Raw genomic sequence first — 115,343 nt, 5'->3', positions numbered from 1 at the left:
TCATGTAGTACCCAATTATGTAACCGGCTTTGTATTTGGCGCCCTGGTGGAGTCTTTCTGCAGTGAACAGAATTCACGAATGATGGCTATGCAGTCTGCAAGTGATAATGGGGCAAAGCTGCTGAATGAGCTGGCTATTGAATATAATCGTGTGCGTCAGGCTGCCATTACTCAGGAAATCACTGAGGTAATAGGCGGAGCCAGATCACAGAGAAAGAAACGATAGGAGGAGCCATGAATAAAGGAAAGATCGTGCAGGTTATGGGACCTGTAGTAGATGTGGCATTTGAGAATGGCGCTCTTCCCCATATTCAGGATGCCCTTGTGACATACAACGAAGGAAAACGCTGTGTAATGGAGGTGGCTCAGCATATTGGCGGAGATGTAGTCCGCTGCGTAATGCTGGCTTCCAGCGAGGGCCTGTATAAGGATATGGAGGTTGAGGCGACCGGAAGAGGGATCTGTGTGCCGGTAGGAGAGAAAACACTGGGACGGCTCTTTAATGTTCTGGGTGAAACAATTGACGGCGGAGAAAGTCTGGAAAAAGAGGAAAAGTGGGTTATTCACAGAGATCCGCCATCCTTTGAAGACCAGAGTCCCGTAGTTGAAATGCTGGAAACAGGAATCAAGGTGATTGACCTTCTTGCTCCGTATGCAAAAGGAGGAAAAATCGGACTTTTTGGCGGCGCCGGAGTAGGAAAGACAGTGCTGATCCAGGAGCTGATCACCAACATAGCAATGGAACATGGCGGATACTCCATTTTTACCGGAGTCGGTGAACGTTCCAGAGAGGGAAATGATCTTTGGACAGAAATGGGAGAATCCGGAGTGCTAAAAAAAACAGCGCTGGTATTTGGACAGATGAACGAGCCGCCGGGGGCCCGTATGAGAGTAGCGGAAACAGGGCTTACCATGGCAGAATACTTCCGCGATGTACAGCATCAGGATGTGCTGCTGTTTATTGATAATATTTTCCGTTTTGTTCAGGCAGGCTCTGAGGTCTCGGCTCTTTTGGGACGTATGCCCTCTGCTGTAGGATATCAGCCGACGCTGGCAACCGATGTAGGCGCACTTCAGGAGCGGATCGCATCTACAAAAAACGGATCTGTTACCTCGGTACAGGCAGTTTATGTGCCTGCGGATGATTTGACAGATCCGGCGCCCGCCACAACCTTTGCCCACCTGGATGCAACCACAGTCCTTTCCAGAAAAATTGTAGAACAGGGAATTTATCCGGCAGTGGATCCTCTGGAATCCACATCGCGTATTCTGGAAGAGGATGTAGTAGGTAAAGAGCATTATGAGGTGGCAAATAAGGTGCAGCAGATGCTTCAGAAATACAAGGAGCTGCAGGACATTATCGCCATCCTCGGTATGGAGGAGTTGTCTGAGGAGGATAAGCTTACGGTAGGGCGCGCCAGAAAAATACAGAGATTTTTGTCTCAGCCCTTCCATGTAGCTGAGAATTTTACCGGTGTTCCGGGAAAATATGTACCTGTTAAGGAAACGGTCCGGGGCTTTAAGATGATCATTGACGGAGAAATGGATTCTTATCCGGAAGCAGCCTTCTTTAATGTGGGAACCATTGATGAAGTGATCGAAAAAGCCAGGTCCATGGAGGAAAAGGAGCGGTAATATGTCAACATTCTGGCTTAAGGTCATCGCAAGTGACCATACGTTTTATAATGGAAACTGTGAAATGCTGGTCGTTCCTGCCCATGATGGGGAATTTGGAATTCTTCCACATATGGAGGCAATGATCCTGGCGATCCGGGAAGGCGTATTGAAATTCCGCATTCCCGGATCCAAGGAGATAGAAGAGGCTGTAGTGGGAACAGGGATTGTTCAGGTAGCGAACAACAGAGTCACTGTTGTTACTGACACAGCAGAGCGGCCGGAGGATATTGACCGGATCAGGGCTGAGCAGGCTTTGGAAAGAGCCAGGGAGCAGCTGCGCCAGAAACAGAGCATTGCGGAATACAAAATGTCTCAGGCGGCCCTGGCGCGGGCCCTGAACAGGCTGCAGGTTAGCCAGAAAAAGGGAACTTATTATAACGGCCTGTAGGAAGATTTATAAGCGGTCTGCACAACGCTCAGATCCAGCGGGAATTGCGGACCAGAAAGCTGCAGAAATCGTTTAATACAGATTTATCCACACTTTTAGGGGATCGGGTAAGCGTGATCTGACGGCGGCACACCTGTCCTTCTATAGGGAGAAGCCTGACGGGGGAACTGCTCTGGGAATTCCATTCGGAGGGGAGAGGTCCCCATGAATACTGGGGCCAGAAGCCGATTCCCATTCCGGCGGCAATCAGATTGCGTACAGACTCAGTTGTGTCACTTTCAAAAACAATTCTGGGTGTAAAGCCAGCCTCCATAAAATAACTGTTGGTAATCTGGCGGATGGGTCTTGATCCTGCCAGACAGATATATCCGGCATCTTTTGTATCTGTCAGCCGTATGGAAGTGCGGTGACCATATGGAGAATGGGTGGGAACTGCAAGGTAAAGGTCTTCTTCCAGCATTACAATGGGCTGTTCGCCTGTGGGCGAAGGAATATCTGCCCGTCGGGCGGAAACACAGAGATCATAGTCATCAGACTGATCAGAAGTCTGATACAGCTGGAAATTCACATCCGGACGGAGACTGCGAAAGGCAATAATCCTGTTGGTGATTAAAGCAGACGCAGATAAAAGACGAAGCCGTATGGTATGAATAGCCTGTTCTCTTCCCATCTGCAGCTCTGCTGCCAGCTGGTCCAGGCTGCTTATAATAGGAATCAGCCGTTTTTGCAGGAAGCGCCCGGCGTCATTTAATTCAATAGAGCGGCTTTTGCGTTCAAACAGAGGAACGCCAAGTTCCGCTTCCAGACGGTGGATTGCCTGAGAAAGAGCGGGCTGGGCAATCTGAAGATGTTCAGCAGCCTTTGTTATATGCTGGTATTCGGCTGCTGTGAGAAAATATCGCAATTGAAGAAGTTCCATATGTATCACCTCAAAAAAATATTTATGAAATATAGCATGAAGAAGCAGATATGTCAATGCACGGACTGCTTCTTTTTGTATGTGTTTTACAGTTTAGCTCACCTTTTAAAAGGAAAACGCTTGACGGATAAGCCAGGTACGGCTAAGATGAACATGAGTGCTGTCTCTGTTTTGAAACAGGATCAGATACAGTAAAGATAGAAAGGTGTGTGTAAAATGTACGAACTGTTATTTTTGAAACCGATTTTCAAAGAGGCCGTATGGGGCGGAAACCGGCTGAAGGATCAGTTTGGCTATGAAATCCCAAGCGACCATACCGGTGAGTGCTGGGCTATCAGTGCTCATGAAAATGGAGACTGTGAAGTGGCAGAGGGAGAATATAAGGGACAGCGTTTGTCTGTCTTATGGGCAGAGCATCCGGAATTATTTGGCAATGAGGATGGGTGTCTGGGAGATCGCTTCCCTCTTCTTATAAAGATTATTGATGCAAAGGATGATTTAAGCATCCAGGTTCATCCGGATGATGCATATGCCGCAGCCAATGAAAATGGTTCTCTGGGAAAGACAGAATGCTGGTACATTCTGGATTGTGAGCCAGATACTTCTATTGTTATAGGGCACCATGCAAAAGATAAGGAAGAGCTGAAGCAGATGGTGGAGCAGGGAAATTATTCTCAGCTGATCCGTCAGATCCCGGTTCATAAGGGAGATTTCTTCCAGATCGATCCGGGCTGTGTTCATGCTATCAAAGGCGGTACTGTGATTCTGGAGACGCAGCAGTCCAGTGATGTAACGTATCGTGTGTACGATTATGACAGAAAGTGGAACGGAGCGCCCAGAATGCTCCATGTAAAGGAAAGCCTGGACGTGATCAAGACCCCCTTTGTACCTGCAAAGGATCAGAGAAAATCGTACCATACAGAGGCGGCGGATCAGGAGCATCTGGAAACCTGCCCATTTTATACCGTAGAGAAATTCGAGGTTCATGGCTGCTGGCAGCATAAGTTTTCAGATCGTTTTGCCAATGTGAGCGTTCTGGAAGGAGAAGGAACGGTAGATGGAATTCCGGTAAAGAAGGGAACGCACTTTATTGTCCCGGCAGGTCATAATGTCTGTGAATTTAAGGGAAATATGACTCTTATCTGCTCCTGGATCCCGGCAGAGGCAAAGGAGACAAAAGAGGATCAGATTTCTATCCGTGTTTCAGACTGGAAGGGTCATACCAAGGCATTTGCACAGGATCCGGAGGAAAGCATACTGGCATTTAAGGATGTATATGAGCCGGGAGATATCATTCAGTTTCATTTTCCTGAAACAGAAGGGTATTATATGGTACGTGTAGATGATACCATGGATGAAGCTCTGGTATATATGACAAAGAAGGATCTTACGTTTGAGGTACCGTTTGATGAAAAGAAATTCTCCTACAATCCCAAGAGTTTTACTGGTGTGCGTCATTATCTGACCTGCCGTAAGGCTGCTTCATGGGAAACCGGTATTTATCGTAATCTGGCTAAAAATGTGCTTGATCAGCACGGGGACAGAGGCTGCTATCCTCATGCTTCTGCAAATGTGGAAACAAGAGGGGAGTCTGTTTTTGCAGCCCGTAATGCAATTGATGGCGTAACCGCTACTCTGAGTCACGGAAAATGGCCATATGAGTCCTGGGGCATCAACCGCAGAGATGATGCGGAACTTTTGCTGGAGTTTGGCCGTCCGGTGGACATCGATCAGGTGCGTTTGTGGACCAGAGCTGATTTTCCGCATGATAACTGGTGGGTCAGCGCAGTTCTTACCTTTTCAGACGGCACCAGAGAGGTGGTAAATATGGAAAAGAGCGAGAAGGCTCATACCTTTGCCATTACAAAGAAGGGTATTACCTGGGTACGCCTGTCTGATCTGATCAAGGCAGACGATCCATCTCCATTCCCGGCTTTAACCCAGATTGAGGTTTATGGAAAAGAAGCTTAGGAAGAGCTGTTTCCATATATTTTTAACAGATCTATATAATCTTTAACATGTTTTGGCATATACCTTCCGGGCCGGCAGGCTGCAATGGTTGTGGTAAGGACAGGCTTTTCTCCTACACAATAGCAGCCTGGCCGATCTGAACGAAGAGATGCCATATAGTTGAAATAACTTTCCGGTGCAAAGGCAGCTCCCATTCCGTCCATAGCAAGTTTGATGGACATCTGGCTGTTGCGTGTATGCAGAAGTACCGGAGGATTAATTTCATGCCGGGCGAAGAGATCCCTGGCGATGCCGCCGGTGTTCTGATCCGGATATAAAAGAATAAAATTTTCCTGAGAGAGCTTTTTTAAATCCAGCCATGGATGAGAAAAGCCCTCTTTTTTTTCGGCCTCTTTTTCAAGAGGATGGCCTTCCGGCAGTATCAGTACGATTTCCTCTGTGCGGATAACCTGATAATCTAATAATTTTGGAAAAGTATGTACATTATAAATTGTAAGGTCAATAGAGGTATTTTTCAGCGTCTGTTCAGCGACAAAGCTGACTTCCTCCATAATGTTAATTGTCACATGAGGATAGCGCCGGTGGAATTCCATCAGAGTAGGCTGCAGTAAAGTGCTTCCGAGCATGATGGGAATGGCAATATTGAGCCGTCCATGGGCTCTTCGGGTAATATCTTCATATTCCTGATCCCATTCCTGGCCAAAGGCTGCGATCTGTTCGGCATAGTATAGATAGCGTTCTCCCATATAAGTAGGGATGTATCCCTGTTCCAGACGGGAAAAGAGGGGGGAGCCAAGCTGCTGTTCCAGATTCTTGAGGTATTTGCTGAGAGAAGGCTGGGAGATAAACAGGGCTTTTGCTGCTTTTCCGATGCTTTTATAGTGTGCAATAGCCAGAATGTAGCGTGCTTCTTTTAAATCCATGGATTAACCTCCTTTTTAATCAGTATATCATAGCTTTACTGCATAAAAAATATAGAAATTATGTATTGGACGGAATGTATATTACTTTTTATAATAAATTCAGAATTAAAAATTAGTATAATTAATGAATATATTCAGAATGGAGGAAGAACATGAAGAAAAGCAGTACATGGATGATGCTGGCTCCCGGGCTGATCATTTTGCTGTTGTGTCTGGGTCTGCCCCTTATAAGTGTGCTGACCCCTACATTTACAGCAGGACAATATCCTCTCAGTGCGTATGTGGAGTTTTTTCAGGATGAGTACTACAGAAAAATTCTGTTTCGCACCCTGAAAATTGCAGTTATTACCACAGGGATCTGCATGGCAGGAGGGATTCCCACCGCATATTTTATAAGCCGGTGTGATAAAAAATGGAGAGGTCTTCTTCTGGCAGCATCCATTTTTCCAATGATGACAAATTCTGTGATCCGAAGTTTTGCCTGGATCAATATTTTAGGAAGCAACGGTATAATCAACCGCATTCTGCTGGCTCTCAATGTAGCTGATAAGCCCATGAAGCTTCTTTATACAGATTTTGCTATTATTATCGGTTCTGTGTATCTGTTTCTTCCTCTTATGATCGTTACGGTTACAGGTGTAATGGAGAATATAGATGATGATATGATGGAGGCGGCTCAGAGTCTGGGAGCAGGACGATTTGAGGCTTTTATGAAAGTGATTTTCCCTATGAGTCTTCCGGGAATTATAGTAGGAGGTATCCTTGTTTTCACAGGAACCCTCACTGCATATACAACACCTCAGCTGCTTGGAGGAAACAGCAATATGGTTCTGGCAACTCTGATTTATCAGAGAGCCATGTCTGTAGGGGATTGGAACGGGGCTTCTGCAGTAGCGCTGATTATGATCGTAATTACTCTTATAGTAATCAGGGGCTTTAATGCTCTGGCAGCAAGATTGGATAAAAGAGGAGGAAAATAATGAAAAAGAACCGTTGGCTGACAGTTTACGCTGTCCTGGTATTTTTGTTTTTGATGATCCCTCTGGTGATTATTACCGTTACGGCTTTTGGAGGAGGAAGTGCGATTACATTTCCAATTGATTCTTTTTCCCTAAAATGGTTTGGAAATGTTTTTGCTTTGAAGTCTTTCCGGCGTTCCTTTCTGACCAGTCTGGAAGTGGCATTCCTTGCAACCTTTATTGCTCTTTTGGTGGGAATTCCTGCAGCATACGCATTGGCACGGTCAGGAATCCGCGGAAAACAGCTTCTGCGATCCGTATTTTTGTCTCCAACCATTGTTCCTGGGATTGTAGTAGGTTTTATCCTGTATCAGTTCCTGATCCTGACTTTCCGCCTTCCGGTTATGGCAAGTCTTCTGGCAGGCCATTTTCTTGTAACTCTGCCTTATGTAATCCGTGTAGTTGGTTCTGCTATGGAGCAGTTTGATTTTTCTATTGAAGAAGCTGCCTGGAGTCTGGGATGTCCTAAGGGAGCAGCATTTTTTAAAGTGGTTCTCCCCAATGTAACCTCCGGTATTTCATCTGCTTTTATGCTGGCTTTTATCAACTCATTTAATAATATTCCTGTATCCATGTTTTTAACGGGTCCCGGTGTCAGCACCTTCCCGGCAACACTGATGAATTATATTGAATACAATTATGACCCTACGGTGTCCGCTGTTTCTGTGCTTTTAATGGCAGCTACTGTACTTATTATGGTGATCGTGGACAGGACCCTGGGAATTGCTTCACTGGCAAAATAGGAGGATAAGAAAATGGCATTTATGACATTAGAGAAAATCGGCGTCAGCTATGATAAGAAAAAACAGATCTTAAAGGGCCTGGATCTGTCTGTGGAAAAAGGCGAGCTGGTATCACTCCTTGGTCCCAGCGGATGCGGAAAGACTACGACTCTTCGGGTAGTGGCCGGCTTTATTGAACCAGGTGAAGGAACCTTTACACTGGACGGAGAAGATATGACAAAGGTTCCGGTACACAAACGAAATTTTGGAATAGTATTTCAAAGCTATGCCCTTTTTCCGCATCTGACGGTATATGATAATGTGACTTTTGGACTGCGTACGCGCAAGATGGATAAGGCACAGATTGACAGAAAGGTAAAAGAGATTCTGGAGGTTTGCGGCCTGACAGAGCTGTCTGGCCGTTTTCCGAGAGAAATGTCCGGTGGACAAAGACAGAGAGTTGCTCTTGCGAGAGCACTGGTAATCGAACCTAAGCTTCTTCTTTTAGATGAGCCCCTGAGTAATCTTGATGCAAAACTTCGCATCAGTATGAGAGTCGAAATTAAGCGCCTTCAGAAAAAACTGGGAATTACTACTTTGTTTGTTACTCACGATCAGGAAGAATGTTTCTCTATTTCTGATAAAGTGGCTGTTATGAATAGAGGGATCATCGAACAATATGACACACCGGAACAGATTTACAGACAGCCTGCCACAGAGTTTGTAGCCCGGTTTATTGGATTTGAAAATTTCCTGAATCTGGAAAGATGTGAGGACGGAAGTTATCTTGCAGGCGGTCAGAGCCGTTTCTGTTCTTTTATGGAATGTCCGGAAGGAGAATTTACAGGAACGATCAGACCGGATGATATCCGTATTGCAGAACCGGATCAGCAGGAAAATGTTATTACCGGAAGAATCGGCGTTCGCACCTTTCTTGGAAAGAGCTATCAGTATGAAGTGGAAACAGCTGCTGGTGTTCTGAAGGTTAACATGAATACGGAATGTATCTATGCTGAGGGGGATCAGATTCGTCTGTATCTTCCTGAGGATAAGCTGGTTCTGGTACGGCGGTAAAAAGCAGAAAATTGAAATTATTATAAAAGGAGAAAAAAGATGAAAAAGAGAGTATTAGCAGCAGTCTGCATGGCAGCTATGGCAGTAACAGCCTGTTCCGGTGGAGCAGAAGGAGAAGGTGCACAGGCAGGTGGAAAGCAGAAACTGGTTCTGTCTACGTATGGTTTGAGTGAGGATATTTCAGCAGAGGAGGTTTATGCTCCTTTTGAAGAGCAGTTTAACTGCCAGATTGTGACAGAAACCGGAGGAACCAATGACAGATATACTAAGCTGAAGGCAGACAGTGAAACTACGATTGATGTAATTGAACTGTCTCAGGCTATGGCTGCCAAGGGTGCAGAGGAAGGTTTGTTTGAGACCATTGATTTAAGTAAAATTGAACATGCCTCTGATCTGATCGCGGCAGCAAAGACGCTGGCTGACAATGGTCAGGGTGTTCCTTATACTATTAACAGTATTGGGATTATGTATAATCCGGAAGCAGTAGGGTTTGAGATTACAGGCTTTGATGATCTGTGGAAGCCGGAACTGGCAGGTATGGTATCTATTCCCGAGATTACTACAACCTTCGGACCGGCTATGGTATATATGGCCAGTGATCATGCAGGAGTTGATATTAAAACCGATAACGGAGAGGCTGCTTTTAAGGCACTGGAGGAATTAAAGCCAAATCTGGTAAAAACATATGCCAAATCCTCAGACCTGATCAACATGTTTACGTCCGGTGAAGTAGCAGCTGCTGTAGTGGGAGACTTTGGTGTTCCGACGATTAAGGCAGCAAATCCTGATCTTGTATATGTAACTCCGGAAGGAACCTATGCGAATTTTAACACCATCAGTATTACGAAGAATTGCCAGAATAAAGAACTGGCTTATGAGTATTTAAATTACCGTTTAAGTGCAGAGCTTCAGTCTAAGACAGGAAAAGCCTTAAATGAGGCTCCAACGAATAGAACAGTTACGTTTACAGAGGAGGAGTCCCAAAATATGACATACGGTCCGGCAGCAGAAAAAGCAAAAGTTCTGGACTATGGCTTTGTTAATCCTCTTTTAAATCAGTGGATCGATCAGTGGAACAGAATTATCAATAACTAAAGGAGCAGGAACTATGTCCCCGGATTATATTATAAGAAATGTCAATATCTACCAGACTTTCCGTCAGTGTTTTGAACTCCGGGATGCAGCTGTAAAGGACGGCCGTTTTTATGCCGTCCTTCCTGTTAATTCGGGTGTTTATCCCGAAGGCGTTCCCGTCTATGATGCGCAGGGGCGTTATATGATCCCGGGGCTGATTGATATTCATATGCATATAGAAAGCTCCATGACCTGTCCGTCCCGTTTCGGACCGCTGGCTCTGTCTCATGGGACTACAACGGTAGTGGCAGATGCACATGAGATTGCCAATGTGTTCGGCATGAAAGGGATTGCGGAATTTCAATCTCAGAAAACAGAAATGGATATTTTCTGGGCTATTCCTTCCAGCGTTCCGGCTACAGATACAGCTTTGGAAACATCTGGAGCCACTATTACACCTGAGGATGCAGCAGCTCTTTTGGAGGACAGAAATATCCTTTGTCTGGGAGAAGTGATGAATTTTAAGCAGCTGGCTCCTGAAGATGACAGAGATACGCCGATTCGGCAGATGATTCGTCTGTGTCGGAAGAAAAGAGGAAGGGATATCCGTTTGGAGGGACATTGCCCCAGAATTTCCGGTGCTGACTTAAACCGGTTTATTTATGAAGGAATTGATGCGGATCATACTCAGCAGACTCCCGAGTCTGTTCTGGAAAAGACAGATCTTGGAATGTTTCTGGAACTGCAGAGAAAATCCCTGACGCCCGAGGTGGTAGAAACGCTGAACCATTATAATCTGTACGAAAATACTGCACTTGTAACGGATGATGTTATGCCGGATCAGCTTTTGAAGGGGCATCTGAATCAGATTGTGCGGACAGCTGTTCTGGCAGGAATGCCGGTGGAAAAGGCAATTTACTGTGCCACTTATACACCGGCCAGAAGAATGCATCTGGATGACAGAGGAATGATTGGTCCGGGAAAATTGGCTGATTTTGTGTTCCTTAAAGATCTGGATACCATGGAACCGGAAGCAGTGGTGAAAGAAGGACGCCTTGCCTGGATTGAGGGAGATTCCCGCTGCGGTATGGAAGAAGAAACGAACTTTCCGGAGCATTTTTATCATTCCGTCCACTGTAGGCCGGCTGTACTGGAGGATTTCATCCTGAAAGCACCGGTGAAATTTGGGCATGTTACAGCCAATGTGATGCAGATTAATACATTCGGAACAGCAACCCGACACATAAAGCGCCAGCTTCCGGTAAAGGATGGAATTATCTGCTGGCAGGAAGCAGGGCTGAGTCTGGCAGTCCTCTATGAGCGCCACGGAAAAAATGGAAATATAGGTTACGGACTTGTGGAAGGAGCATTTGCAAAGAAGGGAGCTGCAGCTACAACCTGGTGTCATGACAGTCATAATCTGCTGGTTTTAGGAACTTCTCCTGAGGATATGGTTTTGGCTCAGAAACGTATTTTAGAGCTTGAGGGAGGATACTGTATTTTTTCAGACGGCTGTTGTCTGGGGCAGGTACAGCTGAATGTGGCAGGAATTATAAATGAAGGTTCTCTTGAAAAACTTTCCTGTGAACTGGGACAGATAAGAAAGAGCATGGCTTCTCTGGGATATAAAAATAATAATGAAATCATGTCCATGTCTACTCTGGCGCTTCCTGTTTCCCCGGCATTAAAGCTTACAGACAGAGGATTGCTGGATGTAAAAACCCAGAAACAAGTAGAGCTTATCGAGGTATAAAGATGAAAACCATAATCACTAACTCTATTATCATTACAATGAATTCTGATATGGAGGTGTTTCCTGACGGCTATGTGAAAATAGAAGGTACGAAGATTCTGGAGACAGGGCCTTCCTGTGATCTGAAGGAGACAACAGAAGAATTAAGAGCTGCTGGCTGGCAGATAAAAGACGGAAAAAGAGGAATTCTTATGCCTGGTATGGTTAATACACACTGCCATCTGGGAATGATTCCATTTCGGGGACTGGGCGATGACTGTAAAGACCGGCTTCGTGTGTTTCTGCTTCCAATGGAGCAGAAGGCTATGAGCCGGAGAATGGCAGCACTTTCCAGCCGCTATGCAATTTGCGAGCTGCTGCTGTCCGGAGTTACTTCCGTAATGGATATGTATTATTTTGAGGCTGCTGTAGCTCAGGTTATGGATCAGACAGGAATCAGGGGAATTGCCGGACAGACATTAATGGATGAAGGCGGATGTGACGCTTCTGATGCAGATCAGTCTCTGAGTATGGCAAAAGAACTGATAGAAACATACAGAATGCATCCACGTATCAGTGGATGTGCTGCACCTCATGCTACTAATACTTGCAGTCCGCAGATTCTGAAAAAAGCCTGGGAACTTGATACTGCCAATCAGGTACCATTTACTCTTCATGCAGCAGAAATGGATTACGAGATGACCTGGCTGGCACAAACACGGGGCTGTACGCCGGTTGGATACCTGGATCAGCTGGGGGTCCTTTCAAATCAAACGGCTGCAGCTCACTGCATCCATCTGACGGATCGTGACATAGAAATTTTAAGGCAGAGAGGAAGCGGAGTGTGTCACTGTATCGGCTCCAATGCCAAGGCGGCGAAGGGAGTAGCACCGGTGCTTAAGCTGTTAAAGGAAGGTGTTTCGGTAGGCCTTGGAACAGATGGACCGGCCAGCGGCAATACTCTGGATCTCTTTACGCAGATGCGTTTGTGCGCCGGATTTCAGAAAAACAACAGCCATGACAGAAGTGCCATGCCTGCAAAAGATATTGTTTCCATGGCGACCCGTCAGGGAGCCAGGGTTCTGGGACTGGAAGAAAAAACAGGTTCTATTGAACCTGGCAAAGAAGCAGACCTGGTACTGGTGGAAACAGATTCTCCCAATATGTTTCCTGTTTACGATCCCTATTCTGCCCTGGTTTACAGTGCCAATGCATCCAATGTGAGAGATGTATATGTGGCAGGTACCTGCCTGGTTCAGGATAAAAAATTGGTTTATGAGGATTTTGAGTCGATCAGAAGAGAACTTTCAGACTGTATGGGAAGAAGTGCCTTTGGAGAGATGCAGGAGCTGCATCGGCTGTAAAAAAATTGACAGAAAAAATGATTTCCATTAAACTGTAAATACTCATTAAAAACACAACAGGAGAATGAACGAATGAATCTGAAAACAGTATCGGAAATCAAGGGTACAAATCAGAATAAAACAGGAGAACGGGAACTGCTGGCAGTCAGTTTTGGAACCAGCTACAAAAACACAAGAGAAAGAACCATTGAAGCCATAGAAAGAGATATGGAGAGCGCTATGCCGGAATATATCCTGCATCGGGCTTTTACAAGTCAGATTATTATTAACCGGGTAAAACAAAAAGAAAATCTGGTTATTGATAATGTAAGAGATGCTTTAAAGCATGCGGTAGAGAATGGTGTAAAAACACTGATCATTCAGCCTACACATATGATGAAGGGATTTGAATACCAGGATCTGGCTGAAGAAGCATCGGAGTACAGGGCATTCTTTGAATACATGGCTGTGGGAGAGCCGCTTTTGACATCAGAGGAAGATTTTGAAACAGTGATCCGCGCTATTACCGAAGATACAAAGGAATATGATGATGGTGAGACAGCTGTTTGCTTTATGGGACACGGTACAGAGGCAGAAGCTAATCAGGTATATAAAAAGCTTCAGAGTATTCTCCTGCAAAAGGGGTTTACGAATTATTATATAGGGACTGTAGAAGCGGAGCCGTCTATTGAAGATGTACTCAGGGAAGTGAAAAAAGGATCCTATAAGAAGGTTGTACTTCAGCCGCTTATGATCGTGGCAGGAGACCATGCAAACAATGATATGGCAGGAGACGAAGAAGGATCCTGGAAAAGGGAATTTGAAAGGGCCGGATATGAAGTCAGCTGTGTTTTAAAAGGACTGGGAGAGATTGAACTGATACGGCATCTGTTTGTCAGTCATGCAAAAGCAGCCGGAGAGCTGTTTTTGCCGGAAACAGGAAAAGAGTAACAAAAATTGATGTATTTCATACATAAACCTGATAGTAAATTTTACATTTCCTTTCTATACTTATATTTATCAGGGAATAGCAGGCCTGAAAACTAAAAGAAGAAGGGAAATGTTATGAAAAAGAAGAGAGTTATGGCCGGAATTCTGGTCGGAGCGTTGGCTGTAGGCGGTCATCAGGTGTGGGCTGCGACTGTCCATTACAATGACTCATCCGTAACCGGAGGGAGTGCAGAATGGCAGGCGTGGACCAGGCAGTGGGAGCAGCTGGCAAATGACTATACTCAGGTATCCCTTACTCCGGGAGCGGCAGCGTCTCAGCTGAATTTTGCATGGTATAGCGAGGGCGAAAATGCAACTCCGGTGGTATATTTTGGAATGGACGCAGATGACTTAAAGGCCTGGGAAGGTCAGGCATCTGGTGTGGATACAAACCTTACAGGTGGAAAAGTTTATTCTTACAATTATGTGACTGTAGACGGACTGAAAGAGAACAGTACATATTACTATTCTGTTGAAAAAAACGGCGTCAGGACTCCGGCAGAGGTTTATAAAACGGGCAGCTTCAGCAATGTAAATATTCTTTACGTCGGCGATCCGCAGGTGGGCGCTTCAAAGGGACAGCCCCAGGGAGAGGGTAAGCTGTCAGCGGATCCAGGCGCAGCGAACACTGCGGCCCGTAATGATGGATTTGGCTGGGATCGTACGCTGGATATTGCCCTGGCAGAAAACCCTGATCTTAATTTTGTGATTTCTGCTGGTGATCAGGTGAATAAAACCGGAAAGCCTAAGGAAGAAGAGTATGCTGCATACCTATCCGCAAGCGCGTTAAAGAGCCTTCCGGTAGCCACTACCATCGGAAACCATGACTCTTTAAATAAAGACTACAGCTATCATTTTAATAATCCCAATCCTACCAATTTAGGCATGACTGAGGCCGGCGGGGATTATTACTATACATATGGCCCGGGTTTGTTTATTGTTTTAAATACGAATAATTACAATGTGGCAGAACATGAGCAGGCCATTAAACAGGCGGTAGAGAATTTCCCTGATACAAAGTGGCGTATTGTTACGATCCATCAGGATATTTACGGATCCGGTCTGGATCATTCCGATACAGACGGTATGATCCTCCGTACTCAGCTGACGCCTGTATTTGACAAATATGATGTAGATGTGGTTTTGCAGGGACATGACCATACATACAGCCGTTCTAAGCTGCTTTATGGGGATGGAAAAACGCATGGCGCGTATGAATTCCGTCTGGATGAAACAGGCAGTGACTATGACTGGGATCACGCCTATAATGTAAATACAGATGAGTCTATTGCGCTGTATCCGGAGGATGAGCCGTCGGCAGCCTTAAAGGAAGCCTTTGCCCAGGATAACCATTGTTATACGATCGAAGGTTCCGGTCAGTCCGTTGTAACAAATCCTAAGGGAACGCTGTATATGACGGCTAACTCTGCATCCGGATCCAAATATTATGAGCTTACAAATACCCAGCAGGATTATATTGAGGTAAGAAGCCAGAACTGGCTCCCCAGCTATTCTGTGATCAATCTTACTTATGATGATTTCAAGATTACCAGTTATCAGATTACGGATAATGGAAAGGTAGAGACAATAGACAATACCTTTACCATTCACAAGACAGGCAGCAGATAACAGGGAAATGAAAGATATAGAAAACTTAGCTGTAAAAAAATTACTGATCCTGGCGGCCGTTGTGCTTCTTAGCGCTCTGGCCGTCGTAAATCTGAACCATATTTCAAAAATCAGACTGGTCAATCGGACAGGGCAGAGCTTTGAAACGGGAGTGGTCGTACGTATCCTGGAGGACAACATTCAGGAAGACGGCATGAGAGTGGGACAGCAGACGGTGGTTGTGCGGATGACAAGCGGCGAAAAAAAAGGACAGGAGCTTATCACAACCAGCAGCGCCGGATATTTATTTGGAGCGGCGTGTACAGTAGGGATGCGTGTGGTGGTCATTCAAAGCATAGCAGGCGATTCTGTGATCACAAGCGTATATTCCAGGGACAGGACAGCCGTAATGATTGGTTTTGCAGTCCTGTATCTGGCGATTTTATGTATTGTAGGCGGTAAAAAGGGGCTGCGCGGAGCCTTAGGGCTGGTTTTTACGTTTGGTGCAATTGTGTATGTTTATCTTCCGGCTGTTTATCTGGGAAATTCACCGTTTTGGACGGCTGTTTTTATCTGCGCAGTGACCACGCTGGTTACGATGTATCTGATCGGCGGAGCGGGAGAAAAGACACTGTGCGCTACTGTTGGGACGTTATCGGGAGTAATTATTGCAGGCTTCACAGCTACTGTTTTTTCACAGCTTTCCGGAATTACCGGATGGAATGTATCAGACATAGAAAGCCTGCTTACTTTATACGAAACAAATGGGATTAAAATAGGAGGGCTGCTTTTTTCCGGCCTTCTGATCAGTTCTCTTGGAGCCGTTATGGATGTGGCAATGTCTATTTCCAGTGCGATGAAAGAACTCTGCGACCAGAATCCGTCAATTACCAGAATGGAGCTGATGAAGTCGGGAATGCGGGTAGGACGGGATATGATGGGAACAGATTCCAATACCCTGATTCTGGCATTTGCAGGAAGCAGTGTATCGATGCTTCTTATGGATTATGCCTATGATCTGCCATTTCTTCAGATCATCAACTCAAATAACATAGGAATTGCAGTCATGCAGGGGCTTTCCGGCAGTTTTGGCATTGTTCTCAGTGTTCCAGTTACTGTGATATTTGCTGCGTTTGTGTATTGTAGAAAAAAATAAAGAGTGCTTTATGGCAGCGGAAGGAATGTTATCCGCTGCCTTTTTGTAATAAAAAAGTAAGGGAGTAAAATATAAAAGCATGCTATAATGGAGATGTACCAAACAAATATGATGTATTGCAGGAGGAAATGCATATGAATATGATTGGAGGACTGTTTGGAATCCTTATGGCACTGACCATCTGGGCCGGTATGATCGCGCTGTTTTTTTATATTGCATACCGTGTGATACGGACCGCAGTTAAGCATGGAGTTATGGATGCCTATGAAGAAATCCATAAATAAAACTGTCGGAAACGGTACAGCTGTTCTTCTGGTATTTCTGGCAGCATGGATGTTTTTTTGCCGGATTCCCTCTTTGGGACTGCCGGATGAAAAGGAGGCAGAACTTTTTTCCGGCCCGGATACCAGACGGGAGAAACAGACTGTGTGTATAAGACAGGGAGAGCAGCTTGCTGAGCTTTCGGAGCTTCCCGTATATGGACAAACGTATGACGGAGACGGGATGCAGAGCTTGATAAGCTTCCGGCAGGAGTCTGGTATGTGGCGGCAGAAACGGACCGGAAGGGCCGTTATATAGAAGAGCTGGAGCAGTGGGAGCATTTCGGAAGCCAGTTTGTATTCTGTATGATAAAGGAGGAAGCGGCATGAAACTTATATTTAAGCAGAGACTGTTTTCATGGTTTGACAGCTATGATATCTATTACGAAGACGGAACCACTGCCTATACTGTAAAAGGACAGCTTTCCTGGGGACACTGCCTGAAAATATACGATGGTCAGGGACGTGAGGCCGGTATGGTGAAGGAACGTATTTTTACCATGCTGCCCAGATTTGAGCTGTATCTGGGACAGGAATATGCAGGCTGCATCAGTAAGGAATTGACCTTTTTTAAGCCGCGCTACAATATTGACTGCAATGGCTGGCATGTGGAAGGGGATTTTCTGGAATGGGATTATAAGATCTTAGACCGGAACGGAAGGCTGGCAGCGGCGGTTTCAAAGGAACTATTCCGCATGACAGATACATATGTAATCGACGTGGAAGATTCGTGGGACGCCCTCTGCGCCCTGATGGTGGTGCTTGCCATTGATGCGGAAAAATGTTCCCGGAATTAGGAGAGTATATGAAGGTTTTAGTCAGCGCCTGTCTTCTGGGCGAAAACTGTAAGTATAATGGAAAGAATAACAGAAATGAGGCGGTTCTTCGTTTTGTAGAGGATAAGGAGGTTATTTCCATCTGTCCGGAGCTTTTAACCGGACTGGGTGCGCCTCGTACGCCTGTAGAGCTGTCCGGAGGCCGGGTGGTAGACAGGGAAGGAAAGGACAGAGATGCCCTGTACCGAAAGGGCGTGGAAATGGCTCTGGAACAGATAAAGGATATGGATATTGACCTTGCCATTCTTCAGTCGCGCAGTCCTACCTGCGGAGTACGCCAGATTTATGACGGCACCTTTACAGGGAGAAAGATTGATGGGATGGGAATTTTTGCCCGTGAGCTGAAAGAGCGTGGAATCCCTCTTATGGATGCAGAGGAGTGTGAAGGATGAGCCTGTACGCCATAGGTGATCTCCATTTGTCCTTTACGGCCAACAAGCCTATGGATATATTTGGAAAAGAATGGAAGGATCATGTAAAAAAGATCGAAAAGAACTGGAATAAGATGATTTCTTCCGGGGATACAGTGGTTCTCGCAGGGGATCACTCCTGGGGGAGAAATTTAAAGGAAGCAGAGGCTGATCTGGAATTTATTGCGTCCCTTCCCGGACGCAAGATTCTTCTGCGGGGGAATCACGATATGTTCTGGGATGCAGGAAGGACAAAAAGGCTGAATGAAAAATATAATGGCCGTCTTTTCTTTCTCCAGAACAATTTTTATTCTTATGGAAATACGGCATTGGTAGGAACCAAAGGATATTGCTATGAGGGAAAGGACAGCCCGGAGCATTTTGAAAAGCTGGTAAAGCGGGAGCTGGAGCGCCTGCGGCTGTCCTATGAGCTGGCTGTGGCAGCAGGCTATACCTCTTTTATTCAGTTTCTTCACTATCCGCCTACCAGTATTGGAGAAGAGGAAAGCGGTTTTACCCGGATGGCGCTGGAATATGGGGCAGATCAGGTGATTTACGCTCATTGCCATGGGAAAGACCGCTTTCAGGACAGTTTTCTGGGAAATGTAGATGGGGTGAATTACCGTCTGGTGTCCTCTGATTATTTGAAATTTAAACCGGAACGGATTCTTCCTTAATCAGGTGCCTCTTCTGTCTGTTTCAGGCTCTGCATATACTGATGCATGGATTCGGCCACAATTTTACTGTGGGCTACGGCTTCCACCACTGTCCGCGCACCGTTTACCACATCTCCGGAGGCAAAGATGCCGGGACGGGTGGTATGACCGGTTTCATCTGCCACCAAAAGACCTTTGGCATCAGCAGCCAGTCCCTCAGTGGTGTTGACAATCCGGTTCTGTGGACCCTGACTGATGGAAATAATCACGCTGTCAGCGGGGTAAAGGGTTTCGCTTCCGGGAATTTCGGTGAGACGGCCTTCTTCATCCTCGGCCATATCCTTAAAGATTACTCCTTCATCTGTGATTTCCACAGGAGCCTTGTTGTATTCAAACTGAACTCCCTCCAGCTGGGCATAGCTGAATTCATGGTGGCTGGCTGCCACCTTTTTTGTGATGGAAAAGCAGGTCAGATAGCGTACGCCTTTTCGGATGGCGGTTCTTGCCACATCCATAGCGGCATTCCCCGCTCCGATCACAATAACCCGTTCGCCCAGGCAGTAACTGTCAGGATTATTCAGATAATTGATTCCAAAGTGTACATGTCCCAGCGTTTCGCCTTTGATATGAAGGGCATTGGGCTTCCATACACCGGTTCCTACGAAAATAGCTTTATAGCCGTCGCGGAAGAGGTCGTCAATACCGATTGCCCCTCCGATATGGGTGTTTGGCCGGAATTTGATGCCTTTCAGATCCAGATGGCGGTATTTGAAATCGTCCAGAACAGACTTTGGAAGGCGGAATTCAGGAATGCCGTAGCGCAGTACGCCTCCGATCTGGTCCTTACCCTCAAAGATAGTCACATCATAGCCGTACCGTGCCAAAATCACTGCGATGGTCAGGCCGGCAGGGCCGGAGCCGACGATCGCTGCACGGATGCCGTTTGATGGAGCCGGCCCCTTTGTCATTTTGTTGGCATAGGTGGTGGAAATATAGCTTTCAATGGTTGAAAAATGGACCGGAGCACCCTTGCGTCCCAAAACGCAGTGGCCCTCGCACTGATTTTCATGGTTGCAGACCAGACTGCACACAGTGGTCAGCGGATTATTTTCAAAGAGCATCCGCCCGGCCTCATCTAATTTCCCTTCCTTTAAGAGGCGGATCACCTGGGGAATCGGAGTGCTGATGGGGCAGCCCTTTTGACACTGGGGAACTTTGCAGCCAAGGCAGCGGCTGGCTTCATCCATAACATGTAATGCCATATTGATTTCCTTTCTACTTTTTTTCTATCTTATCATAAAAGAAAATCTGTTGCCAGTGCATAATGGCATGTATCTGATTCTGATACGAATGATAAAAAATGCACAATCTTAAAAGCATGACACAAACGTTTGGGTAAAAGTTTCACAAAGTATCCCCGGTCTGTGTTACTATGAAGACAGAAATAAAAATATAAGAACGGGAGAGGTATCATTATGGGCAGACAGTTATTTTACAATGGACGTGTATACAGGGATCATCGGTTTGAAACGCTCTGTGTTCTTTCTGAAAATGGTGTGATCATCGAGATCGGAGAATGGATTTCTGCTCCTGAGGCAGAGCGCATTGATTTAAAGGGACGCCGTCTGGTGCCGGGATTTTTAGATATCCATACCCATGGTGCTGCTGGGGTGGATGTAAACAGCGCAGACCCTGATGGATATGAGAAGATCAGCCGCTTTATGGCATCTCAGGGTACAACTGGCTGGCTGGGTTCTGTGCTCACAGATACGAAGGAGCAGACACTGGCCTGTATTGAAGCATATAAACAGTGGAAGGGCATGGAACACAGAGGCGCCGCCATGATGGGGATCCATCTGGAGGGTCCATTTTTAAGCCCAGAGTATAAGGGCGCTATGCCGGAGCATCTGCTGCAGAGTAAAAATATTCCTCTGATCGAGGAATACCAGAAGGCTGCCCAGGGGGAAATACGTTACATTACGGTTTCGCCTGAGGTAGATGGCATGGTAGAGGATATCCCCAAATTAAAGGCTCTTGGCATCCAGGTAGCCATCGGCCATTCTGGGGCAGATTATGATACGGCCAGAGCGGCCGTTGCAAATGGAGCAATGGCGTCGACCCATACAGGAAATGCAATGAAGCTGCTCCACCAGCATTTTCCTGCCATCTGGGGAGCAGTGCTGGAGGATGACCGTGTTTACTGCGAGGTGATCTGCGACGGCCGCCATCTGCATCCGGGAACGGTGCGCTTGATCTTAAAGACAAAGGGGCTTGAGCGGGTAGTAGCTGTGACTGATTCGATCATGGCTGCGGGTCTGCCGGATGGAGAGTATCGCCTGGGCGTTAATGAGGTTGTGGTCATTGACGGGGATGCAAAACTGAAAGAGAATGGTACACGGGCAGGAAGTACCTTGACTTCGGGAAAAGCACTGAAAAATCTGATCGCCTTTACAGGGCGGCCGGCAGAGGAGCTTATTCCGCTTCTCACAGAAAATCCGGCAAAGCTTCTGGGCATGGATGGCCAGAGGGGATTTATCCGCCAGGGACTTTTCGCAGACTTTGTGGTGTTGGATGAGAATGATGGGGTAGAAGAAACTTATGTACAGGGACGGCGTGTTTTTTAAAATTTCCTGACATTTATTATAATTTCGTCAGAAATGTGTAAGTTGGCAATCCGAAACGCCTGTGCTATACTGTAAATGTGCTCAGACAGAAGGTGCACAGCAGAGATAGGTGAGAGGATGATTCGGATGAATACAGGACGAAAATGGTTTATAAAAGCAGCAGCTCTTGCCTGCGCGGCGATGCTTATGACTCCCCTTACAGCCTTTGCAGGCTGGCAGAAAGAGGGAGATACCTATGCGTATTATGAAGAGGATGGCACCCGGGTGGTCAATGACTTCCGTAGATCAGGCAATCAGTGGTTTTACCTGGATGAAAACGGCCATATTTTAAAGAACTGTCAAAGGGAAATCAACGGAAAGCTTTATACATTCAATGAAAGAGGCGCTATGGACTCAAGTCCTTCCCGCAGATCAGGGGAAGGGAGTAAAAGCAGTGTATCAGGCTCTTCTTTTACAGCTATCAGCAGCCGGCAGCAGTATTTAAACAAAACAGCAAATCCCTATATGAACAATCAGACAGTTCAGTGGTTTAATGCTGCCTGTGCGATTCTTACCCGGCACAATGCCGGCAATATCCGTGCCTTTGGCGGTGGCTTAAAGCTTGCGGGAAAGGAAGAGAACGGAGAGGAGATGGATAGGGCGGCAAAAGATCAGAATCGTCAGATGTTAAAGACCAGCTGGGGGATCACAGACCGTTCTTCGGCAGACCGTGTTTTACAGGAGCTTTTATCGTCGGCATCAGCAGAAAATTCTGCCTATGATTACAGCAGGGCCATGTCCAATCTGGGTTTTTATTATCTGGCGGATTATTATACAGAGACAGAAGCTTTGGATCGGGCGTTAGAGGTGGCAAAGGAAATACAGAAGAGCTTTTCTTCCTGGGAGGAATTTGTAGAGGATTATCTGAAGGGCTATGAAGAGCGTTCCGGCGACAGCTCAAAAGAGAGAAGAGAAATTTATGAAAATCTGAAAGCAAGTCAGTGGAATCCTTATGAGGTGGACTGGAATTTAAAGCTTAAAAAGAGCTGGTAAGAGGCTTTATACAGGATAGGAAAGAGGATCACCCCTCAGGGGGGAATGGAAAGACCAGTCTGAGGGGTGATTTTTAAGCATATGATGTTATACAGTTCTGGATTTTGCGATATATACCGGGAAGGTGTCTGAACCCTTTAATTCCTTATCGGCTGTAACCGTCACGTTCTTATCGGTGATCACATATTCAAGATCAGCGCCTTCTTCGATCACAGTATCCTGCATAAGAACGCAGTTTTTTACCCTTGCGCCCTTTGCGATTTTTACACCGCGGAACAGGATAGAGTTTTCTGCTTCTCCCTCGATTACACAACCGTCCGCTGCCATGATATTATTTGCACGGGAGCCGTTGATGTAGCGGGTGGGGTTGTCATCACGGATCTTTGTATATACGGGACTGGGGGAAAACAGAGCATCCAGATTTTCATCATCCAGCAGCTTCATGTTTTCGTCAAAGTAGCTATTCATATCACAGATCCGGGCGGTATAGCCGTCAAAACGGAAGGATCGGATATCCAGTTTGTCAATCTGCGGCGCTAAAATGTCGCGTTCAAAATATACATAGCCGCGGATAGAGGCTGTATTGATGAGATCGATCAAGAGTTCTCTTGACATAACGCAGATATGAAGAGTACGGAGTGGCGTACGGTGCCTGCAATACGGCAGCCGTCGGTGATCATGGAGTTTTCTACAACGCCTCCGTCTGAAATCTTGTGTCCGGTCATACCGCTGTTACGGCTATAAATCTTCCAGTTTTCGTCAAACAGGTTGATGCCGCTGTGCTCCGGATCCAGAACCTCCATATTGGCCTCCCAGAGAGAAGGGATCGTTCCTACATCCTTCCAGTAGCCGTCAAAGTGGTAGGCGTACATCCTGCGTCCGTCCTTTAAGAGATTAGGGATGATATTGTTGCCGAAATCATTTTCAGAATCCGGATCTTCCTCATCTTCAATGAGATATTTTCTTAAAATATCCCAGTTAAAGATATAGATACCCATAGATGCCAGATTGGATTTAGGATTTTTGGGTTTTTCCTGGAATTCGGTGATGCGGTCGTTTTCATCCGCTACCATCAGGCCAAAGCGGGAAGCATCCTCCCAGGGGACTTCCATGACAGCCACGCTGAATTCCGCATTCTTTTCCTTATGGAAGCGGAGAAAATCGCTGTAATCCTGCTTACAGATCTGATCGCCAGAAAGGATGATCACATACTGGGGATCATAGCGTTCAATAAAGGATATATTCTGATAAATTGCATTGGCTGTACCCTTGTACCAGTCCGAGCCGGAGGCTTTCTGATAGGGCGGAAGCACATGAACTCCGCCGTGAAGGCGGTCCAGATCCCAGGGCTGTCCATTTCCGATATATTCATTCAGTACCAGAGGCTGATACTGGGTCAGGATACCTACTGTGTCAATTCCTGAATTTACGCAGTTTGACAGCGGAAAGTCGATAATACGGTATTTTCCGCCAAAAGGAACTGCAGGTTTTGCCAGCTTTTGAGTCAGGGCATAAAGCCGTGAACCCTGGCCGCCGGCAAGCAGCATTGCGATCATTTCTTTTGCCATTTCAAATTCTCCCCTTGTATAGTAGCGACGCCTCGGTCCGCAGAACACATAAGCCACTCTGCTTACCGGGCAGCATTCCCAACGAAAAACATTTCAGGAATGTTCTGTTAGAATTGTAGCACAAATCGGTAAAAACGGACAGTATTTTGTAAAAAAAGAACATGAATACAATATTCAAAAGACAAAGTGCAAAATCATGCATAATAGAAGATGCTTTAAACAGGCATCCGGTGAAGCAGTTCCTGGAAAGGGATAATGGGTTCTGCATGGCCGGAATGGGGGCCAAGCTGTTTTTCCATCCAGATCATACTGTACCAGCGGTCGAATTTATAGCCGCAGTTTTTAAACATTCCTGCCAGTTCATAGCCCAGATGGCGGTGGAAATCAGCGCTGTTTCTGGTAAGATATTCATCTTCCTTATCCGGCCATGCGATGCAGGCGTAAAGATTGAGGATATTCTGGGCAGTAAGTGCGTGCTCCAGAGCTTCATAGAGTTTTTTTCCAATCCCTGTGCCGCGGGCATCAGTCCGTATATAAATGGAAACCTCAGCGCACCAGTCATAGGCTGCCCGTTCATGAAAAGGGCCTGCATAAGCATAGCCTAAAAGCTGTCCGTCTTTTTCTGCTGCCAGATAGGGGTAGCGCTTTAAGGTGTGGCGGATCCGGCGGGTAAATTCCTCCGCAGTGGGAACCTCATATTCAAAGGTAATGGCAGTATGCTCCACATAGGGACGGTAAATATCAAGGAGAGCCTGGCTGTCAGCGGTGGAAACGGGGCGGATGGTGATGGGTGGTGTGAGTGACATAATGTGTACCTCCGGATAAAACATATGATTTTTTAGTATAGGACGAAAAAAAGATTGTATCAAGTGAAATTTGGCCGAAGAAATAAACTTGCAAAAACAGTTGACAGCCAGCGTGAAACCAGCTATGATACTACAAAAAGAGTACGGCAATAGAGGTGCGGATACTATCAGTACCTGTTTGGAGGCAGCGAAGCCAGGGAAGAGCAGGGAAAGGAGGAGCCGCCGAAATGTACTGCTTTCGCAGGCAGTATGTTGGGGTGCAGTCGAACAGGCTGCACACTCTCACCAAACGGTGGAGGCGCTATTGTTTCATGGATGGATGATTTATGGAGCAGTGGGATGCAAAAACCGCTGCTCCTTTTTTGCGGGCAGAGCCCAGGTGGAATAGATTGCTGTACATAAACAAAAGAAAAGGGGGATCATAAAAATGATCGAATTTCTCAACTGGTTAGACGGCGTCCTGTGGGGGCTTCCGTTAATCGTACTGATGATTTCTACCGGTATTTATTTCACAGTCCGTTCCGGATTCTTTCAGTTCAGGCGCTTTGGCTGGATTTTAAAGAATACCGGTGGCACGATTTTAAACAAAAAAAGCCAGAAGCAGGAGGATAATGCAAAGGGAATGTTAAGTTCCTTTGAAGCAATTTCCACAGCAATCGGCGGTACGGTAGGCTTTGGAAATATTGCCGGTGTGGCTACGGCAGTTGCGGCAGGAGGCCCTGGCGCTGTGCTGTGGATGTGGCTGTCTGCCTGTCTTGGAATGATCTTGAAGCAGGTAGAGGTAACGCTGGGCTGCTATTACCGCCATACCAATGAAAAGGGTGAATATTACGGCGGCCCTACCTATTATATGGAGCGGGGACTGGGAGAGGAGCGCCGCTGGGGAAAGCTGTGGCTGATACCGGCAGTTATTTTCGGCGCAGGTATTTTCTCTACATTCTTTGTAACCTCCTCTACGCTGACTGCTTCCCAGGTGGTAGCAGGAGCCTTTAAAATGGATACGGTGAATATCGGAGGCTTTCAGATTGAGGGCGTTATTCTGGTGGGAGCGGCTCTTTGCGTTCTGACCTATATTGTAACGGACGGAGGCACCAAAAAGATTGCGTCTTTGTTCAGCAAGCTGGTCCCCTTAATGAGCGTTTTCTACATTTTAATGGGAATTGGCATGATTCTGGCAAATCTTTCCAGAGTGCCCTCTGTGTTTGCTGCCATTGTAACAAATGCGTTCACTGGTACGGCAGCCATCGGCGGCTTTGCCGGCTGTGCAGTCAGTGAGATGATCCGGGTAGGTATGGCACGTTCCGTATACTCCAATGAGGCCGGCTGGGGTACTTCTCCCATGATCCATTCCTCTGCCAGAACACCCCATCCTGTTGCACAGGGACTTTGGGGTTCCTTTGAAGTATTTTTTGATACCTTTGTAGTCTGCTCCATCACATCTGTTTCTGTGCTTTTAAGCGGAAACTGGACCAACGGCACAGACGGCGGCACTCTGGCATTAAGCGCCTTTTCCCAGAGTTTTGGTACTGCAGGAAGCCTGCTTTTAGCTTTGATCATGGTTATTTTTACTGTCACCACCTCCGGCGGCTGGTTTACCTACTATCTGTCAATCCTGGAGCACCTTTGCAAAAAGGAAGGCCCCATGAAAAAAGTGATGCTGAAGCTGTTTTACGCAGTCCGTGCGCTTCCGGGCCTTATCTGGACGATTTATCTGGTAAAGACAAATAATCAGGGCTTTATCTGGACCGTGGTAGACATTACTTCTGCCATTCCTACCTTTGTGAATGTGGCTGTGATCCTGCTGCTGTCAAAGGACTATTTCCGTCTGTTAAAGGATTATAAGGCACGGTATCTTGGAGAGGGAACAGCAGAGCCGGATGCCTGCCTGTTCTATGAAGAAAAGCACTGACGAAAGGAGAATGTGCCATGAAACATATTTATTTTAATGGAAAGGTTTATACAGGCAGTCTTCCGCTGGCTGAGGCCTTTGCGGTAGAAAATGGTAAATTTATCTTTGCCGGTTCCAGCAAATCCGTTCTAAAACTGGCCGGGGAGGGAGATGTGTGTACCGATCTTAAGGGCCGTTTTGTATGCAGCGGTTTTAATGACAGCCATATGCATCTTTTAGGATACGGAAACAGCCTGTGTTCTGCCCGGCTGGCTGCCCGTACAGAGAGCCTGGCGGATATGCTTCAGTGCCTGAAGGAGTTTTACAGGGAGAATCCCTGCGCAGAGGGCGAATGGCTGATGGGCCGGGGATGGAATCAAGATTATTTTACAGATGCAGACCGGATGCCGGACCGTCATGATCTGGATCAGGTATCAGAGGACGTGCCCGTCTGTGCGGTCCGGGCCTGCGGTCACTGTCTGGTCGTAAATACAAAGGCATTACAGCTGCTTGGCATCACAAAGGATACGCCCCAGCCGGAGGGCGGATGTATCGGTATGGATGAGGAGGGGCCGGACGGCCGTTTCTTTGACAATGCCATGGATCTGGTGTACCATGCAATTCCCGTTCCGGATAAGGAAGGGATCAAAAACAGGATTCGTCTGGCCTGCAGGGCTTTAAATTCCTACGGTGTTACCAGCAGCCAGACGGATGACTACTGCATGTACCGGGATGTGCCGTGGCAGACTGTGAATGAGGCCTACAGGGAGCTGGAGGCAGAGGGAGAGCTTACGGTTCGTGTCTATGAACAGTGTAACTTCACAGAGCTTTCAGAGCTTAAGGCTTTTGTAGAGGCGGGAAATGTTACGGGCAGCGGTACAGAGCTTTTTAAGGTCGGGCCTCTTAAGATGCTGGGAGACGGAGCATTGGGAGCCAGAACTGCGTATCTGAGCCGCCCTTATGCGGATGATCCGTCCACCTGCGGGATCCCTGTATTTTCCCAGGAGGTTTTTGACGAAATGATCGGCTATGCAAATGCGCACGGAATGCAGGCAGCCGTCCATGCCATCGGAGATGCCTGTCTGGACCGTGTTTTAGATGCCTATGAAAAGGCATTAAAGGAGCATCCGAGAGAGGATCACCGCCATGGGATTGTTCACTGCCAGATTACCCGTCCGGATCAGCTTGAGCGGATTGCCCGCTTAAAGCTTCATGTGTATGCCCAGAGTATTTTTCTGGATTATGATAATCATATTGTAAAAGACAGAGTGGGAGAGGAACTGGCATCGACCAGCTACAGCTGGAAAACCCTTATGAAACAGGGTGTTTCTGTCAGCAACGGTACGGACTGTCCGGTGGAGCTGCCCGACGCTCTGGCTTCTATGGAGTGTGCCGTGACCCGCACTACCATAAAGGATCATGTAGGACCCTATCTTCCAGATGAAGCTTTTACAGTGCAGGAAGCTCTTGACAGCTATACGATCCGTGGGGCAGAAGGAAGCTTTGAGGAGAAGATAAAAGGAAAGATCTGTCCCGGTATGCTGGCAGACTTTGTGATCCTGGAGCAGTCGCCCTTTGAAACGGCTCCGGAACAGCTTCATACGATACCGGTTCATGCTGCGTATCTGGGAGGAAGAAAGGTATTTGGATAAATATGGAAATGACGAAAAAGGAACTGGCCTTAAAGCTGATCGAGCGTCTGAAGAAAGCCTATCCGGAGGCTTCCTGTACCCTGGATTATAATCAGGCGTGGAAGCTTTTGGTAGGCGTCCGTCTGGCGGCCCAGTGTACGGATGAGCGGGTCAACATTGTAACGGAGAAGCTGTACAAAAAGTTTCCGGATGTGGATGCCCTGGCGGCTGCTTCGCCGGAGGAGATTGAGGAGATCGTAAGGCCCTGCGGCCTGGGACGGAGCAAGGCCAGAGATATAAGCGCCTGTATGCGGATCTTAAAAGAGCAATATGGCGGACAGGTGCCTGAAACCTTTGATGATCTGTTGAAGCTTCCGGGTGTGGGACGTAAAAGCGCCAATCTGATCATGGGTGACGTATTTGGAAAGCCTGCCATTGTAACAGATACCCATTGCATCCGTCTGGTGAACCGTATGGGATTGGTAGAGGGCATAAAAGATCCTAAAAAGGTGGAAATGGCTCTCTGGAAGCTGATTCCTCCAAAGGAAGGCAGTGATTTCTGCCACCGTCTGGTATTCCACGGAAGAGCAGTCTGCAGTGCGAGGACAAAGCCGGACTGCGAACACTGCTGCGTATCAGACCTGTGCGCCAGGAATGGGGTCTGAAAGAAAAGAGGGAAAACTTCCTTTCTGCCTGCATATAGTTTTACAAAAAGCAAAGAGGCAGAAACATGCTGGAAGATGAATGGATTTATGTAGTAGAAGAAGGGGATACAGTGGATGAGATAGCCGCAAAAACCGGAAGGCCGGTTGGAGAACTGATCTGGGCCAACCAGCTGGAATATCCCTACCGCCTGGCAGTGGGCCAGTCTCTTTATGTGGGGGCAGAAGGCAGTATAGGGGCCGGAAGTCCCCTTCTTTATTCCTTTGGATATGCCTATCCTTTTATTGATCGGGATACATTGGATGAAACCCTGCCATTTCTTACAGATATTTACATTTTCTCCTATGGTTTTACGGCAGAGGGGGATCTGGTCTCTCCTCATATCGAGGATACGCCGGTCATCCAGTCCGCCCGGACTGCGGGCGTCCGTCCGGTGATGGTACTCACGCCTCTGGGCCCGGACGGGCGGTTTAATAACCGGCTGATCACAGAGCTTCTTTCGAATGACCGGGCCGTGCGCCGGCTGGTCTGGCAGCTGATGGCTGTGATAGAGCAAAAGGAGTATGAGGGACTGGATATTGATTTTGAATATGTGCCGGCCGGTGACAGGGAGCGGTTTGCGGAGTTTGTCCGCCTCTGTGCAGGGGTGTTTAGGGCATTGGGGATTTTTGTCAGTGCTGCCCTGGCGCCAAAGACCTCCGATGACCAGCCGGGGCTTCTCTATGAAGGCATTGATTACCGGGCCATCGGCGAAGCGGCAGACAGGGTGATGCTTATGGCCTATGAGTGGGGATATTCCCAGGGGCCGCCTATGGCAGTGGCGCCCATCCATATGGTCCGTCGGGTGGCGGATTATGCATTAAGCAGGATCCCGGCAGAAAAGATCAGCCTTGGCATTCCAAATTATGGATATGACTGGCCCCTTCCTTATGAGCGGGGACGCACACGGGCAGTTACATTAAATACCCGCCAGGCCATACAGCTGGCCATTGACCATGGCTCTGTGATCTATTTTGATGAGCTGGCACAGTCTCCCTATTTTCATTACTGGCAGTACGGCATCCGCCATGAGGTATGGTTTGAGGATGTGCGAAGCTTAAAGGCCAAGTTTGAACTTATAAGGGAGAAAAAACTCACTGGCGCGGGTTTCTGGCAGCTGATGTATTTTTACCGCCCCGGCTGGCTGCTTCTTACGCGAATGTTTGCGCTTGCAAAGGAAAATTTCATATAGTATACTTTTTACAGTGGCCGGAACGGATATCTGCATCCGGCTAAAAGACCCTAAGAGAAAGGAAGACAAAATTATGAGCATCAGAATCGGAATTCTTGGATACGGAAACCTGGGAAGGGGAGTGGAGTGTGCAGTTAAGCACAATCCGGATATGGAACTGAAGGCAGTGTTTACCCGGAGAGACCCATCGTCCCTTTCTCTCCTGACAGAGGGAGTAAAGGTATATTCAGTTAATGACATTCTCACAATGAAAGATGAGATTGATGTAATGATCATCTGCGGAGGCAGCGCTACGGATCTTCCAAAGCAGACACCGGAAATGGCGAAGTATTTTAATGTGATCGACAGTTTTGATACCCACGCAAAGATTCCGGAGCATTTTGAGGCAGTAGACCGGAGCGCTTTTGAGAGCGGCCATGTGGCAGTGATCTCTGTGGGCTGGGATCCCGGTATGTTTTCCTTAAACCGTCTTTATGCGGATGCGGTCCTTCCCGGAGGAAAGGACTATACCTTCTGGGGCAGAGGCGTAAGCCAGGGACATTCTGATGCCATCCGCCGGATCCCTGGTGTAAGGGATGCGAGACAGTATACGATTCCGGTTGAGAGCGCATTGGAGGCAGTGCGCAGCGGAAGCCAGCCGGAGCTTACTACACGGCAGAAGCACACCAGAGAGTGCTTTGTAGTGGCAGAAGAGGGAGCCGATCAGGATGCAATCCGTGAAGCCATCGTTACTATGCCCAATTATTTTGCAGATTATGACACAACGGTGCATTTTATCAGCCAGGAAGAGCTTTTAAGAGATCATGCGGGAATCCCTCACGGCGGCTTTGTGATCCGCACAGGAACTACAGGCATGAAGGATGAGCATTCCCATGTGATCGAGTACAGCTTAAAGCTGGATTCTAATCCGGAGTTTACTGCTTCCGTCCTTGCCGCCTATGCAAGAGCTGCCTACCGTATGAATAAGGAGGGCGCAAAGGGCTGCAAGACCGTATTTGATATTGCTCCGGCCTACTTAAGCCCAAAGGACGGCGCATATCTGAGGAAGCATATGCTGTAGGAGGAATGGAATGACTGATATCCGCAGGACTACCTGCCCCTATGACTGCCCGGCCTCCTGCGGCCTTTTAGCCACCATAGAGAACGGGCGCGTGGCAGGGGTGGCCGGGGATCCGGAGCATCCGGCCTCAAAAGGATTGATCTGTAAAAAAATGCAGCAGTATCAGCTGTCCGTCAACAGCCCGGACCGGATCCTTTTTCCTATGAGACGGACTGGGAATAAGGGGGAAGGGAAGTTTGAACCTATCACCTGGGAAGAGGCGGTAAGGGAGATCGCAGGACATTTTCGGCAGATCATAAGGGAAAATGGCCCGTTGGCGATTCTTCCGTCCTATTATTCCGGCACTATGGGCGTGATCCAGCGAAAGTGCGGGGATGCCTTTTTTAACCGTCTGGGAGCACGCCCACTTATTTTAAGACTCTGCGCCAATGCAAAAGGAATGGGATATGCCTCTGTCATGGGGCAGACCCCCTGCCTGGAGCCGGAGGAATTAAAAAGCAGTGATCTGATCCTGGTGTGGAGCAGCAATGTAAAGGCCACACGCCTCCATGTGATGCCCGTTTTAAAGGAAGCAAGGGCTGCCGGGAAAAAAGTGCTCCTTATTGAAGCCTGCGCCAGAGAAATGGACGCCTACTGTGACGAAACGATTCTGATCCGTCCCGGTACAGACGGAGCACTGGCTCTTGCCATGATGCATGTGCTGGAGGAAAAAGGGCTGGCAGATGAGGTGTTTTTAAGAGAACGGTGTGAGGGCTATGAGGCTTTTTTGCCGATTGTGAGAAAAAGCACTCCAAAGTGGGCCGAACAGATCACAGGCATACCTGAAAAAAACATCCGCAGGCTGGCTCTTTTCTTCGGACAGGCCAAAGCTCCGGCGATTCTTTTGGGAAGCGGCTTTTCCAGATATGGAAACGGAGGAATGACCTCCCGCCTGATCACGGTTTTATCTGCATTTACAGGCGCCTGGGGAAAGCCGGGCGGCGGTATCTGCGCAGCGGAGCATAACGGCGGTCCCTTCGTGGATGCGAAACGTGTTACAAGACCGAATTTCAGGAAGGTTTCAGGGCCTGGCGTGAACATCAACTGTCTCGGTTCGGCGCTTACGGCAGAAGGAGAGGATGCAGTGAAGGCCTTTTTCGTCTATGGAGGCAATCCTGTGGGCTCTGTGTGTGATCAGAAGGCGATTCTTAAGGGGCTGATGCGGGAGGATTTATTTACAGTGGTACATGAGCGGTTTCTCACCGATACGGCCCGCTATGCAGATATCCTTCTTCCGGCAGTCTTTTCCGTAGAGCAGACCGACTGTTTCAGGGCATATGGCTATCGGACCTTTAGCGTAGCAAAAAAACTGGTTGAGCCTCAGGGAGAGTGCAAAAGCAACTGGGAGCTCTTTGGACTTCTGGCAGAGGCCATGGGCTTTGAAGAGCCGTTTTTTAAGCGTACCGAGGAAGAAATGTTAGAGGAGCTTTTAAGCCATCCTGAAGAGGGGCTTTTGGAACTTACAGAAAAACAGTGGAAGTTTCTGCGGGAAAATGGCACAGTACGTCAGCCCTTTGGGGATCATGGCCATTTTAAAACGCCTTCCGGTAAGCTTCGGATTGTCAATCAGGAGGAAAAGGAACCTGTGCCCTGCTATAAGGAACCTTACGGCGGAGCGTATCCGTTAAGCCTGATCAGCATACCTGATTCCCATACCTTAAATTCTATTTTTCTGGAGCGCAGGGATTTAGTACAAAAGCGGGGGCCGGCTGCCCTGATGCTCCATCCCCTGGATGCCGCAGAACGAAAAGTCCGGGAGGGAGATATGGTTACTGCATGGAACGATCTGGCCGAGGTAGACTTTCGGGCGGTGATCACAGACCGGATTGCAAAGGGAACGGCTGCTGTTTCCGGCATTTACAGCAGTTCTCAGACAGGCTCGGTTCTTTTATTTAATGCTCTGAACCATGAGAGGCTTTCCGATATGGAGGCTACGACACTGAATGATAACCGGATTGATGTAAAAAGGAGGATGGCGTGAAACACCACCTGGAACATTTTCATGAAATGAAAACACTGACCCGGAAGGGAAAATTTCTTATTTTATCCCTGTTTCCACTGTATTTTATTGTGATTGGCCTTGTGGTCCAGCCTTTTCCTGATATCCTTAAGGGGCTCATCCGCATTGTCATAGAACCCGATCTTCTGATCACGGATTACTTTGCCGTAGGCGGAATCGGAGCAGCCATGATCAATGCAGGAATCATCACGCTGATCAGTCTGGCGATGATTTATTTCCTGAAAATGGAAATGAGCGGCCATACGATCACGGCAGTGTTTCTCATGTTCGGCTTTTCGCTGTTCGGAAAGAATATTATGAATATCTGGGCCATTCTGGCAGGTGTATTTCTGTATTCCAGATATCATAAGACATCCTTTCACCGGTATCTTTATATCGGCCTTTACGGAACCAGCCTTTCGCCTATTATGACGCAGATCATGCAGATCGGCCATCTGCCGGTCTATGCCAGAGTTTTGATCTCTCTGGCGGTGGGGATCAGCATTGGTTTTGTGCTCCCGCCTTTAAGTACCCATGTCCACTATGCGCACAATGGATATTCCCTTTATAACGTAGGTTTTGCAGCAGGGATTATCGCTACGGTGGTCGTATCTCTGGAAAAATCCTTTGGGATCCGGATTGAATCAAGGCTGATCTGGTCCAAGGGCAACCAGGAACTCTTTGCAGTGCTTTTGTCCTTGTTTTTCGGAACTATGATCGCAGCAGCAGTTGCTGTGAGAGGAAAGACGCTGTGGGAATCCTACCGCCGGATCCTGGCAGATCCAGGTTTGGCGGGAGCCGACTTTTTTAAGGCTGAGGGCGGGGCAACTACGGTCTTTAATATGGGGATCAATGGCCTGTTTGCCACCTTTTTTGTGCTCATGGTAGGCGGAGATATGAACGGGCCTACAATCTGCGGTATCCTTACGATCGTGGGCTTCAGCTCTACGGGAAAACATATACGGAATATAGCACCGGTTATGTTTGGCGTATATCTTGCAAGCTTTACCAAAAAATGGAATATCAATGATCCGTCTCCCATTCTGGCCCTTCTTCTTTCGACCACGCTGGCGCCGGTTGCGGGAAAATTCGGAGTCGTGGCGGGACTTATTGCAGGGTATCTCCATTCCTCTGTGGCTTTGCAGGTGGGGATCGTCTATGGAGGCGTGAATCTTTACAATAATGGGTTTGCAGGGGGAATTGTGGCAATTTTCCTGGTGCCTGTGATCCAGTCGATCTGTGACCGCAGAGCAAGAGCAAGGGGAGGACTGTCGCTGTAGGGGAGAAAGCTTAAAGCGAAGGTATCTTGCCGATTAAGCAAGAAATCTGTATAATATTGAGAAAAAGGGAGGAAATCATATGGAAGACAGAAGATACGACGATACGGTGGAAAATCCAAAAGACAGAGGCGGTTTTTTGTGGGGCCTTTTGGGATGCTGCATTCCGGTGGTAGGCCTGGTCTTATTTCTGGTATGGAGAGATGAAAAGCCCAAAACGGCGAAAGTGGCAGGCATCGGAGCACTGGTATCCGTGATCCTTACCATACTCATCTATGTAGGTGTATTCGTTATGTCCATTGCTACGGCAGCGCTGATTGGCGGAATGTAAGGAGTAAAAGAGGATGGGGCGTTTCCTTCGGATCTTTTTTGGCTGTCATGCCCGTCCGGACCGTTCCTTTTACTGGAACGGAAAACCGTTTCCTATCTGTGCCCGATGTACGGGGGAGCTGGCCGGCATGATCGCCGGGATACCTCTGATCCTTCTATGGGGAGATATGAAGCTGCGGCTGATGATCCTTTTTATGCTTCCTATGACAGCAGACGGTTTTTTACAGCTTTTTACATCCTATGAAAGCAAAAATGGCAGGCGGTTTGCAACGGGGGTTCTGTTTGGCCTGGCCTTTGACAGCCTGCTCATTCATTTCCACAGAGCCTGTGTGATGGCAGCCGGGTGGATCGTAAAGCTGTTTATAGAGGACAGTGGGGCTGTAGAGAGAGCCATGGAACTGTTTTTGTGATACGGATACCAGAGGGATAAAAAACAGGAGAGGAAGTTTATTCCTCTCCTGTGATCGTTACAGCCATTTTATGGGGTTTACATATGATGGTATCGGTGGAAAGCTGTTTTTTTCCCTGCCGGACACAGTTTTTATCGGGACAGTCGGCCTCCTGACACCAGATCTGTCCGTCTTGGATGATCAAAAGATTTGTTCCGCCGTCTGCTCCCGAAACCCTGTATTCCAGATCCTTATTTAAAGGAAAGGAAGCAGCCTCTTTTCCGTCCACAAAAATATGAGCCGTCTGGCCTTTGGGAGCAGGGAAAAGATACTGATATCCCATAAGGACTGCGGCCAGAAGAAGCAGAACGATTATTAAAAAACAGGTTCTCCTTCCGGCTGCCGAAGTGCGGGCCATCAGGCTGCCGCCTGCTTTAAGCACTCATTGATCCCGTTGATAAAGCCGGATACATTGATGCTTACAGAAGCAATGGCATCTTTGGCATAGCCGTTTTCATCTGCCAGCTGGCTTACCGTCTGATGCTCGATCACATAGGCAGCCAGAGCTTCCGACTGGGCTTTCCATGTGGGGCCGTCCTCGGTCATGATGTACAGACCGTCCAGAGAGAGCTGCTGTTTGCCAATGCCGTCCTCACCGAAGCAGTCCCAGCTGCAGGCAGTGATGATGCCGTTTTCAACGGTCAGCTCCACATGGTTATAAAAACCCTTGGAGTCAAATTCGCTGTCATAGGAATACTGGCCGTCCTTTAAAGGAAATTCCGGCTGGTTTACAGTAACAGGTCCCCGAAGCAGCTGGTAAATAGATCCAGAAGCAGCTATAAATACCAGAGACAGGGCTGCCATAAGGATGAAGCCTGCCAGGTTATGCTTCATGAGGTGGTTTTGCTTCATAGTCAGATACACTCCTTTTTGCGTGGATGTTAGATTCCCGTTTATTTTATCATACAAACAGAACGGTTGTAAAGGAGGAACTTGCTGTATGAATATACGAACCCGCCGGGTGGCGGTTTATGGACTTTTGATTGCTCTTGCCTTTGTATTCGGCTATATTGAACGTATTCTTCCCATCTATCTGGGAGCGCCGGGGGTGAAGCTGGGACTTGCAAATCTGGTGACGATCCTGTCCCTTTATGTTTTGGGATTGTGGCCGGCAGTATGGATCAGCCTTGCCCGGATCCTTCTTTCCGGCTTTGCCTTTGGGGGAATGTCCTCCATTCTGTTCAGCCTGGCTGGAGCGGCCCTAAGCCTGCTTGTTATGTGGATCTGCTGCCGTTTTTCTCTTTTTGATATGGTGGGAGTGAGCATACTGGGAGGCGTATTTCACAATATAGGCCAGTTTTTGATGGCGGCTTATGTGGTCAAAACCTTTGGCGTGTTTTCTTATCTTCCCGTGCTGCTGTTTGCAGGAACCGCTGCCGGGGCAGCCATAGGGCTTTTAGGCGGTCTGGTGTTAAAACGGATCGGGAATGTGATAAAAAATCTGTAATCTGATCGGCATTGCATTAAATAAGCAAAAATTGACTCATTAAAACCGAAAAATCCATAAAAATTGTAATATGACAGAAAAAAATGACATTGTCATACCGAAGCGTTCCTTTTATAATAGAGGTATAAAGTCAGGCCGGTTTTCTGGTTAAAAAAGCCGTCTTTTCAATAAAAAATCACAGGGAGGTTACAGACATGATCAGTAAAGCAGTCAAAGATCTGGTAAGCTATGGGCTGAAAACGGGACTTCTGAAAGAGGAGGATGCGGTTTATGCCAGAAACCAGATCCTGGATGTGCTGAGGATAAATGAATATGAAGAGCCGAAGGCAGAGGGAGAAGAACCGGAGCTGGAGGAAATTTTAAAAACTCTTTTGGATTATGCGGCAGAAAAGGGGCTTTTAGGAGGGAACAGCGTTGTATACAAAGATCTTTTTGATACAAAGCTTATGAACTGTCTGATGCCAAGACCCAGCGAAGTGACGGCAGAGTTCTGGAAACACTATGAAAAATCTCCCCAGGCTGCTACGGATTACTATTATAAGCTGAGTCAGGATTCCGATTATATCCGCAGATACCGCATCGCAAAGGATATGAAATGGACGGCACAAACACGCTACGGCACTCTTGATATTACGATCAATCTGTCAAAGCCTGAAAAGGATCCAAAGGCCATTGCAGCAGCAAGAAAGGCAAAACAGAGCGGTTATCCCAAATGCCAGCTGTGCATGGAAAATGTGGGATATGCAGGACGGGCTGACCATCCGGCCCGCAATAACCACCGTGTGATCCCGATCCGGGTCAATGACAGCCAGTGGGGCTTCCAGTATTCTCCTTATGTGTATTACAATGAACACTGCATCGTGTTTAATGGCGAGCACGTTCCCATGAAGATTGAAAAAGCCACCTTTAAGAAGCTGTTTGATTTTATCCGCCAGTTCCCCCATTACTTTCTGGGTTCCAACGCGGATCTTCCCATTGTGGGCGGCTCTATTTTAAGCCATGACCATTTTCAGGGCGGTCACTATACTTTTGCCATGGCAAAGGCGCCCATTGAGCGGCATTTCACCATGGAAGGCTATGAGGATGTAGAGGCGGGAATCGTATTCTGGCCCATGTCTGTGCTGCGTCTGCGGTGTATGGACAGCGACAGGCTCATTGAGTTGGGTGACCATGTGCTGAAGATGTGGCGCAGCTATACCGATGAGGCGGCCTTTGTATTCGCAGAAACAGAGGGAGAGCCTCACAATACCATTACGCCCATTGCCCGCAAAAACGGGAATATGTATGAGCTGGATCTGGTGCTGCGCAATAACATTACCACAGAGGAATTTCCTCTGGGCGTATATCATCCCCATCAGGAGCTGCACCATATTAAAAAGGAAAATATCGGCCTGATCGAGGTTATGGGTCTGGCAGTGCTGCCTTCCCGATTAAAGAGCGAGCTGGCAGAGCTGGGAGAATACATGGCAGAGGGAAAGGATATCCGTTCTAACGATGCCATAAGCAAGCATGCAGACTGGGTAGAGGAATTTCTTCCCAAGTATGAGAGCCGGGGAATCCGGATCACGGCTGATAATGCAGAGGAGATCCTCAAGGAGGAGGTGGGTCTTGTATTTGCCAGAGTTCTGGAGGATGCGGGCGTATACAAATGCACTGAAGAGGGCAGAGAAGCTTTTGGCCGTTTCTTAAAGGCCGCAGGCTTTAAAGAAGCATAAATAATCATAAAGAATCAGGAGGACTTACAGATGTTGGATGAAAGATGGGTATTTCATGAAAATGCAAAGGCAGAGCCTGCCGGAGAAGGCGTAGTGCGCAGAGTGCTGGCTTATAGCAAGGATCTTATGTGTGTGGAAAACACCTTTGAGACAGGGGCAGAGGGAAAACTTCACCACCACCCCCATACTCAGATCACCTATGTTGTAAGCGGTGTGTTTGAGTTTAATATTGACGGCGAGATAAAGACGGTAAAAGCCGGAGATACCATGTTAAAGTTAAACGGCGTGGAGCACGGCTGTGTCTGCAAAGAGAGAGGCATCCTTTTAGATATCTTTAATCCCATGCGGGAAGATTTCGTATAAAAACGTTTATTTTTCCCTGTGGGGCAGGCGTCCGCGGAAGAAACGTTTGCGCAGCTCACTCCAGTGGAAGGGGATCAGAGGATAAATATAGCTCTTTCCCGCGATGGTTCTGTTAAATACGATGGCGCAGATGGTAAATACAATGCCTGCCGCATATCCCCAGAGGTTAAACAGGGCTGTGAGGATCAGGATGATCACACGCATGAACTTCATGGCGTATCCTAATTCAAAGCTGGCCTGGGAATAATTGGCAACGGTTACAAAGGCCATATACAGCATGGTTTCACTGTTAAACCACCCCGATTTTACGGCGTATTCGCCCAGCACGATACCGGCGATCACACTGAGCGGGGTGGTCAGCATGCTGGGGGTATTGACAGCTGCCAGCCGCAGGCCGTCAATGGCAAATTCCAGGATCAGAAGCTGCCAGATTAAAGGCACGTTGTAGGGATCGGACAGACGGATAAAGGCCAGCCAGTCGGGAATCAGCTCCGTATTCTGCATAAACATCAGCCAGGTAGGCGTAAGAAAAAGAGATAACGCGGAAATGGTCATCCGGGTAAGCCTGAGGTACGTTCCGGTAATGGGAGGAAAATAGTAGTCGTCCGCCTCCTCGATGATATCAAAGACAGAGGATGGAAGAATCATGGCGGAGGGAGAGGTATCCACCAGGATTACGATATTCCCCTCTAAAAGAGAGGCTGCAGAGGAATCGGGCCGCTCGGAAAATTTGAATTTGGGAAATGGATTGAACCACTTATAGGGAAAGAGGCATTCTGCCAGACTTTCCTGGTTCATGGTCAGAGCATCGACCTCCAGATCCCGGATTCTTTTTTTTATGGTGGAAAGCAGCTTTTGATCCACCCGGTTTTCCATATAGCAGATGGCGATATCCGTATGGGAGCTTTCACCGGCTGTCATGATTTCAATGGAAAGCTTTGGATCGCGGATCCTTCGGCGGATCAGCGCCGTATTAAATACAAGGGTTTCCACAAATCCGTCTCTGGAACCCCGCATTACCTTATCCTTTTCCGGTTCACTGACCCCTCTTGCCGGATAGGTGCGGCAGTCGATGGTAAGACAGGCGTCATAGCCGTCGATAAAGAGACAGGATACGCCAGAGAGAAGCTGGAGGACCATTTCGCTGCTTTCATGGATCAGGCCTATCTCTCCATAGGGAAGGTACTGCTTGGAAAAGCTGTGTGCATCCTTTGGCATCCGGTCTGCCTGGATGGAGGAAAGCGCCTGGAGGAGCTTTAAAAGCGTATCATCCTTTGTAAAGCCGTCGATAAAATAGAGACAGGCATTTTTTCCTCCGATAGTGAGGACGCGGTACACCACATCAAAGTTTCGATCAGTATGAAGCTCGTTGTTCAGATATTTCATTGTTTCCTGTAAATCCTGAGAAAATTTCATAATAAGGATCCTTTCTGTCTTTGCATATAGCAGTAAGACAGGCAATAGTATGACCTGATTTCTGAAAAATATGTCAATACTGTTTTGGGGAACAGAAAAATAAAATTGTTGAAATAGATATAGAATTTCCGTATTATGGAAAAGCATATGTTAAATTGCACAAAAATAGTTGACAGAAATTGACACAGGTGGTATAGTATCCCTCGTAAGAAGTACAGAGATGTGCCTTACGGGTTTTTGTTTGGTATGGGGATGCCAACACAACTTATAGTGTGACGGTTTTTGATCGTGACTGAGAGCTGCCTTCTGTGGGGGAAGGGCAGCTCTTCTTGTATTTCCGGAAAATACTATTGACATTTTTCCTACAGGAATAGTATGATAAGGGCATGAATCAAATATGGGTTTGGGCATACTGCCAGATGCCCAAACCCAAATAAAAAGAAAAGGACTGTTTTTATATGCTTGTATCCACAAAAGGGCGGTATGCGTTAAGAACGATGATCGATCTGGCTCTTCATGGGAGTGGGGAGCCGGTGAAAATAAAAGATATTGCAAGGCGTCAGGATATTTCAGGAAAGTATCTGGAGCAGATCATATCGATCCTGTCCCGGGCCGGCTGTGTGAGAAGTGTCCGTGGAAATCAGGGAGGCTATTATTTAACCCGGCCGGCCAGCGAGTATACCGTAGGGATGATCCTGCGGATCACAGAAGGAAATCTGGCTCCGGTAGACTGTCTGGCCGGTGAGGACAACCCCTGCCAGCGAAGGGATGACTGCGTCACCCTGCGGCTGTGGCAGGAGCTGGATGATGCAATCCGGGGTGTGGTAGACCAGTATACCATTGAGGATCTGGCCCGGTGGCAGGAGGCTGCAAAGTAGGTTTTGTTAGAGGCCGCAGATATTTCTTACGATTTCTCCGGCGATCATAAGGCCTGCTGCGGGAGGCACAAAGGATATGCTTCCGGGGGTGGAGCGGCGGCTGCCTGTATCTTCCTCAGCAGGCGCGGGCGTCAGAGGCTTTTCCGGGGACCAGCAGACTTTCAGGCTTTGAATGCCTCTTGTCTTCAGCTCCTTGCGCATCACACGGCACAGGGGGCAGACCGAAGTGTCTTTTAAATCAGAGATACGAAACAGTTCGGGGTGAAGCTTGTTCCCTGTCCCCATGGATGAGATCAGTGGGATGGAGTGCTCGTCTGCATAAGCAGCAAGTGCAATCTTGGCGGAAACGGTGTCAATGGCATCTAAAATATAGGTAATGGAAGAAGAGCCGGAGGAAGAAATCTGGCTTTTTTTAATATGTTCTTCTTCTAAAAGGGCATTGATCCGGCAAAAAAGCGTCTCCATTGTATCAGGGAGCACAAATTCTTCAAAGGTATCTGTCCTTGTATCAGGGCAGATATCCCGTATCCGGTCTGCCATTACTCTGGTTTTATACTGGCCCACAGTGCTGTGATAAGCAATGCTTTGGCGGTTTATATTTGTCAGGGAAACCGTATCGCTGTCTATAAGGATCAGATGGCCGATACCAGACCTGGCCAGGGCTTCAATGGCATGAGAGCCTACGCCTCCTGCTCCGAAAACAACCACACAGGATCCTTTTAAGGCATTCAGGGCCTTGGGGCCGATCAGCATTTCCGTGCGTGAAAATTCAGTGATCATGGAAAACCTCCTTTTGGTAAAAAAATAAAGCCCTGGCAAGTGTGGTAGTAGTGGTGCAGGGCTTTATAAAACATACAGAACAGGCGTTCTGAACAGCCTAAGTATACAGCAGATTTTATGAATAGTCAAGGGAAGAACAGAGAAAATTCACTCTGGGATTTTATGCGGATCTATGCTATACTACGGTCAGAAAATTTCTATGCATAAGAGCTGGAGGTCAAGATGAAAGACGGATTTTTAAGGACTGCAGCTGCTACTCCTAAAATCAGGGTGGCAGATCCGCAGTATAATGCAAAACAGATCATAGAGCTGATGGAACAGGGAGAGAGCCGGGGAGTAAAGGTGATGGTATTTCCGGAACTGTGTCTTACAGGCTACACCTGTTCGGATCTTTTTTTGCAGGCTTCCCTTTTGGAATCAGTAAAAAGGGAACTGAAACATATCGTAGAAGCATCAAAGAAGCTGCATATGATCGCGTTTGTGGGTCTTCCCTGGGAGCATGAGGGAAAGCTTTACAATGCGGCAGCTGCCATAAGCGGAGGAAGGATCCTGGGACTGGTTCCCAAAAAGAATCTGCCCAACTATTCGGAATTTTATGAGCTGCGTCATTTCTGTCCCGGACAGGAAACGGTACGCTGGATAAAGATTGACGGGGAAAGGGTTCCTTTTGGCATGAACCTTCTGTTTTCCTGTGAGGATATTCCGGGACTTGTGCTGGCAGCGGAAATCTGCGAGGACGTGTGGGTTCCCTGCCCTCCGAGCATTTCTCATGCTATGGCAGGAGCCACGGTGATCGCAAACTGCTCTGCCAGCGATGAAACCACAGGAAAGGATGCTTACCGCAGGAGCCTGATCTGTGGCCAGTCGGCCCGTCTGGTCTGCGGATATATCTATGCCAATGCAGGAGAAGGGGAATCCACTCAGGATCTGGTATTCGGCGGACAGAATATCCTGGCGGAAAATGGAACCTGCCTGATGGAATCGCGGCGCTTTTCCAATGAATGTATCTGTGCGGATATGGATCTGGAACGGATCACAGCGGAGCGCCGCAGGATGACAACCTTCCCGGCAGCAGATCCGTATCAGGAAAAAGGCGGCTATGTGACTGTGCCGTTTGAGCTGGAGCGGGGAGCGAAAGAAGCGGAGGGCTCCATTCTGCGCTATGTGGATGCGGCTCCCTTTGTGCCTGCGGATCCTGTCCAGAGAGAACGCCGCTGTGAGGAGATTCTGTCCATTCAGGCTATGGGCTTAAAGAAGCGTCTGGAGCATACGGGCTGTAAAAATGCGGTCATCGGCCTTTCCGGCGGTCTGGATTCCACGCTGGCTCTTTTGGTGACGGTTCGGGCCTTTGACCTTTTAAATCTTCCCAGAGAACAGATCCACTGCATTACCATGCCCTGCTTCGGCACTACGGACCGTACCTATACCAACGCCTGCGTGATGGCAAAGAAGGTAGGGGCATCCCTTAAGGAAATCAATATCCGCAAGTCCGTTACAAGCCATTTTGAGGATATTGGACAGGACGTAAACTGCCATGATGTAACCTACGAAAACGGACAGGCCAGAGAGCGTACCCAGATCCTGATGGATATTTCCAATCAGGTAGGAGGGCTTGTGATCGGAACCGGAGATATGTCCGAGCTTGCTTTGGGCTGGGCCACTTATAACGGAGACCACATGTCCATGTACGGGGTCAATGCTTCTGTTCCCAAGACACTGGTCCGCCATCTGGTCCGCTATTATGCAGATACCTGCGGGGAAAAAGAGCTTTCAGATGTGCTCCTGGATGTACTTGATACGCCTGTGAGCCCGGAGCTTCTTCCGCCTGAGGATGGGAAAATATCCCAAAAGACCGAGGACCTGGTAGGCCCTTATGAGCTTCACGATTTTTATATGTACTATGTACTGCGTTTCGGCTTTCGTCCGGGTAAAATTTACCGTCTGGCTCTTTGCGCGTTTGAAGGACAGTATGATAGGGAGACTATTTTAAAATGGCTTACCACCTTTTACCGAAGATTTTTCAGCCAGCAGTTTAAGCGCTCCTGTCTGCCGGATGGACCGAAGGTGGGCTCTGTGGCCGTATCTCCCAGAGGAGATCTGCGTATGCCAAGCGATGCCGTAAGCCGTCTGTGGCTGGATGAACTTAAGGAGTTGGAACTGTCCGGGACCGGAAACGGGAAAGGAGCCAGAGCAAAATGATCAACAGCACTTCAAATAAGCAGGTAAAGCGGGTTGTAAATCTTCAGGCAAAGGCAAAAGCCAGGCGGGAAGAGGGCGTCTATGTGGCAGAAGGACTGCGGATGTGCCGGGAATTTACACCAAAAGACGTAGAGGCTCTTTATGTTACGCCGTCCTTTGAGAGCCAGAAGGAAAACAGGGAGTGGCTTCACTCCTATTCCTACGAAATTGTCACCGAAGAAGTTATGAAGGCCATGGCGGATACAAAGACGCCTCAGGGTGTGCTGGCGGTGGCAAGGCAGAAGAAATACACCCTGGAGGAGCTTTTAAAGCCAGCATCTTCCGGAACTCCCCTTCTTCTCATGCTCCTTGAGAATATTCAGGATCCCGGCAATCTGGGGACGATCCTTCGGGCCGGAGAGGGGGCAGGAGTAACCGGTGTGATCATGAGCCGTGACACCGTAGATATCTACAGCCCCAAGGTGATCCGCTCTACCATGGGTTCCGTGCTGCGAATGCCCTTCCTTTATACGGAGGATTTTACAGCTGTCTGCAAAAGGCTTGGCAGAGAGGGCGTGCGTCTTTTTGCGGCACATTTGAAGGGAATGAATAATTATGACCGCCAGGATTATACTGGAAATGTGGGCTTTCTCATTGGAAATGAGGCAAACGGTCTTACAGAGGCAGCGGCAGAGGCGGCAGACTGCTGTATCCAGATTCCCATGGCAGGAAAGGTTGAGTCCTTAAATGCGGCGGTAGCAGCCTCCGTGCTGATGTTTGAGGCAGCCAGACAGCGCAGAAATATCTGACAGAGACAGTCTGCGGCGTGGCCTGAGCGTGGGAGGCCCCTGAAAGGAGAAAATCCATGACAGGGATTGCAGGCTGGTTTTTTGCATATTTATTCTTTATGGCTGTGGAGCTCTTTTTCCGCAGCCTTATTTCGCTCTGGTTTTGTGCAGGGGCTTTAGGAGCCTGGATAGGGGCTCTTATGGGGCGGACGGCAGAGGAGCAGCTTTTTGTGTTTCTTCTTGTGTCTGTTTTTTCACTGTGGATCATCGGAGCGGCCGCAAGGAGGAGAAGGTGAAGCTGCAGTTGGATAAAGGCCGCAGGTACGGTATTGTACTGGAGGGCGGAGGAGCCAGAGGAGCGTATCAGATCGGAGCCTGGAAGGCTTTAAAAGAAGCGGGCATACAGATACAGGGGGCAGCAGGAACCTCTGTGGGAGCTTTAAACGGCGCCCTGATCTGTATGGATGACTTCGAAACGGCGGAGAAAATCTGGGAAAATATCCGCTATTCCCAGGTTATGGATGTAGATGACAAAAGAATGGAAGCTTTGAGGGAGTGGAACTTAAAAAACGGTACAGCCGTAAGACTTTCGGATCTTCTAAACGGAGTAAAACGCCTGTTAAAAGAAGGCGGCTTTGATATCACACCTTTGCGGGAGCTGATCCGCGGGGCGATTGATGAGGAGAAAATACGCACCTCTGACAGGGATTTATATACAGTTACCTATTCCCTGACGGAACATCAGCCTCTTGTGGTTGATATAAAGGAAGTACCTCCGGGACAGATCTGCGACATGCTTATGGCAAGTGCGTATCTGATCGGCTTTAAACCGGAAAAGCTGGGCGGAAAGTATTACATGGACGGTGCCAGGGTCAATAATGTGCCTGTAGATGTGCTGATCGACCGGGGGTATGAGGATATTATCGTCCTTCGGATCTACGGCTATGGGGTAGATACGGAACGCCGTCTTCAGGTGCCTGACGGCGTTCGCCTTTATCATGTAGCGCCAAGGCAGGAACTGGGAGGCATTCTGGAATTTGACCGGAAAAAGGCCAGAAGGAATATGCTCCTTGGATATTTTGATGCCATGCGTATGCTCTATGGGCTGGAGGGAAGGATCTATTATCTGGATGCTCCTGAAAGCGAGGAGTATTATTTTAACCGTCTGATGGCTGAAGTTTTGGAGCTTATGGACTGGTGCGGGATGGGGGCGGAACATACAGAAAATAAAGAGGGCGGTTCCCTGCGGATTTATATGGAGGAGCTGTTTCCGCGTCTTGCCGCAAAGCTGGGATTAAAGGAAAAATGGGATTACAGGCAGCTTTATTTTTCCCTTCTGGAAGAAGCTGCAAAGAAATATCGGGTCAGCCGGTTTCGGATCTATACGCCGGATCAGCTTTTAACGGTTTTAAGAAGGCGCAGCTGGAGATAAAAATTCTTGACATCGCATTCTCATGGTGGTATATTATGCATAAAAGATGCATAAATATAAATTTCTGGCCAAATAAGTCTGGAAAAGATCACGGAGGATGCTATGAATTTAAAGGGAAGAAATTTTTTGACATTGAAAGATTATACACAGGAGGAAATCCTGTATCTGCTGGATCTGGCGGCAGAATTAAAGGACAAGAAGAAAAAAGGGATTCTTACGGATACCTTAAAGGGAAAAAATGTGGCGCTGATCTTTGAAAAGACCAGTACCAGAACCCGCTGTGCCTTTGAGGTGGCAGCCCATGATCTGGGAATGGGTTCCACTTATCTGGATCCATCCGGCTCTCAGATCGGAAAAAAGGAGAGTATTGCAGATACAGCCAGAGTTCTGGGCCGGATGTACGACGGTATTGAGTACAGAGGCTTTGGACAGGAGATTGTAGAGGAGCTGGCTCATTATGCAGGAGTTCCTGTATGGAACGGACTTACAAATGAGGATCACCCTACCCAGATGCTGGCGGATCTGCTCACTATCAGAGAACATCTGGGCCGGCTTAAGGGAGTTAAGCTTGTGTATATGGGCGATGCGCGCTATAATATGGGTAATTCCCTTATGATCGCCTGTGCCAAAATGGGAATGCATTTTACTGCCTGTGCACCGAAAAAGTATTTCCCGGATCCGGCACTGGTAAAAGAATGTGAGGCCTTTGCGGCAGAAAGCGGCGGTACGATCACCCTGACAGAGGATGTGGCAGAGGCTGTAAAGGGCGCAGATGTGATCGATACAGACGTTTGGGTATCCATGGGAGAACCAGACGAGGTATGGGAAGAGAGAATCCGGGAATTAAGCCCCTATAAGGTAACAAAGGAAGTGATGGACGGGGCAGGTTCCCAGGCCATTTTCCTTCACTGCCTGCCTTCCTTCCACGATCTTAAGACAAAGATTGGAAAGGAGATGGGCGAGCGCTTCCATGTGTCAGAGCTGGAAGTAACAGATGAAGTATTTGAGTCCAGCCAGTCAGTTGTATTTGACGAGGCTGAGAACCGGATGCACACCATTAAGGCCGTAATGCTTGCAACCCTTGGGGAGTAGGCTCTGGGTTCTGTAAGGTCTGCATCCGGAGAAATGGAGAATGCAGATATGCAGGGCCAGAGAGGAAGAAATGAGCGCCGTGCCGGGGTATTTCTCGACATGGCGCACTTGATCCTTGGGATCGCCATTGTCATATTCGCCGTGCTGTCCTTTATAAGCCCCGAAGGGAACAGGATGCTGTTTCCCCTGGTATTTTTGCTGGCGGCGCTGTTAAATGGGATCAAAGGCATATTTGAGCTTAAGACCTGTGCCAGAGATAAGAAGCGGTTCAGGCTGGGAATCTTCCAGCTGCTTCTTGGAGCAGGTCTTGGGCTTCTTGGCGTGTTAAGCGCCGTAAGTCTATGGTTTCACGGATAGATGATGGGAGAGAAGAATGAAAACAGAAATTTTAAAAATGCTGAAGGAAACACCAGATTTTCTGTCGGGCCAGCAGCTGTGCGAGGGCCTGGGGGTTTCCAGAACAGCTGTATGGAAAGCGATACGCCAGCTGGAGGAGGAGGGCTATGCCATTGAGGCGGTGAGAAACAGAGGATACCGTCTCGTGGCTTCTCCGGATGTGATCACAGCCCCGGAACTTAAAACAGTTCTTTCCACCGTGTGGCTGGGGTCTCAGGTGAACTGCTTTTATGAGACAGATTCCACCAACCGTCAGGCCAGAAAACTGGCGGAGGAGGGTGCACCCCATGGAACTCTTGTTGCTGCGGACAGCCAGAGCGCAGGAAAAGGAAGAAGAGGACGGGCCTGGGCCTCTCCTCGCGGTGTGGGAGTCTGGATGAGTTTTATACTTCGCCCTGAGTTGTCTCCGTCAAAAGCCTCTATGCTGACGCTGGTGGCCGGGATGGCAGTGGTGGCCGGGATCCGGCAGATTTCGGGTCTGTCCCCTCAGATCAAGTGGCCAAATGATGCTGTGATCGATGGGAAAAAGATTTGCGGCATCTTAACGGAGATGAGCACAGAGGAGGATTCCATCCGCTATGTAGTAGTGGGGATCGGTATCAATGTAAATACAGAAAGCTTTCCACCTGAAATTTCAGACACTGCTACCTCTTTAAAGCTGTCTCTGGGCCATGAGCTTAAACGGGCGCCTTTGATCGGAGCGGTGCTTAAGAGCTTTGAGCAGTATTACAGCCGTTTTATGGAATATGGTGATATGACAGGGCTTATGGATGAGTACAATGAAATGCTTGCAAACCGGAAACGACAGGTTCGCGTGTTAGACCCTCACGGTTCCTATGAGGGTATGGCTCTTGGAATAGATAAAGAAGGCTGTCTTTTGGTGAAGAGAGAAGATGATTCTGTATCAGCAGTTATTTCAGGAGAGGTATCTGTGCGGGGGATATACGGCTATGTGTGACGGAAGGCTGCATTTTTATGACAGGCTCCAGATTCTGGAAGAGAAGGATCGGTCTCTTGAGCAGAGGGAGCGGCTTCGGGCGGTAGAAAAGCCGCTCCTTGCCTGGTACGCCTCCAGAGCCAGAAAGCTGCCCTGGAGAGAAGATCCAAAGCCCTACAGGGTATGGATATCGGAAATTATGCTGCAGCAGACCCGGGTAGAGGCGGTAAAGCCGTATTTTGAGCGGTTTATGGAGGCGTTTCCCGAAATTCGTGATCTGGCGCAGGCAGAGGATGACCGCCTGATGAAACTGTGGGAAGGGCTGGGCTATTACAGCCGGGCCAGAAATCTAAAGGCAGCTGCCATTCAGGTGATGGAGCGCTTTAACGGAGCGCTTCCTGCTTCCTATGAAGCGCTTTTGAGCCTTCCCGGAATCGGCAGTTATACGGCGGGAGCCATTGCTTCGATTGCCTACGGTATCTCCGTTCCGGCTGTGGATGGAAATGTGCTTCGGGTCGTTTCCCGTATTCTGGCAGATTCCTCGGACATCCGAAAAGCCTCTGTAAAAACATCCATGGAGGCTCTTTTAAAGGAAGTGATGCCGAAGGACTGCGCGGGAAGCTATAATCAGGCATTGATTGAGACCGGAGCGCTGGTGTGCATCCCCGGCGGAGAACCCAAATGCAGGGAATGCCCAATGGAATCCGTATGCCTTACGGCCCAAAATGGCCTTTGGAAGAAAATCCCGTGGAAGTCCCCGCCCAAGGAGCGGAAGGTGGAAGAAAGGACGGTATTTATTATTGAATACCAGGAGAAGGCCGCTATCCGCAAAAGGCCTCCAAAGGGGCTTTTGGCCTCTCTTTATGAGCTTCCCAATGCAGAGGGAAAGCTGTCGCCAAAAGAGGCGGAGGCGTATCTGGCAGTGTCTGAGGATGATCTGGTATGTTTGAAACCTCTTCCAGATGCCCGTCATGTGTTTTCTCATATTGAGTGGCGTATGAGCGGATACCATGCTGTCCTTAAAGAACCCTGGAGGGAACTGCCGGACGGTGTTTTTATGGCATCCAGAGAGGAGATAGAAAAACAGTATCCCCTTCCCAATGCATTTTCCGCTTACAGAGAGATCCTGTTTAAAAAGGAGGATGGACAGTGAAGCAAATGCTCTTTGTATTTAATCCGCGCTCCGGAAAGGAACAGATCCGGGGAAGCCTTTTGCGGATCCTGGATATTTTTACAAAGGATGGGTATGATATCCATGTTCATGTAACCCAGAGCCAGGGAGATGCCTCCCGTATCGTAAAAGAGCTGGGAGAGGGCATGGACCTTATCCTGTGCAGCGGAGGAGACGGAACCTTAAATGAAACCATCTGCGGGATGCTGGCTCTTAAGGATCAGCCGCCATTGGGGTATATTCCTGCGGGTTCTACCAATGATTTTGCAGTCAGCCTTCAGATCCCGAAGGATATGGAGCGGGCTGCTCTTAATGTTGTAAACGGGGCGCCTTTTGCAGTGGATGTGGGAAGCTTCTGCGGGGATCGGAATTTTGTATATATTGCCGGTTTCGGCGCTTTTACAGAGGTGGCCTATGCTACCTCCCAGGATCGAAAGAATCTGCTGGGCCATCCGGCCTATATGCTGGAGGCCTTAAAAAGTATTTCTTCTATTAAGCCATACCATATGTTAGTGCAGTGGGAAGAGGGGGAATTAGAGGAGGATTTCGTGTTCGGCATGGTGACGAATACAAGGAGCGTGGGCGGCTTTAAAAATCTGGTAAACCAGACTGTTGCCTTAAATGATGGTGCCTTTGAGGTGCTTTTGATTCGTATGCCAAAAACTCCCGGAGATCTGAGCAATATCATTTCTCATCTGTTTTTAAAGGAAGAACCGAATGAATATGTATACCGTTTTAAGACAGCTTCCATCTGTTTTCAGTCGGCAGCTCCGGTGGACTGGGTTCTGGACGGAGAGTATGGCGGAGCCAGAACCCAGGCTCAGATCGGCTGTTTAAGGGAGAAAATAAGGATTCTTGTCGATAGATGTTGAAATCCCGAAACAAATGGTATATAATGATAAGTTGTGAGAGTTTCCACATTTACCTTTAAATGAAAGGACGTTTATCATTGGAAAAGGACGATTTTTTAAAAAAACTGGAAAAGCTGGTGGAGCATGCCAAATCCAAGCACAATACGCTGGATGCAGGCGAGATCAATGACTTTTTCACAGGGGACAACCTGTCTCCCGAGCAGATGGATCAGATTTACAGTTACCTGGAGAACCGTAATATTGACGTAGTTCCCGTACTGGACGAAGCGATGTTGAATGCAGATCCCGCTCTGGATGACATTGGCCTGGATCTTGATCTGGACGATGACAGCTTCATGAAGGATGCAGAGGAAGAAGAAATCGACCTGGATGCAGTGGATCTTCTGGAGGGCATCGGAACCGAAGACCCGGTTCGTATGTACTTAAAGGAGATTGGTACCGTACCCCTTCTTACGGCAGATGAAGAGCTGGAGCTTGCACAGCGCAAGGCAGACGGAGATGAATCTGCAAAGGAGAGACTGATCGAGGCAAACCTGCGTCTTGTGGTCAGCATTGCAAAGCGCTACACGGGAAGAGGCATGAGCTTCCTTGATCTGGTGCAGGAAGGCAATCTGGGGCTGATCAAAGGCGTTGAGAAATTTGATTATACAAAGGGTTATAAGTTAAGTACATATGCGACCTGGTGGATCCGTCAGTCAGTGACAAGAGCTCTGGCTGATCAGGCGAGAACCATCCGTGTGCCGGTGCATATGGTTGAGACGATCAATAAGATGTCAAAGATGCAGCGTAAGCTGACTTTGGAGCTGGGCTATGAGCCTTCTGTCACCGAGCTGGCAGAAGCTCTCGATATGTCTGAGGACAAGGTGATGGAGATCATGCAGATCGCCCGCGAACCGGCTTCCTTAGAGACGCCCATCGGCGAAGAGGATGACTCCAATCTGGGCGATTTCGTAGCGGACAGCAACGTAGTGACTCCTGAGGGAAATGTAGAGTCTGTGATGTTAAGAGAACATATCGATGCCCTCTTAGGCGATTTAAAAGAGAGAGAGCGCCAGGTCATTGTCCTGCGTTTTGGTCTGGAAGACGGCCATCCCAGAACCCTTGAGGAAGTGGGAAAAGAGTTTAATGTTACCAGAGAGCGTATCCGACAGATCGAGGCCAAGGCTCTGCGCAAGCTGCGCAATCCGGTAAGAAGCAAGCGCATCAGGGATTTCCTGTAAATGAAATAAAATAAAAAGGGCTGCTCACAAAAGCAGCCCTTTTGTGCGTGGCGGGATATTGATGCGTTTGTCCCTGCTGTAAAGGAGGAAATTGTTATGGCTGCACAGCAGCAGAAGCAGAATTATCAGAGAATTTTAGAACACACATTGGAAGAAATTGGAAAAAACGGAGCCGTTCCGACTCTTTTACTCCACAGCTGCTGCGCTCCCTGCAGCAGCTATGTATTGGAGTATCTGTCACAGTATTTTGAGATCACTGTTTTTTATTACAATCCCAATATTTACCCGGAAACAGAATACAGGGAACGGGCCAGGGAGCAGGAACGGCTGATCTGTGAGATGAAGACAGAAAATCCTATTCATTTTTTGGAAGGAACATACGATCCATCCGTTTTTTATGCCATGGCAAGGGGACATGAAAAGGACCTGGAGGGAGGAGAACGCTGCTTTCGCTGCTATGAGCTGCGTCTCCGGGAAGGAGCAGCTGTGGCAAAACAGGGCGGTTTTGACTATTTTACCACTACACTCTCTATCAGCCCTTTAAAGAACGCCCAAAAGCTTAATGAAATCGGGATCCGCCTGGGAGAGGAATATGGCGTTCCCTACCTGCAGTCGGACTTTAAAAAGAAGAACGGCTATAAGCGTTCTACCGAGCTTTCTGCCCAGTACGGCCTTTACCGCCAGAACTACTGTGGCTGTGTATTTTCTCAGGAAAAGGAAAATAAAACTTGGGAAACTCAAACTTGACATAGATAGGCAGATGTAATAAAATTCATATAGAGGACAAGGGAGCGGCGGTTCCCTTCCGAATGCAGAATACACCATAAGGAGAGTATAATTATGATCAGCAAGACTTTAACCGTAGTAAATCCATCCGGCTTACACTTAAGACCAGCAGGCGTTCTGTCTCAGACTGCTATGAAGTTTAAGAGCGATATCACCATCGAGTGTGGTGAGAAGAAGATCGTTGCAAAGAGCGTATTAAACGTAATGGCAGCAGGCATTAAGTGCGGTACAGAGATTACTCTGATCTGTGACGGAGAGGACGAGCAGGCAGCTATGGATACCTTAAGCCAGGCAATCGAGAGCGGTCTGGGCGAGATGTAATTTTTTTTCAGATGTAAAAGGAGCCGTTCCACCGGATGGGTGGGCGGCTCCTTTTTAGTATCAGCATGTTGTGCGGCGTGTTTGTTTACTGTATTTCCACTACCGTATAGTCCTTATCCTCTACGGCCTTTTTAAGCACCTCATCTGCAACAGCCTCGTTTAAGGTCACGACGGCAGTTCCGTTTTCGTGGCTGACAGCCGCCTCGGCTACCTGAGGAAGAGCCTCCAATGCCTTCTTTACAGCTGCCTCACAGTGGCCGCACATCATTCCTTCGATTTTCATTGTCTTTGTCATAGAAGTATTCTCCTTTTCGTTGTTAATAGTTGTATCAGCAGCAACCGCATCTGCGGTTACAGGATGCTTTAGCGGTTTATCCTTTCTGGCGCTTCTTACCGGAAAAAGATTGAGCCTTAAGGCGTTGGAAACCACGCAGAAGCTGGAAAGGCTCATGGCAGCGGCTCCGAACATAGGATTCAGCTTTAAATGAAAGAGCGGGTACAGTGCGCCGGCTGCCAGGGGGATCCCGATCACATTGTAGAAAAAGGCCCAGAACAGATTTTCATGGATATTTTTAAGGGTCGCTCGGCTGAGGCGGATGGCCGCAGGAACGTCTAAGAGGCGGCTTTTCATCAGAACTACATCAGCCGCGTCGATGGCTATATCGGTTCCGGCTCCTATGGCAATTCCCATATCAGCCCTTGTAAGAGCGGGAGCATCGTTGATCCCGTCGCCTACCATGCAGGTTTTGCCCTTTTTCTTTAAGGTGCGGATCACACTTTCCTTCCCTTCGGGGAGAACGCCTGCGATTACCTCGTCCACTCCGGCCTGGCGGCCAATGGCTCTGGCTGTCCGCTCATTGTCTCCTGTGAGCATTACCACATGGATTCCCATGTTTTTAAGCTCCTTGATTGCCTGTGGGCTGTCCTCCTTGATGGTGTCTGCCACGGCAATGATACCTGCAGGACGATCATTTTCCGTAAAGAGAAGCGGTGTTTTGCCCTCCTCAGCCAGCGCTTCGGCCTGCTTTTTCATATTTTGTGAAATGGGCGTACGGCTGCTGATAAAGGAAAGGCTTCCTCCGGTAAGTACATGGTGATCTCTGGTGCGGACAGCAGAAAGCCCGTTTCCGGGAAGTGCCTTAAAGTCTGTTACAGCCTCAGGCTCCATCTGGTTTTCTTCGGCCCGCTTTAACACGGCTTTTGCCAGAGGATGTTCGCTTTTGGCCTCCAGGGCGTGAGCCAGGGAAAGAAGAGAGCCGTCTGTATAGCCGTCTGCGGGAACGATATCCGTTACCTTTGGCTGTCCCTCTGTGATGGTGCCTGTCTTATCCAGGGCAATGATCTGCATCTTTCCTGTTTCTTCCAGAGAAACAGCCGTTTTAAAGAGAATTCCGTTTTTGGCGCCCATTCCGTTTCCGACCATAATGGCTACGGGGGTTGCAAGTCCCAGTGCACAGGGGCAGCTGATGACAAGTACAGAGATTCCTCTTGCCAGTGCAAAACCCAGACCTTGGCCTGCAAGGAGCCATACGATCGTGGTAATAATGGAAACAGTGATAACTGCCGGAACAAAAATGCCGGATACCCGGTCTGCTGCCTTGGCAATGGGAGCTTTGGTGGCAGCAGCATCGCTTACCATCTGTATGATCTGGGAGAGGGTGGTATCTTCTCCTACCCGTGTGGCCTGGCAGCGTAAAAAGCCAGACTGGTTGGAGGTAGCGGCAGATACCCGGTCACCCTGTGATTTGTCAACAGGGATGCTTTCTCCTGTAAGAGCAGATTCGTTTACTGCGCTGTTTCCTTCTAATACAATACCATCTACGGGTATATTTTCTCCGGGACGTACAACGAAAATATCCCCGATTTGTACCTGGTCGATGGAGACTTCTGTCTCAGCTCCGTTTTTTATAAGCGTGGCCGTCTTGGGAGCCAGTTTCATAAGGCCTTTTAGGGCGTCGGTGGTGCGCCCCTTGGAGCGTGCCTCCAGCATCTTGCCTACGGTGATCAGGGTGACGATCATAGCGGCGGACTCAAAATAAAATTCATGCATATAGGTCATGACGCCGTCCATATCGCCCTGAAGCTGTGCTCCGGTCATGGCAAAAAGGGCATAGGTGCTGTAAACAAAAGCGGCTGTGGAGCCTAAGGCTACCAGGGTATCCATGTTGGGAGAGCCGTGAAACAGGCTTTTAAAGCCGTTGATAAAAAATTTCTGGTTGATTACCATTACAATTCCTGTAAGAAGAAGCTGCAAAATCCCTACTGCAACGTGATTATCTGCAAAAAATGGGGGCACCGGCCAGCCCCACATCATATGACCCATGGAAAAATACATGAGGACAATGAGAAAGCCTGCGGAACAGAGCAGCCTTTTTTTCAGTATGGGAGTTTCATGGTCAGCCAGCATATCTTCGTTTTCAGATGTCCGGGCAGAAGCATGATCCGATATGCCCTTTTCAGATGCGCCGTATCCTGCCTGCTCTACCGCGGCTATGACAGCCTTTGGATCTGCGTTTCCTTCTACGCCTATGGAATTTGTCAAAAGGCTCACGGAACAGGAAGTAACGCCGGGGACGTGATTCACGGCTTTTTCCACCCGGGCGCTGCAGGCCGCGCAGCTCATGCCGGTTACGGAATATTGTTTCATAAGCATCAATGCCTCCTTTATTTCATCAGTTTCTGCAGGGTGTTCATCAGTTCGTCGATTACCTGATCGTTTCCTTCCCTGATATCATTTGCAACGCAGGTGTGGATATGGCTGGAAAGAAGGGTGCGGCTGAAGCTGTTGAGAGCAGCGGTAACGGCGGCTGTCTGTATCAGTATATCCGGGCAGTAGGCATTTTTTTCAACCATGCTTTTGATGCCGCGCACCTGTCCTTCGATCCGGTTTAAGCGATGTATAAGATCTTTATATTCTTTTTCGGAACGCTCTTTTGTCTTATGGCAGCTGCATGCTGCTGGATTTTTTGCTTCCATATAAGTCCTCCTGTCTGATACGGGATTGGGATGAGAATATACCCTGGTGGGGTATAGTGACATTATATACCCTGATGGGGTATGTTGCAAGAGGAATATTAAAAAAATATAACAAAAGCTGTCGTTCCTCTTACGATTTTCTCAGGGACATTGAGAGGAAAGAAAAATATGATATGTTGGGATCAGAAAGGAAAGGAGGAGAAGAGCATGAAAAAAAGATTTGTGGGATTATTGGCGGTGGTGCTTGTCCTGTTTGGGTTTACAGCCTGCGGAGGCGCTGCTTCCGGTGCAGCTGCGGATAAAATGGAGATAGCTGAAACGATGGCTGTCAGTCCTCCGGCAGCTGCAGGAGGACATATGCCGGAAGCTCCTGCTTTGGAAGAAACAGAACGGGAAACGGGAGAAACGTTAACATCCCGGTCTCAGACACGAAAGCTGATCCGCACGGTAGAACTTCAGATGGAGACAGGAGAATTTGACGCGTTTCTTCAGGCGGTCGGGGAAAAGACAGAGACTTTTGGGGGATATACGGAGCGGTCAGATGTGATGGGAAAACAGGCAGATTCCGAAGGAAATCCCATTTTGCGTACTGCCAGCTTTACAGTCAGGATCCCGACGGGCCGTCTGGATGAATTCATTACAGACCTGGAAGGAAAAGGAAGTATAGTGAATCGTTCGGAAAACACAGAGGACGTTACCCTTCAGTACAGTGATATTGAGAGCAGGAAAAAGACGTTGGAAATGGAGCAGGACAGGATCTGGGCTCTTTTGGAAAAAGCTGATACTCTGGATGCAGTGATCGCCTTGGAAAAACGGCTGTCTGAGATCCGCTATGATCTGGAATCCATGGAATCCCAGCTGCGCTTGTATGATAATCAGGTGGAATACAGTATTCTGCGTTTGGATCTGTCAGAAGTAACAAATTACAGTCCCACAGAGCCTCAGACCATATGGCAGAGGATCCGCACTGGATTTGTGGAAAATGCCCACAGGGCAGCAGGTTTGTTTTCTTCTCTTTTTGTAGGGATCATAATATCGGTTCCGTTTTGGGTTCCTGCGGCGGCGATTCTTTTTATCTTTTACTTTATAGGCCGAAAATATGCGAAAAAACATGGGGAAAAGAAGTGAATTTGCAGTTTGGACCATTTTACGGTATAATGGACTCCTATTTAATTAAAGGAGGACATGTCTGCCCATGGCATCATTTACGAAATTTGCAATCTTGAAAGTGTTCGGGGATCTGGCAGCTTCCAGACCGGTAGATAAAATTACGGTAAAGGATATTACAGATCAATGCGGTATTTCCAGAAATACGTTTTATTACCATTATCAGGATATTTACCAGGTGCTCAAAGCCTATGTCCAGTATTCGGCTGAGCATGTGATCGAGCTGATGGTAGAGGATGAGGGGGAGGATGGTAAGGCAGGCTTAAAGGAAATCCGGTATCTGGAAGCCAACAGAGAGCTTTTATGCAATCTGTATCGCTCTGCTGCCAACGAGGAGGTCAGAAACTGCCTGCAGTCTGCCAGCCAGATTATTTTTGACCGCCTCATTGAAAGCGTATCTCAGGGAATGGAGGTACAGGCAGAGGATAAAAAGATACTCAGTGCGGTGTGCCAGTATACGGTTCGGGGGATCATGACCAGCTGGATGGAAGAGGACGGAATGCTGAACGGGGAAACACTGGAGCAGGTTTTGGTCCGCCTGGACTATTTGTTTAAAGGGGCCATAAGAGAAGCGTTGATGCGGAGCGCGTCCAGAGAACAGGGGCTTCTGCCAGAAAGCAAAATGTTGTAAAGCAAGTCTGCTGTAAATTGTGAAATAAAAGTAAAAAATAGTACACATATGGGTCAAATGCACAAATTTTGTGCATTTGATTTTATTTTGCCTATTGTCAATTAGACAAAAGTCCATATAATGATTAATGGTAAAGGAGATGAAAAAAATGCCCACAGAGAAATTCATGAATCTGGGTGATTACAAGAAACAGGCAATCCTGGATGCAATGCGCGCAGAATTCATGACTACGCCTTACTCGGAGATCCGAATCAGCAGCCTGATCAAGCGGGCAGGCATATCCAGAGCCAGTTTTTATCTGTATTTCCAGAGCAAAGAAGATTTGTTTACCTGTATGATGCATCAACTGAGAGAGCGGCTGGTGCAGGGGCTGGTAGAAGCCTTCCAGGAACAGAAAAGTTCATTTGATGCGTCCATGAGCCGGCTGGTAAACCGGATTATGGATGATGAGATCTACAGAGACTGCTGGGAGTTCTGCAAGCGGGTGATGGAGGATGGGACCTGCAGAGAGGTGGCAGCCTGCGCAGAGCGGGAATATGACAAAGAAAACCTGCGGGAAAAGACAGAAAAGAAATGTTATGAGGCCATGGATCATTCCGGATATCCAGGGCTTGATACGGAAAAGCTGCGGTATGCCATCGGCATGGGGATGCTGGTGATCCTCAGGATATCCATGCTGTATCTGGATCATGCGGCAGATCCGAAAAGGCTGAAGGAGATGGCAGCCAGACAGTTTGCCATACTTGACAGAGGAATCCGGGATTAAAATCGTGCATAAAAGAAAGGAAGGCAGAAAAAATGAAAAAAAGCAGCAAAAGACTGATCGCAGGAGCGGTAGTCCTTTTAGTGGCAGCAGGGTTTGTATTTAAACTGGTGTCCGGCAAAGAGGAGGCGCCGCAGTATGAAACACGTCCTACGGTAGCCATACAGACACCTGTAACAGGCGATATTACACTTTATACGGAGCTTACAGGAACGGTAGAGCCTGTATCCAGAGCCGTTGTCATGCCTAAGATCAGCGGTGAGATATTAGAGGTAAATTTCCAGGCAGGCGATACAGTGCAGGCCGGTCAGGTGCTGTGTAAAATTGATTCCGATGCATTAAGGACCATGGAGCTTCAGATGCAGTCCGCATCCGTAGCCGCAGATACGGCAGCCAGAGAACTGGCACGTCTGCAGCCCTTATTTGACGGCGGCTTTGTTTCACAGCAGCAGTTCCAGCAGGCTCAGGATTCGGCGACCAGCGCCCGTCTGGCCTATGAAACGGCAAAGACCCAGTATGATCTTCAGTTGGAATATACCACAGTGACCGCTCCTATCAGCGGTGTGATCGAGAGCAGAGGAATCGAGCTCCATGATCACGTAAGTCCGTCTGCGCCCATCTGTGTGATCTCCGGCGGCGGCCAGCTTCAGGTCAATTTCGGAGTAACCGAGAAGGTAATGAAAAATATGAATGTAGGCGATGCTTTGACAATAGAAAAGAACGGAAGCACTTATGAGGGAAGTCTGACTGAAATAGGAGCCATGGTAAATGCCTCCGGCTTATACGATGCCAAGGCAGCTGTCAGCCAGGGAGCCAGCCTGACAAACGGTGCCAAGGTGAAGCTGACCGTTGTAATGGATCGTGCAGAAGGCGCGATGACGGTTCCTGTAGATGCAGTTAATTATGATGACGGTCAGGCTTTTGTATACTGCTATGAAGACGGCGCTGCTAAAAAGGTAATGGTAGAGGCCGGTATCTATGATTCACAGAATATGGAAATTATTTCCGGACTGGAAGCAGACAGCCAGGTGATCGTAACCTGGAGCAATGAGCTGGTAGACGGTCAGCAGGTGCTTTTAGATGACGGACAGAAAGAAGAGAGCAGCGAAGGAAATGCGGATCAGGAAACACCTGCCGCAGAGTCAGAGAAAGCAGGTGAATAAGGAATGGTTAATATTACTAAATTTGCGGTACGCAAGCCTGTAACCATTATCATGTGCCTGATCACCATTGCATATTTCGGTCTTCAGGCCCTGATGGGGACAAAGGTAGAGCTGACGCCGGAGATGGAGCTTCCGGTTCTGCTGATCAGTACCGTATATGCAGGCGCCACCCCGGAGGATATCAATGACCTGGTAACAACAAAACAGGAAGATGCCATTACCTCATTGGACGGCGTTAAAAATATATACAGCTTTTCACAGGAGAATGTTTCCATCATTATGGTGGAGTATGAGTTCGGAACCAATATTGATACCGCATACATCAACCTGAAAAAAGCCATTGACGGCACCAAGCGGGATATGCCGGAAGATGTGGAAGAGCCCAATATCCTTGAGATGGATATGAATGCGGCTCCTGTTATGACCCTTGCAGTGGGAGGGCAGGTAGATGGAAATCTCTATACATATGTAGAGAACAATGTGCAGCCGGAACTGGAAAAATTAAGCTCAGTCGGTGAAGTTTCTCTTTCCGGCGGACAGAAGGAATACGTAAGCGTTTGTCTGGATCCGGAAAAAATGGCCCAGTATAATTTAAGTCTTTCTACTGTGGGCCAGCTGGTAGGCGCGGCAGATTTTGCCGTTCCTGCAGGCGATGTAAACGTAGGAAAGCAGGAATTAAATGTCAGTGCAGGCAACGATTATGATGATGCGGAAAGTCTGAATAATATTGCAATCCCTCTGGCAGACGGCAGTGTGATCCATCTGTCAGATATTGCGACTGTTTCCCAGACACTGGAAGAAGAAAATTCCATCGGCCGTTATAATGGAAGGGACGTTGTATCCATTGCCATTAAAAAGCAGCAGAGTTCAACGGCCATTGATGTATCAAAGCAGGTAACAAGGCAGATTGAAAAGCTGAAGGCAGCCAATCCGGGACTGGAATTTACGGTTGTAAATGATTCCAGCGATATGATCAACGAATCCATCGTCAACGTATACCAGACCATGTTCATGGCTGTTATCCTGTCCATGTTTATCCTTTGGCTGTTCTACGGAGACCTGCGCGCTTCCGTTATCGTTGGTACCTCTATTCCTATTTCTATCATGCTGACCTTGATCGCCATGAGCTTTATGGGATTCTCGCTGAACGTTATTTCATTGACTTCTCTGGTTCTGGGCGTAGGTATGATGGTAGATAACTCCATCAACGTACTGGACGGATGTTTCCGCGCAAAGGAAAAGATGAATTTCTACGATGCGGCCATCGAGGGAAGCCGTGTTATGATCAATTCCATCATCGGCGGTACAGCGACCACCTGCGTTGTATTTATCCCGCTTTCCCTGTTGAGCGGTATGTCTGGACAGCTGTTCAAACAGCTCGGATTTACCATCGTATTCAGTTTGATCGCATCTTTATTCTCTGCCGTGACCATCGTGCCTCTGTGCTATTATCAGTGGCATCCGATAGAGAAAGAGAAGGCTCCTGTAGCGGGCTTTATCCGCGGCTGTCAGGAGTGGTACCGTGCACATATGCCTTCCATCATTCCAAAGACAGGTATGATCATCGGCGGAAGCCTTCTGCTTTTGGTGGCCTCCTTCGGCCTTGCTTCCCAGCTTAGAATGGAGCTGATGGTAGCGGTAGACGAAGGCATTGTGGATATGGAGATCAAGACAAAACCAGGCCTTTCCATTGCTGCAGTAAATGAAGCAGTAGCTGAGGTAGAGCAGCTGGTAGCACAGGACGAGGAGGTAGACCATTATCTTCTGACCTACGGAGCCAGTGGTCTGAGCATGGGAGGAAGCGGCGTTTCTCTGAGTGCGTATTTAAAGGATGACCGTAAGCTTTCCACAGATGAAGTGATTGATAAATGGACCAGAGAGATTGAACATTACACGAATGTATCGGTTACTCTGGAACAGGGAAGTACCAGCGGTTCTTCCAGCAGCAGTACGAACGAGATCGAGGTAGACTTACAGAGTACGGATTATGACGCATTAAAACAGGCGTCAAATGAGCTGGTAACAGAGCTTAGAAAACGCGATGATGTTATGCAGGTACATTCATCCATTGAAAATGCGGCGCCTATTATTAAGGTAAAGGTAGACCCGGTTGCTGCTCAGGCAGAAGGTCTTACCCCTGCATCCATTGGTTCCATGCTTTACAGCAACTTAAGCGGTATAGAGGCAGCTACGATGAGAGTCAACGGCGAGGACATTGACGTAATTGTAGAATTTGCTCCGGACCGGTATGATTCTATTGAAAAGCTCCAGGGAATGATGATTCCAACAGCCACAGGAACGGTTCTTCCGTTGGAAGATCTGGCAGACATTGTGTATGAGGACAGCCCGCAGCAGATCGCGCGTAAATCAAAGCAGTATCAGGTGTCTATTACCATGCAGCCCCAGTCCGGACTTAAGGATGAGGCGAAGGCAGCTGTCAATGAGTTTGTGCGTAACTGGGATATGCCAGAGGGAGTGGAAATGGCTGCCAATGCCACAGATGAGAGCATGGTCGAGGAGATGTCCGCTCTGGGAGGTGCGCTGATTACCGGTATTTTCCTGGTATTCGTAGTAATGGCAATCCAGTTTGAGTCGCCAAAGTTCTCACTTATGATCATGACAACGATCCCGTTCGCTCTGATCGGTTCCTTTGGACTGCTGTTCATCGCAGACAGCCCCATCAGTATGGTATCCATGCTGGGCTTCCTGATGTTAGTCGGTACGGTTGTAAATAACGGTATCTTATATGTAGATACGGTCAACCAGCTTCTTCTTGAAATGCCTCTGGATAAGGCTCTGGTAGAGGCGGGAGCAATCCGTATGCGCCCGATCATGATGACAACCGGAACAACGGTTATTTCCATGCTCCCCAATGCGTTTGCTTATGGTAAGTCAGGTGCCATGATGCAGGGTCTTGCCCTTGTAAACGTAGGCGGTCTGATCGCGGCTACGATCCTGACTCTGGTTCTTCTTCCTACCTATTACAGACTGGTTCACAATATGGGCAGAAAGGCCATGGGAGAAGGCGGACTGGAGATTGCAGACTGATCGAGCCATCACTGCAGTTTGAAATGAATTAAATAAAGAAATGATAAAATGAAGCAGCCGTTCCTGCGTGTTCCGATTTGATTCGGGGGCGCGGGGGCGGCTGTGTTTTGCTAAAATGGATGTCGTTAGAGTTATTTTGCTCTTGTATTTTCCGGCAGGCAGTGATAAAATAAAAACAAATTATAAGAATTGTTTTTATTTTGAAGGGAGATGCGGTATGCCAAAGGTGGCCTATTCTGAGGAAGACAGAGAACGCATTCGGGCGAAACTGATCGCAGTTGGACTTGAACTGATGGCAGAGCAGGGAATCCAGCATACAACCGTAGAACAAATCTATAAAAAAGTTGGTATCTCGCGTACGTTTTTCTATTCCTTTTTTGCTGCAAAAGAGGATTTGATCGTTGAGACATTATATCTGCAGCAGCCGAAGATCATTGCATATGTGAAACAGTTAATGGCTGATCCTGCTTTGAGCTGGCGTGATGGGGTCAAGCACTTTCTTTACACCTGCTGTTATGGAGAGAAAAACGGGATCGCTGTTTTAACGATTGAGGAACAGCAGCTTATTTTCAGGCATTTATCAAAGGAAAGCTATCAGACGTTCCGAAAAAAGCAGCTCCGCCTTTTTGGAGAAATATTGGAAAACTTTGGGATAAAGGCGAATGTAGAAAGGATCCATCTGTTTACAAATCTGAGCTTGACCGTGATGGTTATACGCAGAGCCATTCCCGATACACTTCCTTTCTTTGTTCCGGAAGCTGCGGATGAAACGGTTGATTTTCAGCTGAATGCCATTGTGGATGCCCTGGAAAAATTAAAAGAGGAAACGAACATATAAAAGATTCAGGAGGAAAAAGATTATGGGATTTTTTGGAAAACTGTTTAAAGGCCCTGAGGTTGACATGGAAAAGAGCAATGCAAATGCAAAGAAAATGCGTCTGCTGTTTGACCAGGCCGTAGAGGGAGGAAGCGGTTACAGGTTGATTTTTGGATATACCGAAGATGTAAGCCGCTTTAATTATGGATTCGTTCACGGGAGCAAAACAAAGATCGGAAATTTAATTGTGGGCTGGAATGAGGCAAACCAGACAATCGTGGTCGTTCCGACGGTTCCCGATCTTTCCGGCTGCGGCGATCCGACATACTACCGCCGTTCTGAGATTTTAAAAGCATACAGGAATAAGTATCCCACCGATGCCTTTATCATTTACCCGGACAAAAAGGGCTATATCGGCATCAATGCCTATGACTGGCTGGAAGATGAAAAACTGTATGTTTATGTATCGCAGGCCGATGAACTGGCTGCGTTTACAGACTTTTTTATGAACCGTTTTGCAAAAAAGTGAGGAAACTATGAAAACACGGATTCACAGCACACTGCCCTAGGAGGCGGACGGATTCTTCTTCATGCGCAGTGCAGGGCAGCGGGTATGAAAAGCAAGGGTATGTCCGCCGGGGAGAAATCGATTTTGATGAAGAATGCCCTCATATATGGATGGGGAAGGAGATTGGGGGGAGAGAGGGCATAGTGCTCTTTACCCCCGATACTCCCTGCAGCTTTCCCTTCCTGCAATATAAAACGGAAAGCTGATTTTCATCGGCAGGGTATGGCCGCCTTCGATTCGGTCGATGAGTGTTTTTGCGGCCATTTTTCCCATCTCTTCGATGGGGATGTGGACCGTGGTGAGCATGGGGGTCAGATACTGGGCCGTATCAATATCATCGATACTGATAATGGAGATATCCTCCGGTATCTGAAGTCCGTGCTCCTTTACGGCACGCATGGCCCCAATCGCGGTCATATCGTTAGAGCAGAACCAGGCTGTGGCATCGCAGTCTCTGTCGAACAGGATATTGGCTCCCTGGTATCCTCCTTCGGAGGAGAGCTTTACATTGCTGATATATCCCTTTAAAATAGGGATTCCTGCATGTTCGAGAGCCCGGCAGTATCCGTTATAGCGCTCTTCTTTATCTGTTTCGCCGATATAGGCGATTTTTTTATGTCCAAGTTCAATGAGACGGCTGACTGCAGCATAAGCGGCCTGACCGCCGTCGCAGATGATCTGGTCATATTTGGCGTCCAGGCTGTTGAGTCCGGCATACACAACATACTTAAAATACTGTTTTAAAAACTTTAACAGCTCTTTATCGCACCGTCCCAGGACCGCTACGCCGTCTGCCTGATTGTCTTCAATGAGGCGGAAGGTGCTGGGATGATGGATATCAAAGGCGGAAAAGGTATATTTTAATATATAGCCGTGGCGGAACGCCTCTTTTTCGATGCTCCTTGCAAGAGGAGTAAAGAAGCTGTCAGCGGCTCCATCCTCTACTCTGGCAAACAGGCAGGCAAGCGAGCGGGATAAGGGTTCTTTCTCAGTGGAAGAGCCTTTTTTTAGTTCCCTGGCTGTATGATTTGGGGTATAGCCGGTGCGCCGGACGATTTCCCAGATTTTGTCCTGAACCTCTTTCCCGGCCGGAGATTTGCTGCTTTTATTGATTACCCGCGATACGGTGGAAATGGATACGCCTGCCTCGGCAGCGATTTCCTTCAGTGTCATGCGATTTCCTCCTTACCCACTGATGCTATGATGTAAGTATACATGATAAAAACACAAAAAAATAGAGCCAAACGCAAAAATGAAAGAAAAAATAAGAGAAAACAAGGCAAACGTTTGGGTAAATAGGCAGTGACTATTTTGTACAACATGATATACTGAAACAATAAGAAACAGAAATGATTTGGCAAAGACGACAAAAATAAGAGCCAAAAATAAAAAACAGGAGGAAAAATCATGGCTTCTGATGAAAACAGGAAGAAAGATCATGCGCAGCGGGATATCATCAGCCGTATCCCCAACTGGGGCTGGCTGCTTATTTCCTTTCTTGCAGCGATGCTTCTGTGGAAATGGCTGTCTGTGAATCCGACTACGGCCCGCAGCTTTCCCTTTGCGCCGGAGGTGCTGGCGTCCCTGGGTACCATGATCGAGCGAGGCGTACTGTGGCAGGATTTCAGCAGCAGTAATGGCATTGTCCGTGACAGCCTGCTCCGGCGGAAGTTCTGCTCCTGAGACAAAGGCTCCGGAGTCTGCGGAGGCATCCAAGGCAGAGGAAACGTCCAAGGCTGAAACTGAAAAGGAGACAAAGGCAGAAGAGGAAAAGACAGAGGCAGCGGCAGAGGCAGAGCCCATTACATTAAATATTGCATATATGCCAAACTATGGAAGCCTTTGGTCTGTGGCGGCAGCACAGGCTCAGGGATTCATGGAAGAAGAAGGAATTAAGCTGAATCTGGTATCCTTTGCAGATGGCCCTACCATCATTGCGGCGATGGAGTCCGGCAGTATTGATATCGGCTATATCGGACAGGGCGCACACAAGCTTTGTGTCAACGGCCAGGCCAAGATTTTTGCATTGTCCCATATTTCCAACGGCGACGCTGTGATCGGCGGATCAAGTGTGAAGACCATGGAAGATTTAAAGGGTAAGAAGGTGGCTTATTCCTCCGGTACATCCAGTGAGGATATTTTAAATAATACACTTACAAAGGCCGGTATGACCATGAGCGATATCCAGGCCGTTGATATGGACGCATCCGGTATTGTTACGGCAATGATTTCAGGCGGCGTAGATGCCTGTGCTACCTGGTCTCCAAACAGCTTAAAGATCATGGAAGAGATTCCGGAGGCAACCAAGCTGGCTGATAATATGACCTTTAAGAATACTACCGTTTCTCTGGCAAGCTGGATCGTAACTCCAAAGTATGCAGAGGAGAATCAGGATACCATCCTTCGCTTTACAAAAGCGCTCTTTAAAGGAATGGATTATGCGGCAGACGATCACTATGAGGAGACTGCAAAGGCAGTTGCCGATATTACAAAGACAGATGAAGCAAGCGTATTTGACCAGAGAGGCGATGCAGACTGGCTGACCGGAAAGGAAGTATCAGAAGGTGCAGCAGACGGAACCGTAGAGAATTACTACAAGATCCAGCAGGAGAATTTCATTGCCGGAGGACAGGTGGAAAAGGAAGTTCCTGTAGCAGATTATGTAATGCTTGACAATATGATCGAAGCAGGTAAGTAAAAATCATTGCAGGGAGCGTCATGGGGGCCGGTTGGGGCGCCGGACGCTCTCTTTATGGCGGAAAAATGGCAGAAGGGCCGGCGTGACAGGGAAAGGAGCAGTTATGAAACACGACTATTACAGCTATACAAAAGAGCAGCTTTTGGAAAATCCAAAAATGAAGCTGTTTTGCTTGGAGGATAATGCTGCTGTATTTAAACAGATGGCAGAGCAGATGGCAGAAGAGATCAAAGCTCATAATGCAGAGGGAAAGCACACCGTCTTTATCTGTCCGGTAGGGCCGGTGGGGCAGTATCCGTATTTTGTGGATCTGGTAAATGAGCAGAATATCAGTCTTAAAAATGTATGGTTTATCAATATGGACGAATATCTGGATGATGAGAAGCGCTGGGTGCCGGAGGATCATCCTCTGAGCTTTCGGGGCTTTATGAACCGTACCGTATATGACAGGATACGCCCAGAGCTTGTGATGCCCAAAGAACAGCGGGTATTTCCGGATCCTTTTGATACGGAACGGGTCCCAAAACTGATTGAAGAGCTGGGAGGCGTGGATATTGCCTTTGGAGGAATCGGCATTAACGGCCATGTGGCTTTTAATGAAGCAGATGCGTCGCTGACCAATGAGGGATTTCTGGCTCAGAAGACCCGTGTGCTTGCAATTACCCCTGAAACACGGACGGCCAATGCCATCGGAGATTTTAACGGAGCTCTTGAGGATATGCCTCATTACTGCGTAACCATTGGTATTTATGAGATCGCTCATGCGAGAAAAATCCGTCTGGGCTGCTTTAGAAACTGGCATCGGGCAGTGGTGCGGAGGGCCGCATACGGTGAACCGTCCTCTGATTTTCCCGTAAGCCTGCTCCAGAGCCACCCGGATCTTACCCTTACCTTTACGGATTATGTGGCAGCTCTGTCTGACTGAGAAGAAAGGCAGGTTGGTTTATGAGGGACAATGTACTGGTTGTTCATGGAGGAGGGCCTACGGCAGTGCTGAATGCATCGCTGTACGGCGTACTTCTTGAAGCAAGGGAAAGCGGCGCAGTGGGCGCAGTTTACGGAGCCATCGGCGGAAGCGAGGGAATTTTAAAGGAACGGTTTTTAAATCTGTCCCGGTTTCCTGAAGAAGAGCTGAAAAAGCTCCTTACCACGCCGGGAACTGCCATTGGCTCTTCCCGATATGCGCTGGAGGAGGAAGATTATAAGGCAATGGAGGCCATTTTCCGTAAGCACCATATCCGATATGTGCTTTTTAACGGGGGAAACGGCACGATGGACGCCTGCGGAAAGCTGGTGAGGGCTTTAGGTCCAGACTCAGATATCCGGGTGGCAGGAATCCCAAAGACCATTGATAATGATATCGGCATTACAGATCATACTCCGGGCTACGGCAGCACGGCCCGGTATATAGCCAGAACAACGGCTGAGATAGGGGCGGATGTGAAATCTCTTCCCATTCATGTGTGTATTTTAGAGGCCATGGGGCGCAATGCAGGCTGGATTACAGCGGCCTCAGCTCTGGCGAGGAAAAAACACGGGGATGCGCCGCACCTGATCTATCTTCCGGAGCGTCCTTTCAGGGAAGAGGAATTTCTGGCAGATGTGAAGGAGCTGTATGACAGGCTGGGCGGTGTGGTTGTGGTCGCCAGCGAGGGCTTAAAGGATGAAAGCGGAAAGCCTGTCGTGCCTCCCATTTTCCAGACAGGCCGTTCCGTCTACTACGGAGACGTGGGAGCTTATCTGGCAGAGCTGGTGATCAAAAAGCTGGGAATTAAGGCCAGAAGCGAAAAGCCGGGGCTTTGCGGCAGAGCATCCATCTCCCTTCAGTCCCCGGTGGACCGTGAGGAGGCGGTGCTTGCAGGAAGAGAAGCCTTAAAGGCTGCAATGGAGGGCTGTACAGGCATTATGATCGGATTTGCGCGCAGGGAGCAGGAGAAATATGAGGTCCGCCCCATCCGTATTCCGGTGGAACAGGTGATGCTTACAGAACGGACTGTTCCGGCTTCCTATATCAATAACAGGGGAAATGATGTGACGGATGCCTTTGTAAGCTGGTGCCGCCCTCTTACCGGAGAGGAAATACCGGACTATATTGATTTTCAGGAGATATACAGGGAAAGAAGAGAGGACAGAGAATGAAGCATATCTTTTTAAATCTGAAGCGTTTTGATGTTCCAAAGGAGTATGGCGGCGTAAACGCTATTGCTGCCGTGAAGGACTGGGGTTCCTATATTGTGGAGCAGACTCAGAAGGGGCTTATGGAGTATGGAACAGAGGATGTGGAATTTGCCATGTTTTTCCCCGAAGCCCACATACTCACAGCTGCAGGGACTCTCTGCGAAGGCAGTCCGGTAAAGGTAGGCTGCCAGGGAGTATTCCGCCAGGATACGGCAGTGGGGGGGAACTTCGGAGCCTTTACTACCAGCCGCACAGCTAATGCAGCCAGAGCTTTGGGATGCAGTTATGTGCTCATCGGCCACTGTGAGGAACGAAAGGATAAGGCAGGGATCCTTGCAGCGGGAGGAGGAGCCCCGGCAGCTGTAAACGGAATATTAAATCAGGAAATCAGAGAGGCTGTACGGGCTGGTCTGAAGGTGCTTTACTGCATCGGAGAAACTTCAGAGGAGCAGCCCAGGTGGCAGGAGGTTTTAAGGACGCAGCTGGAGGAGGGATTAAAGGATGTGGACAAGAGCTGCGTAACCATTGCATATGAACCTGTATGGGCTATCGGGCCGGGAAAAATCCCGCCGGATAAGGAGTATATCCAGAAGATCGGAGCATTTGTAAAAGAGATTACCGGGGACATGGATGTGGTTTACGGAGGCGGATTAAAGCAGGACAATGCCGCTATGCTTGCCTCTGTTCCGGATATGGATGGCGGACTGATTGCGCTGACCCGTTTTTCAGGTGAGATCGGATTTTATCCGGAGGAATATCTGGAAATCGTAAAGCTGTACCTGACAGCAGAAAAAGCTTAAAGCATTTGGGAAGGAGAGTTTTTATATGAAAGTATCATTTGAATACGGGCAGGGCATGGTAGATGCCGTTCTGCCGGATTCTACAGACATTTTTATCCCAGGGGAGACGGTGCCGGATCCGCCCTGTATTCCGGAAGATAAATTAGAAGAGGAAACCTTAAAATCCATCCGCAACCCTATGGGAATGCCGCCTTTAACAGAGTTAGCCCACAAGGGTTCCAAGGTGGTCATTATTTTCCCGGATATTGTAAAGGGAGGGCTTCAGCCCACGGCTCACCGGAAGATTTCCATTAAGCTGATCCTTCAAGAACTGTACTCTGTGGGGGTAGAAAAAAAGGATATCCTGTTGATCTGCTCCAACGGCCTTCATCCCAGAAGTACGGAAAAGGAGATCCGCGATATCCTGGGGGAGGAGTTGTTCCACGAATTCTGGTATACCCACCAGATCATCAGCCATGACAGCGAGGATTATGAACACATGGTTGATCTGGGAACGACAGACCGGGGAGACCCTGTTCTTATGAATAAGTATGTGTATGACAGTGATGTGGCGATCCTTATCGGCCATACCCAGGGAAATCCTTACGGCGGCTATTCCGGAGGATATAAGCACTGTTCTACAGGAATTACCCACTGGCGTTCCATTGCATCCCATCATGTGCCTCAGGTTATGCACCGGAAGGATTTTACCCCGGTAAACGGCCACTCCCTTATGCGGACCAAGTTTGATGAGATCGGCCAGCACATGGAAAAATGCATGGGAAAGAAGTTTTTCTGCTGCGACGCGGTTTTGGATACGTATTCCAGACAGATTGAGATCAACAGCGGCTATGCAAAGGTGATGCAGCCACACTCCTGGATTACGGCCGACAAGCGGACCTATATCCCCTGGGCTGAAAAGAAGTATGATGTAATGATTTTCGGCCTTCCACAGAAGTTCCATTACGGCGACGGCATGGGAACCAATCCTGTTATGATGATGCAGGCCATTTCCGCACAGGTAGTGCGCCATAAACGGGTCATGAGCGATCACTGCGTGATTATCTGCGCTTCCATCTGCAACGGCTATTTCCATGATGAGAGATGGCCCTATATGAGAGAGCTTTACGATATGTTCCAGAAGGATTACATGAATATCCTGCCGGATTTAAACCGCTACGGCGAATATTTTGCCACCAATGAGGAATATATCCGCAAGTACCGCTACTGCAATGCCTTCCATCCGTTCCACGGCTTTTCCATGATGAGTTCGGCCCATATTGCAGAAATGAATACGTCGGCAATTTATGTATGCGGTGCCCAGGAACCCGGCTATGCCAGAGGAATGGGTCTTAAGACCAGAGCCACCATTGAGGAGGCTCTGGAGGACGCAAAGAAAAAATTTGTAGGACCAAACCCAAATATATTGGCTCTGCCAAAGACCTTTAAGCTGGGAGCAGTCCATTTGATGATGAAGGAGGGAGATCCATGTCTTTAATTCCCCTGCGGCCTCTTTTGGAGGCTTCCATGAAATACGGCTTCGGCCAGGGAGCATTTAACGTAAATGCGGTTGCTCAGGCAAAGGCAGCCATAGAGGTTCATGAAATGTTCCGCTCTGCAGCTATCCTGCAGGGGGCGGATCTGGCAAATGGCTTTATGGGAGGAAATACGGATTTTATCCACGCTACTCTGGAGGATAAGAAGATCGGAGCCAGAAATATTGCCGGCGCAGTAAAAAAATATGCTCAGACAGCAGCCATTCCTGTGGTGCTCCATCTGGATCACGGCAGAGACTTTGACTCCTGCGTGGCAGCCATAGAGGGAGGCTATACCTCTGTCATGATCGACGGCTCCTCCCTTCCCTTTGATGAAAATGTGGAGCTGACCAGAGAGGTCGTAAAATACGCTCATGCCAGAGGCGTCAGCGTAGAAGGAGAGCTGGGAGTTCTGGCCGGTGTGGAGGATCATGTGTTTGCAGCTTCCTCCACCTATACGAATCCATTGTCCGCAGTGGAATTTTTCCAGAAAACAGGGGTAGATGCACTGGCGATTTCCTATGGAACCATGCATGGAGCCTCAAAGGGGAAAAATGTAAAGCTCCGTAAGGAAATCCCGGTGGCAATCCGTGAGTGTATGAACCATCTGGGGATTTTTGGGGCTCTTGTTTCCCATGGCTCATCTACCGTTCCCGGATACATTGTAGATGAAATCAACGCTCTGGGAGGGGAGCTTGCAGATACCCACGGTATTTCCATTGAGCAGTTAAAGGCAGCGATCCGCTGCGGCATTAATAAGATCAATGTGGATACGGATATCCGTTTGGCTGTGACGCGCAATATGAAGGAGCTGTTTGCAGCCCGGCCAAAGCTTCGCACCAGTCCCTCAGTAGGAGGAATTTATGAACTTCTGGAGAAAAAGAAGGATCAGTTTGATCCAAGAGTATTCCTTCCTCCTATTATGGACACAGTGATGTACGGTGTTGTAGAGGATGAGGATCGGGCAGCCATTGTGGACTGTATCGAACGGGGTGTGAAAGAGGTTGTGGGGACTCTGATCGTAGAGTTTGGCTCCTTTGGAAAAGCGCCTCTTGTGGAGCAGGTATCTCTGGAAGAAATGGCAGAGCGCTATCGGAAAGCGGGAATTTAAAGGTACAGGTTAAAAGAGCTGATGCTGCGGCAGAGAGAAGCGTTTCTCTCTGCCGTATTTTATACAGCTGAGAGAACAGAAGCGGTTTTTGCGACAATTTTTGCGACACTTCCTTTAAACTGATTGACGTTTTTCGGCTAAAAAGGTATAATTAGATAAGATTTGGAAAATTTAGACACAATAGGCCGGACAGGAGAGAACTTATGATCGCATTAAAGGCCGAGGACGTAAAGTCCTTTACATCCCGACTGTTTATAAAGGAGGATTTTGATTCCTTCTGGGTGCGGGAGGTGAATATCGTTACATACAATAGTTTTACCATGGATGGACATATCAGATCCGGGTATTATACAGAAGAGGAGCGGGAGGAGCAAAGGATCGGGGAGTTTTCTTCCTGGAGACAGCTGCGCCCGTTTTGTTTTTCTCTTATCAAAGGAAAAAAGCTGCCTGAAAGCTTTAAGATCGTACTGCAGCTTCCGGCCGGACAGACAGAGCGTTTTGCTTCGAAAAGCGGCACCGGAATAAGCGGGGATCAGATCCAGGGACTGTATCTGAATATCCGGTATGAAGAAGGGGAATTATACTGTATTACGGGAACCGCACTTAAATTTTTTACTCTGGACAAGGCCCTGGAGGTTCAGTGGGATGAGTCTGTGAGGGAGTTTTTCCGTTCCCGTCAGATTCCGTGCACACAGGAAGGGGTAAATTAGCAGAGCGAAAAATCGAAAGCATATGAGGGACAAGCTCTTAAAACAGGGAAGGGAGCAATATGGATAAGACAAAGCTGATGAAGAAACTGGATGAACTGACTGCTTTGGCAGCAGCTCATGACAAACGTCTTGAGATGACCCAGGTGTTAGACTGCTTTGCAGATGAAGCAGTAACGCCGGAGGAAATGGAAGATGTATATGCCAGACTGGAAAAGCGGGGCGTACAGATTCTGGCAGAAGAGGGAACGGATACATCTGAGGATGAAGGACTTCTTCTGGAAGAAGATGGGGATGATTCTGAGGATACCGTATCAGAACTGATAAACAGCAAATACCGCTGGAACAGGGAGGATTCCGAGACAGATGATGAGGATTTTTCTCCATCTGCGGACAATGATGAGGAAGATGAGGAAAATTCTCACGAACAGCTGTTAGAGGGCGTAGCCAGTACGGATCCGATCCGGGAATATTTAAAGGAAATCGGCTCCATTCCTCTTCTTACCCAGGAGCAGGAGCAGGAATTGGCAAAACGCAAGGCCTTAGGAGACCTGCATGCAGGCCAGAAGCTGGTAGAGGCCAATCTCAGGCTGGTAGTCAGCATTGCAAAGCGCTATACAGGCCGCGGGATGAGCTTTCTGGATCTGGTCCAGGAGGGAAATATCGGCCTGATGAAAGCGGTGGAAAAGTTTGATTATACAAAGGGCTACCGTCTCAGCACCTACGCTACCTGGTGGGTAAAACAGTCTGTAACAAGAGCGCTGGCGGATCAGTCCAGAACTATCCGTCTTCCTGTTCACATGGTAGAAGCTGTAAACCGGGTGCGCAGGGCTCAGAGGATGCTGGCAGTGCGGCTGGGCCGGGAACCTTCCAATGAGGAGATCGGGAAAGAGATAGGAATGTCGGAAAAGAGGGTCACAGAGCTGATGCAGTCTTCCGGCGACACAGTATCTTTAGAGACGCCGGTGGGTGATGAGGACGGTTCCAATCTGGGAGATTTTGTGGCAGACGATGCTAACGCATCCACAGAGGAAAAGGCTGAGAGCGTATTTTTAAGAGAAGAAATCGATCAGATGCTCCAGGGTCTAAACCCCAGAGAGCGGGAGGTCATTATCCTGCGCTTTGGCCTGGAATCGGGCCATCCCATGACACTGGAGGAAGTGGGAAAGCGGTTTAAGGTTACCAGAGAACGTATCCGCCAGATTGAAACGGCGGCTTTAAGAAAACTGAGAAATCCGTCCAGGAGCAGGAAAATAAGGGATTTTCTTCCCTAGAAACTAAAAGATTTTGCTAGCACTCATTTCGAATGAGTGCTAATTTTTTGTTGACATTTCTCCAAAGTGGTACTACAATGTAATTTATGAGCAGATAAAATAAAGGGATATTTCCAGAACCACTTTGGAAGTCCCAGACCATATGAGTTTCAGAAAAGAAAAATCAAAAGAAAGAGGCGCATATTATGGCAAAGAAAGGCAGTTTATCTATTACAAGCGAGAACATTTTCCCTGTGATCAAAAAGTGGCTTTATTCCGATCACGATATCTTTTACCGCGAGCTGATCAGCAATGGCTGCGACGCGATCACCAAGCTTAAAAAGCTGGAGCTGATGGGCGAGTACGAAAAGCCTGAGGATGTGGAGTATAAGATCCAGGTCAGCGTAAACCCCAATGAAAAGACCATTACCATCAGGGATAATGGCCTTGGCATGACGGAGGAAGAGATTGACAAATATATTAACCAGATCGCATTTTCCGGCGTTCAGGACTTCATGGAGAAGTACAAGGACAAGGCAAATGAAGACCAGATCATCGGTCATTTCGGTCTGGGCTTTTATTCCGCATTTATGGTGGCAGATAAGGTTACCATTGATTCCTTATCCTATCAGAAGGATGCAAAGCCGGTGCACTGGGAGTCTGAAGGCGGCATTGACTATGAGATGACAGAGGGAGAAAAGGCAGAGGTTGGTACGACCATTGTTTTATACCTCAACGAGGACAGCACCGAGTTCTCCAACGAGTACCGTGCAAGAGAGGTTATTGAGAAATACTGTGCTTTCATGCCTGTAAGCATTTTCCTGGAGAATGAGACCGCAGAGCCTCAGTATGATACCATCGAAAAGGACGAACTGACCGAAAAGGATACGGTAGTTGAGACTGTTATCGAGCCTGCAAAGACCGAGGAGAAGGAAAAGGAGGACGGTACCAAGGAAACCGTGGAGATCGAGCCGTCCAGAGAAAAATATAAGATTTTAAGGCGTCCTGTAGCGTTAAATGACACCAATCCTCTGTGGAATAAGCATCCCAACGAGTGTACAGAGGAGCAGTATAAGGATTTCTACCGCAAGGTATTCAGAGATTACAAGGAGCCATTATTCTGGATCCACCTGAACATGGATTATCCCTTTAACTTAAAGGGTATTCTGTACTTCCCGAAGATCAACATGGAGTACGAGAGCATCGAGGGAACCATTAAGCTGTATAATAACCAGGTATTTATCGCAGATAATATCAAGGAAGTAATCCCTGAGTTCTTAATGCTGTTAAAGGGTGTGATCGACTGTCCGGATCTTCCGTTAAACGTATCCAGAAGCGCCCTGCAGAACGACGGCTTTGTAAAGAAGATTTCCGATTATATTACAAAGAAGGTAGCGGACAAGCTGTCCGGTATGTGCAAGACAGACCGTGAGACCTATGAGAAATACTGGGATGATATTGCTCCCTTCATCAAGTTCGGCTATATCAAGGATGAGAAGTTTGCAGATAAGATGGGCGACTATATCCTGTATAAGAACCTGGAGGGCAAGTATCTGACCTTACAGGACTGCCTGGATGAGAATAAGGAAAAGCATGAAAATACCATTTTCTATGTAACCGACGAAAAGGAGCAGAGCCAGTATATCAACCTCTTTAAGGAGGAAGGGATCGATGCTGTTATCATGCCGGCTGCCATTGACAATCCGTTTATCAGCCATGTGGAGCAGAAGAAAGAGGGCGTGAAGTTCCTGCGTATTGATACGGACTTAAACGCTTCCTTTAAGGAGGAAGTAAAAGAGGATGACGAGGAATTTAAGAAGTCCTCTGAGGAGCTGACCGAGGTATTTAAGAAAGCTTTAAATAATGATAAGCTGGATATCAAGGTTGAAAAGATGAAGAATGCAGGCATTGCATCCATGATCACCGTATCCGAAGAAACAAGAAGAATGCAGGATATGATGAAGATGTACAACATGGGCGGAATGGATATGGGCATGTTCGGCGGAATGGGAGAAACCCTGGTGCTTAATGCCAACCATCCTCTGGTTAAGTATGTGCTTGAAAATAAAGAAGGAGAACATACTGCCGCCATCTGTGAGCAGCTTTACGATCTGGCAAGTCTTTCCCACGGAGCCCTTTCTCCTGAACGAATGACAAAGTTTGTCAGCCGCAGCAATGAGATTATGATGATTATGGCTGGACAGAAGACAGAATAAAGAGTAAAATAAGAATACGGCAGAGGCTGTGAGAAGCTCTGCAGGGGAAGCCGGTGCAGCGGTCTGCATCGGCTTTTTTGGATTTACGGAGAATACGGGAGGAAAGATCATTGATAAAAAAACGTTTTTTGAAGACAATACAGGGCGTCTGCCTGGGAGCAGCGCTCTCACTTTCTGGTGCGTTTGGGGTATTTGCAGAGCCTTTGGGACTCAGCACCATTGATGGGCAGATCATTACCAGCCGTATGGGTGGTTTTCAGGCCCAGGTTCCGGCTTCCTATCAGGTAGACCACATGGGAGGCGGCTGGGAAATATCCAGGCAGCTGGTAGCCCAGATGAAAACATCGGATCAGATGCAGATTGATTTTGCTGCATCCATGGTAAATGAGACGGATAAGACTTATATTGTAAATATGGGATTTGTGATGCCGGCAGATGATGGAACGGGGATTCCCTTCAGTGTGGAAACCTTAAAAGCAGAGATGATACAGTCCGGTCTGGATGAGACCATGACCCAGAGCGGTATGATTACCCTGGGAACAAAGGAATATGAATATCTGAAGGTGAATTATGGAAAACTCATGGCCGACTCCATGAAGGATTATATGAATACGGCAGAACTCACAGAGGGGCAGAAGGCGACAGTGCAGAACTACATCAGCCAGATGGAAAAGATGCTGGTAAATGATTTCTACATCCGCCAGGAAGGAGACAGGATCTATGTGATCTGCCAGACGTATTCTGCAGACCAGGCAGCAGAGGCAGCCGCATTTCTTGATTGTCTGCAGCCCTACAGCGGGATCGAGGGCTGGGAGTATTCCGAAGACGGAGGCTGGAAGTATCGTCTTGCAGACGGAAGCTTTGCAAAGGACTGCTGGAAGCAGGATGAGTTTGGACTGACCTATCGTCTGGACGGAGAAGGAAAGATCTTGTACAGCAGCTGGATTAAAGAAGCAGATGGCTGGAAATATGTGGATGAGTACGGTCATATGGTTACTTCTGTAACGAAGAGCATTGACGGGGTGGAGTATACCTTTGGCGCAGACGGTTACATGAAAGAGGGGAGTGAACGGGCTGCTGCAGAATTTACACTGGGAACCTTGGAGGGCAATCATTACCGGAATGAATGGGCAGACCTGGAGCTGACCTTCCCTGAGGCGGCGACGGTTTTAAAGGGCGATGGAAGCAGCAGGACATATGCTCTCGTAGGCGGAGAACATGTAGATGTGGATGATCCGGAATTAAGTTATCGCGTGACACTTGATTTTATAGATGCGGAAGCAGAACTTGACCGGTATATGGAGGCGCTGAGGGAATACGAAAGCACAGGAGGGTATCAGGTGGATCGTTTTGAAACCGTGGAGCTGGGAGGCCATACCTGGCGTTCATGCTTAAGTTCCACCCGGTTTTCTGACGGTACTTCCCATCACTCGGACTGGTATGTGCGCCAGATCGAGGGCAGGTTTGTAATCCTTCACTTTGATTATTATGAGGAACTGAAAAGCCAGGCAGACCAGGTATATCAGAGCATCAGGGCTGCGGGGCGTTAAGGGGATCCGCTCATTCCGCCGTTCTGTGTGTCCGGGTATTGCATTTTGCAGAGTATGCTGTTATAATAAGTAGTAATCAAAACTATGTGTTGAGGAAATGACATAGTATGTTTGGAGGATAGGATTATGACGTATAAGATCATTGGAGACAGCTGTCTGGATCTGACAGAGGAATTAAAAAAGGATCCGGGATTTCAGATGATTCCCCTGACCCTTCAGGTGGGGAATGTTCAGGTGATAGATGACGAAACCTTTGATCAGAGCGCATTCATAGAGATGGTAAAGGCCTGCCCGGAGTGTCCCAAGACGGCCTGCCCTTCGCCGGAGAGCTTTAAAAAGGCATATGAGGAGGCAGATGCGGACGCAGTATTTGTGATCACCCTTTCCAACCATCTGAGCGGCAGCTATAATTCTGCCGTGCTGGCAAAGGAGCTGTATGAGGAGGAAAAGAAGGAAGCCGGTGAGCCGGTGACAAAGAAGATTGCTGTGATCGATTCCCTTTCTGCCTCCTCAGGAGAACTGGATCAGGCGCTTTATATCCGGGATCTGTGTGAACAGGGGCTGGATTTTGAGACAGTTGCAGAAATGGCAGAGGCTTACAGCCACAGGATGAAGACCTACTTCGTACTGGAGACTCTGGATACGCTGCGTAAGAACGGCCGTCTGTCCGGGCTTCAGGCTTTTTTTGCTACGGCTCTTAACATTAAGCCTGTGATGGGAGCAGAAGAAGGCGTGATTATCAAGCTGGATCAGGCAAGAGGAATCAATAAGGCGCTGCAGCGCATGTGCGATATTGCAGTCAAGGAGGCGGGGGATACATCTGGAAAACGGGTTGTGATCTGCCATGTAAACCATCAGGAACGCGCTCTGTATGTAAAGGCAGAGCTGGAAAAACGGGCTTCCTTTAAGGAAATCGTGATTACTGAGGCTGCGGGAGTGGCCACCGTTTATGCAAATGACGGCGGTATTATCTTAGCGATGTAGAACAGGATATATGGATGAATAAAAAAAGATGGATTGGGGCTGCTGCGGTATTCTTTGGACTGCTGTTGGCAGCCCTTGGAGTATTTATTTTAGGCTTTACGGATCGGGCAGATGATGAGAGAGAGATGGAGATAAGGCAGGCAGAAACAGCGGCAAAACCGGAGATTTATATTGAACATGATCCTCTGGCAGAAGAGCAGGAGCTGGGGATGGAGGAAACGGAGGCTTCTGAGGAAGACTCCGCTTCCGGAGATGAACCAGTACGGATGGTATTTGCAGGAGATATCCTTCTTTCTGACCATGTATTAAATGCCTATGAAAAATCAGGCAGTCTGTCTGGAGTGCTGGATCCCGGTTTCCAGTCTGTGATCCATGAAAGTGATATTTTTATGGCAAATCAGGAGTTTCCTTTCAGCAATCGGGGGACAGCGGCAGAGGATAAGCAGTTTACCTTCCGGCTTCCGCCTGAGAGGGTGAGGATTTTCCAGGAACTGGGGCTTGACCTTGTGACCCTGGCAAATAACCATGCGCTTGATTTTGGTATGGACGCCCTTCTGGATACCTGCGATACCCTGGATCAGGCCGGGATTTACCATGTGGGAGCCGGAAGGAATCTGGAAGAGGCCTGCAAACCGGTAATTATTACAGAAAAAGGGGAAAGTATAGGCTTTTTAGGCGCTTCCCGTGTAATCCCGGTGGGCTCCTGGAATGCCTCTGCTTCTAAGCCTGGGATGCTTACTACCTATGATCCGTCCCTTCTTTTGGAGCAGATTGATCATTTAAAGGAAACCTGCGATTATGTGGTTGTCTATGTGCACTGGGGGATTGAGAAAAAGGACCGGCCGGAGGAGTACCAGCGCTCTCTGGGAAAGCAGTATATTGACGCCGGGGCGGATCTGGTCATCGGAAGCCATCCCCATGTGCTTCAGGGAATCGAATACTATAAGGGAAAGCCCATTGTATATAGTCTGGGAAATTTCATCTTCGGAAGCAGTATTCCAAAAACAGCCCTGCTTGCAGCAGAGTGGGACGGGGAAACCACCCGGCTTTCCCTGATTCCTGGAACTTCCTCGGCAGGCTATACCAGGATGCTTACAGATGAAAAAGGGAAAGCCGAATTTTATGACTACATGACAGGGCTGTCCTTTGGCGCGGCGGTGGATGAAAACGGACGGGTAAGCGAAATACGTCCGGAGGAGCCATTGCAGCAGGATCCGTCACTGCAGCCGGACGAACCGTAACATGGGGACAGGCTGCATTTGCGCCGTCCCTGCCAGGTTCCCCGCTCCTTAAAACGGCGGGAAAGGGTGTTTAACACACGCTTTTTGTCCGCGCTCCATAAGGGTGCGATTAACAGGCTTTTGGGGCCGTCTCCGGTGAGTCGGTGGATGGTAAGTTCCGGCGGAAGCAGCTCCACACAATCGATTACAAAATCAATATATTCTTCCATGGAGAAGACCGGAAAAGGATCAGACTGGTACATAGCTGCCAGATCGGTTCCTTTTAATACATGCAGGAGCTGGAGCTTGATCCCGTCAATGGGGCGGTCTGCCAGCCAGGCGATGGTTTCGGTCATACGTTCCCTGGATTCTCCGGGAAGTCCTAAAATTACATGGACGATCACCGTAAGTCCTGCGACTTTCAGTTTTTTTAAAGCTTCTTCAAACACAGAAAGCGCATATCCCCGGCGGATCAGCCGGGCGGTATCTTCGTGGATGGTCTGCAGCCCCAGTTCTACCCAGACAGGCTTTATGCGGTTTAAACTGGATAAAAGAGCGATGGTTTCATCCGGCAGGCAGTCGGGCCGGGTGGCGATGGATAGGGCCGCAATTTCCGGATGGGAAATGGCTCTGGAAAACAGCTGGGACAGATAATCAGTGGAGGCATAGGTGTTGGTAAAGGACTGAAAATAGGCAATGTAATCGGCGCTGCCGTCTGCTGGAGGCATTTTCCTGCGGATCCGTTCCTTTGCAGCTTCAATCTGTCTCCATACATCGCCTCCTAAAGGCGCGGCAAAGTCTCCGGATCCACCCTCGCTGCAGAAAATGCAGCCTCGGCTGCCGCAGGTGCCGTCCCGGTTGGGGCAGGTCATGCCGCCGTCTAAGGAGAGCTTGTAAAGTTTGCGCCCAAAGGTATGTTTTAATTCATAATCCAGAGAGTGGTATGGCTTTCCATTCCAGTCGGGTATTATCATGGGAGTACATCCTTTCTGTAAAAGTTTGTATCATGGTATTATATCAGAAATACGGAGTGTGTCCAGAAAATTGTATAAATACAGGAAAATATTGTATTGAAGGAGGATGCTTTTTTGTGATACACTGTTTTCATAGGGTTCGGAGCCCTCAGGAGATATGTATTTGAATGAAAGAAGGAGAGGTAAAGCAGGGATGAATGTAAAAGATACCATCGGACTTTTAAAGAGTGAAAAAGCCTCTGCACTCATGGCAGAGCTTTATGGAAGAGAAGGAGCGGCTGAGAATGAGACCCGCTATGAAAAGGTTCTTACAGGCTTTGAACAGACATTTGGCGACAGGGAAAATATTCTTCTGTTCTCATCACCGGGCCGTACGGAAATCAGCGGAAACCATACAGACCATAACCATGGAAAGGTACTTGCAGGCAGCATTAACCTGGACTGCGTAGGTGCGGCTGCTGTTAATTATTCTAATCTGGTCCATATCATCAGCGAAACCTATGATCAGGATATCACCATTGATTTAAACCAGTTGGAGCCAAGCGCAAAAAAAGCAGGAACTACTGATCTGATCAAGGGTCTGTTAAAAGGGTTTAAGGAAGCAGGCTACAGCATCGGCGGTTTTGACGCCTATGTGACCAGCAATGTGATCAGCGCTGCAGGCGTGAGTTCATCCGCTTCCTTTGAGATGCTTTTATGTTCCATGCTGAATACATTTTTCAACGAGAGCCGCATGGACAGCGTAGCTTATGCCCATATCGGAAAATATTCTGAGAATATTTACTGGGATAAGGCATCCGGACTTTTAGATCAGATGGCCTGCGCCGTGGGCGGTCTGATCACCATTGACTTTACAGAACCTGCGGTTCCTGAGGTAGAAAAGATCAACTTTGACTTTGAATCTCAGGATCACAGCCTGATCATTGTGCAGACTGGAAAGGGCCATGCAGATTTAAGCGCAGATTATTCTTCGGTTCCCAACGAGATGAAAAAGGTGGCTCAGTTCTTCGGGAAAGAGGTACTTTCCCAGGTGACGGAGGAACAGGTGATTGAAAAGCTGAGCGAGGTAAGAAGCTTTGCAGGTGACCGTTCTGTGCTCCGCGCTCTCCATTTCTTTGAAGAAAACAAGAGAGTGGAAGAGGAAGTAAAGGCCTTAAAGGAAGGAAACTTTGAGAAGTTCCTTAAAAATATCACCGCTTCCGGCAATTCTTCCTGGAAATGGCTTCAGAACTGCTTTACAAACAGTGCTGTTCAGGAGCAGGGAATTACCATTGCGCTGGCTCTTACAGAGCTTTTTATCGCAGAAAAGCAGAGGGGCGCCTGCAGAGTTCATGGAGGCGGTTTTGCAGGCGTCATTATGGCTATGCTGCCAAATGGCCTGACAGATGAGTATATCCGCTATATCGAGGGCTGTCTGGGGGAGGGTTGCGCTTACAGAATGAGTATCCGTCCATACGGAGCAGTCTGCATTAATGAACTGCTGAAATAAGATAATATAAAAACCGGCTTTCTGCCCCATATCAGGCGGTACAGACTGATATGGGGGAAAGCCGGTTTTTATTCGTATTTCATCATTTTCTGTGATAAGTATCAAGAAGCTGATTTTTCATATGCCACAGTTCATTGGACAGATCCACATGAACCTTGTGGGGATTTACAAGACGCTTGGACTCGTCCCACAGGGTATCCAGTTCCTTTTTGCAGTAAGCCTGGATGTCCATTACCTTTGGAGTTTCGTATACGCAGGTTCCGTTTAGGAAAACAGGGACAAGGAGCTCACGCATGGTATAGGTTCTGGGAGCGAGGAGTGTTTTTTTCCATGTCTCAATGGGATCAAAGAGAAGGAGCGAATTGTTAGTGTCGAATTTCTCATCCACCAGGCAGATGAGATCAGCGATAATCTTTCCGGTTTCTTTTTCGTAAATCCGCTGGATCGTCTTGTTGCCGGGGTTGGTAATTTTTTCCGCATTCTCAGAGAGCTTGATCTTGGGAATAAATTCGCCGGTGGTTTTGTCCTTTACCGCAGCCAGCTTATAAACGCCTCCGAAGGAAGGGCAGTCCTTTGCGGTGATCAGGTTGGTTCCCACTCCCCAAGAATTGATGGCAGCTCCCTGCATCTTTAGGCTGTCAATGAGATATTCGTCAAGGTCATTGGAAGCAGAGATAACCGCATCCGGAAAGCCGGCTTCATCCAGCATTTTTTTCGCTTTTTTGGAAAGATAGGCCAGATCGCCGCTGTCTAAGCGGATGCCGTAAAAGGTAAGGGGGATTCCTTCTTCACGCATTTCTTTAAATACCCGGATGGCGTTTGGAATACCGGAATTTAAGGTATCGTAGGTGTCTACCAGAAGGATGCAGGCAGACGGATAGAGCTTTGCATAGGTACGGAAGGCGGTAAGTTCATCCGGGAAGCTCATGATCCAGCTGTGAGCATGGGTGCCCTTTACAGGTACGTCAAACATTTTTCCGCAGAGCACATTGGAGGTGCCGATGCAGCCTGCGATCATGGCGGCTCTTGCCCCATAGGTGCCGGCGTCCGGCCCCTGGGCACGGCGCAGTCCAAATTCCATCACGCCGTCGCCCTTGGCGGCATAGACGATGCGCTCTGTTTTAGTGGCGATCAGGCTCTGGTGATTGATGATATTAAGAAGGGCTGTTTCTACCAGCTGTGCCTGCATGATCGGGGCGGTCACCTTTACAAGAGGTTCTCTGGGGAAAACAACCGTACCTTCAGGAATGGCATAGATATCACCCGTAAAACGGAAGTCCCGGAGATATTCCAGAAAGTCTTCTTCAAAGATTCCTACGCTTCTGAGATATGCGATATCGCTTTTATCGAAATGAAGATCCCTGATATATTCAATCACCTGATCCAGTCCGGCGCAGACGGCAAACCCGTTTCCGTGCGGATTGTTCCGGTAAAACATATCGAAAATGACGGTTTCATTGGCGTCTTTTTCTTTAAAATATCCCTGCATCATGGTAAGTTCATACAGGTCTGTCAGCAGTGTAAGATTTCTGTGATCCATAAGGTTTTCCTCCCTGGTATGTCCCCGTCTTCCCTTAAGGGCCGGCGGAAGGCTGTAAGTTAATTGACAGTAGTATAGCATAAATTTTACAAAAGGAAAACGAAATGTTAAAAATATAACGATTCTGTCCGTATGGTGAAATGGCATATTCTGTGGTACAATTCATAAGAGAATGAAAAGAACTGTAAAAAGGAGGCGGCCTATGAGGTATTCCGGATATGAGCTGTTATGGATGTTTGCGGTCTACTCGGTCGCGGGCTGGTGCCTGGAGGTGTGCGCGGCTGCGGCCAAGCAGAAAAAATTTGTCAACAGAGGCTATTTAAACGGACCCTTCTGTCCGGTCTACGGATTGACGTCTGCGGCCTTTGGGATTGTTCTGCCGGAACTTAAGGAGCATTTGATTTTCCTTTTTCTGGGTGGCATGATCATAGCAGCTTTTGCAGAATACATCTGCGGTTTTCTGCTGGAGCGGATTTCCGGCCAGAAATGGTGGGATTATTCCGGACACAGGTTTTCTGCAAGAGGGTATATCTGTCTGCCGGCCTCTCTTTTCTGGGGAATCTGTGCCGTGCTTTGCATCCGGCTGTTTGACCCGCTTCTGGTAAAGCTTATTTATATGCTTCCCCAAAGGGCCGGAAGGCTTATTCTGACAGCTGTATTGATTGCAGCATTTTTAGATGGTCTGGGTTCTTCGGCAGCTGTCCTGCAGATGAACTATTTTCTGGGACGGGCGGCCTTTGAGGTCAGCGGACGGCTTTATGGGCTGTCGTCCTTTCTTGAAAATGCCCTCACAGAGCGGATCAGACGCAGGATGGTAAAAGCGTATCCCAGCCTGAAAGAAAGGAAGAGGGCGGAGAATGGGGGCATAGATGAAAAAACAGCCGTTTTTGCCAGAGGCTGCTGTTTTTACAAGCTGGCAATGCTGTTTTTTATCGGTGCTTTTCTGGGGGATATTACAGAAACGATTTTCTGCTATACCAGAACCGGGATCATCATGAGCCGCAGCAGCGTGGTATACGGCCCTTTCAGTATTGTATGGGGTCTGGGCTGTGTGCTCCTCACTGCGTTTCTTTATCCCTACAGAGAGAAAAATGACCGTTATATCTTTCTTGCGGGAACGATCCTTGGAGGAGCTTACGAATACATATGCAGTGTATTTTCAGAGCTTGTGTTCGGTACGGTATTCTGGGATTATAGCGCCATTCCCTTTAATCTGGGAGGCCGTATCAATCTGCTGTATTGTTTTTTCTGGGGGATCGTGGCGGTGGTCTGGCTAAAGATGCTCTATCCGATACTGTCGGGATGGATTGAGAAGCTTCCGGTCAAATGGGGAAAGCTTCTCAGCAATAGTCTGATCCTTTTTATGGTCTTTGATATGGCTCTCTCCGGCCTTGCTCTGGGGCGGTATTCTGCAAGACAGGATGAAAAGACAGCCGTAAGCCAGACGGTTTCCGGGGAAGAAGGCGGGCTGAATGGCTGGCTGGACCGCCATTTTCCGGATGAACGTATGAAACGTATCTATCCGAATGCCAAATTTGTAGATTAGTATTCTGTATTCGCTTTTTTGAGGACTTTTTTAATCTGCCGTTGACATTTTAAAGCCCAGTCATTATAATAAAGACGTTATAAGGTAAAGGCTGTGAAGGAGACAGTAGCTTTCCCCAGAGACCAAAGAGAGCCGGTGGCGGTGGAAATCCGGTGTCAAAAGGGATGTTTGTGAAGATCACTCCGGAGCCGCCGGCTGAACGTTTTTAGTAGGCACGGCCGTTTTTCCTGCGTTAGAGGAACTCATATGACAGTATGCAGTAACAGGTGGTTAAACGAATCCAAGACTTTCGTCCTTTTACAGGGCGGGAGTCTTTTTTTATTTCATAGGAAAGGGATCCCTATGAAATATTCTTTCCTGTGAGGCATCGAACAAATTCAAATGGAGGTAGAAAAAGATGTACAACAAAGTCCCTACTGACTTAAAGTTTGTAGAACGGGAAAAAGAAGTAGAAAAGTTCTGGGCAGATGAACACATTTTTGAAAAGAGCATCAAGATGCGTGAAGGATGCAAGCCTTATGTGTTTTATGACGGACCGCCAACTGCCAACGGAAAACCTCATATCGGCCATGTTGAGACCCGTGTATTTAAGGATATGATCCCCAGATACAGAACCATGAAGGGATATATGGTTCCAAGAAAGGCCGGCTGGGATACCCACGGACTTCCGGTCGAGCTGGAAGTGGAAAAGAAGCTGGGCCTGGACGGAAAGGATCAGATCGAGAAGTACGGTCTGGAGCCTTTTATCAAGGAGTGTAAGGAAAGTGTCTGGAAGTACAAGGGAATGTGGGAGGATTTCTCCAGCACCGTAGGCTTCTGGGCCGACATGGATCATCCATACGTTACTTATGACAATAACTTTATCGAGTCTGAGTGGTGGGCCTTAAAGCAGATTTGGGACAAGGGCCTGTTATATAAGGGCTTTAAGGTAGTACCCTACTGTCCACGCTGCGGAACTCCTCTGTCCTCCCATGAGGTAGCTCAGGGCTATAAGGATGTAAAGGAACGCTCCGCCATTGCCCGGTTTAAGGTAAAGGATGAGGATGCTTACATTCTGGCATGGACCACCACTCCCTGGACTCTTCCAAGCAACGTGGCTCTCTGCGTCAACCCAAATGAGGAATATGTAAAGGTAAAGACCGCAGACGGTTATACCTACTATATGGCTCACGCACTGGTAGAGAAGGTGCTGGGCGAGGATGTGGAAGTCCTTGAAACCTATCAGGGCAAGGAGCTGGAATTTAAGGAGTACGAGCCTCTTTACGACTGCTCTAAGCCGTACTGCGAAAAGCAGCACAAAAAGGGCCATTACGTTGTCTGCGATACCTATGTAACGCTGACAGACGGTACTGGAATCGTACACATCGCTCCTGCTTTCGGTGAGGACGACGCTAATGTGGGCCGTAAATATGACCTGCCCTTCGTACAGCTGGTGGACGCAAAGGGCGACATGACAGAGGACACTCCGTTCGGCGGCAGATTTGTAAAGGATGCGGATCCTCTGGTATTAAAGGATCTGGAGGAGAGAGGGCTGTTATTCTCCGCTCCCAGCTTTGAGCACAGCTATCCTCACTGCTGGCGCTGCGGAACACCTCTGATCTACTATGCAAGAGAGTCATGGTTCATCAAGATGACCGCTGTAAAGGATGATCTGATCCGCAATAACAATACTGTAAACTGGGTGCCTGAGTCCATCGGAAAGGGCCGCTTCGGCGACTGGCTGGAGAATATCCAGGACTGGGGCATTTCCAGAAACAGATACTGGGGTACGCCGCTTAATATCTGGGAGTGCGAGGGCTGCGGCCATCAGCATTCCGTAGGAAGCATCGAGGAGTTAAAGAGCCTTTCTGACAACTGCCCCGATGAGATCGAGCTTCACCGTCCTTATATTGACGCAGTGACCATCAAGTGCCCTCACTGCGGCGGCGTGATGAAGAGAGTGCCTGAGGTAATTGACTGCTGGTTCGATTCAGGAGCCATGCCCTTTGCACAGCATCATTATCCGTTTGAGAATAAAGAGCTTTTTGAGTCTCAGTTCCCGGCTCAGTTCATTTCCGAGGCTGTGGATCAGACTAGAGGCTGGTTCTACTCCCTTCTTGCAGAGTCCACCCTGCTCTTTAACAAGGCGCCTTATGAAAATGTAGTTGTTATGGGTCTTGTATTGGACGAGAACGGACAGAAGATGAGCAAGTCCAAGGGAAATGCCGTTGATCCCTTTGAGGCTCTGGCAACACATGGTGCAGACGCAATCCACTGGTTCTTCTATACCTGCAGCGCGCCCTGGCTTCCAAAGAGATACCAGGATAAGGCTGTGACCGAGGGCCAGAGAAAGTTCATGGGAACGCTGTGGAACACCTACGCATTCTGGGTACTGTATGCCAATATTGACCAGTTTGATGCAACCAAATACAGCCTGGAGTATGACAAGCTGCCCGTTATGGACCGCTGGCTCTTATCCAAGATGAACTCTATGGTAAAGACCGTTGACAACAGCCTGATGAATTACCAGATCCCTGAGGCAGCAAGAGCCCTTCAGGAGTTTGTAGACGATATGAGCAACTGGTATGTGCGCAGAAGCCGTGAGCGTTTCTGGGCAAAGGGCATGGAGCAGGATAAGATCAATGCTTATATGACACTTTATACCGCTCTTGTAACCGTTGCAAAGGCGGCTGCCCCAATGATCCCCTTCATGACAGAGCAGATCTACCAGAATATTGTAAGAAATATTGATAAGAATGCGCCTGAGAGCATCCATCTGTGCGATTATCCTGAGGTAAAGGAAGAGTGGATCGACCTGGCCTTAGAGTCTGATATGGATGAGGTGCTGGATACGGTTGTTATGGGCCGTGCCGCCAGAAATACAGCCAATATCAAGAACCGTCAGCCTATCGCCCAGATGTACGTAAAGGCAGACCATGAGCTGTCCGAGTTCTATGTAAAGATCATTGAGGAAGAGTTAAATGTTAAAAAGGTAACCTTTACAGAGGATGTACGGGCATTTACCTCCTATACCTTTAAGCCTCAGTTAAAGACCGTAGGGCCAAAGTATGGAAAGCTTCTCGGAAGGATCCGACAGGCTCTGACAGAGCTGGACGGCAGCGCTGCCATGGATACCTTAAATGAATCCGGCGCACTGACCTTTGATTTTGACGGCCAGGAGGTTGTTCTTACAAAGGATGACCTGCTGATCGACGTGGCAAAGAAGGACGGCTATGTAACGGAAGAGGACAATTATGTGACCGTTGTCCTGGATACCAATCTGACTCCTGAACTGATTGAGGAGGGCTTTGTCCGCGAGGTGATCAGCAAGATCCAGACCATGCGTAAGGAAGCCGGTTTTGAAGTTATGGATCATATCGCCGTATACCAGGATGGAAATGAGCGCATCGCAGAGCTTGTAAAGGCAAATGCAGATGAGATCAAAACAGAGGTTATGGCAGACCATATCCACTTAGGCCAGATGAAGGGCTTTGTAAAAGAGTGGAACATCAACGGTGAGAGCGTAATGCTTGGCGTTGAAAAGCTGATGTAGGGAGATAAAAGAGTATAAAAGGCCGATCCGCCCTGAAACGGGAGTTTTCGGGCGGATCTGGAAAGTAAGAAGGAGAATCCGATGAATCCTATGGAATTTGACAAGGCCACCTTTAAAAAATCCGTTATGTACAATGTGAAAAACATGTTCCGCCGCACCATCGACGAGGCCACTCCCCAGCAGGTGTTTCAGGCGGTTGCCTTTGCGGTAAAGGATGTAATCATTGACGAATGGATCGCAACGCATAAGGAATACGAGAAAAAGGATGCAAAGACCGTTTATTACCTTTCCATGGAGTTTTTAATGGGAAGAGCGCTTGGAAACAATATTATCAATATCTGTGCCCGTAAGGAGATCGCAGAGGTTCTTGAGGAGCTGGGCTTTGACTTAAATGTGATTGAGGATCAGGAACCGGATGCAGCTCTTGGAAACGGCGGTCTGGGCCGTCTGGCAGCCTGCTTCCTCGATTCCCTGGCGACCCTGGGATATCCGGCCTATGGCTGCGGCATCCGCTATAAATACGGCATGTTCAAGCAGAAGATTGAAAACGGCTATCAGGTAGAGGTTCCGGACAACTGGCTGAAAAACGGCAATCCCTTTGAGATCCGACGTCCGGAGTACGCGGTAGAGGTAAAATTCGGCGGTTATGTGCGGATTGAAAACAGAGACGGCATGAACCACTTTGTACAGGACGGCTATCAGTCCGTAAGAGCCGTTCCCTATGACCTGCCTGTGATCGGCTACGGTAACAATGTAGTCAATACACTGCGGATCTGGGATGCAGAGCCTATCAATACCTTTAATCTGGATTCCTTTGACCGGGGCGACTACCAGAAGGCAGTGGAGCAGGAAAATCTGGCAAAGACCATTGTTGAAGTGCTTTATCCCAATGACAACCACTATGCAGGCAAGGAACTGCGCTTAAAGCAGCAGTATTTCTTCATCTCTGCCAGCGTTCAAAGAGCGGTATTAAAGTATAAGGAGCTTCACGGCACCATCCATGGATTCCAGGATAAGGTGGTATTCCAGTTAAATGATACCCATCCTACGGTTGCGATCCCTGAGCTGATGCGTATCCTTTTGGATGAAGAGGGACTGACCTGGGAGGAAGCATGGGATATTACCACAAAGACCTGTGCCTACACCAATCATACCATTATGTCCGAGGCTCTGGAGAAGTGGCCCATTGACCTGTTCTCCAGGCTGCTCCCCCGTATCTATCAGATCGTGGAGGAGATCAACCGCCGCTTTGTAAATGAGATCCAGGCCCGCTATCCGGGAGATCAGGAGAAGATCCGCCAGATGGCCGTTGTCTATGACGGACAGGTGCGCATGGCCTATATGGCAATTGTGGCAAGCTTTTCTGTCAACGGCGTTGCAAGGCTTCATACAGAGATCTTAAAGCATCAGGAATTAAAGGATTTCTATGAAATGATGCCGGAGAAGTTCAACAATAAGACAAACGGCATTACTCAGAGGCGCTTCCTGCTTCACGGCAACCCGCTTCTGGCAGACTGGGTAACCTCCAAGATCGGAGACCAGTGGATCACAGATCTGCCCCATATTGCAGAGCTTCTTCCCTGTGCAGAGGACAAGGAATGCCAGAAGGAGTTTATGCAGATCAAGTACGAGAATAAGGTCCGTCTTGCAAAGTACATCAAGGAGCACAACGGCATTGACGTAGATCCAAGATCGATCTTCGATGTGCAGGTAAAGCGTCTCCATGAGTACAAGCGCCAGTTGATGAATATTCTCCATGTAATGTATCTGTATAATCAGTTAAAGGATCATCCGGATATGGATATGGTTCCCAGAACCTTTATCTTCGGCGCAAAGGCAGCGGCAGGCTATAAGAGAGCCAAGCTGACCATTAAGCTGATCAACGCGGTTGCGGATGTGGTGAACAACGATAAGTCCATCGGGGGCAGGATCAAGGTGGTATTTATCGAGGACTACCGTGTATCCAATGCAGAGATCATTTTCGCCGCGGCTGATGTGAGCGAGCAGATTTCCACAGCCAGCAAGGAAGCTTCCGGTACGGGCAACATGAAGTTTATGTTAAATGGCGCCCTGACCCTGGGAACAATGGACGGCGCTAACGTGGAGATCGTAGAAGAGGTTGGAAATGAAAATGCCTTCATTTTCGGTATGTCTTCTGACGAAGTAATTGCCCATGAAAAGAACCGCGATTATCAGCCAATGGATATCTTTAATAACGATCCGGAGATCCGCCGGGTACTGATGCAGCTTGTAAACGGCTTTTATTCACCGGAAAATCCGGAGTTATTCAGAGATATTTATGATTCACTATTAAATACAAAGAGCAGCGACCGTGCAGACACATATTTCATCCTGAAGGATTTCCGTTCCTACGCAGAGGCACATAAGAAGATCGATCAGGCCTACAGAAATTCTTCCTGGTGGGCAAAGGCAGCAATCTTAAATGTAGGACACAGCGGAAAGTTTACCTCTGATCGTACCATCGAGGAATATGTAAGAGATATCTGGCATTTAAAGAAGATTACTGTGGAAGTATAATGACTGCAGTCTGAAACAGTAAATGATCCGGCTCCGGCGTCTGTAACAGGGCGTCGGGGTCTTTTTACAACGGTTTTTGGTATGTGATCCGATCCGCTGTATATCAATCACAAGGGAGGCTATGACATGAAAATCCGTGACATCTTAGCAGAGGGAAAACCAACCCTGTCATTTGAAGTATTTCCGCCCAAAACTCAGGATGCATTTGCATCGGTTGAGAAAGCGGCAGAGGAAATCGCAAGGCTGCATCCGGCCTTTATGAGCGTTACCTACGGCGCAGGAGGCGGCACCAGCGATTATACTGTAAAGATCGCGTCTGATCTGCAGGAAAACTGTGGGGTAACTCCGCTGGCTCATCTGACCTGTGTTTCTTCTACCAGAGAAAAGGTCCAGCAGGTATTGAACGAACTGAAGGAGCATAAGATCGAAAATATCCTTGCTTTAAGAGGTGACATTCCTCAGGATGGACAGACGCCTCAGGTATATCACTATGCCTCCGAACTGATCCGGGAGATCCGGGAGGCAGGAGATTTCTGTATCGGAGCCGCCTGCTACCCTGAAGGCCATGTGGAGTCTGCCAACAAGTCTGTGGATATGGATTATTTAAAGCAGAAGGTGGAGGCCGGCTGCGATTTTGTTACCACCCAGATGTTTTTTGACAACAGTATTCTCTACAGCTATCTGTACCGGATCCGGGAAAAGGGGATTACCGTACCTGTGATCGCGGGGATTATGCCTATTACAAATGTAAAGCAGGTAAAGCGCAGCATCCAGATGTCCGGCTGCCATATGCCGGCCCGCTTTATGTCCCTGGTGGATAAGTTCGGAGATGATCCCGCTGCCATGAAGCAGGCAGGAATCGCCTATGCCACGGATCAGATCATTGACCTGATCGCAAACGGCATCCGCGGAATCCATGTATATACCATGAATAAGCCAGATGTAGCGGCAAAGATCCGGGAAAATCTGTCAGATATTGTAAAATAAAAGATTCCATGCAGCAGGAGGCATATAGATGGACATTTCTTCTGTAAGCAGGAGAGAGGTGCTGCGTTATCTGGGATACAGGGGGCAGGCAGAACCGGATAGGGCAGTTGCAGATGAGATAGAAATGTGTCTGGGGCTTTTGGCAGAGAAGGCAGAGCCCAGGCATCGTGTCCGCTCTTTTTTACTGGAGCTGGGCCCGGAGCATGAGATTCGTTTTGACAGGGTTCATACAAGCAGCAGACAGCTTTCTAAAAATCTGGCAGGCTGCGGTGAAATTCTTGTTTTTGCCGCTACATTGGGGCTGGGGACAGATTATCTGATCCAGAGATATAACCGTCTGCAGATGAGCCGGGCAGTGATCCTGCAGGCTGCGGCTGCGGCCATGATCGAGGAATACTGTGACCGGGTCTGCAGGGAGTTAAAGGCAGCATATGAAGCAAAAGGGCTGTATCTTCGGCCAAGATTCAGTCCGGGTTACGGGGATTTTCCTCTGGAATGCCAGCCGTATCTTTTAGAGTGCGTGGATGGGGGAAAGCAGCTGGGAATCCGTCTTACGGGAGGGTATCTGATGATGCCGTCCAAATCTGTGACAGCGGTGATGGGGCTTGGAAGGACGCCCTGCGGCTGTGAGGTAAAAGGCTGTGAGGCCTGTGGAAAAAAGGACTGCGCCTATCGGCGGCAAACAGGAAGCGAGGATTAAGGAATGAACATTTTACAGGAAATGAGACAGCGGCGCCTGTTTTTTGACGGCGGTATGGGAAGCCTTTTGCAGGCTAAGGGATTAAAGGCAGGAGAACTGCCGGAGCGGTGGAACCTGACCCATCCGGAGGAAATCTGCGGGATCCATCGGATGTATCTTCAGGCAGGCTCTGATCTTATAACCACGAATACATTTGGAGCCAACCGCTTAAAATACGGCGAAGAATTGGAAAAAATTGTAAGTGAGGCGGTAAGCCATGCAAAAGAGGCCGTTAGGGCAGAAGGACACGGCTATGTGGCCCTGGATCTGGGTCCTACGGGAAAGCTCCTTAAGCCTCTTGGCGATCTGGAGTTTGAAGATGCGGTTGAGATTTATAAGGAAACCGTATCATATGGAGCCAGAGCGGGAGCCGATCTGGTGCTGATCGAAACCATGAGCGATTGCTATGAACTGAAGGCTGCTGTACTTGCAGCAAAGGAAGCGGGATTTTCTCCTGAAACAGGGGAGCGGCTGCCGATCTTTGCAACAGTCATCTTTGATGAAAAGGGAAAGCTTCTGACCGGCGGCGATGTGTCCTCTACCGTAGCTCTTTTGGAGGGGCTGGGAGTGGATGTGCTGGGAATTAACTGCGGTCTGGGCCCGGTACAGATGAAGGGAATCGTAGAAGAGCTTCTTTCTGTGTCATCAACCCCGGTGTTGGTAAATCCCAATGCAGGCCTTCCAAGAAGCGAGAACGGGGAAACGGTCTATGATATTGACGCAGTCCGGTTCGGCGAGGTTATGGAAGAAATTGTAAAAATGGGAGCTGTGATCGTGGGAGGGTGCTGTGGAACCGGGCCGGAGCATATCCGGGAAACGGTAAAGCGGTGTAAGGATCTTCCTGTGATGTGGCCGGAAAAAAAGAACCGGACCGTGGTTTCCTCCTATTCCCAGGCAGTGGTATTTGACAAAAAGACCGTAATTATCGGCGAGCGGATCAATCCTACGGGAAAGTCAAAATTTAAGCAGGCCCTCAGGGATCATAACCTGGAATATATCCTGCGGGAGGGCGTGACCCAGCAGGACAACGGCGCGGACATTTTGGATGTAAATGTAGGGCTGCCGGAGATTGACGAGCCCTCTATGATGGAGGCAGTGGTAAAGGAACTGCAGGCTGTGATCGATCTGCCACTGCAGATTGACACCTCCAATCCACAGGCCATGGAGCGGGCCCTGCGGATTTATAACGGAAAGGCTTTGATCAATTCTGTAAACGGAAAAAAAGAGGTAATGGATCAGATCTTTCCGCTGGTGGCAAAGTACGGCGGAGTGGTTGTGGGACTCTGTCTGGATGAAGACGGCATACCGGAGACGGCAGAGGGAAGGATTGCTGTGGGGAGAAAGATCATCAAGACAGCGGCCTCTTACGGCATCGGACCGGAGGATATTATCCTAGACGGCCTCTGCATGACAGTCAGCTCGGATAACAAAGGGGCGCTGACTACGTTAGAGACTCTGAGACGGATCCGGGACGAGCTGGGAGGCAAGTCTGTTCTGGGCGTATCCAATATCTCCTTTGGCCTGCCTCAGAGAGAAATCATAAACAGCTCATTTTTTACCATGGCCATGGAGTGCGGCTTAAACGGGGCGATCATCAACCCCAATTCCGAGGCTATGATGCGGGCCTATTACAGCTTCAATGCCTTAATGGACCGGGATCCCCAGTGCAGCCGGTATATTGATATTTATGGCAGTGAAACAGGTGGGCTGGGACAGACCCTTTCCCGGACAAAGGATACGGGAAAGGGAAAAGAAGGCGATTCTCTGGGAATACTGATTGAAAAAGGCCTGAAAGAGGCTGCGGCAGAGACGGTGGCAGCTCTTTTGGAGGAAAAGGATGCTCTGGATATTATTAACGGGGAAATGATCCCGGCTTTGGATCGGGTTGGAAAAGGATTTGAAAAGGGCAGTGTGTTCCTTCCCCAGCTTTTAATGAGCGCTGAGGCGGCAAAGGCGGCCTTTGAGGTGATCAAAGCTAAAATGGAAGGCAGCGGACAGGGACAGGAGAAAAAGGGAACGATTATTCTGGCTACGGTAAAGGGAGATATCCACGATATCGGAAAAAATATTGTCAAAGTGCTCCTGGAAAATTACAGCTACGAGGTTATTGATCTGGGAAAGGATGTGCCGCCGGAGAGAATTGTAGAGGAAGCAGTGAAACGCCATGTTCCTCTGGTAGGTTTAAGCGCCCTGATGACAACCACGGTTCCCAGTATGGAGGAAACCATCTGCCGGCTGAGAAAGGAAGCATCCTGGGTAAAGGTAATGGTGGGAGGCGCAGTGCTTACAAAGGAGTATGCGGATACCATTGGAGCAGATGCCTACTGTCGTGATGCCATGGCTTCGGTCCACTATGCGGAAACAGTAATCGGTTGAGAGATATCAGAAAGGAATCGTATGGGACATAACACAAGGGAAAACACAAAAATCCTTTTAAATGGCGCCTGGGTAGGAGGTACCATGACCGTACCGGGAGTCAGCGGAGGTACTATGGCAATGGTGCTGGGAATCTATGACCGCCTTATTTCCTCGGTGAGCCGTGTGTTTAAGGAGCCGAAACAATCCATTCCCTTTTTACTGTGGTTTGCACTGGGAGGGGCGGGGGGTATCCTGCTCTTTTCCAGAGGCATCAGCCTGCTTTTATCCTCCCGGTGGGAGGTTCCTGCCCGCTTTTTCTTCCTGGGAGCTGTCGGCGGAGGGATTCCCCTGATTTTTAAAGAAGCGGGAATTAAAAGATTTGGCTCCGGGGACGCTGTTTTTGTGGGAATCGGTATCTTAAGCGCTCTGCTGATCGGCCTGATCCCGGAAGGCCTGTTCACGCCGGGAGCAGGAGGGGTATCCGATATTCTCATACAGGCTTTAGGAGGAGTTATCATCGCAGTGGCCCTGGTCCTTCCCGGGATCAGTGCCTCCCAGATGCTCTATATGCTGGGAATCTATGAAAGCACTTTAAAAGCCGTGGGAAATATGGATATTGCCGCCTTGGTTCCTCTGGCGGCAGGCGGGCTTTTGGGCACCTTTTTTTCTGCAAAAGTGTTGGAAGGGCTGTTGGAAAAACATACCCGGCCCACCTTTCTTCTTATTCTTGGCTTTATGTTTGCTTCTCTGCCGGAGCTGTTTCCGGGAATTCCGGCAGGAGCAGAGGCAGTGTACAGCCTGGTGGCTGTGGGAGCGGGATTTATGCTGATTTATGGGATTGGGAGAATGAATTAGCTATAGCCATCCCCCATTTTCTGTGATATGATATACCCCTGATAAGCCTGTTTCGGGCGGACAATTGAAAAGGAAGGAAGACGGTTATGTATAAATGCTGTATGTTTGATCTGGACGGTACACTTGTAAATTCCATTTATGCTTTAAAGCGGTCTGTGGACGGAACACTGGCGCATTTTGGCCTGGGGCCGATCACCTTGGAAGATACAAAGACATTTGTAGGAGACGGGTATAAAAAACTGGTGGAACGGGCTTTAAAGGCGTACGGAGATCCGGAACTGGTTCATTTTGAAGAGGCGCTGAACGTGTATAACCGGGTATTTAAGGAATGTTGCCTTTACCGGGTAGAGGCATACGAGGGAATCCCGGAGCTTCTGGCATTTTTAAAGGAAAATCACATTCTCTGTACCGTTTTATCCAATAAGCCTCATGTAAGAACCATAGAGAATATAAACTATGTATTCGGGCCGGATGTTTTTGACAGGGTATATGGGGAACGGGAATCTGCGGGGATCAAAAAAAAACCGTCTCCAGAGGGGGTAGAAGCGCTGCTTGAGGAGCTTGGGATTTCTAAAGAGGAGTGCCTCTATCTGGGAGATACTAATACAGACATGGAAACAGGAAAAAATGCTCAGGTAGATACGGTGGGCGTACTCTGGGGCTTTCGTTCCAGGGATGAGCTTAAAGTGTATGAGCCTGCGCTTTTAGCGGAGCATCCCATGGATGTAGCGGAATTTATAAAGGGCGTGAATCACATTGAATAGACAGAAAAAAAGAAGTGGAGCATGGACGAAAACAGGCCTTCTGAAAACAGGTATCCTGTTTTTCGCCCTGCTTTTGGGCAGCCTTGCATTTACAGGCTGTGCGAAAAGAGAATCTCCGGGAATCCGGGGAGAGCAGGGCGGGGATGACCGCCTTTTTGTAGTCACTACCATTTTCCCCTACTATGATTTTGTGCGGCAGATCGGAGGAGACCGGGTGCGGTTAAATCTGGTCGTACCGGCCGGGATGGACAGCCATTCCTTTGAACCTACGCCCGCAGATATGATTACCATTCAGAAAGCGGATCTGATGATCTGCAATGGAGGAGCCATGGAGCAGTGGGTGGATCAGGTCGCTGCATCCCTTGACACCAGCCGTCTGCGCCGTCTGACTATGATGGACTATGTAGATGTGGTAGAAGAAGAGGTTGTGGAAGGAATGGAGGAAGAGGAGCACGGTCATGAACACAGCCATGAGGAGGAAGAGGCTGGGGAATTTGATGCCCATGACGGGCAGGAGCTTGATATTGAATACGATGAACATATCTGGACTTCTCCTGTGAATTCCATGAAGATTGTGGAGATTATTTCTGATACCCTGGCGGAAATGGATCCTGCAAACGAAGCCTATTACAGGGAAAATGCCGCCTCATATCTGGAAGAACTTTCTGCACTGGATGAGCAGTTCAGGGAGATTGTATCAAATGGCCGCCACCGGATGATGGTGCTGGCGGATAAATTTCCTCTTCGGTATTTTGCGGATACGTATGGTTTGTCCTACCGGGCTGCATTTTCCGGCTGCAGTACCGATACAGAGCCAAGCGCCAGAACCATCGCATATCTTATTGACCGGGTGCGGGAAAATGATCTGAAAGCCGTATACTATCTGGAGCTTTCCAGTCACCGGACAGCAGATATCATCAGTGAAGAAACGGGGACAGAGCCGCTTTTGTTTCATTCCTGCCACAATGTAAGCCGCAGGGAATTTGACGAGGGCGTGACCTATTTACAGCTTATGCGGCAGAATGCAGAGCACTTGAAGAAGGGACTTGAATAGAAAATGATAGAACCATTGATTAAATGTGAGCATGTGGATTTCGGATATGAAAACCAGGATGCGGTGGTAGATGTAAATATGGAGGTATGCCCCGGAGACTATCTCTGTATTGTAGGTGAAAACGGATCGGGAAAAAGTACGCTGATGAAAGGTCTTTTAGGCCTTTTAAAGCCCTCCGCAGGGGTACTTACGGTATCAGAGGAATTAAAGCACACGGGAATCGGCTATCTGCCCCAGCAGACGGCCGCCCAGAAGGATTTCCCGGCTTCCGTACAGGAGGTTGTCTTAAGCGGCTGCTTAAACCGCAGGGGACGCAGGCCCTTTTATTCCCGTACAGAAAAGGCGGTTGCGGCAGAAAATATGGAGCGCCTTGGGATTATGCCTCTGGCAAAGCAGTGCTACCGGGAGCTTTCCGGCGGGCAGCAGCAGAGAGTTCTGATTGCAAGGGCGTTGTGTGCTACCACCCGGCTTTTGATCCTGGACGAGCCTATTACGGGACTGGATCCCATGGCGATCCAGGACTTTTATGCCATGATAAGAAGGTTAAACCGCGAGGATGGGGTGGCGATCCTTATGGTATCCCATGATCTCAGAAATGCAGTGGAGGAGGCCAATAAGATTCTCCATCTGCAAAAGCAGGTGCTTTTTTACGGCCCTGCCCACGATTATATGAACAGTCAGGCTGCGGGCCATTTCTTCCATGAAAAGGAGCAGGGGCAGTGTATCCCTACGGCAGTCTGCCGGAAAGGAGGCTGCTGCCATGAGCATACTAAGTGAAATGCTGTCATATCCCTTTCTGGTACGCGCCCTGGTGGGAGGTATGTTGGTTTCTCTGTGCGCGTCCCTTTTAGGCGTAAGCCTTGTATTAAAACGCTATTCCATGATCGGGGACGGACTGTCCCACGTTTCCTTTGGAGCATTGTCCATCGCCCTGGCAATGGGCTGGTCGCCCCTTAAGGTGTCTATCCCGGTTGTAGTGCTGGCGGCCTTTTTCCTTCTTCGGATCACGGAAAACAGCCGGATCAAAAGCGATGCTGCCATCGCCATGATTTCAGCCAGCGCCCTGGCAATCGGTATTATCGTTACCTCCCTTACTACAGGAATGACCACAGATGTAAGCAGCTATATGTTCGGAAGCATTTTAGCCATGACAAAGGAGGATGTGGCTCTGGCTGTAGTACTGAGCCTTGTGGTGCTGGGTCTTTTTGTGATCTGCTACAATCAGATGTTTGCAGTGACCTTTGATGAAAATTTTGCAAGGGCTACAGGCGTCAACGTGGGATTTTACAATATGGTGATTTCTGTCCTTACGGCGGTTACTATTGTGCTGGGAATGCGGATGATGGGAGCCATGCTGATTTCCAGCCTGGTGATTTTCCCCTGTCTTACCTCCATGCGCGTATTTAAAAGCTTCGGAGGGGTGATGATCTCTTCCGGGCTTTTATCCCTTGTGTGTTTCCTTTTGGGAATGATGGCATCCTACCAGTTTTCCACACCTGCCGGAGCCAGCGTGGTGGTGGTAAATCTGGCGGCCTTTGTGATCTTTGGCGCATGGCAGATGCTTGGGAGGAGAAAATAAGGGTAACAGTTCAGCCATGCGAAGATTCAGGCAGAAAAAGCGTTGAAAGCTTGCTTTCATAAGAACTTTTCTGTCTGAATCTTCATAGGGCGGACGCCCGATGCTTCTTGTCCGCTGTAAGCGGGCAAGAAGATGCAATGCTGAACTGTTACAAAAAGGAAAAATGGCAGCAGCTGTCTTGACATTCCCGGAGGGATGTGCCACAATATTTAGTTGGTAAGACTGTGACTGCAGTAGAAAGAAGGAAGAAATTAAAATGACAAAGATTGATATTATCTCCGGTTTCCTTGGAGCCGGAAAGACTACATTTATTAAGAAGCTTTTGCAGGAAGCCATTTCCGGCGAACAGGTTGTGCTGATCGAAAATGAGTTCGGCGAGATCGGGATCGACGGCGGATTTTTAAAGGATTCCGGCATTGAGATCCGTGAGATGAATTCCGGCTGTATCTGCTGTTCCCTGGTGGGAGATTTTGGAAAATCTCTGGCAGAGGTGCTGATGACCTATAAGCCGGACCGCATCATCATCGAGCCCTCCGGCGTAGGAAAGCTGTCTGATGTTATGAAAGCTGTAATCGACGTATCTGCAGATATGGATGTGGCCTTAAACAGCGCGGTTACCATTGTGGATGCGGCAAAGTGCAAAATGTATATGAAAAACTTCGGTGAATTTTTCAATAATCAGATTGAAAATGCAGGTACCATTGTTTTGAGCCGTACTGATATCACAGACCCGGCCAAGATCCAGAAGGATGTGGAGCTGATCCGTGAGAAAAATCCAAAGGCAGCCGTTGTGACGACTCCTCTGGGAGAGCTGGGCGGAGACCAGTTATTAGAGATTATTGAGAAGCGCGACACCATGCTGGATGATCTGATGGCAGAGGTGAGAGCGCATCACCATCATGATGAGGAGTGCGGCTGCGGTGAGCATCACCATGATCACGAGGGCCATGATCACCATCACGGCCATGAACATGGCGAGTCCTGTACCTGCGGCTGTCATGAGCATGAGGAGCATGAGCACCATCATCATCATGACCACGGCGAAGACTGCACCTGCGGCTGCCACGATCATGAGCATCACCACCATCATCATGCAGATGAAGTATTTACCAGCTGGGGCATGGAAACTATTGTTCCTGTTACCAGGGATCAGCTGGAGGACATCTTAAAGCGTCTGGCAGATACAAAGGAATTTGGCGATGTACTGCGGGCAAAGGGAATGCTTCCTACGGAAAATCCGGGAGAGTGGCTGTACTTTGATCTGGTTCCCCAGCAGTATGAGATCCGCCAGGGCCGTCCCGATTATACCGGTAAGGTATGTGTCATCGGAGCCAGCTTAAAGGAAGAAGAATTGAACAGCCTGTTTGGAAGAGGCTAAAGAGGTTGATATGATGGGAAATGAAATTGAAGATAATGTAATGCCCCTCTTTTTGATCAATGGATTTCTGGAAGCGGGAAAAACCCAGTTTTTGGAATTTACCATGGAGCAGGACTATTTTCAGACAGAAGGAAAAACACTGCTGATTGTCTGCGAAGAGGGAGATACGGAGTATGACGAGAAAAAGCTTAAGAAAAATCGGACAGCTGTGGTTTATGTGGATGATTTTTCAAAGCTTACCCCGGAATATCTCAACGAATTAGAAGTAATTTACCGTCCGGAACGGGTGATTATGGAGTGGAACGGCATGTGGAATCAGGACGAGTTAAAGCTTCCTGAGGACTGGTTCATCTACCAGCAGATCACGATCATTGACGGATCTACGTTTGATCTCTATGTTCAGAACATGAAGCCCCTGTTAGGAGCAATGCTTCGCGGTTCCGAGCTTGTAATCATGAACCGCTGTGATGGGATTTCGGATGAAAAGCTTACCTCTTACCGCCGGACCATCCGAGCCATGAGCCGGGACAGCGAGATCGTGCTGGAGGATGCAGAGGGTGAGATCGAACAGGCCACTCTGGAAGAGGATCTTCCCTATGATATCAATGCGGATGTAATTGAAATCAAGCCGGAGGATTACGGAATCTGGTATATTGACTGCATGGATCAGCCGGAACGGTATCAGGGAAAAACGGTGGAGTTCACAGCTATGGTATTAAAATCCCCCAAGTTTCCAAAGGGACAGTTCGTTCCGGGGCGTATGGCCATGACCTGCTGTGAGGCCGATATGACATTCCTTGGCTTTATGTGCAAATGGAAGGATGCAGAAAAGTACCGTACCAAGCAGTGGGTAAAGGTACGGGCCAAGGTAGGAATTGAGTATCAGAAGGACTACCACGGCGAAGGCCCGGTTCTCTATGGTGAAAATGTAGAATCGGCTGCAGAGATCAAGGATATTGTACAGTTTTAAAAATGATGGGGATACTGGCTCAGAAAGGCCGGTATCCTCATATTTTATAAATAAGAGCGGATGCAAAAGGGGAGCAGGTAGGGCTTCTCACCTTTGAAACCATGGAAGATTCCGTAAAACTGGCATATGACTATACGAAAAGAAAAATGCCTGCTATCCGAAAAGCGCTTCAGATGGCAGGCCGTTATATTAGCTGATGGTTATCACATAATCCTTGCCTTTCATTTCTACGGAGGCTTCTCTGTGATATTCATGAGCCAGCTTTAAAAGATTATCTCTGGTGTGGGCTGCATCCGACAGAACAGCCAGAGGCTCCTTTGGAGCAGCATCCATTTCATCCATTACAATCAGCACCGGCTCCGGGCAGGAAAGCCCTCTTACATCTATTTCTTTCATAAATTTTATCATCTCCTTTTTAAGAATTATTTTTTTGTTCTTCTCATACAGGAAGCAGCCACAGCAAAGAGCACCGCAATACATACGATACACATGATCCGTCCCGCAGGCGTGGTTCCTGTTCCGCTGGAAGCCAGGCCAAAGTTGTGGCACAGGGCTGCACCAACCAGCATGCCAAGCACATTAACAGCGGCATCCGAAGACCCCTGGCCTGCCAGAATCAGCTGGCGCAGAGGACAGCCTCCGGCTAATACGGCTGCAAAGCCTACGGTATAGGTGCCAAGGATATTCCAGAGAGTTTCTGCATGGGCAATAGGCTGGCCCTCAAATCCCGGTTTAAAATTGCCGGATACCAGGTTGTAAACCAGCATTACGCCAAAAAGTCCGGCAATTACACTTAAAAGATCAAAGTTTTTCATCAGGATCACATCGCGGATACCGCCTGCGAAGCAGGCTCTTGCTTTCTGAGCAGCGGCGCCGAAGATCAGACCGGCTGCCAGGGATACGAGGATGGGAGCATGAAGGCTTCCGGGACCTTCTGTACTTGCTGCAAAAAGAGGAGTAGCGATGCTTAAAACCAGAAGACTCAGGAAAATGGCAGGAATTATGTAGCCGTTTTCTTTTTTCGTATCAAAGGATCGTCCCAGACTGAAGCCCTTTTTCAAAAAGATACAGCCGGTGCCTACACCCAGCACAAAACCAATCAGTCCCATATAGGCATTCAGATCTCCGGCGGCCATACGGATGACCATGCGCAATGGACATCCCAGAAAAACCAGAGCGCCGATCATAGTAATAATTCCCAAAAGAAAGCGGATCATGGGAGAGGAGCCGGCGGTAGAGCGGTATTCCCCGGTGGCCATGGAAATAATGAAAGCTCCGGCTATCAGGCCTGCGATTTCAGGGCGCATATATTGTACAATGGGTGCCGTGTGCAGCTTGGCTGCGCCTGCAATGTCGCGGATAAAGCAGGCGATACAAAATGCCATATTTCCGGGATTTCCCATAATAGCCAGCCATACAGCCACGGCTCCCAGCAGGCCGCCCCATATAAGCAGCCCCTTTTTTGAATTGAGTGTTTCTTTCATTTCATTCCCTCCAAACGTTATATTTAAAAAAGAATAACGCAGGCAATAAAAAACGGCCTGACCACTCTGGGACGGTGGCCGAGCCGGCTTTTACTGAAACATTTAGGAAGCTCCAACTGCGTATTCCTTTTTCTGATTAAATTGTAGCATTAACAGAAGGAGAGGTCAACTGGTTTTTGTATAATTTTCCAATTCAGGAAAAATGAGTTGAAGAAAAATTCTCAAAAACTGGACATGCCGCCGGTTTTGTGTTAAACTACTATAGTTGTGAGTAAGACAGATGGCCGCTGCTGCGATACCGAGAGGCCGCAGGAGAGGAAAGTCCGGGCTTCACAGGGCAGGGTGCCAGATAACGTCTGGCGGAGGCGACTCCAGGGACAGTGCAACAGAAATATACCGCCAGTCTGCGAAAGCAGGCAGGTAAGGGTGGAAGGGCAGTGTAAGAGACTACCGCCCGGCTGGTAACAGGCGGGGCACATGTAAACCCCACTCGAAGCAAGACCAAACAGGAAGCATATGGCGGCCCGTCAGCTTCCGGGTAGGTTGCTTGAGACTGCTGGCGACAGCAGTTCTAGATAGATGGCCATCCAACGACATAACCCGGCTTATCGTTTTGCTCACACGTGAAGAGAGATCATCTAAGCAAAGGACGCATACAGCGGCTTTTGGAGGGGTGGTCTTTTTTGTTGCCTGAAAGGATGGAAAGGGTAGATAAAATAGCCTTGACAAGTGAACGATTGTTTACTTCTGGAGGTCTTACTATGACGGACACAAAAGAAAGTATTTTAAAAGCTGCGCTGGGATTATTTGTCGTAAAGGGCTACGAAGCAGTTTCAGTCAGCCAGATTGCAGGGACTCTGGGCATGACAAAAGGCGCATTATATAAGCATTACAAAAATAAAAGAGATGTCTTTGATTCTATTTTTACATATGTCTGTGAACTGGATGCAGAACGCTCCAGAAAGAGCGGGTCCCTGAAAAAGAGTTTTCCGAAATGCCAGATTCCTTTTCAGATGTATCTCCCAAAAGCCTGAAGGAGTATATGCTTTCCCAGTTTCATTATTGGAGTATGGATGAAACTGCCTGCAATTTTCGGAAAATGCTGACTCTTGAACAGTATAAAACCACAGAAGCAGGCACATTGTATGAAAAGGTTTTAACAGACGGTCCGCTAACTTACATAGAAGATATTTTTCGTGAAATGATAATACATGGCAAGCTTATAAAAAAAGCCCAGACAGCTGGCAGTTGAGTTTTATGTGCCGTTTTATTTGTTACTAAACATGGCCGACAGAACTGGACGTAAGAAAGACAAAGAAGAGATGGAAGCCGTCTACGAGAAGCAGATGGATGATTTTTTTCGCAAATATTTATTGCCTGAGGAGGAAACAAGAATGCAGGAAATGATCAATATCAGAAATGAAGAGAAAGCAGACTACGCAATCGTTGAGCAGATCACAAGAGAAGCCTTTTACAATATGTATGTTCCCGGATGCGTCGAGCATTATCTGGTGCATATTATGCGGGAACATGAGGATTTTATACCGGAGCTGGACTTTGTCCTGGAGTTAAATGGAACTGTAATAGGAAATATCATGTACACAAAAGCATGGCTTTTGGATGAAGAAGGAAATAAAAAGGAGATTTTGACCTTTGGCCCGGTCTGCATTAAGCCTGGTTATCAGAGAAGGGGCTATGGCAGAAAGCTGATCGAACATTCCTTTGAAAAGGCTGTTAAGCTTGGATATGACACAGTGGTGATATTTGGAAGCCCGGTCAATTATGTGGGGTGCGGCTTTAAGAGCTGCAAAAAATACAATGTAGGTACGGAAAATGGAAAATATCCTTCTGCAATGATGGTAAGGGAACTGATTCCCGGCGCTCTTGACGGACACAAATGGATTTACCAGGACAGCCCGGTGATGGCAATCAGTGAAGAAGAGGCACAGAAATATGATGATACTCTGGAAAAGATGGAAAAGAAATACCAGCCCAGCCAGGATGAATTTTATATTATGAGCCATTCGTTTATAGAAGAATAGGATCGAAAATGGGAGGCCCCGTCAAAGGGAACCTCCCATTTTGAATATACGTTTAAATTACTCTACCGTCTTTAAATCAAATCCAAAGTAATTTACAGCATTGTTGTAACAGATACCCTTTACGATGGTCTCTAAGGACTTCATATCTGCCGGATATTCGCCGTTGTCTACCCAGCCGCCGATCAGTTCGCACATAATGCGGCGGAAATACTCATGTCTGGTGTAGGACAGGAAGCTTCTGGAGTCGGTCAGCATACCAATGAAGTTTCCGAGGCAGCCTAAGTTTCCAAGAGAGGTCATCTGCTCGGTCATGCCGGTCTTGTGATCATTGAACCACCATGCGGAACCCTGCTGGATCTTGCCGGGGAACTTCTCCTGGAAGCAGCCCAGGATGGTGCCGATGGAAGCATTATCATTTGGATTTAAGGAGTAGATGATGGTCTTTGGAATCTCATTGGTAGCGCTTAATGCATTTAAGAAGTCTGCCATCTGTGCGCTTGGAGCGTAGTTGTTGATACAGTCAAAGCCGGTATCAGGACCAAGCTGCTCAAACATATATGCGTTGTTGTCGCGCTTGCAGCCGTAGTGAAGCTGCATGATCCAGCCCATTCTGTTGTATTCTCTTGCAACAAACAGCATGAACGCGGTCTTGTACTTTAACTCTTCTTCGCGGGAAACAGCTTCGCCCTTTAAGCCCTTTGCGATGATGGCGTCCACCTCTGCGTCAGAAGCAGGAGCGTACATTACATACTCAAGAGCATGGTCGGATACACAGCACTTCATGGAATTAAAGAATTCCATACGGTTCTTTAAGGCCTCTTTTAAAGAAGCAAAATCCTTGATCTCAACGCCGCTTACCTTAGAGAGCTGTTTAATATAAGCTGCATAGGTTGGCTTTTCAACGTTCATAGCCTTATCAGGTCTCCATGCGGGAAGAACCTGTACCTCAAAGGAAGTATCCTCAGCCAGCTTCTTGTGGTATTCCAGGGTGTCAACCGGATCATCGGTGGTGCAGATTAAGGTAACATTGGACTGGCGGATCAGGTTGCGTACAGTCATGGAATCCTCCTGCAGCTTTGCGTTGCACAGATTCCATACTTCCTCAGCGGTATCGCCGTTTAAGTAGCCCTCGTAGCCGAAGTATCTTCTTAATTCAAGATGGCTCCAGTGGTACAGGGGGTTGCCGATCAGCTTTGGAAGGGTCTCGGCCCAAGCCTGGAATTTCTCCCTATCCGTAGCGTCGCCGGTGATATATTTTTCATCAACGCCGTTGGAACGCATCTGACGCCATTTGTAGTGGTCGCCTCCCAGCCATACCTGAGTGATATTCTCAAATTTGCGATCCTCACAGATTTCCTGGGGATTGATATGGCAGTGATAGTCCAGGATAGGCATGGTCTCAGCATAGTCGTGATAAAGCGTCTGAGCCATTTCGGTAGATAATAAGAAATCCTTGTCTAAAAACTGTTTCATTTTAGTAGAGCCTCCTTAAATGTTAAAAGTTTGTGGTGTTTCTTTTTATAAGATCAGAGGCGATCGTAGTCCGGCTGGGCACAGATTCGCCGCTGAAAACTCCCATAAGTGTTTTTACTGTAGTCGTACACAGTGTCTCCACCCGGCTGTCGATAGAGGTGATCTCAGGATCTGTACAGCGGGATAAAAGAGAATTATTATAGCCGATGATACTGAGCTGGTCTGGTACGGAAATCCCTTTTGCATGGGCGTATTTAACCGCTCCTACTGCCAGGGAATCATCCGAGGTTACAACTGCATCGAAGTCAAGCCCCTGTTTTGACAGTCTCAGGAGCAGGTCTCTGGCATCCTCAAGATTTTTGAGACACTGATGGATCAGATCCTCCCGCACGGGAAGTCCGCAGGAAGTAAGAGCTGCCTTATATCCATCCATCTTGTTTAACCCGCTGTAAGAATAGCTGGTATACAGATAAAGAATCCGCCTGCTTCCGGAACGGATCAGCCGGGAAACCGCATCATACACAGCAGAATAATCATCGCAGACTGTGCTGTAGATATTTTCCCCCTCCAGATAACCGTTTACAAGCATGACAGGTATATCATGTGCAGCTTTTAAGATATAATCATTATCCTTGGGGCAAAGCTCCACAAATTTTGAACCGGCCAGAATAATGGCGTCTACACGCTTGGAGCGCAGCAGATTAAAATACTTCTGCTTGACCTTCAGATCATAACCCGTACAGCAGAGAATAGAATCATAGTTATGGCTGCGAAGTTCCCGTTCCAGATAGTAGATGGCACCGGCCAGATAGGGATCGGAGGAATCGGAACACATGATCCCTATGGTCTGCATGGTGTCAAGCCCCAGTCCTCTGGCAAATACATTGGGTGTATAGCCAAGTTCATCCATGACGCGCAGAACCTTTTCACGGGTACGCTCGCTGACATTGGGATTGCCGTTTAATACACGGGAAACCGTGGCAATGGATACTCCGGCATGTTTTGATACATCATATATATTCATGTATGGAATAACCTCACATTCTGTAAGCGCTTACAAGCTAACTTTATTATACATTTTTTCGGAAAATATTGCAAGAGTTTTCTATTTTTTTATTGACTTCTTACGGGAAAATGGATAAAATGAATGTAAGCACTTACATAGACCTGACCGGCATCCCCAAAAGACTGTCAGGCCAGAGAGCACCAAGTAAAGAACAGGAGAATGAAGCGATCATGCAGGATATTGTAAAGATCAATCAGAATGACAATGTTGCCGTTGCACTGCGCCCTTTAAATAAGGGAGAGGTACTGCAGGCGGCAGAAACCGCAGTGACCCTTATGGAAGATATCCCCCAGGGCCACAAGTTTGCGCTGAGGGAAATAAAGAGCGGAGAAGAGGTTGTAAAGTACGGCTTCCGCATCGGTTTTGCCAAGGAAGATATCCAGCCGGGACAGTGGGTTCACGTTCATAATGTGAAGACGGCTCTTGGAGATGTTCTTACTTATGATTATGAGCCGGAAGGCCATCAGGATGTAGAACCCACAGAGCACACATATTTTGAAGGCTACCGCAGAACCGACGGGAAGGCAGGAATCCGCAATGAAATCTGGATCATTCCTACCGTAGGCTGTGTGAACTCCATTGCAAAGGCCCTGGAAACGGCTGCTAAGAAATTTGTGGGAGGCAATGTAGAGGACGTGATCGCATTCCAGCATCCATACGGCTGCTCCCAGATGGGAGACGATCAGGAAAATACCCGTAAGGTTCTGGCAGATATGATCCACCATCCAAATGCAGGCGGCGTGCTTGTTCTGGGACTGGGCTGCGAAAACAGCAATATTCCTGTGCTTATGGACTATATCGGAGCGTATGACGAACAGAGAGTGAAGTTCCTCCAGTGCCAGGATGTAGAGGACGAGATGGAGGAGGCCATGAAGCTGATCGGAGAGCTGGCAGCCTATGCAGGAGCATTTTCCAGAGAGAAAATTGATGCCAGCGAGCTGATTATCGGCATGAAATGTGGCGGCTCCGACGGACTTTCCGGAATCACGGCCAATCCGGTAGTAGGAGCATTTTCCGATCTTTTAGTAAGCAAGGGCGGTACAACGATCCTGACTGAGGTGCCTGAGATGTTCGGCGCTGAGACCCTTCTTATGAACCGCTGTGCAACTCCGGAACTTTTTGACAAGACCGTAGACCTGATCAATAATTTTAAAAATTACTTCACAAGCCATAACCAGACCATTTATGAAAATCCATCCCCCGGTAACAAAAAGGGCGGTATTTCCACTCTGGAGGACAAGTCCTTAGGCTGCACCCAGAAGTCCGGAAGCGCTCTTGTAAAGGGAGTGCTGGAGTACGGCGAACCGGTTAAGGTAAAGGGCTTAAATCTTTTAAGTGCTCCCGGCAATGACCTGGTGGCAGCTACGGCCCTGGCTGTGTCCGGCGCCCATATGGTGCTCTTTACAACCGGCCGCGGCACACCCTTTGCATCCCCGGTTCCTACTGTAAAGATTTCCAGTAATTCCAAGCTTGCAGGCCACAAGAATAACTGGATCGATTTTAACGCAGGCCGTATGGTCGAGGATAAGACAAAGGAAGAACTGGCAGAGGAACTGCTTGGCTATGTGCTGGAGGTTGCTTCCGGCCGCAAGGTAAAATCTGAGGAAGCAGGTTTCCATGATATGGCTATCTTTAAACAGGGCGTGACCCTGTAAAATGAACCGGGCAGGTAGTCCGGACTGCATATAATAAGGAGACACGATGAAATTAAACAGGACGGCACTGCGGACGGTGGATATATTAAAACTGGTGTCAAAAAAGCCGGACGGCATTACGCTGGATCAGATCTGTGAGCAGCTTTCCATCCCAAAGACAAGCGCCTATGATATTCTTACAACTCTGGTGCATACGGGGATGATTCATGTGGCCAGAGAGCAGAAGCAGCGTTATACCATAGGGCTTACCGCCTATCGGGTAGGAATCAATTATACCAACAATATGGATTTTATCGGAACCATAGATCCGGTTTTAAAGGCTTTTTCAAAAGAAGTGGGAAAGACCGTATTCTTCGGCGTCCGAGCGGATGACGAGATCGTATATATCTGTAAATATGAGCCGGAAAATCCCATTATCACAACAGCCACGGTAGGCACTAAAAACCCTATTTACTGCACCTCACTTGGAAAAGCAATCCTGGCTTATTCAGAAGAGGAGGAGCGGCTGGCTCTTACGGAGCGGATCCATTTCAGGGCATTTACAGAACGTACCATCCGGGATAAGGCCTGTTTTCTGGATGAACTGGAAAAAGTAAAGGAAAAGGGCTATGCCCTGGACGCCAGAGAACTGGAGGAGCATATGGAATGTGTCGGCGCTCCGGTTTTTGGCCCGGATGGAACGGTTATGGGAGCGATCAGCGTTTCCAGCCTTTATAAGCCAACAGAGGATTATGAAGCGCTGGGACGAAGAGTCTGTGAAAAGGCCGCCATGCTTTCAAGGCTTTTGGGATATATAGGTAAAAGATAATGGGCGGATTGCGTGTAAAAATGTACATTTTTTCGCTGGTTTCCTGTTGACAAATCATGCGGTAACTATTAGAATTTAATTATAAAAAATCGTAAATATGAAGTATATTCGTATTTACGAACAAAGATGAAAGAAGGAGAAGAGAAATGAAAAAAGAACAAGTTCTGGCAAGACTGAAAGAAGACTGTCTGGTAGCTGTGGTTCGTGCAAAGAACCTGGAGCAGGGCGAGAAGGTGATCGATTCTATCGTAGCCGGCGGCATCAACTTCATCGAGATCTGTATGACCGTTGATGAGGGCAGCCCCATTGATCTGATCGCAAATATGGTAGAGAAATATAAGGATAATGATAAGGTAGTAATCGGCGCAGGTACTGTTCTGGATCCTGAGACTGCAAGAATGGCTATCATGGCAGGTGCTAACTATGTAGTAAGCCCAGGCTTAAACCTTGAGACAATCAAGATGTGCAACCGCTACAGAGTACCTATGCTGCCAGGCGTTATGACTCCAACCGAGGCTATTGCAGCTATGGAGGCAGGATGCGACGTAATCAAGATCTTCCCAGGCAATATCGTAGGACCGGCAGCAATCAGCTCCTTCAAGGGTCCCCTTCCTCAGGGTGAGTTCATGCCATCCGGCGGCGTTGATGTTGATAACGTTGACAAGTGGATCAAGGCAGGCGCATACGCAGTTGGAACCGGAAGCAGCTTAACAAAGGGCGCTAAGACCGGCGATTTCGCAGCTGTTACCGCAAAGGCTAAGGAGTTTGTAGACGCAGTAGCTGCAGCAAGAGCTAAATAAGAAATCATTTCGCTGAGACAAAGAAGCCACCGCCCGGCTGATCCGGGCGGCGCAGATAGAGTAAGAGAATAAGGAGATTATAAAAATGGCAAAGATCGTTACCATGGGCGAGATCATGTTAAGATTATCTACCCCGAATAATGAGAAATTTATCCAGGCAGACGAGTTTGATGTTAACTACGGCGGCGGTGAGGCTAACGTAGCAGTATCTCTGGCTAACTATGGCCATGATGTTGAGTTTGTTACAGCAGTACCGGCAAATCCGATTGGTGACTGTGCAGTAGCAGCTTTAAGAAAGTACAATGTAGGTACAAAGCATATCGCAAGAAGCGGCGAGAGACTGGGTATCTACTTCTTAGAGACCGGTTCTGCAATGAGAGCTTCCAATGTAGTTTATGACCGTGCAAACAGTGCGATCGCTACAGCTACAGCAGATGAGTTCAACTTTGATGAGATTTTCAAGGATGCTGACTGGTTCCATTTCACAGGTATTACTCCAGCTGTCAGCGATGCAGCAATCGAGCTGACAGAGGCAGCTTTAAAGGCAGCTAAGGCTCACGGCGTAACTGTTTCCGTAGACTTAAACTTCCGTAAGAAGCTGTGGTCCTCCGAGAAGGCTCAGAAGGTTATGACTAACCTGATGCAGTATGTAGACGTTTGCATTGGCAACGAAGAGGATGCTGAGAAGGTTCTTGGATTCAAGCCAGGCAACACAGATGTTACTTCCGGCGAGCTGGAGCTGGCAGGCTATGTTGATATCTTCAATCAGATGGCTGATAAGTTTGGCTTCAAGTATATCATCAGCTCTCTGCGTGAAAGCCACAGCGCTTCCGATAATGGCTGGTCTGCATGCATCATGGATGGAAAGACCCGTGAGTTCTATCACTCCAGAAAGTACCATATCACTCCAATCGTTGACCGTGTAGGCGGCGGCGACTCCTTCGCAGGCGGTCTGATCTGCGGTCTGGCTGACGGCAAGGATATGAAGGCAGCTCTGGAGTTTGCAGTAGCAGCTTCCGCATTAAAGCACACCATTCCTGGCGACTTCAACCTGGTTACCCGTGCAGATGTTGATAATCTGGCAGGCGGCGACGGATCTGGCCGTGTTCAGAGATAATCACTTTACGAACACAATATATACTCTGTAAACAGCGGAGCCTGTTTGAAAATTGCGTTTCAAAGATGGATTTTCAGACAGGCTCCCTGTCATTTAATGAAAAATATTTAGGAGGATACAAATATGGCAGAATATACGAGTAGAAGCTTTGATCTTCTGACCCTTGGACAGCTTCTTTTAAGGCTTTCTCCGCCGGATAACGACCGCCTTTCAAGAGGTGATACCTTTGTAAAGCAGGTAGGCGGAGCAGAATTAAACGTGGCGGTAGGTGCTTCCTTGCTGGGACTTCGCACTGGTGTTATCTCCAAGCTTCCCTCCCATGATATTGGAAGCTTTATGAAGGGAAAGATCCGTTCCTTTGGCGTCAGCGATGACTTTTTTATGTATGATGATTCTCCCTCTGCCCGCGTTGGCATTTATTACTATGAAAATGGAGCATATCCCAGAAAACCAAAGGTGATCTATGACCGTATGAACAGTTCCTTTTTCAGCCTCAATATTGACGAGATTCCAAAAGAGGTCTATACTGCCTCCAAATGTTTCCACACCACAGGCATCACCCTTGCTTTAAGCCCGCAGATCCGTGAGACAACCATTGAGATGATCAAGCGTTTTAAAGAAGCAGGAACCCTGGTTTCCTTTGACGTAAACTTCCGCGGCAACTTATGGAGCGGAGATGAGGCCAGAGAGTGTATCCTTAAGATCCTTCCGTATGTTGATATCTTTTTCTGTTCTGAGGATACAGCACGCCTTACCTTCTTAAAGACAGGCACAGCAAAAGAGATGATGAAGAGCTTTACGGAGGAGTATCCGATTTCCATTGTGGCATCCACTCAGCGAATTGTACACAGCCCCAAGAGACATACCTTCGGTTCTGTAATCTATGATGCTGCCAGAGATACCTATTATGAGGAGGAGCCATATAGGGATATCGAGGTGGTAGATCGGATCGGAAGCGGAGACGCTTATATTTCTGGTGCGCTTTACGGGCTTTTAAGCAGCGGCGGCGACTGCTCAAAGGCCATTGCCTTCGGAAATGCTACCGCAGCAGTAAAGAATACCATTCCGGGAGATCTTCCGTCCTCTAATCTGGAAGAGATCCAGACCATCATCAAAGCTCATAACCAGTCCGGTCCTCAGAGCGAGATGGCAAGATAGGAGAGAAGACGGTAGTTTAATTCTTACGTCAGAAATGTTAAGAATTACTTTATTGGATTTTTGGGAAAAATAGTATATACTTCAAAATGTAACCGGCGGGAAACCGTGATTAAAGGAGTGATTACATTGAGAAGATACTATTTTTGCGTAGCAGCAATTTGCGCGGCAGCGGTGATCGGGATCAGCGGCTGCGCCATGAATACAAAAGCAGAAAGTGCCCAGACTCAGGCAGATGCATCTCAGCCAGAGTCTGCTGAGGCCGCCACAGTAGTGGAAGCGGTAACGGGCCCCATTGAAAGCATGGAAGAAACTCCAAACGAGGAGCTGCAGCCTGTACGGATTTACGGTTCGGCATCCCATATGGAGGACGGGCGTCTTTCCATTGATAACCGTTCCGGCGTGAGCGCTGAGGGAGAGATCATCCTAAATATCTCTCAGGAATCCACCCTGATCCTGGATGCAGTTTCTGGTACGCCCCTTACATTAGAGGATATCCAGGATGGGGAGACGATCTATGTGTACATTGGTCCGGCTATGACGATGAGCCTTCCGCCCATGACCAATGCTGCTATCATTTTTGCCAATATTCCTGCGGATTTTAAGGTGCCTGATTATGTGGAGGCAGACTCTGTCATTACAGATGCAGGCAGCTCCCAGACGGTGCTTACGGCTTCAGACGGCACAGAGTACATTCTGGCAGAGGACTGTGACATTTTCCCATATCTTACAAGAAATATTGTAACTCTGGATGATCTGACCCAGGGTAAAAAGGTGGTCGTATGGTCGGGAGATGACAATACAGCCACAAAAATCATGGTATTTGCAGAATAATCCCATAAAAAAGAATCAGGCTTTGCCGGAAATGG

The 115,343-nt window shown here is 48.1% G+C and carries 104 protein-coding genes, 1 other RNA gene, 3 pseudogenes and 1 riboswitch (1 of these 109 running past the window's edge); of the genes and pseudogenes, 89 read left to right on the top strand and 19 right to left on the bottom strand.

Annotated elements, in window-relative coordinates:
* The 3 genes in view from atpG to atpC are tightly spaced (at most 8 nt apart) and all read left to right on the top strand, a layout consistent with a single transcriptional unit that may run on beyond the window.
* Nucleotides 1-226, top strand: the end of a protein-coding gene (gene atpG / locus WKT10_RS10430; protein ID WP_340277058.1) for an ATP synthase F1 subunit gamma. The gene continues 665 nt to the left of window position 1, outside the view; 226 of the gene's 891 nt are visible here — the last part of the coding sequence; the start codon falls outside the window, past its left edge; the stop codon is at nucleotides 224-226.
* Nucleotides 227-234: 8 nt separating this feature from the next.
* A complete protein-coding gene (gene atpD / locus WKT10_RS10425) occupies nucleotides 235-1,635 on the top strand; it encodes a F0F1 ATP synthase subunit beta (protein ID WP_066549451.1) in 1,401 nt (466 codons plus the stop codon).
* Between the two features lies 1 nt (nucleotide 1,636).
* Nucleotides 1,637-2,065 (top strand): ATP synthase F1 subunit epsilon, encoded by a 429-nt coding sequence (gene atpC / locus WKT10_RS10420; RefSeq protein WP_066549450.1) that lies wholly within the window; start codon nucleotides 1,637-1,639, stop codon nucleotides 2,063-2,065.
* Nucleotides 2,066-2,093: 28 nt separating this feature from the next.
* On the opposite strand, the gene WKT10_RS10415 is transcribed toward atpC, so the two are convergent.
* On the bottom strand, nucleotides 2,094-2,984 hold the full coding sequence (locus WKT10_RS10415; protein WP_066549448.1) for a LysR family transcriptional regulator: 891 nt from the start codon (nucleotides 2,982-2,984) through the stop codon (nucleotides 2,094-2,096).
* A 216-nt stretch (nucleotides 2,985-3,200) separates the two neighbouring features.
* Between WKT10_RS10415 and WKT10_RS10410 the strand changes: the two are divergent.
* Together WKT10_RS10410 and WKT10_RS10405 are read left to right on the top strand one after the other, a co-directional pair.
* A pseudogene (locus WKT10_RS10410) lies at nucleotides 3,201-4,133 on the top strand (type I phosphomannose isomerase catalytic subunit); the annotation flags it as partial.
* Complete coding sequence (locus WKT10_RS10405; RefSeq protein ID WP_066550929.1) at nucleotides 4,116-4,955, top strand: DUF7402 domain-containing protein; 840 nt, start codon at nucleotides 4,116-4,118, stop codon at nucleotides 4,953-4,955. The pseudogene WKT10_RS10410 and the gene WKT10_RS10405, both read left to right, overlap by 18 nt.
* Here WKT10_RS10405 and WKT10_RS10400 read toward each other — a convergent pair.
* Nucleotides 4,952-5,878 carry a LysR family transcriptional regulator gene (locus WKT10_RS10400; protein WP_066549441.1) on the bottom strand — a complete coding sequence of 309 codons (927 nt, stop codon included), beginning with the start codon at nucleotides 5,876-5,878 and terminating at the stop codon, nucleotides 4,952-4,954. The genes WKT10_RS10405 and WKT10_RS10400 overlap by 4 nt on opposite strands.
* Nucleotides 5,879-6,030: 152 nt before the next feature.
* Here WKT10_RS10400 and WKT10_RS10395 point away from each other — a divergent pair, with 152 nt between their 5' ends.
* From WKT10_RS10395 to WKT10_RS10330, 14 genes are all read left to right on the top strand, one after another.
* The gene (locus WKT10_RS10395; protein WP_317437894.1) at nucleotides 6,031-6,858 is read left to right on the top strand and encodes an ABC transporter permease; all 828 of its coding nucleotides are present in this window, start codon (nucleotides 6,031-6,033) and stop codon (nucleotides 6,856-6,858) included.
* Nucleotides 6,858-7,640, top strand: a complete 783-nt coding sequence (locus WKT10_RS10390; RefSeq protein WP_317437895.1) for an ABC transporter permease — start codon at nucleotides 6,858-6,860, stop codon at nucleotides 7,638-7,640. Before WKT10_RS10395 ends, WKT10_RS10390 begins: the two co-directional genes overlap by 1 nt.
* Nucleotides 7,641-7,652: 12 nt before the next feature.
* Nucleotides 7,653-8,693, top strand: coding sequence for an ABC transporter ATP-binding protein (locus WKT10_RS10385; RefSeq protein WP_340277052.1), 1,041 nt, complete (start codon nucleotides 7,653-7,655; stop codon nucleotides 8,691-8,693).
* A 39-nt stretch (nucleotides 8,694-8,732) separates the two neighbouring features.
* A complete protein-coding gene (locus WKT10_RS10380; RefSeq protein WP_340277050.1) occupies nucleotides 8,733-9,788 on the top strand; it encodes an ABC transporter substrate-binding protein in 1,056 nt (351 codons plus the stop codon).
* A gap of 13 nt (nucleotides 9,789-9,801) precedes the next feature.
* Nucleotides 9,802-11,520 carry an adenine deaminase C-terminal domain-containing protein gene (locus WKT10_RS10375; RefSeq protein ID WP_337433957.1) on the top strand — a complete coding sequence of 573 codons (1,719 nt, stop codon included), beginning with the start codon at nucleotides 9,802-9,804 and terminating at the stop codon, nucleotides 11,518-11,520.
* Between the two features lie 2 nt (nucleotides 11,521-11,522).
* Nucleotides 11,523-12,863, top strand: coding sequence for an amidohydrolase family protein (locus WKT10_RS10370; RefSeq protein WP_340277048.1), 1,341 nt, complete (start codon nucleotides 11,523-11,525; stop codon nucleotides 12,861-12,863).
* Nucleotides 12,864-12,935: 72 nt separating this feature from the next.
* Complete coding sequence (locus WKT10_RS10365; protein ID WP_340277046.1) at nucleotides 12,936-13,793, top strand: sirohydrochlorin cobaltochelatase; 858 nt, start codon at nucleotides 12,936-12,938, stop codon at nucleotides 13,791-13,793.
* 114 nt (nucleotides 13,794-13,907) lie between these two features.
* Entirely contained in the window at nucleotides 13,908-15,461 is a 1,554-nt protein-coding gene (locus WKT10_RS10360; protein WP_340277044.1) for a metallophosphoesterase, read from the top strand.
* Between the two features lie 7 nt (nucleotides 15,462-15,468).
* The gene (locus WKT10_RS10355) at nucleotides 15,469-16,596 is read left to right on the top strand and encodes a YibE/F family protein (RefSeq protein WP_340277042.1); all 1,128 of its coding nucleotides are present in this window, start codon (nucleotides 15,469-15,471) and stop codon (nucleotides 16,594-16,596) included.
* Between the two features lie 134 nt (nucleotides 16,597-16,730).
* Nucleotides 16,731-16,880 carry a hypothetical protein gene (locus WKT10_RS10350; RefSeq protein ID WP_337433952.1) on the top strand — a complete coding sequence of 50 codons (150 nt, stop codon included), beginning with the start codon at nucleotides 16,731-16,733 and terminating at the stop codon, nucleotides 16,878-16,880.
* Nucleotides 16,861-17,175, top strand: a complete 315-nt coding sequence (locus WKT10_RS10345; RefSeq protein WP_340277040.1) for a hypothetical protein — start codon at nucleotides 16,861-16,863, stop codon at nucleotides 17,173-17,175. Before WKT10_RS10350 ends, WKT10_RS10345 begins: the two co-directional genes overlap by 20 nt.
* 67 nt (nucleotides 17,176-17,242) lie before the next feature.
* The gene (locus WKT10_RS10340; protein WP_337433950.1) at nucleotides 17,243-17,713 is read left to right on the top strand and encodes an LURP-one-related/scramblase family protein; all 471 of its coding nucleotides are present in this window, start codon (nucleotides 17,243-17,245) and stop codon (nucleotides 17,711-17,713) included.
* Between the two features lie 8 nt (nucleotides 17,714-17,721).
* Nucleotides 17,722-18,144, top strand: a complete 423-nt coding sequence (locus WKT10_RS10335; RefSeq protein ID WP_066549412.1) for a DUF523 domain-containing protein — start codon at nucleotides 17,722-17,724, stop codon at nucleotides 18,142-18,144.
* Complete coding sequence (locus WKT10_RS10330) at nucleotides 18,141-18,839, top strand: metallophosphoesterase (RefSeq protein WP_066549411.1); 699 nt, start codon at nucleotides 18,141-18,143, stop codon at nucleotides 18,837-18,839. Before WKT10_RS10335 ends, WKT10_RS10330 begins: the two co-directional genes overlap by 4 nt.
* On the opposite strand, the gene WKT10_RS10325 is transcribed toward WKT10_RS10330, so the two are convergent.
* Nucleotides 18,836-20,080, bottom strand: a complete 1,245-nt coding sequence (locus WKT10_RS10325; RefSeq protein WP_340277036.1) for an NAD(P)-dependent oxidoreductase — start codon at nucleotides 20,078-20,080, stop codon at nucleotides 18,836-18,838. The two genes, WKT10_RS10330 and WKT10_RS10325, sit on opposite strands and share 4 nt — an antisense overlap.
* A 213-nt stretch (nucleotides 20,081-20,293) precedes the next feature.
* Between WKT10_RS10325 and nagA the strand changes: the two genes are divergently transcribed.
* A complete protein-coding gene (gene nagA / locus WKT10_RS10320; RefSeq protein WP_340277034.1) occupies nucleotides 20,294-21,442 on the top strand; it encodes an N-acetylglucosamine-6-phosphate deacetylase in 1,149 nt (382 codons plus the stop codon).
* A gap of 126 nt (nucleotides 21,443-21,568) precedes the next feature.
* Nucleotides 21,569-22,474 (top strand): DUF1266 domain-containing protein, encoded by a 906-nt coding sequence (locus WKT10_RS10315; RefSeq protein WP_066549407.1) that lies wholly within the window; start codon nucleotides 21,569-21,571, stop codon nucleotides 22,472-22,474.
* Nucleotides 22,475-22,561: 87 nt separating this feature from the next.
* On the opposite strand, the pseudogene WKT10_RS10310 reads toward WKT10_RS10315, so the two are convergent.
* From WKT10_RS10310 to WKT10_RS10300, 3 genes and pseudogenes are all read right to left on the bottom strand, one after another.
* Nucleotides 22,562-23,104: pseudogene (locus WKT10_RS10310) on the bottom strand (glucose-1-phosphate adenylyltransferase subunit GlgD); the annotation flags it as partial.
* Nucleotides 23,101-24,042: pseudogene (locus tag WKT10_RS10305) on the bottom strand (glucose-1-phosphate adenylyltransferase); the annotation flags it as partial. The pseudogenes WKT10_RS10305 and WKT10_RS10310, both read right to left, overlap by 4 nt.
* Before the next feature lie 215 nt (nucleotides 24,043-24,257).
* Entirely contained in the window at nucleotides 24,258-24,848 is a 591-nt protein-coding gene (locus WKT10_RS10300; RefSeq protein ID WP_066549398.1) for a GNAT family N-acetyltransferase, read from the bottom strand.
* Nucleotides 24,849-24,990: 142 nt separating this feature from the next.
* A riboswitch (Lysine riboswitch) is annotated at nucleotides 24,991-25,160 on the top strand.
* Between the two features lie 115 nt (nucleotides 25,161-25,275).
* Between WKT10_RS10300 and WKT10_RS10295 the strand changes: the two genes are divergently transcribed.
* The 9 genes from WKT10_RS10295 (at nucleotide 25,276) to WKT10_RS10255 (ending at nucleotide 35,376) form a co-directional block, all read left to right on the top strand.
* The gene (locus tag WKT10_RS10295; protein ID WP_296038695.1) at nucleotides 25,276-26,757 is read left to right on the top strand and encodes an alanine/glycine:cation symporter family protein; all 1,482 of its coding nucleotides are present in this window, start codon (nucleotides 25,276-25,278) and stop codon (nucleotides 26,755-26,757) included.
* A gap of 17 nt (nucleotides 26,758-26,774) precedes the next feature.
* A complete protein-coding gene (locus WKT10_RS10290) occupies nucleotides 26,775-28,388 on the top strand; it encodes an amidohydrolase (RefSeq protein ID WP_066549395.1) in 1,614 nt (537 codons plus the stop codon).
* An 8-nt stretch (nucleotides 28,389-28,396) separates the two neighbouring features.
* Nucleotides 28,397-29,032, top strand: coding sequence for an endonuclease III domain-containing protein (locus WKT10_RS10285; RefSeq protein WP_337433945.1), 636 nt, complete (start codon nucleotides 28,397-28,399; stop codon nucleotides 29,030-29,032).
* A gap of 65 nt (nucleotides 29,033-29,097) precedes the next feature.
* Nucleotides 29,098-30,261: a glycosyl hydrolase family 18 protein gene (locus WKT10_RS10280; RefSeq protein WP_340277027.1), complete on the top strand. Its 1,164-nt coding sequence runs from the start codon at nucleotides 29,098-29,100 to the stop codon at nucleotides 30,259-30,261.
* 73 nt (nucleotides 30,262-30,334) lie between these two features.
* Nucleotides 30,335-31,321, top strand: a complete 987-nt coding sequence (locus WKT10_RS10275; RefSeq protein ID WP_337433943.1) for a diaminopimelate dehydrogenase — start codon at nucleotides 30,335-30,337, stop codon at nucleotides 31,319-31,321.
* A 10-nt stretch (nucleotides 31,322-31,331) separates the two neighbouring features.
* Entirely contained in the window at nucleotides 31,332-33,341 is a 2,010-nt protein-coding gene (locus tag WKT10_RS10270) for a molybdopterin-containing oxidoreductase family protein (RefSeq protein WP_340277024.1), read from the top strand.
* A gap of 26 nt (nucleotides 33,342-33,367) precedes the next feature.
* The gene (locus WKT10_RS10265) at nucleotides 33,368-34,639 is read left to right on the top strand and encodes a DUF1576 domain-containing protein (protein WP_337434039.1); all 1,272 of its coding nucleotides are present in this window, start codon (nucleotides 33,368-33,370) and stop codon (nucleotides 34,637-34,639) included.
* 79 nt (nucleotides 34,640-34,718) lie between these two features.
* The gene (locus WKT10_RS10260; RefSeq protein ID WP_340277022.1) at nucleotides 34,719-34,967 is read left to right on the top strand and encodes a zinc ribbon domain-containing protein; all 249 of its coding nucleotides are present in this window, start codon (nucleotides 34,719-34,721) and stop codon (nucleotides 34,965-34,967) included.
* A gap of 13 nt (nucleotides 34,968-34,980) precedes the next feature.
* Nucleotides 34,981-35,376, top strand: a complete 396-nt coding sequence (locus WKT10_RS10255; protein ID WP_337433941.1) for a DUF2085 domain-containing protein — start codon at nucleotides 34,981-34,983, stop codon at nucleotides 35,374-35,376.
* A gap of 37 nt (nucleotides 35,377-35,413) precedes the next feature.
* On the opposite strand, the gene WKT10_RS10250 is transcribed toward WKT10_RS10255, so the two are convergent.
* Nucleotides 35,414-35,773: a NusG domain II-containing protein gene (locus WKT10_RS10250; protein WP_340277020.1), complete on the bottom strand. Its 360-nt coding sequence runs from the start codon at nucleotides 35,771-35,773 to the stop codon at nucleotides 35,414-35,416.
* On the bottom strand, nucleotides 35,773-36,267 hold the full coding sequence (locus tag WKT10_RS10245; RefSeq protein ID WP_066549380.1) for a hypothetical protein: 495 nt from the start codon (nucleotides 36,265-36,267) through the stop codon (nucleotides 35,773-35,775). Before WKT10_RS10245 ends, WKT10_RS10250 begins: the two co-directional genes overlap by 1 nt.
* Nucleotides 36,268-36,355: 88 nt before the next feature.
* Here WKT10_RS10245 and WKT10_RS10240 point away from each other — a divergent pair, with 88 nt between their 5' ends.
* From WKT10_RS10240 to WKT10_RS10230, 3 genes are all read left to right on the top strand, one after another.
* Nucleotides 36,356-36,862, top strand: coding sequence for a Gx transporter family protein (locus WKT10_RS10240; protein WP_337433939.1), 507 nt, complete (start codon nucleotides 36,356-36,358; stop codon nucleotides 36,860-36,862).
* Nucleotides 36,863-37,056: 194 nt separating this feature from the next.
* Entirely contained in the window at nucleotides 37,057-38,577 is a 1,521-nt protein-coding gene (galT, locus tag WKT10_RS10235; protein WP_337433938.1) for a UDP-glucose--hexose-1-phosphate uridylyltransferase, read from the top strand.
* 30 nt (nucleotides 38,578-38,607) lie between these two features.
* Nucleotides 38,608-38,940, top strand: a complete 333-nt coding sequence (locus WKT10_RS10230; RefSeq protein ID WP_337433937.1) for a cupin domain-containing protein — start codon at nucleotides 38,608-38,610, stop codon at nucleotides 38,938-38,940.
* A gap of 6 nt (nucleotides 38,941-38,946) precedes the next feature.
* On the opposite strand, the gene WKT10_RS10225 is transcribed toward WKT10_RS10230, so the two are convergent.
* Nucleotides 38,947-40,356, bottom strand: a complete 1,410-nt coding sequence (locus WKT10_RS10225) for a spore germination protein (RefSeq protein WP_337433936.1) — start codon at nucleotides 40,354-40,356, stop codon at nucleotides 38,947-38,949.
* A 458-nt stretch (nucleotides 40,357-40,814) separates the two neighbouring features.
* Here WKT10_RS10225 and WKT10_RS10220 point away from each other — a divergent pair, with 458 nt between their 5' ends.
* Nucleotides 40,815-41,234 (top strand): RrF2 family transcriptional regulator, encoded by a 420-nt coding sequence (locus WKT10_RS10220; protein ID WP_066549371.1) that lies wholly within the window; start codon nucleotides 40,815-40,817, stop codon nucleotides 41,232-41,234.
* 6 nt (nucleotides 41,235-41,240) lie between these two features.
* On the opposite strand, the gene WKT10_RS10215 is transcribed toward WKT10_RS10220, so the two are convergent.
* On the bottom strand, nucleotides 41,241-42,014 hold the full coding sequence (locus WKT10_RS10215; protein WP_066549369.1) for a tRNA threonylcarbamoyladenosine dehydratase: 774 nt from the start codon (nucleotides 42,012-42,014) through the stop codon (nucleotides 41,241-41,243).
* A gap of 222 nt (nucleotides 42,015-42,236) precedes the next feature.
* Between WKT10_RS10215 and WKT10_RS10210 the strand changes: the two genes are divergently transcribed.
* The 12 genes from WKT10_RS10210 to WKT10_RS10155 all read left to right on the top strand — a co-directional run bounded on the left by WKT10_RS10210 (nucleotide 42,237) and on the right by WKT10_RS10155 (nucleotide 53,207).
* The gene (locus WKT10_RS10210) at nucleotides 42,237-44,213 is read left to right on the top strand and encodes an NAD(+) synthase (protein WP_337433935.1); all 1,977 of its coding nucleotides are present in this window, start codon (nucleotides 42,237-42,239) and stop codon (nucleotides 44,211-44,213) included.
* Nucleotides 44,210-45,001 carry a TrmH family RNA methyltransferase gene (locus WKT10_RS10205; RefSeq protein WP_066549366.1) on the top strand — a complete coding sequence of 264 codons (792 nt, stop codon included), beginning with the start codon at nucleotides 44,210-44,212 and terminating at the stop codon, nucleotides 44,999-45,001. Before WKT10_RS10210 ends, WKT10_RS10205 begins: the two co-directional genes overlap by 4 nt.
* A 56-nt stretch (nucleotides 45,002-45,057) precedes the next feature.
* On the top strand, nucleotides 45,058-45,276 hold the full coding sequence (locus WKT10_RS10200) for an NfeD family protein (protein WP_066549364.1): 219 nt from the start codon (nucleotides 45,058-45,060) through the stop codon (nucleotides 45,274-45,276).
* Nucleotides 45,273-46,412, top strand: coding sequence for a patatin-like phospholipase family protein (locus WKT10_RS10195; protein WP_066549361.1), 1,140 nt, complete (start codon nucleotides 45,273-45,275; stop codon nucleotides 46,410-46,412). The genes WKT10_RS10200 and WKT10_RS10195 overlap by 4 nt, the downstream gene beginning before the upstream one ends.
* A gap of 102 nt (nucleotides 46,413-46,514) precedes the next feature.
* Nucleotides 46,515-47,504: an ornithine carbamoyltransferase gene (argF, locus tag WKT10_RS10190; protein ID WP_337433934.1), complete on the top strand. Its 990-nt coding sequence runs from the start codon at nucleotides 46,515-46,517 to the stop codon at nucleotides 47,502-47,504.
* 48 nt (nucleotides 47,505-47,552) lie between these two features.
* On the top strand, nucleotides 47,553-47,861 hold the full coding sequence (locus WKT10_RS10185) for a DUF6637 family protein (RefSeq protein ID WP_066550916.1): 309 nt from the start codon (nucleotides 47,553-47,555) through the stop codon (nucleotides 47,859-47,861).
* A gap of 16 nt (nucleotides 47,862-47,877) precedes the next feature.
* Nucleotides 47,878-48,858 carry a biotin--[acetyl-CoA-carboxylase] ligase gene (locus WKT10_RS10180; protein ID WP_340277014.1) on the top strand — a complete coding sequence of 327 codons (981 nt, stop codon included), beginning with the start codon at nucleotides 47,878-47,880 and terminating at the stop codon, nucleotides 48,856-48,858.
* A complete protein-coding gene (gene mutY / locus WKT10_RS10175; protein WP_340277082.1) occupies nucleotides 48,851-49,990 on the top strand; it encodes an A/G-specific adenine glycosylase in 1,140 nt (379 codons plus the stop codon). Before WKT10_RS10180 ends, mutY begins: the two co-directional genes overlap by 8 nt.
* Nucleotides 49,987-50,880: a diacylglycerol/lipid kinase family protein gene (locus WKT10_RS10170; RefSeq protein ID WP_337433933.1), complete on the top strand. Its 894-nt coding sequence runs from the start codon at nucleotides 49,987-49,989 to the stop codon at nucleotides 50,878-50,880. Before mutY ends, WKT10_RS10170 begins: the two co-directional genes overlap by 4 nt.
* A 77-nt stretch (nucleotides 50,881-50,957) precedes the next feature.
* Complete coding sequence (gene rpoD / locus WKT10_RS10165) at nucleotides 50,958-52,100, top strand: RNA polymerase sigma factor RpoD (protein WP_066549352.1); 1,143 nt, start codon at nucleotides 50,958-50,960, stop codon at nucleotides 52,098-52,100.
* 96 nt (nucleotides 52,101-52,196) lie between these two features.
* Nucleotides 52,197-52,847, top strand: coding sequence for an epoxyqueuosine reductase QueH (locus WKT10_RS10160; RefSeq protein ID WP_066549349.1), 651 nt, complete (start codon nucleotides 52,197-52,199; stop codon nucleotides 52,845-52,847).
* Between the two features lie 93 nt (nucleotides 52,848-52,940).
* Nucleotides 52,941-53,207 (top strand): HPr family phosphocarrier protein, encoded by a 267-nt coding sequence (locus WKT10_RS10155; RefSeq protein WP_176253632.1) that lies wholly within the window; start codon nucleotides 52,941-52,943, stop codon nucleotides 53,205-53,207.
* Between the two features lie 85 nt (nucleotides 53,208-53,292).
* Here WKT10_RS10155 and WKT10_RS10150 read toward each other — a convergent pair whose 3' ends face one another.
* Nucleotides 53,293-55,854 (bottom strand): heavy metal translocating P-type ATPase, encoded by a 2,562-nt coding sequence (locus WKT10_RS10150; protein WP_340277010.1) that lies wholly within the window; start codon nucleotides 55,852-55,854, stop codon nucleotides 53,293-53,295.
* Nucleotides 55,855-55,871: 17 nt separating this feature from the next.
* Entirely contained in the window at nucleotides 55,872-56,183 is a 312-nt protein-coding gene (locus tag WKT10_RS10145; RefSeq protein ID WP_340277008.1) for a metal-sensing transcriptional repressor, read from the bottom strand.
* A gap of 207 nt (nucleotides 56,184-56,390) precedes the next feature.
* On the opposite strand from WKT10_RS10145, the gene WKT10_RS10140 reads away from it, so the two are divergent.
* The 7 genes from WKT10_RS10140 (at nucleotide 56,391) to WKT10_RS10110 (ending at nucleotide 64,301) form a co-directional block, all read left to right on the top strand.
* The gene (locus tag WKT10_RS10140; protein ID WP_340277006.1) at nucleotides 56,391-57,311 is read left to right on the top strand and encodes a DUF4349 domain-containing protein; all 921 of its coding nucleotides are present in this window, start codon (nucleotides 56,391-56,393) and stop codon (nucleotides 57,309-57,311) included.
* A gap of 67 nt (nucleotides 57,312-57,378) precedes the next feature.
* Nucleotides 57,379-57,981: a TetR/AcrR family transcriptional regulator gene (locus tag WKT10_RS10135; RefSeq protein WP_066549341.1), complete on the top strand. Its 603-nt coding sequence runs from the start codon at nucleotides 57,379-57,381 to the stop codon at nucleotides 57,979-57,981.
* 148 nt (nucleotides 57,982-58,129) lie between these two features.
* Nucleotides 58,130-58,747 (top strand): TetR/AcrR family transcriptional regulator, encoded by a 618-nt coding sequence (locus WKT10_RS10130; protein WP_340277004.1) that lies wholly within the window; start codon nucleotides 58,130-58,132, stop codon nucleotides 58,745-58,747.
* A gap of 32 nt (nucleotides 58,748-58,779) precedes the next feature.
* Nucleotides 58,780-59,907 carry an efflux RND transporter periplasmic adaptor subunit gene (locus tag WKT10_RS10125; RefSeq protein WP_340277002.1) on the top strand — a complete coding sequence of 376 codons (1,128 nt, stop codon included), beginning with the start codon at nucleotides 58,780-58,782 and terminating at the stop codon, nucleotides 59,905-59,907.
* Nucleotides 59,908-59,910: 3 nt separating this feature from the next.
* Nucleotides 59,911-62,955 (top strand): efflux RND transporter permease subunit, encoded by a 3,045-nt coding sequence (locus WKT10_RS10120; protein WP_340277000.1) that lies wholly within the window; start codon nucleotides 59,911-59,913, stop codon nucleotides 62,953-62,955.
* Between the two features lie 217 nt (nucleotides 62,956-63,172).
* Entirely contained in the window at nucleotides 63,173-63,793 is a 621-nt protein-coding gene (locus WKT10_RS10115) for a TetR/AcrR family transcriptional regulator (RefSeq protein ID WP_337433927.1), read from the top strand.
* Between the two features lie 22 nt (nucleotides 63,794-63,815).
* Nucleotides 63,816-64,301, top strand: a complete 486-nt coding sequence (locus tag WKT10_RS10110) for a hypothetical protein (RefSeq protein ID WP_066549327.1) — start codon at nucleotides 63,816-63,818, stop codon at nucleotides 64,299-64,301.
* Between the two features lie 189 nt (nucleotides 64,302-64,490).
* On the opposite strand, the gene WKT10_RS10105 is transcribed toward WKT10_RS10110, so the two are convergent.
* Nucleotides 64,491-65,513, bottom strand: coding sequence for a LacI family DNA-binding transcriptional regulator (locus WKT10_RS10105; RefSeq protein WP_340276998.1), 1,023 nt, complete (start codon nucleotides 65,511-65,513; stop codon nucleotides 64,491-64,493).
* A gap of 234 nt (nucleotides 65,514-65,747) precedes the next feature.
* Between WKT10_RS10105 and WKT10_RS10100 the strand changes: the two genes are divergently transcribed.
* The 13 genes from WKT10_RS10100 (at nucleotide 65,748) to WKT10_RS10040 (ending at nucleotide 80,592) form a co-directional block, all read left to right on the top strand.
* Complete coding sequence (locus WKT10_RS10100) at nucleotides 65,748-66,023, top strand: hypothetical protein (RefSeq protein ID WP_340276996.1); 276 nt, start codon at nucleotides 65,748-65,750, stop codon at nucleotides 66,021-66,023.
* Nucleotides 65,977-67,038, top strand: coding sequence for an ABC transporter substrate-binding protein (locus WKT10_RS10095; protein ID WP_340276994.1), 1,062 nt, complete (start codon nucleotides 65,977-65,979; stop codon nucleotides 67,036-67,038). The genes WKT10_RS10100 and WKT10_RS10095 overlap by 47 nt, the downstream gene beginning before the upstream one ends.
* A 103-nt stretch (nucleotides 67,039-67,141) precedes the next feature.
* On the top strand, nucleotides 67,142-67,963 hold the full coding sequence (locus tag WKT10_RS10090) for a glucosamine-6-phosphate isomerase (protein ID WP_337433912.1): 822 nt from the start codon (nucleotides 67,142-67,144) through the stop codon (nucleotides 67,961-67,963).
* Nucleotides 67,964-67,983: 20 nt separating this feature from the next.
* Nucleotides 67,984-69,177, top strand: coding sequence for a diphosphate--fructose-6-phosphate 1-phosphotransferase (locus WKT10_RS10085; protein ID WP_340276992.1), 1,194 nt, complete (start codon nucleotides 67,984-67,986; stop codon nucleotides 69,175-69,177).
* Entirely contained in the window at nucleotides 69,174-70,016 is an 843-nt protein-coding gene (locus WKT10_RS10080; RefSeq protein ID WP_337433910.1) for a triose-phosphate isomerase family protein, read from the top strand. The genes WKT10_RS10085 and WKT10_RS10080 overlap by 4 nt, the downstream gene beginning before the upstream one ends.
* A gap of 25 nt (nucleotides 70,017-70,041) precedes the next feature.
* Nucleotides 70,042-71,493: a lactate racemase domain-containing protein gene (locus WKT10_RS10075; RefSeq protein ID WP_340276990.1), complete on the top strand. Its 1,452-nt coding sequence runs from the start codon at nucleotides 70,042-70,044 to the stop codon at nucleotides 71,491-71,493.
* Nucleotides 71,484-72,641: a class II fructose-bisphosphate aldolase gene (locus WKT10_RS10070; RefSeq protein WP_340276988.1), complete on the top strand. Its 1,158-nt coding sequence runs from the start codon at nucleotides 71,484-71,486 to the stop codon at nucleotides 72,639-72,641. The genes WKT10_RS10075 and WKT10_RS10070 overlap by 10 nt, the downstream gene beginning before the upstream one ends.
* Before the next feature lie 203 nt (nucleotides 72,642-72,844).
* Entirely contained in the window at nucleotides 72,845-73,351 is a 507-nt protein-coding gene (locus tag WKT10_RS10065; RefSeq protein ID WP_066549209.1) for a DUF5721 family protein, read from the top strand.
* Nucleotides 73,352-73,410: 59 nt separating this feature from the next.
* Nucleotides 73,411-74,622: a sigma-70 family RNA polymerase sigma factor gene (locus tag WKT10_RS10060; protein WP_066549208.1), complete on the top strand. Its 1,212-nt coding sequence runs from the start codon at nucleotides 73,411-73,413 to the stop codon at nucleotides 74,620-74,622.
* A 185-nt stretch (nucleotides 74,623-74,807) separates the two neighbouring features.
* On the top strand, nucleotides 74,808-76,817 hold the full coding sequence (gene htpG / locus WKT10_RS10055; RefSeq protein ID WP_317439835.1) for a molecular chaperone HtpG: 2,010 nt from the start codon (nucleotides 74,808-74,810) through the stop codon (nucleotides 76,815-76,817).
* 110 nt (nucleotides 76,818-76,927) lie between these two features.
* Nucleotides 76,928-78,367, top strand: coding sequence for a hypothetical protein (locus WKT10_RS10050; RefSeq protein ID WP_340276984.1), 1,440 nt, complete (start codon nucleotides 76,928-76,930; stop codon nucleotides 78,365-78,367).
* A gap of 126 nt (nucleotides 78,368-78,493) precedes the next feature.
* Nucleotides 78,494-79,351 (top strand): DegV family protein, encoded by an 858-nt coding sequence (locus tag WKT10_RS10045; protein WP_337433904.1) that lies wholly within the window; start codon nucleotides 78,494-78,496, stop codon nucleotides 79,349-79,351.
* A gap of 14 nt (nucleotides 79,352-79,365) precedes the next feature.
* Complete coding sequence (locus WKT10_RS10040; RefSeq protein ID WP_340276982.1) at nucleotides 79,366-80,592, top strand: CapA family protein; 1,227 nt, start codon at nucleotides 79,366-79,368, stop codon at nucleotides 80,590-80,592.
* Here the strand turns inward: WKT10_RS10040 and WKT10_RS10035 are convergent.
* Nucleotides 80,478-81,545, bottom strand: a complete 1,068-nt coding sequence (locus WKT10_RS10035; RefSeq protein WP_340276980.1) for a TIGR01212 family radical SAM protein — start codon at nucleotides 81,543-81,545, stop codon at nucleotides 80,478-80,480. The genes WKT10_RS10040 and WKT10_RS10035 overlap by 115 nt on opposite strands.
* Nucleotides 81,546-81,738: 193 nt before the next feature.
* Between WKT10_RS10035 and WKT10_RS10030 the strand changes: the two genes are divergently transcribed.
* Complete coding sequence (locus WKT10_RS10030; RefSeq protein ID WP_340277080.1) at nucleotides 81,739-83,034, top strand: galactokinase; 1,296 nt, start codon at nucleotides 81,739-81,741, stop codon at nucleotides 83,032-83,034.
* Nucleotides 83,035-83,116: 82 nt separating this feature from the next.
* Here WKT10_RS10030 and WKT10_RS10025 read toward each other — a convergent pair whose 3' ends face one another.
* Complete coding sequence (locus tag WKT10_RS10025) at nucleotides 83,117-84,574, bottom strand: nicotinate phosphoribosyltransferase (RefSeq protein WP_066549201.1); 1,458 nt, start codon at nucleotides 84,572-84,574, stop codon at nucleotides 83,117-83,119.
* A gap of 202 nt (nucleotides 84,575-84,776) precedes the next feature.
* Between WKT10_RS10025 and WKT10_RS10020 the strand changes: the two genes are divergently transcribed.
* The 13 genes from WKT10_RS10020 (at nucleotide 84,777) to WKT10_RS09960 (ending at nucleotide 102,874) form a co-directional block, all read left to right on the top strand.
* A complete protein-coding gene (locus tag WKT10_RS10020; RefSeq protein ID WP_340276977.1) occupies nucleotides 84,777-86,120 on the top strand; it encodes a putative ABC transporter permease in 1,344 nt (447 codons plus the stop codon).
* 397 nt (nucleotides 86,121-86,517) lie between these two features.
* Complete coding sequence (gene ileS / locus WKT10_RS10015) at nucleotides 86,518-89,652, top strand: isoleucine--tRNA ligase (RefSeq protein ID WP_337933896.1); 3,135 nt, start codon at nucleotides 86,518-86,520, stop codon at nucleotides 89,650-89,652.
* 90 nt (nucleotides 89,653-89,742) lie between these two features.
* Complete coding sequence (locus tag WKT10_RS10010; RefSeq protein ID WP_096807434.1) at nucleotides 89,743-92,190, top strand: glycogen/starch/alpha-glucan phosphorylase; 2,448 nt, start codon at nucleotides 89,743-89,745, stop codon at nucleotides 92,188-92,190.
* A gap of 126 nt (nucleotides 92,191-92,316) precedes the next feature.
* The gene (metF, locus tag WKT10_RS10005) at nucleotides 92,317-93,177 is read left to right on the top strand and encodes a methylenetetrahydrofolate reductase [NAD(P)H] (protein ID WP_066549193.1); all 861 of its coding nucleotides are present in this window, start codon (nucleotides 92,317-92,319) and stop codon (nucleotides 93,175-93,177) included.
* A gap of 28 nt (nucleotides 93,178-93,205) precedes the next feature.
* A complete protein-coding gene (locus WKT10_RS10000) occupies nucleotides 93,206-93,877 on the top strand; it encodes a Vitamin B12 dependent methionine synthase activation subunit (RefSeq protein ID WP_066549190.1) in 672 nt (223 codons plus the stop codon).
* 3 nt (nucleotides 93,878-93,880) lie between these two features.
* The gene (locus WKT10_RS09995) at nucleotides 93,881-96,292 is read left to right on the top strand and encodes a homocysteine S-methyltransferase family protein (protein ID WP_340276973.1); all 2,412 of its coding nucleotides are present in this window, start codon (nucleotides 93,881-93,883) and stop codon (nucleotides 96,290-96,292) included.
* A 21-nt stretch (nucleotides 96,293-96,313) separates the two neighbouring features.
* Nucleotides 96,314-97,129 (top strand): DUF368 domain-containing protein, encoded by an 816-nt coding sequence (locus tag WKT10_RS09990; protein WP_340276971.1) that lies wholly within the window; start codon nucleotides 96,314-96,316, stop codon nucleotides 97,127-97,129.
* A gap of 86 nt (nucleotides 97,130-97,215) precedes the next feature.
* On the top strand, nucleotides 97,216-97,893 hold the full coding sequence (locus WKT10_RS09985) for an HAD family hydrolase (protein WP_066549186.1): 678 nt from the start codon (nucleotides 97,216-97,218) through the stop codon (nucleotides 97,891-97,893).
* Nucleotides 97,886-98,947, top strand: a complete 1,062-nt coding sequence (locus WKT10_RS09980; protein WP_445293010.1) for a metal ABC transporter substrate-binding protein — start codon at nucleotides 97,886-97,888, stop codon at nucleotides 98,945-98,947. The genes WKT10_RS09985 and WKT10_RS09980 overlap by 8 nt, the downstream gene beginning before the upstream one ends.
* Nucleotides 98,948-98,953: 6 nt before the next feature.
* On the top strand, nucleotides 98,954-99,724 hold the full coding sequence (locus tag WKT10_RS09975; RefSeq protein ID WP_337933937.1) for a metal ABC transporter ATP-binding protein: 771 nt from the start codon (nucleotides 98,954-98,956) through the stop codon (nucleotides 99,722-99,724).
* Complete coding sequence (locus WKT10_RS09970) at nucleotides 99,708-100,526, top strand: metal ABC transporter permease (RefSeq protein WP_317439338.1); 819 nt, start codon at nucleotides 99,708-99,710, stop codon at nucleotides 100,524-100,526. Before WKT10_RS09975 ends, WKT10_RS09970 begins: the two co-directional genes overlap by 17 nt.
* Before the next feature lie 256 nt (nucleotides 100,527-100,782).
* Complete coding sequence (locus WKT10_RS09965; protein ID WP_340276968.1) at nucleotides 100,783-101,904, top strand: CobW family GTP-binding protein; 1,122 nt, start codon at nucleotides 100,783-100,785, stop codon at nucleotides 101,902-101,904.
* A 13-nt stretch (nucleotides 101,905-101,917) separates the two neighbouring features.
* Nucleotides 101,918-102,874: a TIGR03943 family putative permease subunit gene (locus WKT10_RS09960; protein ID WP_337933935.1), complete on the top strand. Its 957-nt coding sequence runs from the start codon at nucleotides 101,918-101,920 to the stop codon at nucleotides 102,872-102,874.
* 189 nt (nucleotides 102,875-103,063) lie between these two features.
* Here the strand turns inward: WKT10_RS09960 and WKT10_RS09955 are convergent, their stop codons facing one another.
* Complete coding sequence (locus tag WKT10_RS09955) at nucleotides 103,064-103,270, bottom strand: sulfurtransferase TusA family protein (protein ID WP_340276966.1); 207 nt, start codon at nucleotides 103,268-103,270, stop codon at nucleotides 103,064-103,066.
* Between the two features lie 26 nt (nucleotides 103,271-103,296).
* A complete protein-coding gene (yedE, locus tag WKT10_RS09950; RefSeq protein WP_337933880.1) occupies nucleotides 103,297-104,358 on the bottom strand; it encodes a YedE family putative selenium transporter in 1,062 nt (353 codons plus the stop codon).
* Nucleotides 104,359-104,626: 268 nt separating this feature from the next.
* On the opposite strand from yedE, the gene rnpB reads away from it, so the two are divergent.
* The 3 genes from rnpB (at nucleotide 104,627) to WKT10_RS09935 (ending at nucleotide 106,400) form a co-directional block, all read left to right on the top strand.
* Nucleotides 104,627-104,982: RNase P RNA component class A (gene rnpB / locus WKT10_RS09945), an RNA gene on the top strand.
* Nucleotides 104,983-105,119: 137 nt separating this feature from the next.
* Nucleotides 105,120-105,392: a TetR/AcrR family transcriptional regulator gene (locus tag WKT10_RS09940; protein WP_340276963.1), complete on the top strand. Its 273-nt coding sequence runs from the start codon at nucleotides 105,120-105,122 to the stop codon at nucleotides 105,390-105,392.
* A 369-nt stretch (nucleotides 105,393-105,761) separates the two neighbouring features.
* Entirely contained in the window at nucleotides 105,762-106,400 is a 639-nt protein-coding gene (locus tag WKT10_RS09935) for a GNAT family N-acetyltransferase (RefSeq protein WP_296038543.1), read from the top strand.
* A 57-nt stretch (nucleotides 106,401-106,457) separates the two neighbouring features.
* On the opposite strand, the gene uxaC is transcribed toward WKT10_RS09935, so the two are convergent.
* Together uxaC and WKT10_RS09925 are read right to left on the bottom strand one after the other, a co-directional pair.
* Complete coding sequence (gene uxaC / locus WKT10_RS09930) at nucleotides 106,458-107,873, bottom strand: glucuronate isomerase (RefSeq protein WP_340276962.1); 1,416 nt, start codon at nucleotides 107,871-107,873, stop codon at nucleotides 106,458-106,460.
* Nucleotides 107,874-107,895: 22 nt separating this feature from the next.
* The gene (locus tag WKT10_RS09925) at nucleotides 107,896-108,897 is read right to left on the bottom strand and encodes a LacI family DNA-binding transcriptional regulator (protein ID WP_340276960.1); all 1,002 of its coding nucleotides are present in this window, start codon (nucleotides 108,895-108,897) and stop codon (nucleotides 107,896-107,898) included.
* A gap of 212 nt (nucleotides 108,898-109,109) precedes the next feature.
* On the opposite strand from WKT10_RS09925, the gene WKT10_RS09920 reads away from it, so the two are divergent.
* The 6 genes from WKT10_RS09920 to WKT10_RS09895 all read left to right on the top strand — a co-directional run bounded on the left by WKT10_RS09920 (nucleotide 109,110) and on the right by WKT10_RS09895 (nucleotide 115,308).
* Nucleotides 109,110-110,594: a UxaA family hydrolase gene (locus WKT10_RS09920; RefSeq protein WP_066550888.1), complete on the top strand. Its 1,485-nt coding sequence runs from the start codon at nucleotides 109,110-109,112 to the stop codon at nucleotides 110,592-110,594.
* A 46-nt stretch (nucleotides 110,595-110,640) separates the two neighbouring features.
* Nucleotides 110,641-111,402 carry an IclR family transcriptional regulator gene (locus WKT10_RS09915; protein ID WP_066549168.1) on the top strand — a complete coding sequence of 254 codons (762 nt, stop codon included), beginning with the start codon at nucleotides 110,641-110,643 and terminating at the stop codon, nucleotides 111,400-111,402.
* A gap of 146 nt (nucleotides 111,403-111,548) precedes the next feature.
* Complete coding sequence (locus tag WKT10_RS09910) at nucleotides 111,549-112,202, top strand: bifunctional 2-keto-4-hydroxyglutarate aldolase/2-keto-3-deoxy-6-phosphogluconate aldolase (protein ID WP_066549166.1); 654 nt, start codon at nucleotides 111,549-111,551, stop codon at nucleotides 112,200-112,202.
* A gap of 85 nt (nucleotides 112,203-112,287) precedes the next feature.
* Nucleotides 112,288-113,319, top strand: a complete 1,032-nt coding sequence (locus WKT10_RS09905) for a sugar kinase (RefSeq protein WP_066549164.1) — start codon at nucleotides 112,288-112,290, stop codon at nucleotides 113,317-113,319.
* A 123-nt stretch (nucleotides 113,320-113,442) separates the two neighbouring features.
* Nucleotides 113,443-114,477 carry a sugar kinase gene (locus WKT10_RS09900; protein WP_066549162.1) on the top strand — a complete coding sequence of 345 codons (1,035 nt, stop codon included), beginning with the start codon at nucleotides 113,443-113,445 and terminating at the stop codon, nucleotides 114,475-114,477.
* Between the two features lie 117 nt (nucleotides 114,478-114,594).
* Nucleotides 114,595-115,308 carry a hypothetical protein gene (locus WKT10_RS09895; RefSeq protein ID WP_445293011.1) on the top strand — a complete coding sequence of 238 codons (714 nt, stop codon included), beginning with the start codon at nucleotides 114,595-114,597 and terminating at the stop codon, nucleotides 115,306-115,308.
* The last annotated feature ends 35 nt before the right edge of the window (nucleotides 115,309-115,343 follow it).

This window comes from Enterocloster sp. HCN-30185, from assembly GCF_037890305.1.
GTDB lineage: Bacteria > Bacillota > Clostridia > Lachnospirales > Lachnospiraceae > Enterocloster.
Note: the sequence above shows the minus strand (reverse complement) of the source record. Positions and strands in the feature narration are given on the sequence as shown.

Excerpts from the sequence above, each read along its gene's own strand:
- atpD (WP_066549451.1), top strand. The coding sequence starts at position 235 with ATGAATAAAGGAAAGATCGTGCAGGTTATGGGACCTGTAGTAGATGTG.
- atpC (WP_066549450.1), top strand. The coding sequence starts at position 1,637 with ATGTCAACATTCTGGCTTAAGGTCATCGCAAGTGACCATACGTTTTAT.
- WKT10_RS10415 (WP_066549448.1), bottom strand. The coding sequence starts at position 2,984 with ATGGAACTTCTTCAATTGCGATATTTTCTCACAGCAGCCGAATACCAG.
- WKT10_RS10405 (WP_066550929.1), top strand. The coding sequence starts at position 4,116 with ATGACTCTTATCTGCTCCTGGATCCCGGCAGAGGCAAAGGAGACAAAA.
- WKT10_RS10400 (WP_066549441.1), bottom strand. The coding sequence starts at position 5,878 with ATGGATTTAAAAGAAGCACGCTACATTCTGGCTATTGCACACTATAAA.
- WKT10_RS10395 (WP_317437894.1), top strand. The coding sequence starts at position 6,031 with ATGAAGAAAAGCAGTACATGGATGATGCTGGCTCCCGGGCTGATCATT.
- WKT10_RS10390 (WP_317437895.1), top strand. The coding sequence starts at position 6,858 with ATGAAAAAGAACCGTTGGCTGACAGTTTACGCTGTCCTGGTATTTTTG.
- WKT10_RS10385 (WP_340277052.1), top strand. The coding sequence starts at position 7,653 with ATGGCATTTATGACATTAGAGAAAATCGGCGTCAGCTATGATAAGAAA.
- WKT10_RS10380 (WP_340277050.1), top strand. The coding sequence starts at position 8,733 with ATGAAAAAGAGAGTATTAGCAGCAGTCTGCATGGCAGCTATGGCAGTA.
- WKT10_RS10375 (WP_337433957.1), top strand. The coding sequence starts at position 9,802 with ATGTCCCCGGATTATATTATAAGAAATGTCAATATCTACCAGACTTTC.
- WKT10_RS10370 (WP_340277048.1), top strand. The coding sequence starts at position 11,523 with ATGAAAACCATAATCACTAACTCTATTATCATTACAATGAATTCTGAT.
- WKT10_RS10365 (WP_340277046.1), top strand. The coding sequence starts at position 12,936 with ATGAATCTGAAAACAGTATCGGAAATCAAGGGTACAAATCAGAATAAA.
- WKT10_RS10360 (WP_340277044.1), top strand. The coding sequence starts at position 13,908 with ATGAAAAAGAAGAGAGTTATGGCCGGAATTCTGGTCGGAGCGTTGGCT.
- WKT10_RS10355 (WP_340277042.1), top strand. The coding sequence starts at position 15,469 with ATGAAAGATATAGAAAACTTAGCTGTAAAAAAATTACTGATCCTGGCG.
- WKT10_RS10350 (WP_337433952.1), top strand. The coding sequence starts at position 16,731 with ATGAATATGATTGGAGGACTGTTTGGAATCCTTATGGCACTGACCATC.
- WKT10_RS10345 (WP_340277040.1), top strand. The coding sequence starts at position 16,861 with ATGAAGAAATCCATAAATAAAACTGTCGGAAACGGTACAGCTGTTCTT.
- WKT10_RS10340 (WP_337433950.1), top strand. The coding sequence starts at position 17,243 with ATGAAACTTATATTTAAGCAGAGACTGTTTTCATGGTTTGACAGCTAT.
- WKT10_RS10335 (WP_066549412.1), top strand. The coding sequence starts at position 17,722 with ATGAAGGTTTTAGTCAGCGCCTGTCTTCTGGGCGAAAACTGTAAGTAT.
- WKT10_RS10330 (WP_066549411.1), top strand. The coding sequence starts at position 18,141 with ATGAGCCTGTACGCCATAGGTGATCTCCATTTGTCCTTTACGGCCAAC.
- WKT10_RS10325 (WP_340277036.1), bottom strand. The coding sequence starts at position 20,080 with ATGGCATTACATGTTATGGATGAAGCCAGCCGCTGCCTTGGCTGCAAA.
- nagA (WP_340277034.1), top strand. The coding sequence starts at position 20,294 with ATGGGCAGACAGTTATTTTACAATGGACGTGTATACAGGGATCATCGG.
- WKT10_RS10315 (WP_066549407.1), top strand. The coding sequence starts at position 21,569 with ATGAATACAGGACGAAAATGGTTTATAAAAGCAGCAGCTCTTGCCTGC.
- WKT10_RS10300 (WP_066549398.1), bottom strand. The coding sequence starts at position 24,848 with ATGTCACTCACACCACCCATCACCATCCGCCCCGTTTCCACCGCTGAC.
- WKT10_RS10295 (WP_296038695.1), top strand. The coding sequence starts at position 25,276 with ATGATCGAATTTCTCAACTGGTTAGACGGCGTCCTGTGGGGGCTTCCG.
- WKT10_RS10290 (WP_066549395.1), top strand. The coding sequence starts at position 26,775 with ATGAAACATATTTATTTTAATGGAAAGGTTTATACAGGCAGTCTTCCG.
- WKT10_RS10285 (WP_337433945.1), top strand. The coding sequence starts at position 28,397 with ATGACGAAAAAGGAACTGGCCTTAAAGCTGATCGAGCGTCTGAAGAAA.
- WKT10_RS10280 (WP_340277027.1), top strand. The coding sequence starts at position 29,098 with ATGCTGGAAGATGAATGGATTTATGTAGTAGAAGAAGGGGATACAGTG.
- WKT10_RS10275 (WP_337433943.1), top strand. The coding sequence starts at position 30,335 with ATGAGCATCAGAATCGGAATTCTTGGATACGGAAACCTGGGAAGGGGA.
- WKT10_RS10270 (WP_340277024.1), top strand. The coding sequence starts at position 31,332 with ATGACTGATATCCGCAGGACTACCTGCCCCTATGACTGCCCGGCCTCC.
- WKT10_RS10265 (WP_337434039.1), top strand. The coding sequence starts at position 33,368 with ATGAAAACACTGACCCGGAAGGGAAAATTTCTTATTTTATCCCTGTTT.
- WKT10_RS10260 (WP_340277022.1), top strand. The coding sequence starts at position 34,719 with ATGGAAGACAGAAGATACGACGATACGGTGGAAAATCCAAAAGACAGA.
- WKT10_RS10255 (WP_337433941.1), top strand. The coding sequence starts at position 34,981 with ATGGGGCGTTTCCTTCGGATCTTTTTTGGCTGTCATGCCCGTCCGGAC.
- WKT10_RS10250 (WP_340277020.1), bottom strand. The coding sequence starts at position 35,773 with ATGGCCCGCACTTCGGCAGCCGGAAGGAGAACCTGTTTTTTAATAATC.
- WKT10_RS10245 (WP_066549380.1), bottom strand. The coding sequence starts at position 36,267 with ATGAAGCAAAACCACCTCATGAAGCATAACCTGGCAGGCTTCATCCTT.
- WKT10_RS10240 (WP_337433939.1), top strand. The coding sequence starts at position 36,356 with ATGAATATACGAACCCGCCGGGTGGCGGTTTATGGACTTTTGATTGCT.
- galT (WP_337433938.1), top strand. The coding sequence starts at position 37,057 with ATGATCAGTAAAGCAGTCAAAGATCTGGTAAGCTATGGGCTGAAAACG.
- WKT10_RS10230 (WP_337433937.1), top strand. The coding sequence starts at position 38,608 with ATGTTGGATGAAAGATGGGTATTTCATGAAAATGCAAAGGCAGAGCCT.
- WKT10_RS10225 (WP_337433936.1), bottom strand. The coding sequence starts at position 40,356 with ATGAAATTTTCTCAGGATTTACAGGAAACAATGAAATATCTGAACAAC.
- WKT10_RS10220 (WP_066549371.1), top strand. The coding sequence starts at position 40,815 with ATGCTTGTATCCACAAAAGGGCGGTATGCGTTAAGAACGATGATCGAT.
- WKT10_RS10215 (WP_066549369.1), bottom strand. The coding sequence starts at position 42,014 with ATGATCACTGAATTTTCACGCACGGAAATGCTGATCGGCCCCAAGGCC.
- WKT10_RS10210 (WP_337433935.1), top strand. The coding sequence starts at position 42,237 with ATGAAAGACGGATTTTTAAGGACTGCAGCTGCTACTCCTAAAATCAGG.
- WKT10_RS10205 (WP_066549366.1), top strand. The coding sequence starts at position 44,210 with ATGATCAACAGCACTTCAAATAAGCAGGTAAAGCGGGTTGTAAATCTT.
- WKT10_RS10200 (WP_066549364.1), top strand. The coding sequence starts at position 45,058 with ATGACAGGGATTGCAGGCTGGTTTTTTGCATATTTATTCTTTATGGCT.
- argF (WP_337433934.1), top strand. The coding sequence starts at position 46,515 with ATGAATTTAAAGGGAAGAAATTTTTTGACATTGAAAGATTATACACAG.
- WKT10_RS10185 (WP_066550916.1), top strand. The coding sequence starts at position 47,553 with ATGCAGGGCCAGAGAGGAAGAAATGAGCGCCGTGCCGGGGTATTTCTC.
- WKT10_RS10180 (WP_340277014.1), top strand. The coding sequence starts at position 47,878 with ATGAAAACAGAAATTTTAAAAATGCTGAAGGAAACACCAGATTTTCTG.
- mutY (WP_340277082.1), top strand. The coding sequence starts at position 48,851 with ATGTGTGACGGAAGGCTGCATTTTTATGACAGGCTCCAGATTCTGGAA.
- WKT10_RS10160 (WP_066549349.1), top strand. The coding sequence starts at position 52,197 with ATGGCTGCACAGCAGCAGAAGCAGAATTATCAGAGAATTTTAGAACAC.
- WKT10_RS10155 (WP_176253632.1), top strand. The coding sequence starts at position 52,941 with ATGATCAGCAAGACTTTAACCGTAGTAAATCCATCCGGCTTACACTTA.
- WKT10_RS10150 (WP_340277010.1), bottom strand. The coding sequence starts at position 55,854 with ATGAAACAATATTCCGTAACCGGCATGAGCTGCGCGGCCTGCAGCGCC.
- WKT10_RS10145 (WP_340277008.1), bottom strand. The coding sequence starts at position 56,183 with ATGGAAGCAAAAAATCCAGCAGCATGCAGCTGCCATAAGACAAAAGAG.
- WKT10_RS10140 (WP_340277006.1), top strand. The coding sequence starts at position 56,391 with ATGAAAAAAAGATTTGTGGGATTATTGGCGGTGGTGCTTGTCCTGTTT.
- WKT10_RS10135 (WP_066549341.1), top strand. The coding sequence starts at position 57,379 with ATGGCATCATTTACGAAATTTGCAATCTTGAAAGTGTTCGGGGATCTG.
- WKT10_RS10130 (WP_340277004.1), top strand. The coding sequence starts at position 58,130 with ATGCCCACAGAGAAATTCATGAATCTGGGTGATTACAAGAAACAGGCA.
- WKT10_RS10125 (WP_340277002.1), top strand. The coding sequence starts at position 58,780 with ATGAAAAAAAGCAGCAAAAGACTGATCGCAGGAGCGGTAGTCCTTTTA.
- WKT10_RS10120 (WP_340277000.1), top strand. The coding sequence starts at position 59,911 with ATGGTTAATATTACTAAATTTGCGGTACGCAAGCCTGTAACCATTATC.
- WKT10_RS10115 (WP_337433927.1), top strand. The coding sequence starts at position 63,173 with ATGCCAAAGGTGGCCTATTCTGAGGAAGACAGAGAACGCATTCGGGCG.
- WKT10_RS10110 (WP_066549327.1), top strand. The coding sequence starts at position 63,816 with ATGGGATTTTTTGGAAAACTGTTTAAAGGCCCTGAGGTTGACATGGAA.
- WKT10_RS10105 (WP_340276998.1), bottom strand. The coding sequence starts at position 65,513 with ATGACACTGAAGGAAATCGCTGCCGAGGCAGGCGTATCCATTTCCACC.
- WKT10_RS10100 (WP_340276996.1), top strand. The coding sequence starts at position 65,748 with ATGGCTTCTGATGAAAACAGGAAGAAAGATCATGCGCAGCGGGATATC.
- WKT10_RS10095 (WP_340276994.1), top strand. The coding sequence starts at position 65,977 with ATGGCATTGTCCGTGACAGCCTGCTCCGGCGGAAGTTCTGCTCCTGAG.
- WKT10_RS10090 (WP_337433912.1), top strand. The coding sequence starts at position 67,142 with ATGAAACACGACTATTACAGCTATACAAAAGAGCAGCTTTTGGAAAAT.
- WKT10_RS10085 (WP_340276992.1), top strand. The coding sequence starts at position 67,984 with ATGAGGGACAATGTACTGGTTGTTCATGGAGGAGGGCCTACGGCAGTG.
- WKT10_RS10080 (WP_337433910.1), top strand. The coding sequence starts at position 69,174 with ATGAAGCATATCTTTTTAAATCTGAAGCGTTTTGATGTTCCAAAGGAG.
- WKT10_RS10075 (WP_340276990.1), top strand. The coding sequence starts at position 70,042 with ATGAAAGTATCATTTGAATACGGGCAGGGCATGGTAGATGCCGTTCTG.
- WKT10_RS10070 (WP_340276988.1), top strand. The coding sequence starts at position 71,484 with ATGTCTTTAATTCCCCTGCGGCCTCTTTTGGAGGCTTCCATGAAATAC.
- WKT10_RS10065 (WP_066549209.1), top strand. The coding sequence starts at position 72,845 with ATGATCGCATTAAAGGCCGAGGACGTAAAGTCCTTTACATCCCGACTG.
- WKT10_RS10060 (WP_066549208.1), top strand. The coding sequence starts at position 73,411 with ATGGATAAGACAAAGCTGATGAAGAAACTGGATGAACTGACTGCTTTG.
- htpG (WP_317439835.1), top strand. The coding sequence starts at position 74,808 with ATGGCAAAGAAAGGCAGTTTATCTATTACAAGCGAGAACATTTTCCCT.
- WKT10_RS10045 (WP_337433904.1), top strand. The coding sequence starts at position 78,494 with ATGACGTATAAGATCATTGGAGACAGCTGTCTGGATCTGACAGAGGAA.
- WKT10_RS10040 (WP_340276982.1), top strand. The coding sequence starts at position 79,366 with ATGAATAAAAAAAGATGGATTGGGGCTGCTGCGGTATTCTTTGGACTG.
- WKT10_RS10035 (WP_340276980.1), bottom strand. The coding sequence starts at position 81,545 with ATGATAATACCCGACTGGAATGGAAAGCCATACCACTCTCTGGATTAT.
- WKT10_RS10030 (WP_340277080.1), top strand. The coding sequence starts at position 81,739 with ATGAATGTAAAAGATACCATCGGACTTTTAAAGAGTGAAAAAGCCTCT.
- WKT10_RS10025 (WP_066549201.1), bottom strand. The coding sequence starts at position 84,574 with ATGGATCACAGAAATCTTACACTGCTGACAGACCTGTATGAACTTACC.
- WKT10_RS10020 (WP_340276977.1), top strand. The coding sequence starts at position 84,777 with ATGAGGTATTCCGGATATGAGCTGTTATGGATGTTTGCGGTCTACTCG.
- ileS (WP_337933896.1), top strand. The coding sequence starts at position 86,518 with ATGTACAACAAAGTCCCTACTGACTTAAAGTTTGTAGAACGGGAAAAA.
- WKT10_RS10010 (WP_096807434.1), top strand. The coding sequence starts at position 89,743 with ATGGAATTTGACAAGGCCACCTTTAAAAAATCCGTTATGTACAATGTG.
- metF (WP_066549193.1), top strand. The coding sequence starts at position 92,317 with ATGAAAATCCGTGACATCTTAGCAGAGGGAAAACCAACCCTGTCATTT.
- WKT10_RS10000 (WP_066549190.1), top strand. The coding sequence starts at position 93,206 with ATGGACATTTCTTCTGTAAGCAGGAGAGAGGTGCTGCGTTATCTGGGA.
- WKT10_RS09995 (WP_340276973.1), top strand. The coding sequence starts at position 93,881 with ATGAACATTTTACAGGAAATGAGACAGCGGCGCCTGTTTTTTGACGGC.
- WKT10_RS09990 (WP_340276971.1), top strand. The coding sequence starts at position 96,314 with ATGGGACATAACACAAGGGAAAACACAAAAATCCTTTTAAATGGCGCC.
- WKT10_RS09985 (WP_066549186.1), top strand. The coding sequence starts at position 97,216 with ATGTATAAATGCTGTATGTTTGATCTGGACGGTACACTTGTAAATTCC.
- WKT10_RS09970 (WP_317439338.1), top strand. The coding sequence starts at position 99,708 with ATGAGCATACTAAGTGAAATGCTGTCATATCCCTTTCTGGTACGCGCC.
- WKT10_RS09965 (WP_340276968.1), top strand. The coding sequence starts at position 100,783 with ATGACAAAGATTGATATTATCTCCGGTTTCCTTGGAGCCGGAAAGACT.
- WKT10_RS09960 (WP_337933935.1), top strand. The coding sequence starts at position 101,918 with ATGGGAAATGAAATTGAAGATAATGTAATGCCCCTCTTTTTGATCAAT.
- WKT10_RS09955 (WP_340276966.1), bottom strand. The coding sequence starts at position 103,270 with ATGAAAGAAATAGATGTAAGAGGGCTTTCCTGCCCGGAGCCGGTGCTG.
- yedE (WP_337933880.1), bottom strand. The coding sequence starts at position 104,358 with ATGAAAGAAACACTCAATTCAAAAAAGGGGCTGCTTATATGGGGCGGC.
- WKT10_RS09940 (WP_340276963.1), top strand. The coding sequence starts at position 105,120 with ATGACGGACACAAAAGAAAGTATTTTAAAAGCTGCGCTGGGATTATTT.
- WKT10_RS09935 (WP_296038543.1), top strand. The coding sequence starts at position 105,762 with ATGATCAATATCAGAAATGAAGAGAAAGCAGACTACGCAATCGTTGAG.
- uxaC (WP_340276962.1), bottom strand. The coding sequence starts at position 107,873 with ATGAAACAGTTTTTAGACAAGGATTTCTTATTATCTACCGAAATGGCT.
- WKT10_RS09925 (WP_340276960.1), bottom strand. The coding sequence starts at position 108,897 with ATGAATATATATGATGTATCAAAACATGCCGGAGTATCCATTGCCACG.
- WKT10_RS09920 (WP_066550888.1), top strand. The coding sequence starts at position 109,110 with ATGCAGGATATTGTAAAGATCAATCAGAATGACAATGTTGCCGTTGCA.
- WKT10_RS09915 (WP_066549168.1), top strand. The coding sequence starts at position 110,641 with ATGAAATTAAACAGGACGGCACTGCGGACGGTGGATATATTAAAACTG.
- WKT10_RS09910 (WP_066549166.1), top strand. The coding sequence starts at position 111,549 with ATGAAAAAAGAACAAGTTCTGGCAAGACTGAAAGAAGACTGTCTGGTA.
- WKT10_RS09905 (WP_066549164.1), top strand. The coding sequence starts at position 112,288 with ATGGCAAAGATCGTTACCATGGGCGAGATCATGTTAAGATTATCTACC.
- WKT10_RS09900 (WP_066549162.1), top strand. The coding sequence starts at position 113,443 with ATGGCAGAATATACGAGTAGAAGCTTTGATCTTCTGACCCTTGGACAG.